We start from the raw sequence: 107,469 nt of genomic DNA, 5'->3' as shown, positions 1-107,469 counted from the left end.
TTAACCTGGTTTTCATCCAGGTGACTCGATCTCATCACTAAAAGTGACTTGACCCGCACATCTGTCAACAATATTCAGTTCTCAAAGTTCGTCTTGCCGTCTTCGTGACGACTTCTATATCTTACCAGACTTTCAAAGGTTTGTCAACAACTTTTTTCTCACAATGTTTCATGTGAAACAGTTGCCGGACCCATGAAGGCTGGTATGGCGCTTTCTCAAAGAGAAAGCTTGTATCGTATAGCAAAACGGGAGAAAGGTGTCAACACCTTTCTCCTGTTTTTTTATTCCGCTGCTCCATATTCATTCACACCCGGCTGGCCGGCAGCGAACAACAGGTACAGGAACATGAGCAGGTTGGCTGCGGGAATGACGCACACAAACAGCCACAGACCGCTGTGTCCCCGGTCATGGAGCCGCCGCACCGAAATGGAAATCTGGGCCACACACAAAGCAATGAAAGCCAGGATCCCCAAGGGTGCCAGGATGGAAATGACGCCGCACAGCAGGCTCACCACCACAGCGCACAGCACCAGCAGCAGCCACCGGCACACAAAATCTCCCCGGCTCAACCGTCCGTCAAAGGAAAAATACATGGGCTTCCAGGTATTGGCATCGGGGATATTGGCCTGCAGCCGGGCACCAAAGCTGGGATCGCTGGTGGGACGATACTGGTACCGGTTCTGTTGCTGCTGTTCCTGCCGGGTTTCCGTTTCCGGCTGTACTTCCTGTGCAGGCTGTGCTGCATCTTCCGGCTGCTGCCCACCACTGCGCATAGCCTGGCTCACCGGGGTCAGTTCCAGCTCCGTTCCGTCAATGGAACAGAAGTTCTGGCTGTCTTCATAGATCTTATGACATTTGGGACAGATCTTCATAATGTCCTCCTTACTTTTTCTTAAGGGTCTTTCCGGTCTTTTTCCCTTTGGCCGGATGTTTGGCGTAATAGGTGGCCAGCTGGTCGCCGATGTATTCTCCATAGGTATCACCGGCCTTGGTCCACACATCGTTCACTGCATAATGGTCCGTCATGGTGTTCTGCGCATCAAAGGTGCACAGGTACAGCGTCCGTGCCTTCTCATTCTTTACATCATACCGGGTCTGGCTCAGCAGTACCCTGGTTCCGTTCACCGGATTCTTCATGACGGTCTTTTCCCATACCTGATAGGAATTGGGCCCCTTCTTTTCCAGGGATTCGGGGTTGAACCATTTCCGTCCCAGTCCCGGCAGACTCTTGATGAAGACCCAGGGTCCCCGCCACCGGGAATAATCCCATTCATACCGGGCCCGGGTGAACAGGGGCGTCATGGGCTCAAAGGCCTGCCATTCCTGCACCTTCCGGTTGCCGGTGGTCTTTTTGCCCTTTTTGTCCAGGGCATAGGAACTGAGCTGACGCCATTTCTTTGTCTTCATGTCATATTCCCGATGCCGCAGCTCCCCGGTATGGCCCTTGGCATCCGGTTTCACCCAGACCACCTTTTCCCACACCAGCAGAGAGGTGTCCGTCGGCCGTTTCAGGCTGTCCCGGTCCATGGAAATCGATCCTTCATCGGTGTTGCCCAGAGGCATCCAGTGCACCGCCAGTGCCGGAAGAGGCAACGCCGATAGACAGAACGCCAATCCCATTGCCAGCCATTGTTTTTTCATACAGACACCCCCCGGCCCTCCGGCCTGTGAATTTACCAGACCATTATACCATAAAAAAGGACTGCTGATGGACAGCAGTCCTTCTTGCGTTCCGGTCAATCCTCTTTATGCACCAGTACCTCCCGTACCGCTTTTTCGAACTTGGCCCGGGGCAGCAATACGTAATGGCCGCAGCCCCGGCATTTGATGCCGAAGTCCATGCCTACCCGCAGCACGTCCCATTCATAGGAACCGCAGGGATGGGCTTTCTTCATCCGCACAATGTCGCCGACTTTGTATTCGATATCATTCTTCATGGGCATCATCTACTTTCAACGTAGAAATGTCGGTGATCACGAACCCGGCATCCCGGATGGTCTGGATGATATCCATGGCATTGGTCAGGTCCGCCCGTACCGTAATGGCCGCCCGTTTCGGTCCAATCTTCCGGACCAGCACGGAGATGATGTTCACGCCCCGCTGCCGGAAGATGTCAGCCAGGTCGGCCAACACACCCACCTTATCCTGGGTATCCACAGTGATCTTCGTGGAGGTCTTGGCATAGCCCAGCAGGTCCACAAAAGCCTTGAACACATCCGTATCGGAGATGATCCCCACCACCTTGTTGGTGTCGTCCACCACGGGCAGAGCCCCGATTTTGAATTTGTACATCAGATAGGCGGCGGTCTCCACCCCGTCTTCGGCTTTGACCGTAATGACGGCCTTGGTCATCAGGTCTTTGGCCTTCAATTTGCCCAGGATGGTGTTCACTTCATACCGGTCCAGGGTGCTGGCGTCGGAAGGCGTTGCCCGTGCCACATCCCCGTCGGTGACGATGCCCTTCAGATGGCCGTCTTCATCCACCACCGGGATCCGGCGCAGGTTGTTGTTCAGCATCAGTTCCCGGATTTCCAGCAGGGACTGATCCGCCGTCACCACTTTTACCACTTTGGTCATCAAATCTTTTACTTGCATGCTTCTGCCTCCTTGTCAGCCGCCCAGATAAGCCTTCTGCACGGCTTCGCTGGCTGCCAGTTCGGCTGCACTGCCGGACAGCACTACGCGGCCGGTTTCCAATACATACGCCCGATCTGCAATGGACAACGCCATATTGGCGTTCTGTTCCACCAGAAGGACGGTGGTACCTTCCTCATTGATTTCCTTGATGATGGAGAAGATTTCCCGTACCAAAAGCGGTGCCAGCCCCATGGACGGTTCGTCCAGGAGCAGCAGCTGGGGACGGCTCATAAGAGCCCGTCCCATGGCCAGCATCTGCTGCTCGCCGCCGGACAGTGTACCAGCCAGCTGGCCGACCCGTTCTTTCAGACGGGGGAATTTCAGGAATACTTTTTCCTTGTCCCGGGCCACTTCATCCTTATCCTTCCGCAGGTAGGCTCCCATGTCCAGGTTTTCCATGACGGTCATCTCGGCAAATACATGCCGCCCTTCCGGAACCTGCACCAGGCCCTGGCCCACCAGTTTATGGGCCGGGATCCCCACGATGTCGTTGCCTTTGTATTCAATGCTGCCGCTTTTGGGTTTGATCAGCCCGGAAATGGTATGCAGGGTGGTGGATTTACCGGCCCCGTTGGAACCGATCAGGGTGACGATTTCCCCGTCCCCCACTTCCATGTCCAGATCCTTGACGGCGTGGATGGCCCCATAGTATACGTTCAGATTTTTGATTGAGAGCATCAGGATACCTCCTCGCCCAAATAGGCCTTGATGACCCGTTTGTTATGCTTGATTTCGTCAGGGGTGCCATTGGCAATGCAGATGCCGTATTCCAGCACATAGATCCGCTGGCACACATTCATGACCAGCTGCATATCGTGTTCAATGAGCAGGATGCTCAGGTCGAATTCCTTCTTGATCCACCGGATCATTTCCATGAGCTCCTTTGTTTCCTGGGGGTTCATGCCGGCTGCCGGTTCGTCCAGCAGCAGCAGCCGGGGAGCGGTGGCCAGGGCCCGGGCGATTTCCAGCCGCCGCTGTTCCCCGTAGGGAAGGTTCCTGGCCATTTCGTCCCGGAATTTTTCCAGGTGGAAGATTTTCAGCAGGGCCAGGGCTTTTTCCTCGATGGTTTCTTCTTCCTTGAAGTACCGGCCGAAACGGCCCACCGCCTCCAGCAGGCCGTAACGGACCTGGCTGTTGAAGGCGATTTTTACGTTGTCCAGTACGGACAGTTCAGAGAACAGCCGGATATTCTGGAAAGTCCGAGCGATGCCCATCTGGGTCACCTGATAGGGTTTCTTCCCATTGATTTTCTGACCGTCGAAGGTGATGACCCCTTCGGAGGGTTCATACACCCCGGTGAGCATGTTGAAAGCCGTGGTCTTGCCGGCCCCGTTGGGACCGATCAGGCCGATCAGTTCCCCCTCGTCGATCTGCATGGTCAGGTTGGACACGGCGCGCAGGCCGCCAAAGATCATGGATGCGTTATTCACTTTGAGCAGTTCCGCCACGAGAGCCACCTCCCAGTTTGATAGAATGGAACATCTTCAGGCTCAGTTCCTTGTTGCCGAATATGCCTTGCGGCCGGTTCAGCATGAGCACGATCAGTACGATGGAATAGATCACCATCCGCCATTCCGGATAATCGGCCAGGGCCGCAGAGATACCTGTCAGCAGGATGGCCCCGGCCACGCTGCCGCTGATGGAGCCCAGGCCGCCCAGCACCACCATGGTCAGTACGTCGAAGGAACGCATGAAGGTGAAGGAGGCAGGATGGGCGATGTAGTAGTAATGGGAGAACAGGGCACCGGCCGTACCGGCGAATCCGGCCCCGATGGTGAAGGCCAGCACCTTGTACTTGGTGGTATTGATTCCCATGGTCTCAGCCGCGATCTCATTTTCCCGGATGGCCATACAGGCACGGCCTTCCGCCGAATTCTTGAAGTTCTTGATGAAGAACAGTACAAAAGCCATGATCCAGAAGGCGATGGGGAATGTAGTCAGACGGGGAATGCCCATGAAGCCGGAAGCTCCACCCACGTAGTCGATGTTCAAGATGGTGATCCGGATGATTTCGCCCAGGCCCAGCGTGGCAATGGCCAGATAATCCCCGTTCAGCCGCAGGGTGGGGACGCCGATCAAAAAGCCCAGTACAGCTGCCGACAGGGTGGCCACGATCAGGGCGATGGGGAAGTCCATCCCCAGTTTCACCGTGATGATGGCAGAACTGTAGGCCCCCACCGCCATGAACCCGGCATGGCCGATGGAGAACTGGCCGGTGAGCCCGTTGATCAGGTTCAGGCTGACGCTCATGATGATGTTGATCAGGATCAGGATCACGTTGGTTTCCCAGTAATCGTCCAGGATTTCTTCATCGAAGAGCACATAGAATGCCACAAAGATCACAGCCAGGATGGCCAGACCCAGCAGGTCCTGTTTCCGCAATGCTTTTCGCAAACTCTTCATGGCCATCACCTACACTTTCTCTTTTACGTTCTTGCCCAAAAGGCCCGTGGGTTTGATGAGCAGGATCAAAATCAGGATGGCAAAGGCTGCCGCATCCCGATAGGTGGAGGAGAAGAAACCGGACACCATGGCTTCCACCAGGCCCATGATGATGCCCCCCAGCATGGCGCCGGGCAGGATCCCGATGCCCCCCACCACAGCTGCGATGAAGGCCTTGATACCGGGCATCATGCCCATGAGGGGATCGATGGAGTTGTAATAGATACCCACCAGCACGCCGGCAGCCGCTGCCAGTGCAGAGCCCAGGGCGAAGGTGGTGGAGATGACCCGGTCGGTGTCGATGCCCATGAGCTTGGCTGCATCGGCATCATAGCTGACAGCCCGCATGGCCTTCCCGGCCTTGGTCCTGTTGACGATATAGGTCAGACCCAGCATCAGCACCAGGGCACTGACCAGGATCAGGATCTGCTGGTTGTTCACCACCACGCCCCCGATGTGGTACACCGTGGGAGCGAACACCGGCGGAAAGGTCCGTGGCTGGGGCGTAACCAGCAGGATCATGCCGTTTTCCAGGAAGAAAGATACACCGATGGCGGTGATCAGAGCCGCAATCCGGGGAGCATTCCGCATGGGTTTATAGGCAATCCGTTCGATGATGATACCGGCCAGGGCCGCTCCCGCCATAGCAATGATCAGAGCCGGCAGAAACGGCAGATGGGCTTTCGTAATGGCCACAAAGCCGATATAGGCGCCCAACATGTAAATATCACCGTGGGCGAAGTTGATCAGTTTGATGATCCCGTAGATCATGGTGTATCCCAGGGCAATCAGCGCATAAATGCTGCCCAGGGAAATGCCGTTGACAATTTGCTGGACAAATTGCAGGGCAAAAGATCCTGTGTTCATGAGCACCCCTCCTTGTGAAAAAGTTTGGCGTCAGACCGGAAACCGATCCGACGCCAGCAGATTGTTTGGCTTACAGCGTAATCTTTTGTTTGAAGGTCTGTTTGCCGTCTTTCATTTCGATGATGATACCGCCGGAAACAGGGTTGTGCTGTTCATCCAGGGTATATTTGCCCGTAGCTACCTGCAGATCCTTGATCTTGCTCAGGGCTTCGGCAATCTTGGCTCCATCTGCGGTACCGGCCTGTTTGATGGCTTCCGCCACAGCCAGGGTGCCGTCATAGCCATGGATGGCGAAGGTATCCGGTTCTTCGTTGAATTTGGCTTTGTAGTCCTTGATGAACTGCTGTACATGAGGATCCTTGTCCTGTGCGGAGTAGGCGTTGGTGAAGTAGGTGCCGTTCAGGGCTTCCGCGCCGGCGATATCAGCCAGTTTGGGAGAATCCCATCCGTCACTGCCCAGAATCGGGCAGGTGATTCCCACTTCACGGGCCTGTTTGATGATCTTGGAAACTTCTTCATAGTAGCCGGGAACATACAGGGCTTCCGGATTGGTGGCTTTCAGTTTGGTCAGTGCGGACTTGAAGTCCTGGTCCTTGGCCAGGAAGGCTTCCTTGCCAACCACTTTGCCGCCTTTTTCTTCCAGGGTCTTGCCGAATACATCCATCAGGCCCTTGGAGTAATCACTGGAGGAATCATAGAAAATCGCCACATTCTTCACTTTCAGGGTTTCGGTGGCAAATTTGGCCATCAGTTTTCCCTGGAAGGGGTCCGTGAAGCAGGCACGGAAAATATACGGACGGACCTTGCCTTTTTCATCCACCGTGATGCCGGGAGCCGTAGCTACAGGAGCCATCAGAGGGATCTTGCTGTTGGTCACTACCGGCGTGGCAGCAGATACGCAGCCGCTGGTAGCCGGCCCGATGATGACGGACACTTTATCCTTGGTGATCAGCTTGGTGGCCGCGTTGCCGGATTCGGAAGGCTCCGATTTGTTGTCAGCTTCCACCAGTTTGATTTTCTTGCCGTTGATGCCACCCTTGGCGTTGATCTGCTCCACAGCCAGCTGTACGCCTTTGTATGTGGATTTGCCGTAGTTGGCCACGTTGCCGGTCAGTTCGAACAGAGCCCCGATCTTGATTTCATTGCCGCTGTCTTTCTTTGCTGCATCTTTCTTGCCGCAGCCGGTAAACATAGACGCTACGAGAGTTGTCATCGCCAGCGCGCCGACCGCTTTTTTCCATGCTTTCATCAACAACACCTTTGCTTTCCTGAGATTTCCTTGCTGGTGACCCGCATTGAACCGGTCGGCCCTGCAAGCTTTATGACCATTATACGCACTGGTTCACATTTTTGCAACACTCTTTTTTACAAAAACGATTTCATTTTTAAAAATGTACAGTTGTTTTATGTAACTTTTTTATAATGTATGTAATGAATAGATTTTTGTCTATTATATAAGAACATTTGTGGGATTTCACAAAAATTGGCATCAAAAAAAAGCCGATGGCAAATCTGCCATCGGCTCCCTGCATCCAGTGATCTGTAACTGAGGGCGTCCTGTCGCCTGTCAGCACTTATAAGTCTTTATACTCCGCATCCCAGTGGACAGCCGCAATGGCCTTCCCGGGATCCTCCACAGGAATCTGGTTCAGCCCTTCTTTCACAGCCTGCCGGATCACCTTTTCTGCCAGGATCCGGGTGAAATTCCCCATTTCCCGCACCGGCGGCAGTACAGCGGCACCCGGTTTGCTGCTATCCACCAGATCAGCCAGGGCATGGGCTGCAGCAGCCAGCATCCCTTTGGAAACCCGTTTGGCCCGGCAGGCGGTAACAGCCAGCCCCATGCCCGGGAACACCAGGGAGTTGTTGGCCTGGCCGATATCGAAGATGGTGTGATGATACACCACTTTCCGGGAGGCCGTACCCGTGGCCACGAAAGCCTTCCCATCGGTCCAGTGCAGCAGATCTTCAGCGCTGGCTTCCGCCAGATCAGCCGGATTGCTCAGCGGGAAGATGATGGGCCGGGGTGTATGGGATGCCATATCTTGGACGATTTCCTTCGTAAAGGCACCGGCAGCGGTGGAAGCCCCCACCAGGATGGTGGGATGGAGTTCATGGACCACAGCAGCCAGGGTATCCAGAGAAGCGGCATCGGCGAATTCGCTGCGTTTCCGGGCAAAAGGTTTCTGCTGAGGAGTCAGGTCGTCCATATCGTCGAACAGCAGACCCTGCTTGTCCACCAGATAGAACCGATTTCTGGCTTCCTGTTCGCTGAGGCCCTGGAGCTTCATTTCCTCAAAGACCTGCTCCACGATCCCCATACCGGAGGTGCCGGCACCGAAGCAGACGAATTTCTGGTCCGTGATCTTCTGTCCGGAGCTTTTCAGGGCCCCCAGGATGGCGGCCAGGGTCACGGCCCCGGTCCCCTCGATATCATCGTTGTACACCGCATATCTGTCTTCATACCGTTTCAGCAGACGGGCTGCATTTTCCCGGCCAAAGTCTTCGAAATGGATATACAGGTGGGGGAACAGTTTTTCCGCCGTTTCGATGAAACGATCCACAAAGGCATCATATCGTTGGTCATTGATCCGTCCATGGTGCAGGCCCAGGTACAGAGGGTCCTGGATCAGGCTTTCCCGGTTGGTGCCGGCATCCAGCACCACGGGCAGCACCTTGGAAGGATCGATGCCGGCGGCTGCCGTATACACCAGGATCTTGCCGGTGGAGATGCTGACCCCATTGGTTCCCCAGTCACCGATTCCCAGGATGCTTTCCCCGTCCGTGACCACGATCAGCTGGATATCCCGGCCGGAAGCCCCGTTCTTCAGGGATTCCTCGATATCGTCCATGGCATCGATGGAAAGATACACCGCATTTTGCGGCGTGGTGAACAGTTCACTGTACTGCTTCACGCTTTCGGCTACCCCGGGAGCGTACAGGACGGGCATGAGTTTTTCCAGATGATGGGAAAACAGGTGGAAGAACAGGGTACGGTTGCGGCTGAACAGTTTCATCAGATAATGGCGCTGCACCATCTTGTTGGGCCGTTCACAGAAATTGTCGTAGGCCTGCTGGTCCTGCAGTTCGATGGTTTCGATCTGGGGCGGCAGGATACCGATCAGGCCGAACTTTTTCCGTTCCTCCCGGGTGAAAGCGGTCCCCTTATTCAAAAAAGGATCATTCAGTAAATCATAGCCTCGTTTCGTCGTTGTCATGGATATCTCTCCTTTACCTGAACCATTCAATGCACTCCAGCAGAAAAAAGGAAGGAGGCCCGGATGGCAGGGCCCCTGCCCGACACAAGAAGTTTGTTTCTGGAATGTATTGTAACGTTCTTTACAGGAAATGTATAATACTTTATTTTCACTGACCCAAACTTTGAGTTATAATTAAAAAAGGAGGGATACCATGAAACTGACCCAGATCGAATACTTCATTGCGGTGTGCGATACCGGCAGCTTTTCCCGAGCCGCCGAAAAATGCCACATCTCCCAGCCGGGCATCTCCAAGGCCATCCGGGAACTGGAGGAAGAATGTGGCGTGGCCCTGTTCCAGCGGAACCGGAACAACATCCAGATGACCCGCCGGGGGCGGATCCTTCTGGACCATGCCCGCCAGTTCCAGAACCAGTACCGGAACCTGTGCCAGGTGATGCACTCCCTGGGCACCGGCAAGGCCCTGATCCGCATCGGCATTGCCACCATGCGGGGAAACACCCTGTTTCCCCAGATCCACGGGGCCTTCCTGAAGACCCATCCCCAGATCACCATCGAAACCGTGGAAGAAACCACCAAGGTCCTGTATGAACTGCTGGACCGGCAGGAAATCGACTTTGCCCTGTGCGTCACCAACCGGCTGCCGGAGGAACCCAGCCACTGCCTGCTGCTGCGGAAAAGCTACCTGAAACTGTTCGTCCGCCAGGATCATCCCCTGGCCCGGAAAGACGCCATCGACCTTACCGAGCTGAAGGACACCCCCCTGGTCATGTTCTCCGACCACTTCGACCAGACGGCCTACATCCGCCACATGTTCGCCCAGAGCGGGGTCCATCCCTGGATCCTGCACCAGACCACCCAGGTGTTCACCATCCTGGAATACATCCGGTCGGAAGGTGCCGCCGGTTTCCTGACCGAGGAAATCGCCCAGCAGGAACCGGACCTGCATCCCATTTCCGTGCGCCAGTTCCGCCCGGCCTATATCACCCTGGACTGGAACAAGGACCTGCACTTCAATCCGGCCATGGAAGAATTCGTCCGTTTCGTCAAAAAAGGCCTGCCGCTTTGATGCGGCAGGCCTTTTTTATGGAATGTCTCATTCCCAGATGGTCTTCATGATGTCTTTGTACCGGGCATCCAGTTCCTTGCTGATCATCTGGAACAGGGCGTACATCATGTTGCCGTCCACATGTTCGTCATGGAAGATCACGCAGGTATCCAGGATCAGGGAATCCTCCTTATCCATGTAGAACTTAAAGGATTTGTAGGTGCTGTTCAGGGTATTCAGCAGGTCCATGAGCGCTGCCTTGTTGGCTTCCTTCAGGGCCTTGGGGGCCAGCAGGATCCGGATGATGCCGAAGGCACTGTCATCCAGTACCACGATCAGCTGCAGAGGCGTGCCGTCCACTGTCAGATGGGACCGGAACACCACCGTATGAAGCGGATCCTTCTCGATGGGATCCACCACAAAGGCTTTGGGATCTTTCTTTTCTACGAATTTCTTGAAGCTTTCTGCTTTCGCATTCAAAACTGCCATTTGTTTTCCTCCTTCAGCGGAATGTTCGCCGCTGCATCTGCTTACAGGATACGGCATCCCGGTTCTTCCGTCAAGTTTTCCACTTATCCACAAGCTTATCCACAAAAACAGGCAGGTTATCCACAATTCCTGTGGATAACTCTGTGGGTAACTCCCAGATATTGTGTAAAAGCCTGTTCACCCCACAATATCCAGTTTCAGTTATCCACTTGTGCACAGGTTATCCACAAGAAAAGGGGGTGTGAAAAATGCTTTTTCACACCCCGTCACTAGTCTCTAGTCTCTAGTCACTAGCCGATGGAAGCCAGCTGACGCTAGCGAAAAAAAAGCGCTGTGAAGGATTTTTTCACAGCGCCTTTTTTCTATTCTTCGTCGCTTACCGTATTCACAATGGCTACGGCTGCCACCTGGTCGCCCGGTTCCAGGTCCATGAGTTTCACGCCCTGAGCGTTGCGTCCATAGGTAGAGATGTCAGAGGCATTCATCCGGATGATGATGCCCGCCGCAGAAATCAGCATGATGTCCTGGGTCTCGTTGATGAACTTGGACCCTACGATCAGACCGGTCCTGCTGGTCACCTTCAGATTGATGATGCCCTTGCCGCCCCGGGTCTGCACCCGGTATTCAGAGATATCGGTCCGCTTTCCCTGGCCCTTGTCGGTGACGGTGAGCACTTCGCCCGTATCGTCCACGCAGCTGTCCATGGAGACCACGCTGTCATGAGGCCGCAGGCTGATACCCCGTACCCCGTGGCTGGTACGGCCCATGGGCCGTACATCGTCTTCCAGGAAATGGATGGCGTACCCATCCCGGGTAGCCAGCAGGATATCGTTGTGGCCACTGGTCAGTTTGACGTCGATCAGTTCTTCTCCCTCGTCCAGGTTGATGGCGATCAGGCCGCCCTTCCGGGCACTCTTGAATTCGCTGACGCTGGTCCGCTTCACGACCCCCATATTGGTGGCCATGAACAGGAACTTCTTCTCGTCTTCGCTGATGCCGCTCTTCACGGCAATCACAGCATTGATCTTTTCGTTTTCCTCCAGAGGCAGCAGGTTGCGGATGAAGGTACCTTTGGCAGTACGGCTGGCTTCGGGGATCTCATACCCCTTCTGCCGGTACACCCGGCCCCGGTTGGTGAAGAACAGGATGTTGTCATGGGTGCTGGCCATGAGCAGGTGTTCAGAGAAGTCTCCCTTCACCTTGTTGTCTTCCTTCACAATCTTGCCGCTGCCAGCCTTGATGCCCCGGCCGCCCCGGTTCTGGTTCCGGAAGTTGGTGAGGGCCTGGCGCTTGATATAGCTCTGATGGCTGATGGTAATCACCACGTCTTCCTCGGCAATCAGATCTTCCGTTTCCAGATCCCCCGTATCCGGTACGATGGAAGTGCGGCGGGCATCCCCGAACCGTTTCTTTTCGTCCAGCAGATCATCCCGTACGATGCCCATGATCTTGTGTTCATCACCCAGTACATCTTCCAGGTAGGCAATGGTGGCCATGACCTCTTTGTATTCGTCCTCGATTTTCTGGCGTTCCAGTCCGGTCAGGCGCTGCAGGCGCATATCCAGGATGGCCTGGGCCTGCCGGTCGCTGAGACCGAATTTGTCCATCAACGCCTTCTTGGCCACGTCGCCGTTGGCACTGGCCCGGATGGTGGCAATGACTTCGTCCAGGTGATCCAGGGCGATTTTCAAGCCCTCCAAAATGTGGGCCCGTTCTTTGGCTTTCTTCAGTTCATACTGGCATTTCCGGGTCACTACATCCTTCTGGTGTTCCAGATAGTATTCCAGGATCTGCTTCAGGTTCAGCACCCGGGGATGGTTGTTCACCAGAGCCAGCATGATGATGCCGAAGGAATCCTGCAGCTGGGTATGCTTGTACAGCTTGTTCAGCATGATTTCCGGCACCACATCGCTGCGCAGCTCGATGACAATGCGCATGCCCTTCCGGTCGGATTCATCCCGCAGGTCGGTGATCCCTTCCAGGGTCTTGTCCTGTACCAGGTGGGCGATGCTCTCGATGAGTTTCGCCTTGTTCACCTGGTAGGGGATCTCGGTGACCACGATCCGGTTCTTGTTCTTGGGCATGGGTTCCACGTGGGTCTTGGCCCGCACCTTCACCACGCCCCGGCCTGTGGTATAAGCCTGGCGGATGCCGGACAGCCCCAGGATCTTGGCACCCGTAGGGAAATCCGGCCCCTTGATGGCTGTCATCAGCTGGTCAATGGTGGCATCCGGATGGTCGATGAGCATGACGCAGGCATCCACCACTTCGCCCAGGTTGTGGGGCGGAATGTTGGTGGCCATGCCCACGGCGATCCCGGCGGATCCATTGATGAGCAGGGCCGGCACCTTGGCCGGCAGCACCGTGGGTTCCTTCAGGGATTCATCGTAGTTGGGGATGAAGTCCACCGTATCCTTTTCGATATCCCGCAGCATTTCCACGGCGATCTTGCCCATCCGCACTTCCGTGTACCGCATGGCAGCCGGAGGATCCCCGTCCACAGAACCGAAGTTCCCGTGGCCGTCCACCATCAGATACCGGGTGGAGAAATCCTGGGCCAGACGCACAATGGCATCGTACACCGAAGAATCCCCATGGGGATGGTATTTACCCAAAACATCGCCCACGATACGGGCGGATTTTTTATAGGCCTTGTTGGGCAGCATCCCTGCCTCGTTCATGGCATAGAGGATGCGTCGATGGACCGGCTTCAGGCCGTCCCGCACATCCGGCAGAGCCCGCTGGACAATGACGCTCATGGCATAGTCGATGTAGCATTTCTGCATCTCGTCTTCTACATAGACGGGAATGACTTTGCCCGCGGTGATGGTCTGCTTGTCGTTTTGCTGATCATCCACGTTCTCACGCTTCCTTCCTGCGCCTCACGGCGCGGTTATTTCAAGAACAGATCGTAGACCTGTTTGCCGATCAGGACCACAGTCACGATCAGATACAGAGTGCGGATGTACCCCACCCCTTTTTTTATGGCAATCTTCGCGCCCAGATGGGCCCCGGCGATCTCCACCAGTCCCATGGGCAGGGCGTAGGCCAGATAGACCCGCCCCAGCAGCAGGAATGCCACCAGCCCGCCCAGGTTGCTGGCCAGGTTCAGGGCTTTGGTGTTGCCGGCTGCCGTCACGAAGTTATAACCGAAATACAAAAATCCGAAGATCAGGAACGAACCTGTCCCCGGTCCGAAAAAGCCATCGTACATGCCCAGGCACCAGGCCATGACGGCGATGCCCACAGCCATGGAACGGGTCATGGTTTCCATGGAGTTGACGCCGCCCCAGTCTTTCTTCCGGTAGGTATTCAGGGCCACACACACCAGGGCGATGACCACGATGTACCGCAGCAGCTGCTCCGGCATCAGGGAGGCGATACAGGCCCCTGCCGCACTGCCGAAGAAGGACAGGGGCATCATCTTCAGGATTTTCCGGTCCACCTTTCCCTCCCGGGCAAAGGTGAAGAAACTGGACACCGCTCCGATGGAGGAAGCCAGCTTATTGGATCCCAGGGCAAAGGGCGTGGGGATTCCGGTGGCCATGAAGGCCGGCAGGGTAATCAGCCCACCACCCCCTACGGCCGCATCGATGAAGGCGCCAATGAACCCAGCCGCCAGAAGAAAAATCAGGTCCTGCAGATGGAATTCCAGCATGGCATTACTCCTTCCAGGTAAAATACAGTCCGGCGGTGCCGGCATGGCTTTCCGCCTCCACAGACGCCTCTGTCTGTTTGTTGCTCACCGCATAGGGATTGGCCTGGGTGAGAGGTGCCTGATCCAGGGGCCAGCGCACCCCGTGGATACTCACAGTGCATTCCGGGGAAAGGGGCAGCAGGCTCACCGCCCGGGGCCGTTTGACCGCTGTGAACCGGGCCCGGGTGCCTGGCAGCAGGTAGCACAGCAGCTCCTGCTGGTCCGCCAGGATCACCGTGCCGCCCCGCCGGGCATAGGCCAGCAGGGTGTACAGGTTGCCGAACAGATGGTCCGCCCGGCCGCCCCAGATGCCCGTCGCCAACACAGGAGGCCCCGGTTCCAGATCCTGGAACACCAGGGACAGATCCGTATCGTCCTTGTTCACCAGGAATGTCCTGGCCCGGGCTCCCCTGCGCAGGAATTCCTCCCAGGCACCCGGGGCGGCACTGTCCCGATCCCCATACAGGAAGCGGGGCAGGATCCCGGCTTTCTTGCAGTGGTCCGCACCCCGGTCGGCAGCAATGACCGTACCCAGCCGGCCCACGGTATGGAGCCACTGGGGATCGGGCCGTCGGCCGCCGGCCACCACAATGAGAGGCGGGCCTGCCGGGGCTGTTTCCTGCTGCAGCTGCAGGGTTCCCTGTGGCAGCTGGAATTCCGCTTTTTCCATGATGGAGCTCCTTAAAAGTCCAGGTTGGTCACTTTTCCGGCGTTTTCTTCGATGAATTTCCGCCGGGGTTCCACTTTATCCCCCATGAGCACGGAGAACACCTGATCGGCGTTGGCCGCATCCTCCAGCTGGACCTGAAGCACGGTACGCTTCGCCGGATCCATGGTGGTTTCCCACAGCTGTTCCGGGTTCATTTCCCCCAGCCCTTTGTACCGCTGTACATAGGGGTTGTTCTGGCGGCCCACTTCGTCCAGCTTTCGCTGAAGTTCCTCATCACTGTAGGCATAGGTATGCTTCTTGCCGGTGCGGATCAGGTACAGGGGCGGCTGGGCGATGAACACGTTGCCGTGCTGGATCAGCGGCCGCATATACCGGTAGAAGAACGTGAGCAGCAGGGTCCGGATGTGGGCACCGTCCACATCCGCATCGGTCATGATGATGATCTTGTCGTACCGGGCCTTGGTGATGTCGAATTCGTCACCGATGCCGCATCCGAAGGCCGTGATCATGGCCCGGATTTCCTGGCTGTTCAGCATCTTGTCCAGGCGGGCTTTTTCCACGTTCAGGATCTTGCCCCGCAGCGGCAGGATGGCCTGGAAGTTCCGGTCACGGCCCTGCTTGGCACTGCCCCCTGCGGAATCCCCTTCCACCAGATAGATTTCTGTTTCAGCCGCATTCTTGCTGGAACAGTCAGCCAGCTTGCCCGGCAGGCTGCTCACTTCCAAAGCAGATTTTCTCCGAGTAAGGTCCCTTGCTTTTCTGGCAGCAGACCGAGCTCGGCTGGCCATGATGGCCTTTTCCACGATTTTTTTGGCCACAGGGGCATTTTCCTCGAAGTATTCGGTCAGGGCGCCGGTAACCATGTTGTCCACGATGCCCCGGACTTCGCTGTTGCCCAGTTTCGTTTTGGTCTGTCCCTCAAACTGGGGTTCCCGCACCTTCAGGCTCATGACGCAGGTCAGGCCTTCCCGCACATCGTCCCCGGACAGATTGTCCTCATTGTCCTTCAGCATGCCGCTTTTCCGGGCATAGTCGTTGATGCACCGGGTCAGGGCCTGTTTCAGGCCGGCCAGATGGGTTCCCCCTTCCTCCGTATTGATGTTGTTCACGAAGGTATAGATGTTTTCCGTGTAGGCGTCCGTATACTGCATGGCCACTTCCACGATGGTATCCTGCCGCTCCCCTTCCACGTAGATGGGTTTCTCATGGAGGGGTTCCTTGCCCTGGTTCACGAATTCCACGAAAGAGATGATGCCACCCTCGTAATGGAAGGTCTCGTCCTGGCCGCTCCGTTCATCGGTGAGCTGGATCTTCACACCCTTGTTCAAAAAGGCCAGTTCCCGGATCCGGTGTTTCAGGGTGTCATAGCTGTACACGGTTTCCGTAAAGATGGTGTCATCCGGCCAGAAGGTGACGCTGGTACCAGTCTCGTTTTCCGGGCATTTCCCCTTCACGTACAAAGGACGGGTGGTCTTCCCTTTGGCGAATTCGATGCCATAGACCTTCCCGTTCTTCTTGACTTCCACCACCATCTTCTTGCTCAGGGCGTTCACGCAGGATACGCCCACCCCATGCAGACCGCCGGAAACCTTGTAGCCCCCGTCGCCGAACTTGCCGCCGGCATGGAGGACGGTCATGACCACTTCGATGGCCGGTTTTCCGGTCTTGTGCATTTCCACCGGGATACCACGGCCGTTATCGGTGACGGTGATGCTGTTGTCGTTGTGGATGGTTACATGGATATGGTCGCAATAACCGGCCAGGGCTTCGTCGATGCTGTTATCGATCACTTCGTACACCAGATGGTGCAGGCCCCGGGCGCTGATGCTGCCGATATACATACTGGGACGTTTCCGCACGGCTTCCAGGCCTTCCAGGACCTGGATCTGATCCGCCCCGTACTCACCGTGGACGGCGATCTCCTCTTCAATTGTCTGTTTCTTCTTTGCCATACAAACCTCCCGAAGCTATCGTCTTTGCAGGGTCTTGCTGGAGATCCCCGACAGAATGATCTTATCCCGGGTCACCACACAGCTGGAGGGCGGGAAGTTCTCGGTCAGGTCGACCACATTCCCCTGTTCCAGTTTGGGTCTCAGGAAAAAACGGTAGATATTCGTCCGCTTGTTCCGGATATCGAAGATCCCGATGATCTCGTCACAGCGGACCACATAATTATTTCCTACGTGCAGGTACATAATAACGGCTCCTCCCGGCCTTTTCCAGGGTGCGTTCCACCAGCTCCGCCGTCAGTTTTTCCGGCGGCACACCGGTATTCACCATCACTGCGAAGGCGATGTCCCGGTCCGTTGCCCGTGGACCCAGGGCCCGGTCCAGAGCCCATTCTTCCAATCTGGCCTTCACGTCAGTAAAGGTTATTTTATCACAATCCACCAGTTTCCGGCAATCTTCGTAGGAAAGCCAGGGCTGTCTGTCCAATTCTTTCCGGATGGCCCGGCGGATTTTCTCCTCTTTTTTTCGCCGGCAGGCAGAACAGATTTTCTCATCCCCGATCAGTGGCACTCCGCACAGAGGACACCGCTTCTCCGGATCCCGCAGCGGCATAAAGGGAGTCTGTTCCAGATCGGGCTGGGGAAGATCCTGGATGATGCCGTGGTAGAACCGGATCTGCTTCACGATCCGTTTCCGTCCCTTCAGTTCCGGCGCCAGTTCCCGGTTGATGGTGCCCAGCAGTTTTCCCTGGAGCATATGGAGCTGGGTGGACCACATGGGATTGTCCGTATGCACATACAGCACCCCGTCCTCCAGCCGGTAAGGCTGGGAATGGCTGGCCGCCGTATGGCCGATGTAATCGGCCCAGTGGACCTTCAGCACATGGAGGAGGAATTCCCTCCGGGCCCGGGGCGTCTTCAGCACCTGCAGCACCAGCAGTTCCGCATCCTTCATGCTTCCGCCTCCAGTCGGCCTTCCCGCACCTGCCAGGCGGCCACATCGCCGCTGACCGGTGCCAGCTGCCGGTCGTTCACCGTCAGGAAGGTCTGAACCGTGCCGTTGATGAAGCCCAGCAGCTTTTCCCGCCGATGAGCATCCAGTTCACTGAGCACATCATCCAGCAGCAGCACCGGGTACTCATCCCGCACCCCACGGATGAACTCCAGTTCGGATAATTTCAGGGCCAGAGCAGCCGTCCGCTGCTGCCCCTGGGACCCGTACGCCTTCAGAGACCGTCCCTGGTGGACAATCTCCAGGTCGTCCCGGTGGGGTCCGATGCTGGTATACCCCCGCAGATAATCCAGCCGGTGCCGCGCCTTGAATTGTTCCTGATAGAAGGACACCCACTCTTCTCTTCCAGGGGTGGTTTCCAGGGGCACCTCGCCCCCGCTTTGTTTCTGTACATAGGACAGCTGCAGGGCCCCATGGGTCCCGGTGATCCCGTCATAGACTTTCTGTGCCGCCTCCCGGATCCCGGAAAGGGCCTGGAGCCTGGCATCCACGATGCCCGCCGCCAGCTGGGAAAGGGCCACATCCCACACGGAAAGCTGTGCTTCCTCCAGATGTTCCCTGTCCCGGCACTGTTTCAGGAACTTGTTCCGCTGCAGCAGCACCCGGTTGTATTTGGCCAACAGGTCGTAATACACCGGGCTGGTCTGGGCGATCTCCATGTTCAGAAACTTTCGGCGCAGGGACGGGTCCCCCTTCACCAGCTGCAGATCGTCCGGAGTAAAGAGCACCAGATTCACCAGCCCGTACTGCTCTTTGGGGCTGACCGCCGTTCCGTTCAGCAGGTTCTCCTTCCTCCGTCGGCCCCGTTCCCGGTACCGCTTTACCAGAAGCCGATTCTCTCCGTACCGGTCCCGGTAATCCAGCTGGGCGGCCCAGTCCTCTGCCCCGAACTGGGGCAGTTCCTCTTCGTGGCGGGTACGGAAGGAAAAGCCCCGGGCCGCCACATAGATTCCCTCCAGGAGATTGGTCTTGCCCTGGGCATTGTCCCCGTAAAAAATGGTGATATCATGCTGCAGCGGCACTTCCAGCTGCTCATAATTCCGGAAGTGCAACAGCCGCAGATTTTCCAGACGCATTAGAAAATAACCCGCACCGGCGTCAGGATATAGGTGTAGGTATCATCCCCTTCCGGCATGAGCCGGGCCGGAGCCAGGGAAGCGTTGGTCTCCATGCTGACCGTATCGCTGCCGCAGTTCTTGAAGAAGTCCATCATGTACCGGGAATTGAAAGCGATGTTCAGGGGCAGTGTGTCACCCACCGTCTGGCAGGCGATGATTTCCTTGCCCTGACCCATGTCGCTGACGGCGGAACTCAGCGTAATGCCGTCGGTATCGATGGCCAGCCGTACGATGTTGTAGTCGGACTGGGAGAACAGGGCCACCCGCTGGATGGCTTTTTCCATATCCACCCGGTTGAAGACCGTCCTGTTGCTGAAGGACGGCGGAATGGGTCTCTTATAATCCGGGAATTTTCCTTCAATCAGGCTTGAAATAATGGTCAAATTACCCACTTTGGCCATGATCTGCCGTCCCTGCAGGGCCAGGGTCACCGGTTCAGGGAGCTCCCCGTTCAGATTGCTGCCGATTTCTTTCAACAGACGAGCCGGGATCAGCATGGAAAATTCACTGTCGTCCCCATTTTCCAGTTCCGCTTCCTTGATGGCCAGACGATGGGTGTTGGTCCCTACGGCGGTCAGGCTCTTTCCCTTCTTTTCCATGTAAACGCCGGTATACAGGGGCCGGCTCATATCCGTGGAGCAGGCATATACCGTGGTGTCGATCAGATTGCCGATGACCTCCTCCGGCAGTTCAAGGATCCGTTCACTGGTAAAAGCCGGGATGGCCGGATATTCTTCCGGGTCCATCAAGGGGATGTGATACTGGCCTCTGGCTTTGGCAGCCGTCAGGGTCATTTCCTTTTCTCCGGCCAGCTGCTGGATGGTCAGCACTTCATCCGCATCGAACTTGGCCAGCAAATCCCCGATGGCTTTGGCCGGGACCAGGATGTCACCATCTTCCATTCCATTGACTTCCAGCTTCATATCCATACTGTAGGTATTATCCATGGCAATCAAACGGAGTTCATTGCCTTTCAGTGTGGTATGGATGCCTGAAAAGATCGGTGCATTGTTGCTTGCTGAGATGGCTCTTTTAACGATATTGACGCTTTGCGCCAACCGTTTGCTTTCACAGGAAAACTGCATGGGAGTACCTCCTTATTTTCTAAACCGGATAATTGATTAAAATTCGTAGTCTTCGTAGTAGGCCCTGTGGGTATGTGGAAAAGTACCGGGACCCTTGAGGGATGCCCTTCAGAGAGGTTGGATAACCCTGTGGATAAGTCTCTTTTTGTTATCCACATATCCACTTTTTCAAGGACTTTTCAGGTTATCCACAGAATTACCAACAAGTTATTCACAAGATTATCCACAACTTGTGGATAACTTACCGGAAAACAGTGGAAACCCGGGGCAGAACGGCTTATTTTTTCAGCTCGTCCGTCAGTTTGGCCAGCTGCCGTTCCAGATTGGCGTCACTTTTCTTGTCGTCGGCGATCTTGTCGCAGGCGTGGAGGACGGTGGTATGATCCCGGCCGCCGAAGCATTCTCCGATCCGGGGCAGGGACAGATCCGTCAGCTCCCGGGTCAGATACATGGCAATCTGCCGGGGATAGGCAATGGAACGGGTGCGCTTTTTGGCTTTCAGGTCATCTACCCGGATCTTGTAGCGGGCGGCCACCAGTTCCATGATGGCTTCCACGGTGATCACCTTATCCACCGAATTGCCCAGATCCAGATCCTTCAGGGCTTTCCGGGCCAGTTCCATGGTCACCGGCTGCTTGGTCAGGCTGGCATAGGCACTGACCTTCGTGTAGGCGCCTTCCAGTTCACGGATGTTGGTCTTTACATTGGTGGCAATCAGCTGGATCACTTCCAGGGGGAAGTCGATATGGTCTTTTTCCGCCATGCTGCGCAAAATGGCGCTGCGGGTTTCAAAGTCCGGATGGTTGATTTCGATGATCAGTCCCTGCATGAACCGGCTGGTCAGCCGTTCCTCCAGGGTGTCCAGTTCCTTGGGCGGCCGGTCGCTGGAGATGATGATCTGCTTGTCCGCCTGCTTCAGGGCCTCGAAGGTGTGGAAGAATTCTTCCTGGGTGGATTCCTTTTTCCGCAGGAACTGGATATCGTCGATGAGCAGCACGTCGATGTTCCGGTATTTGTTCCGGAAGGCTTCGTTGGTGTTGTGCTGGATGGCGCCGATCAGTTCATTGGTGAAGGTTTCACTGGAAATATACAGGATCTTCATTTCCGGATGGTGATCATGGATGTAGTTGCCGATGGCGTTCATCAGATGGGTCTTGCCCAGGCCCGGGTCGCTGTACAGGAAAAGGGGGTTGTAGCTTTTGGCCGGGGCATTGGCCACGCCCATGGAGAAATTGTAGGCTTCTTCGTTGGATTTGCCCCGGATGAAATTGTCAAAGGTGTATTTGGGAGACAGATGGGAATCGAATTTCTGGACCGGTTTGACCGGTTGGGCAGGATCTGTCTTTATGGGCGGTGCAGCCGTTGTTTCCACTTGGACCGGAGTCGGAGGATCCTCTGAAAACAGGTTCTGCTCCTCATTGGTCTGGGGGGTTACAGCCAGTTCGATCTTCATGGGCCTGCCGCAGATCTGGGACAGGCTTTCTTCCATGATCTGCAGGAAACTCTCCTGGATTTTTTCCTTGGTGAATTCATTGGGTACGTTCAGTATCAGGGTATTGTCCGAAAGATCCCGGGGGCGGGTGGGGTTCAGCCAGATTTTCCAGCTGCTGCCTTCACTGCTGGCAGCTACGGCATTCCGGACATCGGCCCAGATCTGGGCAATCGATTTCGTTGTCATTTCCGATCCATCCTTTATCCTTAAAGTATGTACAATTATATCACGAAACAGGGGCCGCCTGTGGAAAAACCTGTGGACAGTGTGGATAACTTTTCTGGAGGAGAGCCGGCAACGGCAGATTTTTTCCGGCTTTCCAGTTATCCACAATACACAGGTTATGCACAGGGAGTTATACACAGGTGTGGATAACTGAGAAAAGAGGGGAGGCCTTACCGGTTGAACAGCCGATCCCAGAAACTCCGGTTCTTCAGGCGCAGGGATTCTTCTTCGGCTGCTTTGGCCCGCTTTTCCAGTTCTTCCATCCGGGTCTGGGCGGCCTGCAGGTTTTCGGCGGCGCTTTCCCGGGCGGCAGTGAGTGCGCCGATCTGCTGTTCTTTCAGACGCAGCAGGGCTTCCTGCTGGTCAGCTTTTTGCTGGGCCGCATCCCGGGCTTTGGCTGCATCCTGCAGTTGCAGTTCCTTTTGTTCCGCCTGGGCCTTGTATTCCAGATACTGGACTTTTTCGCTGGTCAGCAGTTTTGTGGTATTCATTTCAGCAATGAGCTTCTGCTGCACCTTGCCCAGCTGATCCTGGACCGTATTCATCTGGATCAGCAGCACTTTGTTTTCATGGCGCAGCTGTTCCAGTTCTTCATCTTTATTCTGTTCGTAGACGATGACCGGATTTTCCGACCGTTTGCTGTCCAGGAAGCGAACTGCTTCGTCATCCAGCATCAGGAACCGGTTCTGTTTGACCAGATGGCCTTCCAGTTCATCTTCATACCGTTTGATCTGCTTCCGGATGGCTTCGTAGGAAACTCCTTTTTGTTTGGCATAGTCTTTGATGGTGATCATGTGTCATACTCCCTCGATTGAAAATTGAAAACGGATGCTTTGGAACAGGGTGGCTGGAGGATGGATCGCCGCATTTGTATCCAACGGGTGTCCGGCAATGGTTGGACAAGGTTGCCCGGACTCTGTTCCAAAGGTTGTATGACAGTAGTATACCACATCCGGGGGTCCTGTGCATAAGTTTTGCTTCCGAAACGGCTGGAGCCAGTCGGAAAGCCGTTGCAGAGGTTTTCCACAGGCAGAGGGGTTATCCACCAAAAGTTATCCACAGCTGTGGATAACACTGGGGATAAGCAGGTATGGAGCGGGTGGAGGACGAAGAGAGGGTGTGGATAATTTTGGCAGCGTCAGCTGGCTTCCTTTGGCTAGTGACTGTGGACTAGTGACTGATGACTCCACAGGAGGGAGCTTAGCTCCCTCCTGTGGACATGTGGATAATATGGGGGATAAATCCCTGAAAACCGGCTCTTGGTGCCAGCTTGAAGTTTTCCACAGCCATTGGGGTTTTCCACTGGAAGTTATCCACAGGTGTGGATAACTGTGTGGATAATCCCATTCCATGGGGTTTTCCGGGTTGTGGAAACGGTCGGGACCCTGTGGAAAACTCTGTTGCATTCTTTGGAGAGGATGGTGGTGTTGTACCGGGGGCAGGGACAGACATTATAAAGAATTGTAAAATCCATGTAAAAAATGACCGGGAATATTGCAATATGCAACATTCCCGGTCATTTGCGCAATTCCAGGATCAGCGCTTCGATCTCGTTGTTCAGTTCCGGGTCCTTTTCCCGTTCCCGCTGGATTTTTTCACAGGCGTGGATCACCGTGCTGTGGTCCCGGCCCCCGAAACATTCCCCGATTTTCTTCAGGGACAGACCGGCCATTTCCTTGGTCAGGTAGATGGCGATCTGTCGGGGGACGGCCACCCGTTTCGTCCGTTTCTTTTCACTGAGTTCCGACAGGTGCAGTCGGAAGTGATCCGCCACCACCTGCTGGATGGTCTCTACCGTGATGAACCGGGGTGTCTCGATCAGGTTCAGCTCCTTCAGCGCATTGCGGCACAGTTCCAGGGTAATGGGTTCCTGATTTAGACTTGCATAAGCGCAAACACGATTATAAGCTCCCTCTAATTCACGGATATTGCTTGTCACGCTGCTGGCAATGAGAAGGATCACATCCCGGGGGAACAGGATGCTGTCCATATGGGCCTTGTTCTGGAGAATGGCCATCCTTGTCTCCAGATCCGGATGCTGGATGTCGGCGGTGAGGCCGGAATTGAACCGGCTGATCATACGCTCTTCCAGGGTATCCAGCTCTGCCGGAGGTCGGTCGCTGGAAATGATGATCTGTTTGTTGGCCTTTTCCAGGGTGTTGAAGGTGTGGAAGAACTCTTCCTGGGTGGATTCTTTGTTCCGCAGGAACTGGATGTCGTCGATGAGCAGCACGTCGATGCTGCGGTATTTTTCCCGGAAGGCTTCCAGCCGGTTGTGTTCCACGCTCTCGATCAGCTCGTTGGTGAAGGTCTCGCTGGAAATGTACAGGATCTTCATATCCGGATGGGCGGCCAGGATCTGGTTGCCGATGGCATTCATCAGATGGGTCTTGCCCAGGCCGGAATCGCTGAACAGGAAGAAGGGGTTGTAGGCATTGGCCGGGTTGTTTGCCACGGCCATGGCTGCGGCCTTGGCAAACCGGTTGGAGTTGCCCACCACGAAATTGTCGAAGGTATAGCGGGGAGAAAGATTCGTGCGGAAAGGCCGGGGCATCTGGGGTTTGTCAGAACCCTTCTGGGCCGTCTTCTGCGTTCTGGCAGAGCGGGATCCATGGGGGCTGGCAGCGGTCACCGGATCTGCGAACAGATCCATTTCCACCAGTTTCTTGCGGGCCATGGCAGGGCCTCCTTTCCGATTCATGATGGTTCCATTATACCATATGGGGAGGGTGTGTGGATAACTGCAGGGAACAGGAGGCTCCAACAGGCTCCTGATGGGAAAGACGGGGTTTTCCACAGCCTGTGCAGTTTTCCACAGGAAGTTATCCACAGATGTGGATAACTCTGGGGAAAAGTCCGTGGATAAAGGGTGGATGGGATGTTCCCGAACATGCGTTCTGTGGAAAACCGGACGGGTTGCAGGGACGGGAAGAATTTTTTATAATGGAACCACTGATACCACGAAATTCATGAAGGAGGGACATCCATGTCCAAACTGCGCATTGCCATTACGGCCGATACCTATTCCCATGCAACGGAAGTGACGAACCTGGTGAAGGCGCCCTTTGCACCCCGGGGCCTGGTGGAGGTCATTGCCAAATTGGGGGCCATCCCGGTAGTCCTGCCCGATGTCCAGGGCCTGAAAGGGGAGGACTATCTGGATCTGTGTGACGGGCTGATCATTCCCGGAGGTCCGGACGTGGATCCCACCCTGTTCGGAGAGGAACCCCGCTGGAAAGTGGGGGGTGCCAACTACAAGCGGGATGTGTTTGAACTGGACCTGTTCCGGGCTTTTTATCAGGCCGGCAAGCCCATCTTCGGTATCTGCCGGGGCTGCCAGCTGATCAACATCGCCCTGGGGGGAACGGTGTACCAGGATCTCCAGAGCGAGGATCCCCACTGCACCATCCGCCATTCCCAGGGAGCGGACGGCCGGTATCCCACCCACCATGTGACCCTGACACCGGGCAGCAGCCTGTACGGGACCCTGGGGGCCAGGGCCTATGTGAATTCCCGGCATCACCAGGCCATCCACAAGGTGGCAGAGGCCTTGGAAGTAACGGCGGTGGCTCCCGACGGGGTTAAGGAAAGTGTGGAGAGCCATGACCATGAGCAGGTGGTGGCCGTCCAGTGGCATCCGGAAAATATGTGGCAGGAACATCCGGAAATGGAAAGGCTGTTTGCGGATTTTCTGGAACGGGTGGAAAAGGCGAGAAAATAAGAACGACCGAAGATAAAAATGAAAATCCGTCATACAAGGATTGTATAGAGGTTGTTTGGAAAGAAAAACTTTACAAAGATAGGGAAGTCTGGTATAATTCTCTCTATCTGATGCGGGCATAGTTCATTGGTAGAATGAAAGCTTCCCAAGCTTTAGAGGTGGGTTCGATTCCCATTGCCCGCTCCACTGAAAAGGGTAAGGACTGCGAAAGCAGTCCTTTTTTGTTGCCTGTATCCCTTTGATTTATGATATAATATCACTTTATAAAATATCGTTTATTTGGGTTTGAAATGGGAGGAAATTATGGCGGAATACAACTTACTGCAGAAAAAGATCCTGGCGGACGGGACCATCAAAAGCGGCGACGTGCTGAAGGTGGACAGCTTCCTGAACCACCAGATCGATGTCTCCTTCATCAGCAAGCTGGGGGAGGAATTCTATGAACTGTTCAAGGATCGGCCCATCAACAAGATCCTGACCATCGAGGCGTCCGGCATCGGGATTGCCTGCCTGACCGCCATCCACTTCCGGGTACCTGTACTGTTTGCCAAGAAGAGTGCCGGCAGCAATATGGATAGGGAAGTGTACAGCACGGAAATCAAATCCTTCACCCACAACAAGGTGAACCATGTGGTCGTTTCCAAGAAATACCTGAATGCCGGGGATCATGTCCTGATCATCGACGACTTCCTGGCCAACGGCTGCGCCGTGGAAGGGCTCATCGACCTGGTACACCAGGCCGGCGCCGAGGTGGAAGGCGTGGGCATCGCCATTGAAAAAGGCTTCCAGGGCGGCGGGGATGCCCTGCGGAAAAAGGGCTATGACGTAAAAAGCCTGGCCATCATCGAGAAGATGGATGCCGAGACCGGCACCATTGTGTTCCGGTAAGGGAGGCACCATGGAAGACCAAAGCAGACAGGAACCACAGAAGGGGGCCTTCACAGATCCCATTTATCGGTTTGACGGGCAGATCAGCCTGAAAAAGGCCATTCCCTTCGGACTGCAGCATGTGCTGGCCATGTTCGTGGCCAACATCGCACCCATCCTGATTGTCACCGGGGCCGTAAAAATGCCGACGGAACAGGCCGCGGCCCTGATCCAGGCGGCCATGATCATGGCTGGAGTGGGATCCCTGTTCCAGATGTTCCCGGTGGGGCCTCTGGGCAGCCGGCTTCCCATCATCATGGGGATCAGCTTCACCTTTGTTTCCACCTTCTGTGTCATCGGAGCCAAATACGGATATGGCGCCATCCTGGGGGCGGCCCTGGTGGGTGGCTGCCTGGAAGGGTGCCTGGGGCTCATTGCCCGCTGGTGGCGCCGGTTCATTCCGCCCATCGTCTCCGCCAGCGTGGTGACCTCCATCGGGTTCTCCCTGCTGGGCATTGGAGCCAACTCTTTCGGGGGCGGTTTCGGCAATCCCCATTTCGGGGAGGCACCCTACATGATCGTGGGGACGGTGACCCTGCTGTCCTGCCTGATTTTCAACATCAAGGCCAAAAGCTTCTATAAACAGCTGTCGGTGCTGTTCGGGCTGATCGTGGGTTACATCACCGCTTTCTTCTTCGGTATGGTGGATCTGAGCAAAATCAGTTCTGCCGGGCTGTTCTCTCTGCCCACACCCATGCCCTACGCCTTGGAATTCCATCCGGATGCCATTTTCTCCGTGTTCCTGATTTTCCTGGTTTCGGCCACGGAAACCCTGGGAGATACATCGGCCCTGACGGTGATGGGCTTCGGCCGGAACGCCACCGATAAGGAAATCGAAGGGTCCATCGGAGTGGACGGATTCATCAGTGCCCTGTCCTCTCTGTTCGGATGCCTGCCCATTACGTCCTTCAGCCAGAACGTGGGACTGATCGCCATGACCCATGTGGTGAACCGGAAGGCGGTAGCCAGCGGGGCAGCCATTATGATCCTGGCCGGGCTGTTCCCGGTGCTGGGTGTGATCCTGGCATCCCTGCCGGAAGCGGTGCTGGGGGGCTGCACCCTCATGATGTTCGGGTCCATTGTGGTCAGCGGCGTGCGGATGCTGGGAGGCTGCGGTTACAGCCAGCGGAATATGACCATTGCGGCCCTGAGCCTGTCCATCGGCATCGGATTCACCCAGAATCCGGCCATCTTCAAGATCTTCCCGGATCTGATGAAAAGCGTATTTGCCGAGAACTGCGTGGCCGTGGTATTCGTGGTGGCCGTGCTGCTGAACGTCATCCTGCCGGATACGCTGGAAATCAAATAAAAAAGGGAGCCATGCTGCCTCATCTTTTGACCGTACGGGCCTTTCGTCCCGTTTCTGGCCAGGGGCAGCCAGCGGAAGTCGATAAGGGGCTGTGAAGAAATGAGAATCCATTTCTTCACAGCCCCTTATCGTTTTTCTGTTCATGCAACCGGGATTTTTGCCGGGAGAGGACTTCCAAAAAAGTCATTGAATTTAACAAAAAACAACAAAACAACCGTTATACAACCATCATTTTATTTCAAAACAACCTTATGCAACTCGAAAATTTCCAGAAAAGACACGGGTTTGTCTGGAACCGGGTCCTTCTTATGATATAATATTTTCTATAGATATTTTAGGACAAGGAGACACAAAATCCATGAAAAAAATACTCTTTCTGACCACGGGCGGGACCATTGCCTGTACCGTGAGTGATGACGGGCTGGAACCCACCCTGAAAGGGGCCGATATCCTGAAGGCCGTACCGGAACTGCATACCCTGGGGGATATCACGGTCAAAGATCTGGTCCTTCTGGACAGCAGTAACCTGGAACCGGCCAACTGGAGCGCCTGGGCCCGTCTGATCGGGGATCACTACAGTGACTATGATGCCTTTGTCCTGACCCATGGGACGGATACCATGGCCTATACCTCCAGCGCCCTGAGCCGGATGCTGATCAATCTGGGGAAACCGGTGGTGCTTACGGGAGCCCAGGTACCCCTCAGTATGACCAACAGCGATGCCCGGAGCAACCTGGAACTGGCTTTTTCCGTGGCAGCCAGCGGCCTGCCCGGTGTCTTCATTGCGTTCGGCAATAAAGTTATCAAGGGGGACTGTGCCAAGAAGATTTTCACCCGCAACCCCAACGCCTTTGAAAGTGTGAACGAATCCCCTGTACTGTATTTCGGCAAGGGTGGGGTGAAGAAGAACCTGCCCAGCCGGGAAAATGTAGGCGGTTTCCGGGTGGAAGAAAAAATGGAACCCATGGTCATGGCCATCACCATGACGCCGGGTCTGAAGCCGGATATCATCGACTATGCCGTCCAGAGAGGGTACAAGGGGCTGGTGCTGGAATGTTACGGTGCCGGCGGCGTGAACACGGACCGGCTGAACATCCTGCCGGCCATCCGGCGGGCCATCAAGGCCGGGGTGCGGGTGATCTGCGTCAGCCAGTGTCTGTTTGACGGGGTGGACCTGTCTCTGTATCCCATGGGGATCCTGGCGGCCCAGGCCGGGGTGGAATCCGGCGGCCCCATGACCCTGGAGGCGGCGGTGACGAAGCTCATGTGGAGCCTGGCCAACGAGCCCCAGACCAAGGACGAATCCAAATAAAAGGAGAGGATGGACCATGGGCACGGACTACAAACAACTGGTGACCCATTTCTTCAATGCCTGGCAGCGGGAAAAGAACCAGAAGATCAAAATCTGTCTGTTCGGCCAGCCGGGGGCGGGTAAAAGCTCTCTGATCAATGAGCTGGCAGGGCAGCGGGTGGCCCATGTGAGCCAGGCTACGGATACCACCCGGCAGGCCCAGATCGTGGAATGTCAGGATGTGATCTATGTGGATCTGCCCGGGTATGATACCAGCCTGTTCCCGGAGAACGCATTTTTCAGCGCCTTCAATCCCCTGCAGTACGACCTGTTCCTGTGCGTGTTTGCCGGCAAGCTGCACCAGGCGGACGTGGACTTCTTCGGGAAGATCGCCCGCACCGGGCGGGTGTGCCTGTTTGTGCGGAATAAGGCGGATGGGTTGTATGATCCTTCCTGCAGCCGGGAGATGCTGGAACAGAGGATCATTGCGGACGTCCATTCTCTGGTGGGACCCCGGGAACAGGTGGTGTTCACCAGCTGCCGCCGGAACCAGCCGGCTACCCAGCGGGGCATTCCGGAACTGGAGCGGGCCATGGGGAACCTGCTGCCTGAGGCCCAGCGCAGCCGGTTTTTCCGCCATGCCAAGGCCTATACGGAAGAGGCCCTGGACCTGAAACGGAAAGCCGCGGAAAAATCCCTGAAACGGTTCCTGGTACTGGCGGCGGCCAACGGACTGAACCCGGTGATCGGGATGGACGCCGCCATCGACAGCCAGATCCTGAAGAGCCTGTACAAGGCCATCCGGGAAGCCTTCGGCGTCAGCGAAAAGGAAGTCTTGCCTGCCGGACCGGCTTCCCAGGCGGTGAAAAAGCTGGCGGAAGGGGTCACCGGCGAACGGGTGACCAAAGGGCTGACCTACCTGCTGAAGAAACGGGCCACGGGCAAAGCGGCCAAATTGATCCCGGTGGTGGGCGGTATGACGGTCATGGGCTTCAATGCCGGCAGCCTGTATTTTTTGGGAGAGAAGTACATTGACCAGTGTTATGCGTATGCGCTGGAGCGGCTCCAGGCAGAGATCCAGATGGGGGAAGTATGACCAGAGACGGTAGAGCCATTCAAGAACAACTGAACAAACTGGATGAGGAAAATGTGACCATTGTGCTGTTCGGCCAGCCCGGTTCCGGCAAATCCAGCCTGATCAACGCCATTTGTGGCCGGGAGGCGGCTCCGGTGGGGGTGGAGACGGATACCACCCGGGAACCTCTCCTGGTGGAGCATGGGGATGCCACCTTTATCGATCTGCCGGGATATGGAACGAAATCCTTTCCGTGGAACGAGTTTGCTGACAAATTCCATATTTTTCAATATGATCTGTTCCTGTGTGTGTTTTCCGACAAGCTGCACCAGGGGGATACGGAACTGTTCAAACAGCTGACGGCCAAAGGGAAACCCTGCATTTTTGTCCGGAACAAGACGGACCTGATTTATGAAGAGGACAAAAGCCTGGAAGAGAGCGAGGAGACCATCCGGCAGGATGTGGAAAAACAGCTGGGCCGGAAGGATTTCCAGCTGGTGTTCGTCTGTGCCCGGAAGGACTGCACATCCGGCCTGGATGCGTTGAATGATGCCATCATCCGGAAGATGCCGGAGGCCCGCCGGGAAAAGTACATCCTGACGGCGGAGGCCCGGACCAAAGAACAGCTGGATGCCAAACGATTGGCTGCCCAGAGTTACGTACGCCGGAGCTGCACCTACGCGGCTTACAATGGTGTGAACCCTATCATCGGGGTGGATGCGGCGGTGGATCTCCTGATCCTGTACCAGATGTATGGCTGCATCCGGGAAGCCTTCGGCATCACCCCGGAGGTGATCCACAGCAGCCGGAAGGTATCCCTGAAGGACAAGGCCCTGGTGCTGGGGGGGATGAGCAAGGAAGGTATCAAGATGATTGTCAAGAACTTGGGCCGGCGCTTTGCCGCCCGAAGTTTCCTGAAGGCGGTACCGGTGGTGGGCCAGGCGGCTTCCGCCCTGCTGGGATACCAGCTGGTCCGCCAGTCCGGGCTGCAGTACATTGACGCCTGCTACGACCTGGCCCGGGAACGGCTGCTGGAGGAGCTGGACGCCAAACGGAAATAGTTATACAACCCGTGTCCGGCAACGCTTGTACAACGGTTGGATAAGGCAAGTGGTTAGAAGGTAGGGATTCATGGGTGGCTGTGCCGTGGAAGGAACGGCAACTATGGACAATGACCTGTTGGGAGGGAATCGCATGGATAATCTGGAACCTTATAAGAAAGAACTGGAACACCTGAATGCCTGTATCTGGGACTATGCGGAACTGAAATTCAATGAGGTCCGTTCGGCGAAGGCCATGACGGATCTGCTGGAAGCCCATGGTTTCAAAGTCCGGAAAGGGGTGGCCCATATGCCCACCGCCTATGTGGCGGAATACGGCAGTGGACGGCCGGTGATCGCCATCCTGGGGGAATATGATGCCCTGTCCGGCCTGAGCCAGGAGTCCGGTCTTACGGAGGAGAAACCTCGGGAGGGGAATCCCAACGGTCACGGCTGCGGCCACTGCCTGCTGGGTACGGCGGCGGTGGGGGCCGGCCTGCTGTTGAAGGACTATCTGGAAGCCCACCCGGGCAGTGGCACAGTGCGGGTGTATGGCTGTCCGGCAGAAGAAGGGGGCAGTGGCAAGACCTATATGGCCCGGGAAGGGCTGTTCGATGATGTGGATGCGGCCCTCACCTGGCATCCGGGGACCCAGAACGAAGTGATGGTGGGCAGCAACCAGGCCAACATCCAGGCGGCTTTTACCTTTAAGGGGCGTGCCTCCCATGCTGCTGCCGCACCCCAGAACGGACGCAGTGCCCTGGATGCCGTGGAACTGATGGATGTAGGGGTCAATTACATGCGGGAGCATATGGCGGACTACGAGCGGGTCCATTACGCCATTTTGGATACCGGCGGGGTTTCTCCCAACGTTGTACAACCCCATGCGGAAGTGCTGTATCTGATCCGTTCCAGGACCAATGACGAGACGAAACGGTTGTATGACCGGGTGGTGGCCATTGCCCGGGGCGCGGCCCTGATGACGGAGACGGAGCTCAGTGTCCGGTTCGACAAGGCGGTATCCAACCTGGTGCCCAACAGGGTGCTGGGACAGGTACTGTACGATGCCATGGTGGCTGTGGGGGCTCCACAGCGGACGGAGGAGGAAAAAGCCTTCCTGAAAAAGTTCCAGGATCAGCTGGGACCGGAACGGGTACGGAAGGATCCCGGCATGGCCCCCTTCCCGGATCCGGAACTGCGGGAAGAACTGATCGAAAAGGATCCCAGCGGGGCGTACATCCTGCCCTATAGACCCACCAGTGCTACGGCCATGGGCTCTTCGGACACCGGGGATGTGAGCTATGTGACGCCTCTGGCCCAGTTTGCCGGGGCCTGTTTCGCCATCGGTACGGCGTCCCATTCCTGGCAGTGGGTGGCCCAGGATAAGGGCAGCGTAGCACTGAAAGGATGTTTCTTTGCCGCGGAAGTGCTGGCCAAAGGGGCGGAAACCCTGTTCCAGCAGCCGGAAATAGTGAAGGCGGCCCGGGCGGAACTGGACAAACGGCTGGGTGGGAAAAAGTACCAGTGCCCCATTCCGCCGGAGGTCATGCCCAGAGGGTACGACAGGTAGTCCGGGTCAACCGTATGGAACCCACCACCATTGGACTGATGCCCAATGGTCCCCCGCCCTTGGAAAGGGCGGATAAAAAAGGGGCCGGACAAAGGAGAGTAGCGTGGGGGCAGATTTTGCCCCTGAAAAGCAGGAATGCCATACGGCTGACGCCGTATGGAACCCACCACCATTGGACTGACGTCCAATGGTCCCCCGCCCTTGGAAAGGGCGGATAAAAAGGAGTTGAAGATAAAATGTTCCGTCCCATGAGACGTTTCAAACAGGCCCTTTCGGAAGAGGAATGCCGGAAGGTGCTCCAGGAGGAAAAACGGGGAACCCTGGCCCTGGCCGGGGATGAAGGGTATCCGTACGCGGTCCCCCTCAATTATTATTACGACCCGGAAACCGGCTGCCTTTATTTCCACGGGGCCGGCGAGGGTCACAAGATCGATGCCCTGAAGCGGTGCGACAAGGCCTGCTTCAATGTCCATGACGACGGGGTGAAACTGGCGGGCGACTGGGCTTACACCCTCCGTTCCGTGACCCTGTTCGGCCGGATCCACATCCTGGAGGATCGGGAACGGGCTATGGAGCTGCTGCGGCGGATCGGTTTGAAATACTACCCCGATGAGGCTTCTGTGGATGAGGTCATGGCTCGTGCTGCCAGCCGGGTGACCATGCTGGAACTGGTCCCAGAACACATCACCGGGAAACGGGTCCACGAAAAATAAGGTTTTTCGCCGGTTTTCTATGCAAAGTTATTGACACACTCTTATTTTCCTCTTATAATGATATGAGCTGTCAAACGATTTACTTATTTATAGATCTTGACGTATCTTTGGAGGCAAGGGAGGGTTAAGAAAGATGAAGAGAACTTTTCAACCGAATAACAATCGGAGAAAAAAGACTCATGGCTTCAGAGAAAGAATGAAGACTCTGGGTGGACAACAAGTCTTAAAAAGAAGACGTGCAAAAGGCAGAAAGAGATTGTCTGCATAAAGAATAAGATAGGCCGCTCTTCGCGGCCTATTTTACTACAAGGCAGGTGCAGAGCTTTGGAACAGAATGTTCCTGAAAACTATACCTATACCCAGGCCAACCGGGTGAAGGCCCATGAACGGTTCCAGAAGATCTACGAAAAAGGCCGGTCCTATGTGGATAAATACGGCGTCTTTTATGTACTTCCTTCGGACAACGGGCAGAACCAGTTGGGTACGGCCGTGGGCAAACGGCTGGGACATGCTGTGCTGCGCAACCGGGTGAAACGCCGGATGCGGGAAGTGTTCCGGAAGGAACAGGCCCGCCTGAACCGGAAGGTGTCCATCGTCTGGGTTGCCCGCCAACGCCTGGCCCGCGCTCCTTATGGAGTCTATGAAGAAGTGTTCCAGCGGCTGGCAAAAAAGGCCGGGCTGCTGTAAAAGGAAGTTTTTACCGGAGAGGCCTATGAAAACGATTGCCATTGCCCTGATCCGTTTCTATCAGGTGTGGATTTCTCCCTGTTTTCCGCCCCGGTGCAGGTTCTATCCGACCTGCTCCCAATATGCGCTGGAAGCAGTCCAGAAATACGGTTTTCTCAAGGGATCCTATCTGGCTGTGAAGAGAATACTAAAATGTCATCCCTTCCACAAGGGTGGGTATGATCCTGTGCCGTAAGAGACAGGAAGAAAAGGAGTCGAACTTTGGAAATTTTAAGCTCGTTTGTCCAACAAGTCGTGGCCCATATCTATGAACTGACCCGGCTGATCGGGGAACCCAGCTACGGTCTGGCCATCATTATCATGACCATTCTGATCAAACTGATCCTGGCCCCGCTGACGGCCAAGCAGGTTCAATCCACCAAGGCCATGAGCCGGATCCAGCCCAAGATGAAAGAGCTGCAGGCCCGGTATAAGGACGATAAGGTGACCCTGAACCAGAAAATGTCCGAACTGTACAAGCAGGAAGGGGTCAATCCCCTGGCCGGCTGTCTGCCGCTGCTCATCCAGATGCCCATCATGATCGGGATCTTCTATGGCATTCGGGATTTCAGCTACGAAGGACCCAGTTCCTTCCTGTGGATGCAGAGCATTGCAGATCCGGATCCCTATTACATCCTGCCGATCCTGTCGGCTTTGACCACATTCATCCAGTCCAGACAGACCATGCCTCCCTCTGACAATCCCCAGGGGAAGATCATGCTGTACTTCATGCCCCTCTTCATCGGGTATATTTCTCTGAAATTCCCGGCCGGGCTGGTGCTGTACTGGGTGGTCATGAACCTGATGCAGATCGGTCAGCAGTTCCTGATGGACCGGAACAAAGATAAAGACAACAAATAAAAAACGCCGGCATATCCGGTGAAGGAGGCAGGAAGATGGACGTTGTAGAAAAAACGGGCAAAACCGTTGAGGACGCAGTCAGGGCCGCCCTTGCAGAGTTGGGCGTGAGCCGGGACGAAGTAGAGGTGGAAGTACTGGAATCTTCCAAGAGCTCGATCCTGGGCCTGTTCGGCGGACGGGACGCCAAAGTGCGGGTGACCGTAAAGGAAGCTCCGGCTCCGGAACCGGAAGAGGCTGTGGAAGAACCGGCAGAAGCGCCCGAACTCCCGGAAGAACCGGCGGAACCGATTGCTGAAAAGGAACCGGCCGAAGACCGGGAGGCCGATCTGGTGGCCACAGGGGCTGCTGCCAGGGAATTCCTGGAAAAGATCTTTGGGGCCATGGGCATGGACCTGATCATCGAGAAATTCATCAACCGCAGGGAAGGTGAAGTGGTGCTGAAGATCCACGGCGAGGGAATCGGCGTGCTGATCGGCAAGCATGGCCAGACCCTGGATGCCCTCCAGTACCTGACCAACCTGGCCGGGAACAAGGGGCGCAAGACCTGGAACCGGGTCATCCTGGATGCGGAAAACTACCGGGAACGCCGGCGCCAGACCCTGGAACGGCTGGCGAAGAACCTGGCAGACCGGGTCAGACGGACGCATAAGAAAGCCATGCTGGAACCGATGAATCCTTACGAACGGAAGATCGTCCACATGAGCCTGCAGAACGATCCGGCGATTACCACCTACAGCGAAGGGGAGGAACCCTACCGCAAAGTGGTCATCGATTTGAAATGACATAGACTGATGCAGCTCCGGACACTTTTGTTCGGAGCTGTTTTTGTTTTTTGGGAGGGAATCATGGACATTCTTGAGGATACCATCAGTGCCATCGCCACTGCCCTGGGGGTGGGCTCCATCGGGGTGATCCGGCTCAGCGGTCCGGAAAGCCTTGCCATTACGGACAGACTGTTCACCGGGCGGGAGAAGCCCGGTCCGGACAATGCCCGGAAACTGCTGTACGGACACATCCTGGACGAAAAGGGCCAGGTGGTGGACGAGGTACTGGCTGTCTATATGCCCGGGCCCCATTCCTATACCGGGGAAGATGTGTGCGAGATCCAGTGCCATGGCGGGCGGCAGGCCCTGCAGGAAATCCTGTCCCTGACCTACAGGGCAGGGGCCCGGCCGGCGGAGCCCGGCGAATTCACCAAACGGGCTTTCCTGAACGGCCGGCTGGATCTGGCAGAAGCAGAAAGCGTCATGGACATCATCAATGCCCGGAGCAAACGGGCCCTGGTGGCCGCCAATCGGGGCCACGAAGGGGGGCTGTCCCGGAAGGTGAAGGACCTGCGGAAAAAGCTGCGGGATCTGGTGGTGCAGCTGGAGGCCGTCATCGACTATCCGGAGGAGGATATCGAAGAAGTGACCTATGACAGGGCCATCCAGGTGCTGACGGAAGGCCGGGATGCCGTGGAAAGGCTGGTGCGCCAGGGAAGTACGGGACGGATCCTGCGGGAAGGCCTGCGTACGGCCATCGTGGGACGGCCCAACGTGGGCAAATCCAGCCTGCTGAACAGCCTGCTCCAGGCGGACCGGGCCATCGTCTCCAACATTCCCGGCACCACCCGGGACGTGATCGAGGAACAGATGACCATCAGCGGGATCCCCCTGGTCCTTACGGACACGGCAGGCCTGCGGGATACGGAGGATTACGTGGAAAAGATCGGGGTGGAGCGGTCCAGGGCGGCCCTGGAGGATGCCCAGCTGGCCCTGGTGGTACTGGACGGTTCCCGGCCTCTGGGTGAGGAAGACCGGGCGCTGCTGGAGAGTCTGAAGAATCGGCCCAAACTGGTCCTGGTGAATAAGGCGGACCTGCCGCTGGCCGTGGATACAAAGGCCCTGGAGGATGCCTGCGGAAAGAAGAATGTGATTGTCCTTTCGGTGAAGACCGGAGAGGGTATGGACCAGGTGGCCCACTGGCTACAGGAGTTTGTGTACGGGGAAGGCAGCGACAGCGAAAGTTCCGGCATGACCCAGAATGCAAGGCAGCAGCGGCTGCTGGAAACAGCACTCCGGAGTGTGGAGGATGCCCTGAAAGGGGCCCGGGCCCACCTGCCCTATGATTGCCTGACCATCGACCTGACGGAAGCCCTCCACGACCTGGGGGAAATCACCGGGGAAGACGTGCCGGACGAAATCATCGATGAAATCTTTGCCCAGTTCTGTGTGGGCAAGTAAGTGTGGAGGAAAAAGAACATGATCGTTGTGGATCATTATGATGTGGTTGTTGTTGGCGCCGGCCATGCAGGCTGTGAGGCTGCTCTGGCAGCGGCCCGGATGGGACAGAAGACCCTTTTGGCCACCCTGTCCATGGATAACATTGCCCTGATGCCCTGTAACCCCTCTGTGGGCGGACCGGCCAAGGGGCATCTGGTGCGGGAAATCGATGCCCTGGGAGGCCAGATGGGGATCGCGGCCGATGAGGCCTGCATCCAGATGCGGATGCTGAACACGGGCAAGGGCTATGCGGTGCAGGCCCTGCGGGCCCAGGCGGACAAACCCCTGTATCATACCATCATGAAAGAAATCGTAGAGAACACGGACAACCTGGATGTAAAGCAGCTGATGATCGACAAGCTGCTGATCAAAAACGGCGCCGTCCAGGGGGTGGAGGCGGAAACCGGTGAAGTGTTCCAGGCGGACTGTGTGATCCTGTGTACGGGGACATACCTGCGGGGCAAGATCCTCTACGGGGAAGTGGCCTATATGTCCGGCCCCATCGGCCAGCGCTCGGCCATGAAGCTGACCGGTTCCCTGCAGGAAGCGGGTCTTTCGCTCATGCGGTTCAAGACCGGGACCCCTGCCCGGGTGGATGCCCGGACCCTGGACTACACCAGGATGGAACCCCAGTACGGGGATGAACGGGTGCGGAATTTTTCCTTCATGAGCAACATTACCACACGGTTGCAGGTGCCCTGCTACCTGACCTATACCAACCCCCGTACCCATAAGATCATCCGGGACAACCTGGACCGGAGCTGCATGTACAATGGGACCATCGAAGGGGTGGGGCCCCGGTACTGTCCCAGCATCGAATCCAAGATCATCCGGTTCGCCGACAAAAACCGGCACCAGCTGTTCCTGGAACCGGAAGGGCTGCGCACCAATGAAGTGTACGTACAGGGTATGAGTTCTTCCCTGCCGGCGGAGATCCAGGTGGCGTTCATGCAGACCATCCCCGGCCTGGAACACTGTAAGATGATGCGGGCAGGCTATGCCATCGAATACGACTGCCTGGATCCCCTGCAACTGAAGGCCAACCTGGAACACAAAGAGATCAGCGGCCTGTTCAGCGCCGGCCAGGCCAACGGCACCAGCGGGTACGAGGAAGCGGCGGCCCAGGGTCTGATGGCAGGGATCAATGCGGCCCTGAAGCTTCAGGGGAAGAAGCCTCTGATCCTGAAACGGAGCGATGCCTATATCGGGGTGCTCATCGACGATCTGGTGACCAAGGGCACCAGTGAACCCTACCGGATGATGACCAGCCGGGCGGAATACCGGCTGCTGCTGCGCCAGGACAACGCGGACCTGCGGCTGACCCAGAAGGGCCGGGACGTGGGACTGGTGTCTGACGACCGGTACGAAGCCTTTACGAAGAAACGGGACATTATCCAACGGACCCTGTTCAACCTGTCCAAAATGAACCTGGCCCCCAATGACGAGAACCAGCAGAAGATCGTGGCCATGGGGTCCACGCCCCTGCGCAGCTCCATCAATGTACTGGAATTGCTGCGGCGGCCGGAAGTGACCTACGAGAAACTGGCGGAGGCCTTCGACCTGGAGAAACTGCCGGTGGATGCGGCGGAACAGGTGGATGTGCAGGTGAAGTACCAGGGATACATCGAAAAGCAGAAGCAGGAAGTGGCCCGGGCCCTGAAACTGGAAGACAAACTGCTGCCCGATGACCTGGATTACACCCAGCTCCATGAACTGTCTTCGGAAGCCATGGAGAAACTGAGCAAACAGCGGCCTGTGTCCATCGGCCAGGCCAGCCGGATCTCCGGAGTGTCCCCGGCGGATATCAGCGTGCTGATGATTTATCTGGAGGCCCGGCGGCGGAAGGAGGAACAGGCATGAGCTTTCGCGAGACACTGGAGCAGGCGGCGCAGGCAGCCGGCTATTCTCTGACGGAGACCCAGCTGGACCAGTTCGGAACCTATGCGGACCTGCTGCTGGAGACGAACAAGAGCCTGAACCTGACGGCCATCACCGATCCGGACGAAGTGGCCGTCAAGCACATGGTGGACTCTCTGCTGGTGTACAACAAAGAGAAGTTCCATAATCATACCATCGTGGACGTGGGCACCGGGGCCGGCTTTCCCGGCCTGCCCCTGAAGATCTATGATCCGGGAATGCGGGTGACCCTGATCGATTCCCTGCAGAAACGGCTGAACTTTTTGCAGCAGGTGGTGGATACCCTGGGCCTGGGGCAGGTGCGGTGCACCCATGCCCGGGCCGAGGATGCAGGAAAAGATCCGGCTCTGCGGGAAAAATTCGATGTGGCGGTGGCCCGGGCCGTGGCAGCCCTGCCGGTGCTGGCGGAATACTGCCTGCCCCTGGTGCGGGTCGGCGGCGTGTTCTATGCCATGAAGGGCAGTAAATACCGGGAGGAAGTGGACGCCGCCCACCATGCCGTGGAAGTGCTGGGCGGAAAGATCACAGAAGTGCGGCCCGTGCAGCTGCCCGGCCTGGAAGATCACCGGGCCATCATCACCATCGAAAAGGTCCGGCCCACCCCGAAGCAGTACCCCAGGAAGGCCGGTGTGGCCTCGAAGCGGCCGCTGTAAGGAGGACCGTCGATCTCGATCGGATCCAACACTCATCCCGCGTGGACTGTCCAAGGAGGTTATGTCATGAACAAGAAACTGGTGGCCGCCGTTGCTGCGGCCTATCTGCTGGGAGCCGGTACCCGTGCCCTGCCTGCCCAGGCCTTTGACCTGGGATCTGTGCTGAAACTGGGCGGGATCAGCTATCTGGTCAGCCGGTTTGGCAGCGAAATCAATACCTTCATCAACAAACTGACCCTGCAGAAGGGATTGGATACCCATTATGCCACCAAGGTGGTGCCCATTTTGAGCCTGGGCAGTGGCAGCTATATCGGTGCCGTACAGGTGGTAGGGCCCAAGGCCCAGGTGGATAAGGTGAAGGCCGTGGGCCAGCTGGAAGGCAGTTTCGTGAAAGTGGCCCGGGTGAAGGCCATGATCCCCATCGATGCCACCAGCATCAGCAACATCAACCGAGTGGAAGGAGTCGGCGTCAGCGCCATTGTGGATTTCAAGCTATAAGGAAAAGGCGCTGTGAAAAAATCATTCACAGCACCTTTATTTCGCTAGCGTCAGCTGGCTTCCATTAGCTGGTGACCAGAGACTAGTGACTAGTGACGGGGTGTGAAAAGCATTTTTTCACACCCCCTTTTCGTTTTGCCAACCAAAAAAACAGAAGCCGAAGGTGCAGAAGCCTTCGGCGTTTTTTTATAGATTATAGAAGGGGATGTTTCACGTGAAACATCCCCTTCATCTGGTATATCCGCCCTTTTCAAGGGCGGGGGACCGTTGTGCGTCAGCGCAATGGTGGTGGGTTCTGCACCCTGCCTAGCCATTAATCACTAGCCACTAGCCACTAGCCACTAGCCACTAGCCACTATATACTGTACCCATAAGTGTGGACACTTTTTAAGAGTAGCACCTGCCCACAAAATTGGACAGGCTACAATTTGAATCCTTTAAAATTGACGTGCTCATTTTGGACCCAACCTATTGAACACAATCATATGTATGTGGTATCCTCAAATCCAATAAAGCCAAGGAGAATCCACATGAGCAGAAAACTTTTTACTGAGGAGCAGATTGCAGCGTTGCGCCAGAACCCTTATGTGTATAGCGTAAGCCGCTCTACCCTGGTCCTGAGGAAGTCCTTTAAAGAAATCTTTTACACCGAATATATGGAAGGAGTCTATCCCAAAGACATCTTCAAAAAATACGGCTTTGACCCTGCTGTGCTGGGCGAAAGACGCATTGGCGGTGCTCTCCAGCATATCAAAGAGGAATATGCCAAATATGGCTGTTTCTATGAAGGCAGGAGACCCGCCGACAGGTCTGACACCGCCGCCAAGGTCAAGCATGAAGATGACATTAAGGCCCTCAGACATGAAGTTGAATACTTGCGGCAGGAAGTGGAATATTTAAAAAAAATTTCCGCGATCAAGAACACAAAAAGGTAGATTCTCTGCTCATGAACGATTCCTCTTGTGTGTTCGAAATCATAGAAAAGACGGTAAGTACCAGCGAGAACAGACTTTCCATCAGCAGTTTATGCAAGATGGCAGGCGTGTCCCGAAGCGGTTATTATGCCTGGGTGAAGGCGGAAGCATTTCGGCAGGCCCAGGAAGAACAGGACCGCAAGGACTTTGAACTGATCCTTGCCGCTTACAAAAGACGAGGGTACAAGAAGGGCGCCCGCAGCATCTATATGGAGCTGCTCCACATGGATCCGCCCGTCATTATGAATGTGAAGAAAATCCGTCGTCTGATGAAAAAGTTCCACCTGCTTTGCCCCATCAGGAAGGCGAATCCCTATCGGCAGCTGGTGAAAGCCCTGAAGACCAATACGGTGGCCGATAACTTGCTGCAGCGCCAGTTTGAGGACTATGGCCCTCGCATGGTACTGCTGACAGATATTACGTACCTTCCTTACAATGGGATCTTTGCTTATCTTTCTACCATATTGGATGCCTATACCAAGCAGATTCTGGCGTATGTCCTCAGCAATTCTTTGGAGATGGATTTCGTGGTAGAAACGGTGAACAACCTGATTCGAGATCACGGCGTCTCACTGCATGCTGAAACCATCGTGCATTCTGACCAGGGTTGCCATTATACGAGTCACAGCTTCATTGATATCCTCCATGACAAGGATCTCAGACAATCCATGTCACGGCGGGGGAATTGCTGGGACAATGCGCCGCAGGAAAGCTTCTTCGGCCGTATGAAAGACCATGTGAAAAAGAAAATTGCAGCAGCAGTGAGCTTTGGGGAGGTGAAGGCCATCGTAGATGATTACATGGATTATTACAACAACGATCGCTACCAGTGGGAACTGGCGAAACTGTCGCCAAACGAGTTCTACCAATTTGTAACAACAGGGGTTTATCCGCTCGATATTCCCAAGATGCCCGAGGTTCCTACATTGAAGCGGAGAGCCTGTGAGCTGGGGAACCAGCTCACCTCATAAAATGGCAAAAGCAGCCATTTTATGAGTAAGGAGCCAGTACATGAGATTTGGATGGTTAGGGGCCTTCTGATAGACAATTACCAGACGTCCATTTTAAAGGTACCAAGATTGTTGAACTGTCTAAAACAAGGGGTCCTACTTTTATAAACTGTCCTTGACAAGGGGTACGGTTTACTAACCACTAACCACTAACCACTAACCACTAACCACTAACCCTACCCCTACACCTACACCTACACCTGGGGCACCTTCACCGTCTCTTCCTTCTTCTTCATCCACTGTCCCTTCTTATGATCGTAGGTGCGGATGATCACCCTGTCCGGATACAGGAGGAGGGACCGTGTCCAGGCCTGGTCCCCATCCCAGGTGGGGTTGTACACGTTCCAGGTATGGGTGCCGGGAATCCAGTGGAGGGCATTGATGAAATTCCGGCCTTTGGGGGAATTGTGGGTGTGCCCGGATACCCATAGAATCACCTGGGGATTCTGCACCAGCAGCTGCCACAAAGGACCTGCCGGCTGGGTGTAGTTCCAGGGAATGTCCTGTTTGTCGCCGGGCAGCAGGGTACCGGTGAGCGGCGCATGGCAGAAAATCAGGGTGGGCTGGTGCCGGTGACTGGCCAGGTCCTGTTGCAGCCAGGAAAGCTGCTCCGGAGAAAGCTCCACGGCATAACGGCTCACCATACAGTCCGGGGACAGGAAAACCAGATGGTACCCTGCCAGATCCTGACTGTGATACAGGGGTCCGAAATTCCACTGATACTCCATGAGATGGGCGAAGCGAGTGCCGGCATCCCCTTTGCGCAGGGTGCCCGGCAGGGTCGGGAGGCCTTCATACATGATTTCATGGTTGCCGGCTAGGAAGGAAGCGGGGTGGTGCAGTCCGTCCAGGAAATTCCTGACCACACGCTCGTCCAGCCGTTCTCCGGTGCGCTGGACCATATCCCCGGTCAGGACGCACAGATCCACGTCCGGCCACTGGTTGATGTCCGCCAGGGCCGCCTCCTTGTTCCTGATCTTCTCCTGGCGCAGGGCCTTTTTGCGGGTCTTGGTGGGATAATGCAGATCACTGATGACCACGATTTGTGTATACTCCCGGGCCAGGACAGGAACGGGAGAAAAAGAAAATACGGACAGGATGGAAAGCAGGAGCAGTCCAGCCCGCAGAAATGATTGGGCATGCAACGGAAACACCACCTTTCTGAGGGGTATTATAGCACATCTGAAAAGGGGCAGAGAAAAGGCCCTTTCACGGGCTCTGGAAAACAGGGCCCTGCACCCCAAACAGTCACCTGTTCATGGAATAAAGCCACCTCCCCTGACCACTACCACTAACCACTTAACCACTAATCCCCTTCCTATGTTTCACGTGAAACATCCCTCTTTCTGTGTTACAATAATCTACAGTATCTTTTGTTGTAAAGGAGTGACGCCCATGTCCCGAATCCTTGCTGTCGCCAACCAGAAAGGCGGCGTGGGGAAAACCACCACCAGCATCAACCTGGCGGCCTGTCTGGCTGAGAGCCGGAAAAAGGTCCTGCTGGTGGATCTGGATGCCCAGGGCAATGCCACCAGCGGCCTGGGCATCGATAAAGCGGCTCTGCCTCGCTGCATGTATGATGTGCTCATCAACAATGCGGATCTGGCAGAAATCATTGTACCCACAGCCTGGAAAAACCTGTGGGTGGCACCGGCCACCATGAACCTGGCTGGGGCGGAGATCGATCTGATTGAAAAGAAGAATCCGGCCAATGCCCTGAAAAAGCACCTGGGCAAAGTGAAGGAGAAGTACGACTATATCCTGATCGACTGCCCGCCTTCTCTCAGCTTCCTGACCATCAACGCCTTGACTGCGGCAGACGGGGTGCTGGTGCCCCTGCAGTGCGAGTTCTATGCCCTGGAAGGCATGGCCCAGCTGCTGAATACGGTGGACCGGATCCGTCAATCCAGCAATCCGGATCTGACCATCGACGGGATCGTCATGACCATGGCGGACAGCCGGACCCATCTGTCCAACGATGTGGTGGAACAGGTGCGCACCCATTTCCCCGACCTGTTGTACCGGACGGTGATCCCCCGGTCGGTGCGGCTGGGGGAGGCGCCCAGCTACGGGCAGCCCATTACGGTGTACGATCCCCACGGCAAAGCGGCGGAAGCGTATCGGGCATTGGCACGGGAGGTGAAGCGGCGTGGCCGGTAAAAAAGGAGGCCTGGGCCTGACGGGCCTGGACAAGATGTTCGGCACCCGGAGCCGGAAGGCGCCGGCCCCGGTCATCGAAGAACGAAAAGCGGAAGAAAACGTGGGCGAAGTGGCTGTAAAGAACCTGCGGCCCAACCCCTACCAGCCCCGGACGGTGTTCGACCCGGACAAACTCCGGGAACTGGTGGAAAGCGTGAAGCACAGCGGGGTGATCCAGCCCCTGATCGTGCGGAAAAAGGGCCGGCAGTACGAAATCGTGGCCGGGGAGCGGCGCTGGCGGGCAGCGAAAGAGGCAGGCCTCAGCAAGGTCCCGGTGGTGATCCGGGACTACGACGACGCCACCATGATGGAAGTGGCCCTGGTGGAAAACATGCAGCGCAGCGACCTGGACCCTCTGGAAGAGGCCAAAGGCATTCAGAACATGATGGACGCCCTGGGGCTGACCCAGGAGGAAGCGGCGAAAAAACTGGGCAAGAGCCGGGTGGCGGTGACCAATGCCCTGCGGCTGCTGAAATTGCCGCCTAAGGTGCAGGAACTGGTCTCCGCGGGGAAACTGACGGCCGGCCAGGCACGGCCGCTCCTGGGGCTTCCTCAGGCGGCCCAGATGGAAAAGGTGGCCACCCAGGCCGTGGAAGGCGGCTGGTCCGCCCGGATCCTGGAAGAAGTGGTGAAAGCCGTGAAGGAAGGCAAGCCATACCACATCTATATGAAAACGGAACAGAATCTGATCGAACCGGAGAAATCGGTCCGGAAAGAGAAAAAGAAAAAAAAGCATGCAGCCGATACGGATGTGGATGTGAAGGCCTTCCAGGAACAGCTGATCCAGTATCTGGGTACCCGGGTGAAGATCCAGCCTGAAGGGAAAAAAGGGGGGCGGATCCTCATCGAATATTATGGAGATGAAGACCTGGAACGGATCTATGAACTGTTGAAAGGGCCGGAATCCGTGGTGAAACGGAAAGCAGCCGGCCGTTTTACCGTGTAAGGAGCCAGTATGGTTGGAACGGGTACGATCGTGAACGTGGCGGCCATTGCCGCCGGCAGCCTGGTGGGAATCCTGGTGGGTCGGGGCATCAAGGAAAAGTACCAGGAGACCGTCATCTACGGCCTGGCCCTGTGCGTGATCCTGCTGGGGCTGCAGATGGCCCTCCAGGGCACCCACATCCTGATCACCATCATCAGCCTGGTGGTAGGGTCCATCGTGGGGGAGGCCCTGGATATCGAGGACAAACTGGAAAAGGTGGGCCAGTGGCTGGCCCGGAAGGTACAGAAGGCCAAGGGCCAGGGAGACGCCAGTACGGACGCCTTCGTGGAGGGCTTCCTGTCCACCAGCCTGCTGTACTGTGTGGGGGCCATGGCCATCGTGGGCTCCATCCAGGACGGGCTCACCGGGGATGCCACCACCCTGTACACCAAGGCCATGATCGACGGGCTCAGCGGCATCATCTATGCGTCCAATATGGGCATCGGCGTGCTGTTCAGCGCGCTGTCCGTGGGTATCTACCAGGGGACCCTGACGGCCCTGGCAGGGCTGCTGGGGCCCTATATGAGCCAGACCGTGGTGCAGGAGATCGCTGCCAGCGGCGGGCTCATGATTTTGGGCGTGGGCATCAACATGACGAAGCTGCTCAAGATCCGGGTGGGGAATATGCTGCCCGGGCTGGTGGTGGCTGGGGTGCTGGCAGGGATTTTTTTATAAAAAGACTTGCAATTTCCGGACCATAAGCGTATAATACAATTTATCGGGATTATAGCTCAGTTGGTTAGAGCGCATCGCTCACATCGATGAGGTCTACGGTTCGAATCCGCATAATCCCACCAATTGCAAAGAGTGGCTGTTGCTGAGGCAACAGCCTTTTTTGTGTTCTTTTGAAAACCACGCCATAGTGGCGTGGTTCCGGAAAGCTTATAGCTATGAAAAAAACTCCCAATGTAGTACGATGCAATTGACCTGTCAGTCATGCAAAGTAAAACATTAGGAGGTGCACTACAATGCCAAGTGGGCAAAGTAATGTTAACCATAGTTTAGCACACACAAGATGGAATTGTAAGTATCATATTGTGTTTGCTCCAAAGTATCGGAGAAAAGTTTTCTATGAAGAAAAAAGGTTGGCGATCAGAGAAATCTTACGACAACTTTGCTCATGGAAAGGGGTAGAGATTATCGAAGGAGAAATCTGTCCTGACCATGTGCATCTGTTAGTAAGTATCCCGCCCAAAATTAGCGTTTCGGGATTCATGGGATACCTGAAAGGCAAAAGCAGTCTCATGATTTTCCAGAAGTTTGGAAATATGAAATTTGCTTACCGAAATCGCGAATTTTGGTGCAAGGGATACTATGTCGATACTGTCGGCAAAAATACTGTGGCAATTAAAAATTATATTGCCAATCAGCTGAAGCAGGATAGGGTAGCGGATCAGTTAAGTATCTTCGACCCCAGGGACCCGTTTACGGGTAGCAAGTAATCCTGTGCGTGGCTGACAGGCCAATTTTTTAACGTACTTGTACGTTGCCAGTAGTATTAGGGCTATGCCCGAAAAGGAAAAACCACCCGCTATGCGGGTGGATGATTATTGTTATTGTTATCCATTTTCTTTCCTCCCTTTTTTACCTTGTTATCGCTTCTATTTTTCAACTGACTTTTTTCAGGCCTATTTTATGCATAAAATTACATATTCTCTTGTCTCGTCAATGTCCACCGGACGTGATACAATACCTCTTGCCCTGATGAGGGCAAGTTTGTTTGAAATGAGGTAATTGGTATGAAAATGAATGGTTTGAAACGGTCTCTGGCCATTGCGTCCGCCTGCCTGCTGCTGGCACCGGCCGCCTTTGCGGCACCCCAGGCCAAAGGGGACCAGATCCCCAACCCCATGGTGTCCTATGACACCTATGCCGAAGCGGCTAAAGTCCTGGGCTATGCGCCCCTGTACCTGACGAAGGATTCCGGCTATGCCTGCACGTATATTTCTGTGATCAGCAAAGAACTGGCCGACCTGGAATTCACGAAACTGGGGCAGCCGGACACGGTGCTGCGGGTTCGTACTGCTTTGAAGAAAGTCAATAAAAATAATAATCTCAGTGGTATTTACGGTGCTAAATGGGAAAAGAAAACCGTAAACGGGGAAGAAGTGCAGATTGCCAAACTGGGCGACAAAGCATATGCGGCCCAGTGGAACAACGGGAAATACAGCTTCTCCGTCCAGGCCAGGGGGCTGGATGGAGCCGGCTTTGCAAGCCTGCTGAGCAACAGCCTGGTGGACACCACGGATCATTATTTCCTGGTGGTGAAGTAAGGGATGATTGTGCAATTATATAACAGGCTTGCGGAATTCCCTGAAAAGGTTTGACAGAATCGGCCAGCTATATTATCATGGATGTACAAATCAGGCTTTTGAAGGGAGATCATAAGTATGGCAGAAACGATTGCAACGAAAAATGCTCCGGCCGCAGTAGGCCCTTATTCCCAGGGCAAGGTGTGCGGCAATATGGTATTTGTGTCCGGGCAGACCCCCATTGATCCGGCTACGGGCAAGGTAGGCGGGGAAGCCATCGAAGTCCAGGCTGAACAATCCTGCAAGAATGTGGGAGCCATCCTGGAAGCCGCCGGCAGCGGGTTCGACAAAGTGGTCAAGACCACCTGCTTCCTGGCCGACATGGGCGATTTCGCCGCCTTCAATGCTGTATACAAGAAATACTTCGTCAGCAACCCGGCCCGTTCCTGCGTGGCAGTGAAAGATCTGCCCCTGGGCGTGAAATGCGAAATCGAAGCCATTGCGGAGAAATAAAAAGCAAGACTGGTGGGCTGAAGTTCGATTCTCCACCATCCAGGGACGTGAGCCATTTTGCTCACGTCCTTTTTTTGGTCTCTTAAAAATCAATTTTTTCTGTAATCGGAGGGCCCTTTTTTTATAATTTTGCTGTTTTGTCCATTCAATTCTGAATTTATTTCTTTTTAAGAAACTAAAGGCATTGATTATTTTCGTTATACGAAACACATGGCGATTTGTCAGCGATATCTTCTGAATCATATAATCTGCTTACACTGAGTCACAGATATATTCCAAACCAAGGAGGTCATTATGATGACAGAAGAGAAACGAAACCCCTCTTCCCGGGTTCCCTGGGAACGGGCCGGAATGACGCAGGAAGAATGGAAACAATCCATCCGCTTTGATGAAACGGATTGGGGCTGGATCGTCATGAGTGTGGGGATGGCCATCGGTTCCGGGATCGTGTTCCTGCCCATCCAGATTGGCGTTACAGGGCTCCTGATCTTTCTGCTGTCCGCCCTTATCGGTTATCCGGTGATGTATGCCTTCCAGCGCCTGTATATCAATACACTGGCGGCTTCTCCCAAAAATCAGGTTTATGCGGAAACCATTTCCGGTTACCTGGGGAAGAACTGGGGATTCCTCATGGGGATCTGCTACTTCATCATGCTGGTCGATACCATCATCACGTACTCCACGGTTGTCAACAACGACAGCGCCACTTTCCTTTACAGCTTTGGTGTAACCAGCACGAATCTGGCAGGCAATCACCTGTATACGTTCGTACTCATGGCTGTTCTGATCTTCATTGCCTCCCGTGGCGAAAAGATTTTGTTCAAACTCCAGACCTTTATGGCTCTTGTGATCCTGGCCGCACTGATCCTGATGGGGATCCGCTTCGTACCGGAATGGAATCTGTCCAATATTGCGCCGCTGCCCGATGCCTGGACCACCATCAAACAGGTCATCATCATGCTACCCTTTACCCTCACTTCGATCCTTTTCATCCAAAGCCTGAGTCCCATGGTCATCAGTTACCGGAAGCATTATCCCAACCAGGAAGTGGCCCGCTATAAAGCGATGCGCACCATGAATATCGCCTTTGTCATTTTGTTTGTGATCGTTTTCTTCTTTGCGGTTTCTTTTAATCTGGGAACCAGCCGGGAAATGGCTCTCCTGGCCAAAGAACAGAACATATCTGCCCTGGCCATGGCGGCCGGCAATATGAATGCGGCCACCGTAAAGATCCTCAGCCTGCTGCTGTCTCTCTTTGCCATCCTGACCTCCTTCTTCAGCAACTTCCTGGGCTTTTGCGAAAGCATTAAAGGGATCCTCCTTAATATCCTGCATCGGTTCATGAATGCAGATCGGATCAAAGGGGCCACGCTGGATAAAGGGATTGTCCTTTTCAGTCTGATCTTCTGCTGGGCCTGTGCTGCTTTTAACCTTCCTGTCCTGCTGCTGCTTGCGTTTTTAGGGCCCTGTATCGGTATCATCGGTTGTCTGGTACCCACCGTACTGGTCTATCAAGTCCCTTATCTGCAGCAATATAAAGGACCGGTCCTTTGGGCCATCGTTCTCACCGGTTTCCTCCTGATCGTATCGCCGTTCCTGAATGTACTGGAGGGCTAAGCGGTTTCATCCCTCGTTTTCTGAGGACACAACATCATGTTGTGTCCTCTTTTTCTTTTTCGGGAACAGGAAAAGGACAGGACCTTCGGAAGTAGAATTAAAGGTAAAAAATATGATAAAATATATGACAAAAACAGAAAAGAACGCAGAATATTTGTTTGAGCGGTTCTAAGAAATCGGGTGAGGAGGGCAATATGTCCGTCGGGGAGAAGATCGGGGAGAAAATCCATGCATTCCGTAAAGCGCGGCAGCTGACACTGGGAGAACTGGCTGAGAAAATCTGCAAAAGCAAGTCCACGGTGTCCAAATATGAAAGTGGCGAGATCACCCTGGATATAGATACGTTATACGAAATCGCCAAGGCCCTCCAGGTCCATATCGATCAGCTGCTCTGCCCGCAGCCGGAAGTGGTCCAGGCGGAACAGAACAGGCTGGAAAGTCCGGGCTTTTTTAGAGGTCTGTCCACTTTTTACGGGTATTTTTATGATGGACGCTCCGGACAGCTGATCCGCTGTGTCTTTGATGAAATCACGCCGCTGGAGAACCAGCAGTATCACATCCGGCTGTACATGAATTGTAAGGAATTTTCCCGCTACCAGGACTGTGAGAATACGTATGAGGGCATAATGGAACACTATGATGCCCTGACCTATATGAGCCTGAGGAACCAGGAGACACCCATGGAAAAGGCCTCTCTGCAGGTACTGGCACCTTATCTGGATGCTCCGGTGAAATGGGGGCTGTGGAATGGGCTCTCTTCCCGTCCCATGATGCCCATCGCAACGAAAATGCTGCTGGCCAAACAGCCGTTAAAAGAAGACGAGACACTGCTCAAAATGGTAAAAATCAGCAAAGAGGATATCCGTCTGCTGAAATTGTACAATATGCTTCCCGTCACCTAGGGAAGAGTTGACTGGACCGCCCTGGAGGCGGTCTTTTTTTATAAGGAGCTCCAAGTTTCACGAAAATCATTTTTTCCATGAAACTGGAGAGATTTGGCAAATCAGGCGAAAAAAAGCAAGATAAAGAGGGAAAATTTTCTTTCCAATAAACTTTTTGGCGAATCTCTTTTCCTGACAGGAGACCCTGCTCACGTTGTCGGACATAGCCCTTTCTGTTACAGTATAGACAAGAAGAAAAACCAGAAAAGGGGAATATGCCATGAAGTATGATTTTGATGAAATCGTCAACCGGTACCACACCAATGCCCTGAATACGGATGGATTCCGGGGCTATATCTTCCATGACTTTGAAGGGAAGAAAAAATTCCCTTTCAAAGATGACGAATTTGTCCGGATGTGGGTGGCAGATATGGAATTTGCCATGTGCCCGGCCATTATCCAGGCCATCAAGGATCGGGCGGACAAGCGGATCATCGGCTACAGCCAGGTGTTTGAACCGGAATTCTACGAGGCCTACAACGCCTGGAACCAGAAGATGTATGGCTGGACCTATCCCAAGGACCAGATTTGCTTTTCTCTGGGTATCATCCCGGCTCTGTACGAGCTGACAAACCTGCTGCTCAGCGATCACGACAAGGCCATCGTGAACACGCCGGCCTATGGGTATTTCCAGCATCCCCTGGATTACAACCACAAGCACGCCATCCACAATAAGCTGGTGAAGGATGAAAACGGCGACTGGAAGATCGACTTCGACCAGCTGGAAAAAGATGCGGCCGATCCCTTCGCAAAGCTGCTGATCTGGTGCAACCCCCAGAACCCCACCGGCCGGGTATGGACGGAAGAGGAACTGAAGAAAGTGGCTGCCATCGTGGAAAAACACAACCTGTGGATCATCAGCGATGAAATCCACTGCGACCTGCTGCGGCAGGGTGTGAAACACATCCCCATGGCCAAAATCATGCCGGACTACAACAAGCTGATCGTGTGCACGTCCGCGTCCAAGGCTTTCAATATGGCTGGCATGATGTTCGCCGAGATCATCATCCGGGATCCGCAGCTGAAGCAGCTGTACATCAATTACACTGATTCTTACGCCATGAACGTGAACCCCTTGTCCATTGCGGCCCACACGGCAGCTTATGAACATGGGTACGAATGGCTGGATCAGCTGAAGACCTACCTGGATGGCAACTTTAAACTGGTGAAGGATACTCTGGATAAGGAACTGCCGGAAACCCATTACAAGGTGGCGGAAGCCACGTACCTGGCTTGGGTGGATATGAACGCCTACCTGGGCGATGTGGAGAACATCCCGGACTTTATGGCCAACAAGGCCGGTGTGCTGCTGGAAGGCGGGGATGCCCTGTTCGTGGACAACGCCAAAGGGTACATCCGGCTGAACCTGGCACAGCCCCGGGCCACCATCCAGAAGGGCCTGGACCGGATCGTGAAGGCTGTAAAGGAACACAACAACAAGTAAGCAAAGGAGCCATTCCTAAAGAGAAATCGGAGCCATTGCGGAGAAGTAAGAGCAGTCACTATTCTCTAGTCACTAGTCGGCAGCTAAAAGAAGAGAGTCGTGGAAGATTCCACGACTCTCTTTTTTTGAACAGGGGCGCGCCAGTCGGTGGAACACCGAAACCGTAGGGGTCGATCGGCGTGATCGACCCGCACCAGGCCGGGGGGCGGGTTTACCGGGCGATATGGCGTACTGGACCTGGGAAATAGCACGTATGGAGGGTTAATTCCACCATAAATAGAAAACGATTGCATTGCATACAAGGGAAAATATGGAAAATGAGATTTTCCGTTTTAAAACCGTAATACCGCATAATTACTTGCTTTATCCGCAATATCCTGTTGCAAAAAATTGCGGAACTGTCTGAAAACATTGACGGGAACCACCGAAACATGATATAAAATAGTCAAGGTTGATGCAAACGATTGCAGAGACAAGAACAAGGTCGTAACGAAAAAAATCATAAATGTTCAGGAGGTTTTCATCATGGCAAAACAAAAGAATTTCAAAACCATTTTCCCGGCGGTATCCGTTCCTTTGAACCCGGATTACTCCATCAACGAACCGGAATTCAGAGCGTACCTGCGCTGGATCAAATCCTTCTACAACAAAGGCATCGAAGGTCTGGTCTGCAATGGCCACACCGGTGAAGTCACCGGCCTGACCCGGGAAGAACGGAAACGGGTCACCGAAATCTGCGCAGAAGAATGCGGCGATGTCATGACCATCATCTCCGGCGTGAACTGTGAAAACACCCAGGGCGCCATCGACATGGCCAAAGATGCCAAAGAAGCCGGCGCAGACGGCATTCTGCTGATGCCCCCTCATATGTGGCTGCGTTTCGGGATGAATCCGGATGCTCCCTTTGAATTCATCAAAGATGTGGCTGACGGTGCCGACATCGATATCATCATCCACCTGTACCCGGCTACCAGCAAGGCCTTCTACCCGGTTGAAACCCTGATCAAGATGGTCAAGGAGATCCCCCATGTGAAAGCCATCAAGATGGGTACCCGTGTAACGGCCATCTACGAACACGACGTGCGGGAACTGCGGAAAGCCTGCCCGGATGTATCTCTGATCACCTGCCACGACGAAACCCTGTGCGTATCCTGGTTCCCCGGCATGGACGGCGCTCTGATCGGGTTCGCCGGCTGCGTGCCTGAACTGATCACCAAAGCCTGGGATGTATTCAAGGATCCGGCTCATCATACCCTGAAAGAAGCCCAGGATGCCTCCAATGCCATCTATCCCATCAGCCAGGCCATTTACGGCGGCGGCCAGCCTTCCGGCGAAGCCCATGCCCGTCTGAAGGAAGCCCTGGTACAGCGGGGTGTGTTCACCAGCGGCTTGATGCGGAAACCGGTGCTGCCTCTGGACCAGACCCAGAAAGACTGGGTGGCCAAGGGCCTGAAAGAAAGCGGTCTGCCCAAAGTGGATATGAAACCCTTCGAAAAATAAGCGGGATCCTCTTCTCTGAAATGAATCAGAGCGCATAAAACCATCCTCTTGATCCTCTATAGGAAACCCACTGGACGGCTGCCCATTCAAGCATGGGCAGCCGTCTTCATTTAAAAAAAGGAAGAAAAATATGGAATCTGCAGTAAGTAAACAACTGGGCTTTGACCCGTCAGCCGTAGAACGGCTGACTTTTCTGGAGATCTTGAAGCGGATCGGTCCCGGCATCATACTGGCTGGTGTCGTGGTGGGACCGGGGGCCATCACAACGGCGGCCATGCTGGGAGCCAGCTACGGATATCATATGCTCTGGCTTTTTATCCCCATCTTCATCATGAGCATCACCTTTATGCTTACCTGTTACCGGCTTGCCATGCTTACCGGGATGCCACTGCTCCATGGGATCCGGCACTATTATGGCAATGGTGCGGCAGCCTTTGTGGGCATCTGTCTGTTCTTTTCCTGCCTGTTCTTTACCTTTGGCAATATTTCCGGCAGCGGTGCCGGCATGAGCCTTCTTTTTGGCGTCGACTGGAAGATCGGAGCGCTGATCATGCTGGCCCTGCTGCTGGGATTGTATTTTTCCAAAGATACGTACTCCAAAATCGAAAAAGCCGTCATGGTCTGCATCCTGGGGATGATCCTGGCTTTTTATGCCACCCTGTATGCTTCCGGAGGGCCGGATCCCGGGAGATTCATCCAGGGATTGACCCACTGGGGATTTCCGGAAGGGAGTGTCCTGGGATCATTGGCCTTCCTCAGTACCCATGCTTCCATTACCGCCGGGATTTACGGAACTTATCTGGGAGCGGAGAAAAAGTGGAAGAAACAGGATCTGTTCAACGGAACCATGCTTTCCGATGCCTGTGCCCATGTCCTGACTGTCATCCTGATTTCCGGTGCCATCGTTATAGTGGGAGCCATTGTCCTCCATCCCACCGGTCTGACCATTTCCAGCCCAGTCCAGATGGCAGGAATGCTGGAACCCGTACTGGGCAGCAAGGCACGATTTGTCATGGGGGCCGCGCTGCTGGGATCTGCTTTTTCCGCATTGATGGGGAATACCCAGCGGGGTGTGGTACTGCTGAATGCAGGCATGGGCTGGGAAGTGGCTCTGGAAAGCAAACGGGTCCGCTGGAGTTGTGTGGCCTGCCTCCTTCTGGGCGTGATTGTATGTTTTGCCTACAGCGGTTCGCCCACTCAGCTGATTTTCCTGGCCAATTTGGCTACCAGTATCGGGACTCCGACAGCCGGACTCTTCGTGACCCTGATGATCTGGAGAAAAGATGTCCAGGCAGGGCTGAAACCACCGCGCGTCCTGCAGATCTCCATGACCCTGTGTTATCTGTTTACCACGGCTCTGACCCTGTACAGCTTTGGATCCCGGTTCCTGTAACAGTTCCTTTTTGTTCCTTTACGGTACCCTGCCCGGCTGAGGGAGTACGGGTTCGCTATGTTCTCAACACCGTAGGTGTCGATCGCTTTGATCGACCCGCTTCCAGACCTGGGAACGGATGCCCCTGACGGGTCATCCCTACGCAACCTACGTACGGTACCAACCCGCAGGGTCGATCACTTTGATCGACCCGCTTACCGACTTGCCCTGCTTGGAAAAATCCTTTTCCAAGCACTGCTCACTACCCAACAGTTACTAAAAGGCGCTGTGGAAAAATCATCCACAGCGCCTTTATTTCGCTAGCGTCAGCTGGCTTCCATCGGCTAGTGACTAGAGACTGGTGACTAGTGACGGGGTGTGAAAAGCATTTTTTTCACACCCCCCTTTTAGTTCTTATGCAACTTCTGTCCTGCAATGATTGTACAACGTTGTATATCAGGTGCTTTCCCGTTCGATCAGGGCGGAATCATACACCACATGCTGGATGGGGATGCTGGCCTTGTCTTTGGCTTCGATTTGCTCCAGGACCAGCTGGGCAGCTTTCCGGCCGATGATCCGGGCTGGCATTTCCAGGGTGGTCATGGTGGTTTCCAGCATATTGCCCAGCTCGTGGCCTGTGAGGCTGATGACCCGTACATCCCGGGGCACCCGTTTTTTCTGCTCCTTCAGGGCCCGCATGGCACCGATGCCCTGGGCATCCATGGCGGCCAGGATGGCATCCAGCTCCGGATGTTCCTTGAGCATCTGCAGGGTGGCCTGGTAGCCATATTCCAGAGAGTTGGTGAATCCCCTGGCCTCCGAGGTGATTTCCTGGAGCCCCAGTTCTTCCAGGGCTTTTTTGTATCCTTGGTACCGGAATTTATAGGGAGATAATTTTAAAGAACCTGTAATCAGACCGGGATGGCGACTGCCCCGTCCGTACAGGTACGTGACTGCCTCGTAGCCGCATTTCACATAATCCACCGTGACGCTGGAAAGGGTATCATCCTGGATCCGGATCACCTGGGTCACCGGGATCCCGGAAACCTGGATATCCCGGACCAGCTTTTTGTTCTTGCCGGTCCCTGCCAGCAGGATGCCATCCACCAATCCGTTCCGCAGACGGCTCAGCCCCTCCTTTTCGATCTGGGGATCGTCCTCCGTACTGCACAGCAGGGTGGCATATCCCTGTTCCCGGGCGGCTTCTTCGATGGCCTGGGCCACCGTGGAGAAGACGGTCAGGTGCAGCCGGGGAACGACCACACCGATGGTGTGCCGCTTGCCCTGGCGCAGTCCTTTGGCCAGCAGGTTGGGCCGGTAACTGAGTTTTTCTACAGCCGCCATGATCCGGGCCTTGGTTTCCGCATGGACACAGGGATTGTTGTTCAGGGCCCGGGAAACAGTGCTTACGTCCACACAGGCCAGCTTGGCCACATCTTTTAACGTGGGCATCACGGCATCTCCTTTCTGAAATCGTTTGTATTAACTATACTGATATCATACCTATGGGAACTTGTCAAGATAAAATCTGGGAAAGCGCATGGATACTGGAATATAAGGAGAATTCCTGATGCAAGAAATTGCAGAAGTATCAGAAAATATTGACGGATGATGGGAATGAATGCTATAAATAACACGAAGATAATGCAAACGATTGCTAAACGGCTGCAGCATATTGCACTTGTTTTTTCCTCTTTCTGGAAACAGTTGGAATCAGAAAAGGAACACCAAAGATAAGGAGAATGGCTTATGTACATCGAACGTCTGGGGTTTGACCCTGATACAGTGCAAAAATTGTCATTTGTGGAGATGCTGAAACGGATCGGGCCGGGCATCATCCTGACCGGTGTGGTCATCGGGCCGGGGGCCATTACCACGGCAGCCATGCTGGGGGCCAATTACGGGTATGCCATGCTGTGGCTGTTCATCCCCATTTTCCTCATGGGGATCACTTTCATGCTGACCTGCTATCGGATTTCCATGCTGACCGGCATGCCCATTATCCATGCCATCCGTCACTATTATGGCAAAGGGGCAGCTGCTTTCGTGGGAATCTGTTTGTTCCTGGCCTGTCTGTTCTTCACCTTCGGGAATATTTCCGGCAGCGGCGCCGGGATGAACCTGATCTTTGGCATCAACTGGAAGGTCGGAGCGCTGATCATGATTGCCATCCTGATGGGCATGTATTTTTCCAGGAATACATACTCCAAAGTCGAAAAGGGGATTTTGCTCTGCATCCTGGCCATGATCCTGGCCTTCTATGCAACACTGGTGCAGACCGGTGGACCGGAATGGGGTCCCTTTTTCCAGGGTGTGACCCACTGGCAGTTCCCCAAGAGCAGCATCCATCACAGCCTGGCCTTCATCAGTACCCATGCGGCCATTACCGCCGGTGTCTATGGTACCTACCTGGGAGCCGAAAAAAAGTGGAACAAGAAGGATATGTTCAACGGGACCATGCTGGCAGATGCCATTGCCCACGTGGTGACGGTAATCCTGATTTCCGGGGCAGTGGTCACTGTAGGGGCCATCGTCCTCCATCCCCAGGGTCTGCGGATTACAGCACCGGTACAGCTGGCCGATATGCTGCGGCCCTTCCTGGGAAAATATGCCAGCCTGGTCATGGGACTGGCACTGCTGGGTGCTGCGTTCTCCAGCCTTTTGGGGAATACCCAGAGAGGGGTGGTGCTGCTGAATGCCGGTCTGGATAAGGACGTAAGCCTGGAAAGCAGACTGGTCCGCTGGCTGTGTGTGGCCTGCATCGCCTTTGGGTGTGTGGTCTGCTTTATGTATAACGGTTCTCCCACCGGCCTGATTTTCCTGGCCAACCTGGCCACTTCCATCGGGACTCCCACTGCGGGCCTTTTCGTGACCCTGCTGATCTGGCGCAAGGATGTGAATGCCGGATTGAAACAGCCTCGTCTGCTGCAGATTGCCATGACCGTATGCTATCTGTTTACCCTGGGAATTACGATTTACGCCATTTACAAGAAATTTTAAAGAAGAGAGAGAACTGTGGAGACCATTCCCGGTTCTCTTTTTTTGTATGGAGGCCTATCCACCTGCTGTCCGGCAATGGTTGCCTATGGGTTGTATGGAACTTGATCCACCGGGGTACACCATCCTATTGTATAATAGGAAGTAGAAACGATCTGCAGGGACTGACCAGGAGAAGAGGTCTGTTCCCGGGAGCAGGAACCGGGGCGCTGGAGCAACGTCCCTGAAAAGGAGGTCCATTTCCATGCCAATTACCAAACTGACCCTTGAACCCCAGCTGCGGCAGCAGCTGAATCTCCATCTGGTGCAGCAGATGAAGCTGCTGCAGCTGGGTGCACTGGAACTGGACCAGTATGTCCAGGAGGCCGTGGAAGCCAATCCCCTCATGGAATTCCCCAGTGAAGTGAAAGGGCCGGCTTAGCAGGAAACGGACCAGGAAGTATATCGGGGGAAACGGATTTGGGATAAGGAGAATGAACCGCTACCGGATCCGTTGGCCAATGCTTCCCGGCAGAAAAAGACTCTCCAGCAGCTGATCAGACAGACCATCCAGGGGCCATCCCCTCAGTGACCAGGCCATCTGCGAGGCGCTGGAACGCCAGGGGATCCATACGGCCCGGCGCACAGTGAACAAGTATCGGGTAAAGATGGGGATCCCTGCCAAAAGCGGACGGAAGGAATGGGAGTAGCCTTTCAGGTCATTGAAAATTGGATGTACCGCTCAGGGTGTTGCATGTTTCATGCAACACCCTCTTTTTTTACTAAACCCGTTAAATAATCTTAAATACCGTAAAACTATTAACAATTTATCTTATGGAGAAAACAGAAATTGTGAATGAACTGCGAACCACTATACACGAATAATATTTTAGATATAATAAATATAGTTCGGAAGTATAAGAACGAAAAAGGAGGGTTATTATGGGAATGAATAGTAAATTAGAAACGATGGCTGGCAAAGAAACGGCCGGTGTAGAAGAGAAAATCCTGAAACTGTTCGCTCCCAGCCTGTCCGGAAGCGATGTCCCCAGCCTGAAGGACTGGGATCCCATGGGATATTTCGACTTCGAATGAAGGAAGCCGGAAACCTGGTATGATGGTAAGACTGTAGGAGGGATGGATCATGGGAATGACGGCAAAACGTGATTATGAAATGACGAAAACGGTAGAAAGCCTGAAAGATCTTCTGTTTGTGGGCCTGCTGCAAGGCGGTGGCAGAAAATCCAGGGCCACCGGCTATGAGCCGGAAATCCCCGGCATGGTGAAACGGGAATTCCGGGTATAAAAGGATGAAAAGTAACGGTGGAGATATCGCACGCTCCCTTCGGGATCTCCACCGTTATTCTTGTCATGGATGTTTCATTTTGTACAAGAAAAAACTTATTTTAAAGAATTTTCAAATTTTTATTGAACTTTTTCTAACAAGAATGTACAATCGGCGTGTGTAATATTCTTATTCAATAACTGTTCTGGAAAGGAAGTGCAGGCAAATGATGTTGAAAAAGCTGGAAAAAGTATTGGCCGTTGCGGCGCTGTCCATGAGTCTGTCCCTGGGGATGGCCTATGATGTCCATGCCATGGTGGGGGGTAAACCCGTCATCGGGATCTCCTGGAAGAGCAACAAGCAGGATTACACCGCTTTTAAAAAAATCATCGAACTGGCCGGCGGCGTTCCTGTGGAACTGGGCCAAATCAAGAGCAGTGATGTGAAATACGATGCCAACGGGGCTGTGGATCAAAGTGCCTTGGAAAAATCCGGCATGCTGAAGCAAAAATACGCCAACAAGATCAAAGCCAAAGATTTCAGCAAGACCAACATCGCTACCGTGATGCAGGGCGTGGACGGGGTATTCGGTACCGGCGGGGAAGACATCAGCCCCTCCCTGTATAAAGAAGCCGAAAAGGAAAAGAACCATGGGGAGGGCATCAATGCCACCCGGGATATTTCCGACTATACCCTTCAGGCATATTGCCTGGCCAACAACATCCCCACCCTGGATGTATGCCGCAGCGAACAGATGCTGGGGGTGGTCAGCGGAGCCAAAATGATCCAGGACCTGACCGACTACTACAAATCCAAGGGACAGACCTATCATGATGATTTCCACCGGATGCCCCCCGGAACCCCCAACCGGGATTATGCCCGTCACGATGTGACCATCCTGCCGGTGAAATCCCATCTGCGGGAGATCGTCGGGGCTGATGAACTGAAGAATGTTTCTTCCTGGCATCACCAGGCCATCGGCAGCATTGCCGGAACGGGCCTGATCCAGACGGCCGAAAAGACCTACAACGGGGTCTCCATCATTGAAGGCGTGGAATATCCAAAGAACCTGTTTACGGTAGCCCTGCAGTTCCATCCGGAAAACGATCTGAAACAGGTACTGATCAACAAGAAAGATCCGAAAGCCTACTGTGATGTGGATACGTCCATGGCCTTCTTCAAAGCGCTGGTCAAAGCGGCCACGGAAAAAGCCACGGCATCCAAATAGTCCGTCGTCGAGGCGTCAGGGAATACACCAAAAAACGGAAGGCTGTGAAGAAATGAGGATCTATTTCTTCACAGCCTTATTTTTTGTTCTTTGACGTCAGCGTGGAAAGAGCCCGCTGGGCGACCTGGGAACGGTCTCCCCTTACGGGTAGACCCTACGAAATCGTACAGTACGTTGCGTAGGGACGCCCCATCAGGGGCGTCCGTTCCCAGGTATGGAAAGCCACGGCCGTTAAATAGCCGGGTCTTTGAGCGGCAGGGGGTACAATATGAAAAGGCGCTGTGAAAAAATCATCCACAGCGCCTTTATTTCGCTAGCGTCAGCTGGCTTCCATCGGCTAGTGACTAGTGACGGGGTGTGAAAAAGCATTTTTTCACACCCCCTTTTTTATCCTCGATGTTTCCAGTGCAGGTAAAAGTACAACAGTTCCAGCACGCAGCAGCACATCCAGCCCACCGGATACCCGAACCCGACGGTCAGCGGGGTGTTGGCGAAAAAGCGGGTGACACAGAACAGATAGGTCTGGCGGATCAGGACGAAAGAACACAGCATGATCACCATGGGACCGATGGAATCCCCCCGGCCCCGCAATGCTCCGGCCAGGACCTGGTTCACACAGTTGAACAGGGTAAAGAACAGGTTGACCCGGATGAAGGAAGCCCCCTGGCTGATCACCGCTTCGTCTCCGGTAAAGAGCCTCATGGAAGTCTCTGCCAGGGCCACCAGGACGATGCACAGGGTCCCGTTGATCAGGAGGGTCAGCAGGATGGATTTCACGGTGCCGTCGTCAGCCCGATCCTGCTTCTGAGCTCCTACGTTCTGGGCCACAAAGGTGGTGGCGGCCATGGCCATGCTCTGCATGGGCAGCATGATGAACTGGTCGATCTTGTTGTAGCAGCCCCAGCCGGCCATGACGGTGGCGCCAAAGAAATTGATGTAGGCCTGGACGAAGATGTTGGAGAAGGAGGTAATCACACTCTGGAGAGCCGTGGGCAGCCCGATCCGGAAGATCTGGCCCAGGATGCCTCTGTCCAGGCACATGTCCCTGAAAGAGAACCAGTAGATGTCGTCCGTACGGATCAGTACGGCCATGGTGGCTGCCGCGGAAATGAACTGGGCCAGGACGGTGGCATAGGCCACGCCGGCAATGCCCATCTGGAACTGGATGACGAAAAGCAGATCCAGGAAGATATTCAGGACACTGGTCAGGATCAGGAAATACAAGGGACGTTTCGTATCGCCCACAGCCCGCAGGATCCCGCTTCCCATGTTGTACAGCAGAAGGCCTGTCACACCGGCAAAATAGATCCGCAGATACAGGGCGGCCTGCTGGAACACATCGGCCGGTGTCTTCATGAAATGGAGCATGGCATCTGTGGCACCCAGGAAGCCCAGGGTGAACAGGGCACAAAGGATAAAGGTGGCGGCCATGATGGTTTCCACTGCCCGATGGAGCATCTTGTGGTCCCTGGCTCCGAAATATTTGCCGATGATCACCGTGCCCCCAATGGAAAATCCATTGAAGAAAAAAACGCTCATGTTGGTGATCATGGTGGTGGAACTGACGGCGGCCAGTGCCTGGGTACCCACAAAATTGCCCACCACAATGGAATCCACCGTGTTGTACAACATTTGGAACACGTTGCCGACCATCAGGGGCAGGGCAAATTCCAGCAGCAGCCGGGGAATGTTTCCCCGGGTCATATCTTTTGTTTTGGTCTGTGCCATAGGGTTCCTGCCTTTCTATTCCGTACATAGATATATTTAATTATAGGAAGAGGAAAGAAAAATGTAAAGGCGTCCATTTTGACCTTTTCCCGGAAAACCGGTACAATAAAACCAGGTAAAAAGGTAGGCAATCAGCCTGGGAAGAAAGAAGGTTCTATCAATGGGAAAATACGATTTTGACAAGATCATCGACCGGAGAAACACCAGCTGCCTGAAATACGATTTCGGCATGCAGCGCAAGGGACGAACGGACCTGCTGCCCATGTGGGTGGCAGATATGGACTTTGCCCTGCCGGAAGAGATCCTGGCCGACTTCCACAAACGGATCGACCATGGGATTTTCGGGTACACGGATCCTGATGCTGAATACTTTGCAGCCCTGAACCGGTGGACTTCCACCCATTACGGATACGAAATCGATCCTTCCTGGGTGACACTGGGCTGCGGCGTGGTCTTCGGCCTGGCCACCGGTGTGAAAGCCTTTACGGAACCGGGGGATGCCATCCTGATCCAGCAGCCGGTATATTATCCGTTCCGGGAAGTCATCGAAGACAACGGCCGGACCTTTATTAACAACCAGCTCCATTATGAAAACGGAAAATACACCATTGACTTCGATGATTTTGAGAAGAAAATCGTGGAAAACAAGGTAAAGGTCTATATGCTGTGCAGCCCTCACAATCCGGCAGGCCGTGTGTGGACCCGAGAGGAACTGACTCGGCTGGGAGACATCTGCCTGAAGCACAACGTGATCATCATGGACGATGAGATCCACTGCGATTTCGTGTATGCCCCCCACAGATTCACCAGTTTCATGACCCTGGGGGAAAAATATCGGAAGAACCTGGTGCTGTACCATTCTCCCAGTAAGACCTTCAACGTGGCCGGGCTGCAGCCAGCCAATATCATCATTCCGGATGAAGCGCTGCGGCGGAAATATCGCAAAGCCAATGCTGCTGCCGGGTACAGCCAGGGAAGCATCATGGGCCAGGTGGCCGTGAAGAGCTGCTACACCAAAGGGGATGAATGGGTGAAGGAACTGGTGGATTACATTGCCGGGAACATCGCCTATGTACGGGACTTCGTCAAGAAGAACTTCTCCAGAGCCACCTTTGTGGAACCGGAAGGGACCTACCTGGTGTGGATCGACTTTTTCGGGTACGGGTTCACCGATGAGGAACTGGAACACCTGATTACGGATGAAGCCAAACTGTGGCTGGATTCCGGAAAAATCTTCGGACCGGCTACGGCCCAGTTCGAACGGTTCAACATGGCCTGCCCCCGGAGCGTTGTAGAAAAAGCGTTCAACCAGCTGAAAGTGGCCCTGGACAACCATGTACAGGGCTGACAGACGTCAGTGTGGAGAAAGCTCGCTGGGGGCGACCCGGGAACGGTCTCCCCTTATGGGCAAATCCTACGAAATCATACAATACAGTACGTGGGTTGCGTAGGGACGGCCCATGAGGGACGTCCGTTCCCAGGTAAACCGGAACAGATTACATCATAGCGCCCATCCAGTTAGAAAGCTTTCAGGCTGATGGCACAGTTGGGACAGGTATGGAGCTCATTGAAGAACAGCAGAGTACTGCCGGCCGAAGTTGATTTCTGCAACATGGTCATTGGGTACGGGCCATTTTTGGGGAATCTGAACCGGCGCCTACCAAACAGAACTGGCAAACCTGGAAAAAGGCAGCCACCAGGACCCAGAGTCAGGTGATCCAGGAACATATGAAGAAGTAAGGAATGGATACGAACAAAGTCGTACAACCTGTGAACAAAGGTTGTACGACTCTTTTGTATAAAATGGTTTTGCTTTTTCACAGGAGCGCCTAGACCCAGGCCGGCCAGCGATTCTTTATTGTAGACGTTGAAGAAACGTGCTATCCGGGATTTAAGGCTAAGGTGGATAAGCATAGCCGCAGATTAAACAACCCGTTATACAGGTAGTTTTGATTATAGTTTCTGTACCAGGGACAAATCCACATTCCCACCGGACAGGACAAATACCACCTTGTCTTCCGGCTTAAAATGGATTTTGCCGCTCTGGATGGCAGCCAAGCCGATGGTGGAAGAAGGTTCCGCCAGGACCTTCCCCTCTGTGAGCAGCAGTTTCATGGCCGGCAGCAAGGCTTCTTCCGGTACATCCAGCACCTGGTCCACCTTGTCCCGGACGATGGGGTAGGTCAGATCTCCGGGGCACAGGGTGGCTACGCCGTCTGCAATGGTATCTACCTGGGGCACGGCCGTGGGCTTGCCGGCCCGCAGGCTGGCGGTGAAGCGAGGGATGCGGGCCGGCTCACAGGCATATACCTTCGTTTCCGGATGGATCCCTTTGACGGCTGTGGCGATGCCGCTGGTAAGTCCGCCGCCACCTAGGGGAATCAGGATGGCATTCAGGTCTGGAAGGTCTTCGAATACTTCCAGGGCAATGGACCCCTGGCCGGCCATCACATCATAATCATTGAAAGGCGGCACATAGCATAGTCCCTTCTCGTCCCGCAAACGTTCTGCGATGGCAAATCGTTTGGGCTTGTCGCAGAGGATGACTTCCGCCCCCAGATCTCGTACTGCCTGGATCTTGATGGCAGGGGCATGGTCTGGGATGACTACCGTGGCCTTGATGCCCAGCATCTTGGCGGCATAGGCTACCCCCCGGCCGTGGTTGCCGCTGGAAGCGGTGACCACACCCCGGGCCCGTTCTTCCGGAGTCAGCTGGAGAATCCGGTTCAGGGCACCCCGGATCTTGAAGGAATGAGTCAGCTGCATGCACTCTGCCTTCACGTACACCTGGCAGTCCAGGACATGGTCCAATGCCTTCAGCCGCAAAAGCGGAGTCCGATAAATATAGGGAATCAGCCGATTTCGGGCCTGGAAAATCTGTTCAAGTGTCAGCATAAAAAGACCTCCTTCGAAACGATGAATTTGGTTCCATTATAGGAGAAGAAGGGAATGGAGACAAGGGGGAAAACAAGGGTGGATTAAGGATTCACCCGTATAAGCCAGAGAATAAAAGTCTCGTACAACCAATGAAACAATGGTCGTACGGGCCTTTTATGTATTGTTTTCGTAGAGATGTTAGAGTCGGACTAAAATAGCCAATTAGGGGGTGCGGACTTTTTTGAAGTCAATCCATTCGGACGCAGAATCTGGCGGACTGTCCGTTACAAATTTAACACAAAAACATAATTATTTATGTATACAGAAGGATTCCAACAATTTTTACCAAAGTAGTGTATCCTTATCAGTAACAACACGAAAGGTGGGATCCCTATGAGTCAACCGGAAACAGTTTCTCAAAACAACGCATTGCCTAAATTTCTGCTTTTCAGCCTGTTCGGCGTCTTCATGTTTTTCTTTGACATGGAAAGGATCAGTCCCACTTTGAAAAGTGTTCCCGTGGATGTCATCGTGACTTCTCTGCAGAAATACTGTATGCCTCTGGTCCAGATCTTTATCCTTGCGGTCATGTATATTGGTGCCATCCGACCTTTTTATACCCGGACCTGGAAGAAAAGTCCCATTGATATATTCATGTCTTTTGCCAAGATCGGCGGAGCCATCATCGGGACCATCATGTATTTTGGCCTGTGGAAAAGCAATACCTGGCTTTGGAGAGGGGATATCGGTCCTTTCCTGTTCAATAAGCTGGCCATTCCTGTTGGTCTGGTGATTCCTATTGGATCGGCTTTTCTGGCGTTTCTGGCCAGCTATGGGTTGATGGAATTCATTGGGGTGCTGGTGGATTGTTTTATGCGGCCGGTATTCAGGACCCCGGGCCGTTCTGCAGTGGATGCAGTGGCTTCTTTCGTAGGCAGTTATTCTATTGCGTTGATCATTACCAACGGGGTTTATCGAGAGAACCGGTATACGGCCCGGGAAGCGGCCATCATCGCTACCGGGTTTTCCACGGTATCTGTGACATTTCTTCTGGTGGTAGCGCGGACTCTGGGGCTTATGGGCATGTGGTCCACCTATTTCTTTGTTTCCATGGTGGTGACATTCATCGTGACTGCCATTACTGCCCGGCTGTGGCCCCTGCGGTCCATTCCCAACACCTATTATGGCGGTAAGGCTGCCATTGAACCGGAAGAAACCGGCAGCCGGCTGCAACGGGCATGGAAACAGGGCCTGAAGACGGCTGGCTCCCAGCCTCCTGTACTGAAGCTTTGCGGAGAAAACCTGTGGGCCGGGCTGAAGATGGCTTTTGGTGTCATTCCGGCCATTACCTCCGTAGGTCTGCTGGGCTTGTGGCTGGCAGAATTTACGCCGCTGTTTGATGTGTTTGGTTACCTGTTCTATCCATTCTTTAAGATTTTTGGCGTATCCCAGGCCGTACTGGGAGGGAAGGCAGCGGCCCTTTGTCTGCCGGAAATGTTTTTGCCCTCCATTCTGATCAAACAGTCGGGAACCCTGCTGTTGAAATTTGTCATTGCAGTGGTGAGCATTTCGGAAATCCTGTTCTTCTCCGCCAGTATTCCCTGTATCATGGGAACCGATATCCCATTGAAAATACGGGATATCATTGTCATCTGGTTCGAACGGGTGGTATTATCCATTGTCATCACGATTCCCATTGCCTGGCTGCTGGGACTGCCTGATTGAGGGTGCTGCTATACGAAAAAAGAGGATGCTGTGCAGGGCATCCTCTTTTTTCGTGTTGGTTTTAAGGAACAATGTATGATTGTATGACATTGTCGGCAGATTCAGCAGGAGTCTCCATTATCGGAAGATTCCCAGTACGTATCCGGCTACCAGCCACATGATGTTCATCACCCACAAGGGGGCGAAGGAGAACTTCACGTAATCCTGGAGTTCGGTGTGGTCAGCCAGATCGCAGGCCAGGTAGATCTGCGGCTGGGCCACCGGCGAAACCATGGCACCCATGTTCATCAGCAGGGTCATGACCACGATTTCCTTCGGTACACCATAGTTGGCACTGACGCCGGCCACGATGGGGACCAGGGCGTATTGCCAGATATCGTTGGTGAAGATCAGCATCAGCGGAGCACTGAAGATGGCGATGATCAGGTAGACCCACGGGCCCATCACACTGGGGATGATCCCTACCAGGAACTTGACCATGGCATCCATCATGCCGCTCTTGGACAGGACACCGACGACCACGCCGGACAGGAACACGGCACAGGCGGTGGAATACATTTCTTTGGAATATTTCTTCAGCAGCTGGTTCTGCAGGTTCAGGTCCGGGTAGTTCACCGTCAGGGCGATGACGAGACCCAGGGCGAAGATCACATAGCCGGGAGCCGGCACGACGCTCAGACCCACGATCAGCAGCACGGTCAGCAGCAGGTTGAACCAGAACAGTTTGGGACGGCGCAGTTCGGACTGGTCTTTCTTTTCCATGTCCTGCATGATGACGGATTCATCCACCTGGCCGGCACCCTTTTTCATCTGGAACCGGGCCAGGATCACTGCCAGCCCGATGCACATGGCGATGTAGATCAGCATCAGCGGCAGCATGTGGACGAAGATGTAGTTCTGGGGAGCAGGGATGCCATCCAGCAGGGTGGCGGCCCGCAGGGTACGGCCGTTCCAGGGGGTGATGAACAGGGCACACATGGTGGCCGAACACAACAGCAGCAGACATTTCGGGTCGATTTTCAGCTTCTTATACAGGGGAAGCATCATGGGGACCGTCACCAGGTAGGTGGAAGTCACACTGCCGTCGATTTCAGTGATCAGGGAAACCAGGACGGTGATGACCATGATGACCGTGACGCTGAGCTTCGTTCGCTTCAGCAGGAATTCCACCATGGTATCGAACAGGCCCACTTCGTTCATCAGGGAGAAATAGGGCAGGGAGAAGAAGATGATGAACATCAGGTCCCGGGTCTTGCCCAGGCCGAATTTCACGTAGTCACAGACATCCTTGACACTGGCGCCCAACAGGAAGGCGCCTATGATGGGGATGATGGTAAAGGCAAATAAGGTACTGACTTTCTTTTTCAGCAGCAATGTGGTGATGAGAATCATCATCGCAAAGCCGACAAAGGCTGCGAAACTCATAACTTAACCCTCCGCTTCTCTTACCGTACCAAGCACGGTTTCTTGCAGTCGTATTTCCAGTTGGGGATCAGGTACTGCATGGCCATGGCGTCGTCCCGGTCGTGGGAAGGCATCTTGTTGTACAGGGCGTTGGCGGCCATGACTTTGTCCATATCCAGGGTTACGCCCAGGCCCGGTTTCTGGGAAACTTCCAGGAAGCCGTCTTTGATCTGCGGCGTGTCTTTCAGCAGATTCTGGCCATCCTGCCAGATCCAGTGCGTATCCAGCGGTGCCGGGTTGCCGGGTGCGGCAGCCCCCACCTGCGCGAAGGTGGCCAGGGTGATGTCGAAGTGGTTGTTGGAGTGGCTGCCCCAGGTGAGGCCCCATTCTTTCAGCAGGGCGGCCATGCGCAGGCTGCCTTCCATGCCCCAGAAGTGAGGATCGGCCAGGACGATATCCACGGCTTTCAGAGCGGCGGCATGGTAGAACTGGCGCCAGTTGGTGGCAATCATGTTCGTGGCTACCCGCAGGGAGCAGGCATTCTTGAATTCAGCCATGACTTCCCGGCTGGAGAAACCGGCTTCCGGACCGGTGGGGTCTTCGATGTAGCTCAGGACATTTTCCATGGGCTTGCACAGCCGGATGGCTTCTTCCAGGCTCCAGGCCCCGTTGGGGTCGATGTTGATCCGGGCGTTGGGGAATGCTTTCTTCAGGGCCCGGCAGGTTTCCATTTCATATTCGCCTTCCATGACCCCGCCTTTCAGCTTGAAATTGCGGAAGCCGTATTTTTCGTGCAGGATCTGGGCTTCTTCCACCACCTGTTCATGGGTGAGGATTTCGCCCCGGCGATACCGGAACCAGGGGTCCGGGCTGTCGGATTCATCCAGGTAGGGCAGGTCCGTCTTGTTCTTGTCGGAGACGTAGAACAGATAGCCCAGCATTTCCACTTTGTTGCGCTGTTTGCCCTCGGCCAGCAGTTCGCACATGGGCACGCCCAGGTATTTGCCCAAAAGGTCCAGCAGGGCACATTCCAGAGCCCATTCGGCTTTGACCACGAATTTCAGTTTGGAGATATCCAGGGTCTGGATGCCTTCGCCGTCATCACCGGCGGCTTTCTTTCCACCTCTGTGGATGGTACCCAGGATGCTGCGGTATTTGCCGATTTCCTGGCCCACCACCAGGGGAATGTAGCTTTCCAGACATTCTTTCGTATATTCCCCGCCGTGGATTTCGCCGATGCCTTCATGGCCGGCGTTGTCGTGCAGGATCACCAGGTTACGGGTGAAGAAGGGAGCGTGGGCTCCGCTCAAGGTCATTTCCATGCTGTCATACCCGGCTACGGGGATGACTTTCATATCAGTTACAATCGGTGTGCTTGCCATTGTTATTTTCCTCCTTGAAACCAGCAGAATCTTATCGCGCGCTTTTGAATCCTTGAAATTTTCTGTTTACACTATATCGGATTTGCTTTTCCCTGACCAATATGTAATAATGATTCCATCAATCGGTTTTGCTAATATAATCTGATTATTCTAACAAAATTTCTTAGAGCATCTCTTAAAATTTTTAAGAAAAGAGGGAAAAACCATTGTGGATACCCGTCACCTCCAATATATCCTGACCATTGCCCAGAAACAGAATATGACGAAAGCCGCGGAAGAGTTGTTTGTTTCCCAGTCTTCCCTGAGCCAGTACCTGGGCAAGCTGGAGCAGGAACTGGGGGTGCCCCTGTTCGAACGGACCCGGAACAAGCTGCTGCTGACTCCGGCCGGCGAACGGTATGTGGAGGCGGCCCGGAAAATCCTGGACATCGAAAAAGAGACCTATGCGGATATCCGTTCTCTGAACAACCGCAGCCACATCACATTGGGGCTCACGTCCCAGCTGTGCCTGCGGATGCTGACGGCTATCGTACCGTCGTTCAAGAAGGAATTCCCGGAAGCGACGCTGGAAATCACAGAGGCCAATGTGATTTCGCTGACCCGGCAGCTGCTGGAGGAAAATATCGATTGCGCGGTCATGGCCGTGCACGATACGTCGGCCTTTTCCCAGGATCAGGTGGATATCCTGGGCACGGAGGAAATCTTACTGGCTGTGCCCAAGAACCATCCCTACTGCAAAAAAAATCCAGGCAATGTGGTTGCCTGGAAGGATATCCAGAAAGAATTGAAAGAGGACAATTTCCTGATCTGTCGGAAGGGTTCTACCCTGCGGGAAGTTACCAATCAGCTGTTTTCTGCCCTGCAGTTCGACCCCAGCACCATGTGCGAGACCAACAGCATCATCACCACCCGGGCCATGGTGGCCATGGGCATCGGGATCACGTTCATCGGTAAATCCTGCAAACAGGATGAGAGCAAGATCCACTATTACCGGCTGGAGCCGTCGCTCACCCGGAAATTCGCTCTGATCCGCCGGAAGAACTGGGTGCTGCATACGCCGGAACAAAGGCTGTGTGAGGAAATCAAGAAGTACTTCAAACGGAAAAGCGTCAAAGCCCTGATGAGATGAAAATAGCCATACCTGGGTCCGGACGTCCCTCATGGGCCGTCCCTACAGCGGTCCTGGTATATGTCCGACGTAGAGTCGATTGTTTGATTTTAATCCGTAGGGGTTTACCAGAGGCCTGCGGAGCGGGCCGGCGGTGAACCCGCCCCGCAACGTACGGTGCGACCGTAACGGATACAACATACGACCGTAACGCAATACTCCCTGGCATCTGCCTGGTTGCGGGTCGATCACGCCGATCGACCCCTACGACGGGAACGGGTACAAACGGGTTCGTACAACCGCTATACAACGTTTGTACGAACCCGTTTGTATCCGCCTGTTTCCATCTGTTGCCTGCCGGTTCCCTTGTAGTCTATAATGGAACGGAACACGATTTGCGGAAAAAGGAGGGGCAACCGTTTTATGGATACCCGGCTGATCGAACACATCCTGAAAATTGCAGAAGAAAAGAGTATCACCAAGGCCGCGGAGAAATTGTATCTGACCCAGTCGGCCCTGAACCAGCAGCTGCTGCACCTGGAACAGGAACTGGGCACGCCCTTGTTCAACCGGAGCAAAACGAACTGGGGGCCCACTCCCGCCGGCGAAATCTACCTGGAGGGTGCCCGGGAAATGCTGCGGGTGAAACAGCAGACCTACAGCCGCATCAGCGACCTGACCCATGGGTACAAGGGAACCATCCGGGTGGGGATGCCTCCGGTCCGGGGACCGGATATGTTTATCCATGTGTATCCGGTATTCCATCAGGAGTATCCCAACCTGGAAGTCGTTCCCTACGAATTGAATGTGTTCGAAATGCAGAAGCAGATCAGCCAGGGCAATCTGGATCTGGGGTTCATGAGCCTGTTCGAAAGCCAGCGGGATGAAAACGAATACCAGAACCTGTACAGGGAGGAAATCCTGATTGCGGCCCCGGAAAGCTGGGATTTCGGAGACTGGGTCGTTCCCGGAGAAAACTGCCGCCCGGCCCTCCCTCTTCAGGCTCTGAAGGGGCGTCCCATGATCCTGCTGCGCAAAAAGACCACCATGCGTCCCATCCTGGACAAACTGTTTCGGGCCCGGAAAGTGACGCCCCAGATTTTGTTCGATACGGCCAATCCGGCCACCATACTGGAAATGGTACGGGCCGGGATCAGCTGCGGCATTGTGGCGGAATCTACCGCCAAAGGCTATGAAAAGGGCATCCGCTATTATTCCCTGGACAAGCCACTGCACTGGAACGTGGCGGTCAGTTATCCCAAAGGGGCCTTTTTGAGCAAGGCGGCCCAGCGATTCATTGCCCTTGCGAAGACGTACTGGATAGAAAAAGAAGGGAAAAAGACGGATTGACAATAGAAAATATAGAAAAACGAAAGGCGGATACCATTGGGATACCTGTGACCGGGTGATTTTGCTGCACCAGGGCCATGTGGCCAAGGCAGGTCTTACCCGGGAAATCCTGGCGGACCAGGAGTTATTGGAACAGGCCGGACTGGAACTGCCGCTGCGGCTGCAGAGATAAAAAGTTGCACTTTCGTCCCGATTCCGATGGAATTTTCATGATTTCTTCCACATTGGGCAATATTCATTGCCATTTTCAGGAGAAATTGCTACTGTAATACTGGATAGGAATCGGAATTCCAGGGAAATCAGAAAAGAGGGAAGTCCCATGACCACATCACTGGAAGAAATGCTGAAAGACTACGAAATCCCGCCTGTGGCAAAGGTGCAGGTACTGTTCGACCGGACCCGGCTGGAACGGGTGGAGGAAACTCTGCTGGAACGGCTGCGGAAAAAAGATCTGCCCATCCGGGAGGGGCAGCGGATTGCCATCACCGGGGGCAGCCGAGGCATTGCCGACTATGTGAGCCTGATGCGGGCCGCGGTGGCGTATATCAAAGAAAAGGGGGCTATTCCCTTCATCGTGCCGGCCATGGGCAGCCATGGGGGCGCTACGGCGGAAGGCCAGGTGGAAGTGCTGCGGAACTTGGGCATCACGGAAGAAAGCGTGGGGGCGCCCATCATTTCCAGCATGGACGTGGTGGAAGTGGCCCGTACGGAACTGGACCTGCCGGTGTATATCGACAAGAATGCGTTCGAAGCCGACGGAATCCTGCTTTTGAATCGTGTGAAGACCCATACCTCCATTTATGGAAAGTACCAGAGCGGGCTGGTGAAGATGCTGGCCATCGGTCTGGCCAAACATGTGGGAGCGGCCATGACCCACAGCCTGGGCACAGATTACCTGAACGACAACATGGCCCGGGTGGGGCTGACGGCACTGCGCCATGTGAAGGTGGTGGGCGGCATTGCAGCCATCGAAAACGGGTACGACCAGCTGGCGGATGTGTATGTGCTGCGGAAAGAGGAAATCGAAGCGGAGGAGCCAAAAATCCTGGAGCGGGCCAAGGCCATGGTGCCCCGGATCCCCTTCGACCATATGGATGTGCTGATCTGCCGGAAGCTGGGCAAGGAAATCTCCGGCACCGGCATGGACCCGGCTATCGTGGGGCGCCCCATCAACAACCGGCCCAATGTGGGACCTGACGTGACGGAACTGGGCATCTTGCGCCTGACGGATAAATCCGAAGGCAATGCCAACGGCATGGGTATGGGGGATTTCATCAGCCAGAAGCTGCGCAGCGCCGTGAACGAAAAGATGACGGTGGTGAACGCCCTGACCGGCATGAAACCGTTCACGGCCCGGATCCCGCCCACCATGGATACGGACAAACTGGTCTTCCAGGCCTGCATCAAGGCAGCCGGACGGATCGCACCGGACAAGCTGAAGCTGTGCATCATCAACAGCACCGGGGACCTGCAGACCCTGTGGGCCACCCGGGCCCTGGTGGAAGCACTGGACCCGGCCAAAGGGAAGCGCGTGGGCGAGTATCGGGCAGTACCATTCGATGCGGAAGGGAATCTGGTGCTGTGACCTCGTCATACGTCATACGCAAAAGGAGAAAATCCGCCCTTGCAGGGGCGGATTTTTTGAATGTGGAAAATACGTTCGGTCGCATCCTCCGGGCGTTGCGGTCGTATCATAGGCGTTCGGGGGCGGGCGTACCAACGGGTACGCCCCTACGGAGACCGGGGTTATTTGTTCGATTGGGGGTCAATCGTCCGAGTTAGATCCGTAGGGGTTTACCAAGACTGGCGGAACGCCATGTCGCCCGGTAAACCCGCCAGGCAACGGACCCTTCGACCGAAGGGTATGGAGCGTACGTCCGTAACGCCGTAGGGGCGGATCGGTGATCCGCCCGCATAGGGCTGACTTTGGACAACAAATCCGTACAACCGATAAACAACGGTTGTACGGATTCTTTTGCATGGAGTCGATTTGCGTAGGGATGACCCGTCAGGGGCATCCGAACCCAGGTCGGCCGAAGGCCTTCTTTTTTGCAGGGAAGTTTGTATACCATTTGTGCAGGCACATGGTTTACAAGTTTTCAGTCATCAGGCCAGGGACGGGCACACCGGGCGACACGGCTCCGCCGGTCTTGGGGCGCCCCTGCGATGACAAGCAAAAAGTACGTCCGTAACGCCGTAGGGGCGGATCGGCGATCCGCCCGCCCCAGGGCTCAATTATGGATAAAAAGCCGTACAACCGATAAACAACGGTTGTACGGCTTACTCTATTTTGCCTTATAAAATCCTATATTTGGTCCCTCTGCCTCGGCCCAGGATAGTAATGGTATTCTTCTTTGCCAGCGATTGCAGCAGCATGGCCGTTTTGGAACGGCTAAAAGGAACGGCAGCCAGAATTTCACTGATCGGTTTGGGGATATTCCGGCTCAGTGCTTGATAAACGGTCTGTTCGTCTTTTGTCAGATCGAAACGGGTCACAATCGGGAGAATCACTGTGATGGAATTTTCCTGGACCTCAAATACCGGCTGTTTCAGGCTTTTTTCGTAAGCAGCCCGGATCCGCAGGATGCCGGTACCCAGGATTTCAACCATATGCAGCCGGTAAAAGATATTCCCCAAAATCGGGTTGCGCAGGACGGAAAGACTGCCCCGCAGATACTCTTCTTTGGAAATCCCGCTGACCAGGCCGCCCGGGGATGAAATTTCTGCCCGATCAGGAAACAGGCAGACACGGATTTGAGCGTTGATATCCCAGGTTCGATGGATGAGTGCATTGGCCAGAGCCTCCCGGAATGCCTCCTCCGGGATCAGACTGACTTTTTTGCGTTCCATCCCTTCGATTTGTTCATATTGATACGTATCTCTGTATACTTCCAGCGCTTCCTCAAGTTGATGAAGCACAGATTCATGAGCGAAAGTGATCCGTTTTCGGATGATGTTGATGGAATCTCCGAAGCTGGCCACATCGATACCGGGGAAATCATTCTGGTCAGCCAATAATTCTGCGGCGTGGTTATAACCATCCTGATTGGAATACAAATTGAGTGATTTAAGCACATCCAGCGTCAGCGCATGGATCCCGATTTCTTTTTTTGCTTTTGTTTCCAGAAAATGAAATGAAAGTTCCTGGTTTCTGGCAGGCAAGGCTTCAAAATCCATATTCCGGCCCTGCAGGATTAGCCGAGAAAGTTCCAGAGAATCAACTGCAATGGTTGCCGTGTCGTTCCGTTTGTACGCTTTCCCTTTGTAGAGATAGGGCTTATCCAGACCTGGCCGGACAGTCAGGATGATTGTATGATCCGGCTCATGGACATCCAGGTCGTAATGAGGCTGAGGGGAAATAGCGTCATTGATTTTATTTTCGATGTCCAGACAAGCAGCTTTTGGATTTGGAAGCCCAATTGTCTTTCCATCATCTTGCACACCAAAAATGATTGTCCCGCCATCATAATTGGCAAAGGCACTGACCGTTTTTAAAAAGGTGTTGGTGATGTCCCGTTTGAATTCAAGGGTGTGGGTTTCTTTCATGTAGGCACCTCCCGCAAAATCAATCGTTTCACCATTTATTGTAATTTAAAATAAGCATATTTTCAATCATAAAAAAATACAACCAATTTACAGTTAAAATAAAATCAAAAAACAAATTTATGATTGCACGTAAAAACCATATTATCATGGATTGGCTGACTAAGGAATTTTTAGTTTGGAAGTTTGTATACCGTTTGTGCAGGCACATCGTTTACAATTTTCAGGCCAGGGACGGGCGCACCGGGCGACACGGCTTTGCCGGTCTTGGTGCGCCCCTACGATGATACGCAAAAAGTACGTCCGCAACGCCGTAGGGGCGGATCGGTGATCCGCCCACCCAGGGCTGGAGCATAAAAAGTCCGTACAACCGATAAACAACGTTTGTACGGATATTTTTTTTGCGTTGTTTTCGTAGGGACGCCCCATGAGGGGCGTCCTTTCCCAGGTCGGCCAGAGGGTATTTTTATGCAGGGAAATAACAGAATAGTTCACAAACAACAGAAAATAACGAACGATATAACGTAAATACAGCGTAAAATCCGGAAATAACTGTTAAAATACGAACAATAAATTAAAAATAGAAAATGCAATTCGAAAAAACATTGAACTTTTGATAGCCCGGTGATAGACTCTGGTATATCCAATCGATAATGAAATGCTTCATGACGATGGAAATGACACACAGACAGCGTAGGAAAGAAGAAAAGGCATGGTCTGAATGGTTCAAGGGAGGGGTACATGATGATGCCAAAACTCGTTGCACTGAACGGGGGAATGCTGGATTCCCTGGTGCTGGATTTATCTCTGCTGGGAATCCTGTTGATCGTAGGGACGATCATCCGGTTGAAGATTGGGTTCCTGCGGAAATACCATATACCAGCCTCTCTGGTTGCCGGACTGATCGGGCTGGCCATGGGACCCTTCTTCCTGGGCATCATTCCCAAAGAAGTAACCACCAGCTGGGCAGGGTTCTCCGGTCGTCTGATCACTTTCGTATTTGCACCCATGCTGATGTTCAACAGCACCCGCAGCGGGAAGAGCACTCTGAAAAAAGTGGCCAGCGGAATTTCCTTTGCCTGGATGACCTCTCTGGCACAATATGCAGTCCCCATGCTGCTGAGCCTGTTCATCCTGATTCCGCTGTTCCACGTGGATCCGTTGTTCAGCTGCATCGTGGAAGAAGGCTGGCTGGGCGGCCATGGGACCGCCGGCGGCATGGCCCAGGTATTTGAAGAACTGGGCTGGGCGGACGGAGCTTCCCTTTCCGTCACTTCCGCTACCTTCGGCCTGATCTGGGGCGTGGTCAGCGGCATGATCCTGATCAATATCGCCGTACGCAAGGGCTGGACCCATTATTTCCATGACGATAAGGCTTCCCTGAAAGCCGAAGCCACCGAAATCTACGCCGCCGATGAACGGCCGGTCGCTTCCCGTGCCACCATCGAAAACGGCGTCATCGATTCCCTGGCCTTCCATTTTGCCATCCTCTGTGTGGCCGTATTCTTTGGCTGGATCGGTAAGATGCTGCTGAAGACCTACCTGCATCTTTCCATTACCTGGTATGTAACGGCCCTGTTCTCCGGGCTCATCATGCGGGAAATCATGAATCACACGTCCTGGAAGGATTGCCTGGACCGGGCCACCATGAGCCGCATCCAGGGCATCTGCCTGGAACTGCTGGTCACCGGGGCTGTGGCCTCTGTGAACATTCCGGTGGTCGTAAAGTTCGCCGTACCGCTGATCATCCAGCAGGGTGTGATGATGGCTGTGATGTTCTTCGGCCATATCTGGTACGTCCGTCATTTCTACGGAGAAGATTGGTTCGAATACAACATGATCCACTATGGCACGGCTACGGGTGTATTTGCCACCGGTATGCTGCTGCTGAAGACCTGTGATCCGGAAATGAAATCCGATGCCCTGGAAGTTACGGCTATGGTCAGTCCCTTTACGGACTGGGCTCTGGGCGGCGGCGTCCTGACGGCCATGATGCCCTACTGGGTCACCCAGTTCGGGTTCATGAATGTAACCGCAGTCGTTACCGCATTGGTCCTGGTACTGGCCTTCGTTCCGAAACTGCTGGGCACCTGGCATCCGTTTACGGAATATGCTCCGGCCAGAGCTGCAAAACCTGCAGCCACCGCCATGCCGGCCATGGCCAAGAACTGAAGGAAGCTTACTTTTGAAAATCACTGAAGCATAAAGGGGAGACGACAATGAGTACAGCGGAAAAAGAAATCGAACAGGAAGAAGCAACCCGGATCCTGGAGCACCCGATCCTGGGGCTGCAGAACGAAGACAAGAAAATCGTCGAATTCACTTTCGATGGAAAGACTTTGCAGGGATATGAAGGAGAACCCATCGCGGCCGCACTGAAGGCCGCGGGGGTCCTGATCCACCGGTACACCCAGAAGCAGCACAAGCCCAGAGGCATCTTCTGTGCCATCGGGCGCTGTACCGATTGCGTCATGATCGTGGATGGCAAACCGAATATCCGTACCTGTATGACTCCTCTGAAAGCGGGGATGAACGTCCAGACCCAATACGGGGTCAGCCCGCTTCCGTTCGACCAGCAGGGTACAGCCGTCAAGAAGTAGCAAGAGCAGCAGACAGAGGGGAGAGATGGAACATGCAAATGGTACGGTATGATCTGGTCATCGTGGGAGCAGGGCCTTCCGGGCTTTCTGCCGCTATCCAGGCAGCAAAGAAAGGGCTGCAGGTGGTGGTGCTGGACGAAAACGCCCGGCCCGGAGGCCAGCTGTTCAAACAGATCCATAAATTCTTCGGTTCCAAGGAACACAAAGCCAAGATCCGGGGCTTCCGGATCGGGCAGGAATTATTGGCAGAAGCCGATGCTGCCGGCGTGCAGGTCATCCTGAACGCCACGGTCATCGGCTTGTACCAGGACAAAGAAGTGGTGTATCGGATGGGCGAGGAAATCTTCCACATCAAGGGGGATACGGTGATTATCGCCACTGGGGCTTCGGAAAACATGGTGCCCTTCGAGGGCTGGAACCTGCCAGGTGTCATGGGCGCCGGGGCGGCCCAGACCCTGATGAACCTGTACGGCGTGCGGCCCGGCAAGAAGATTTTGATGCTGGGGTCCGGCAACGTGGGCCTGGTGGTCAGCTTCCAGCTGCTGCAGGCGGGCTGCGACGTGGTGGCTCTGGTGGATGCGGCACCCAAGATCGGGGGCTATGGCGTCCATGCGGCCAAGGTGGCCCGGACGGGGGTTCCCTTCTATACTTCCCATACCATCAAGAAAGCGGAAGGTACGGACCATGTGACCGGCGTCACCATCGCCCAGGTGGACAGCCATTTCCAGTTCATCCCGGGTACGGAAAAACATTTCGACGTGGATACCATCTGCGTGGCCGTAGGGCTTTCTCCCATGTCCCAGCTGCTGAAGATGGCCGGCTGCGACATGGAAGACAACCCCAAACGGGGCGGCCAGGTGCCTATCTGCGATGAATACGGACGGACCTCTATTCCCGGACTGTTCGTGGCCGGGGATGTATCCGGCATCGAAGAAGCCAGTTCGGCCATGATCGAGGGCCGGATGGCCGGGGAACTGGCCGCGGAATACCTGGGCTATACCAGCGAAGCGGAGGAAACGGAAACCCTGAAGGGGCTGGATGCAGCGCTGGACGGCCTGCGGCAGGGCATGTTCGCTCCCAAGAACCGGGGTAAGACCATTACGGAAACCGAGGAAGGCATCCCCATTTCCACGAACCTGCTGCAGAAGGGCTATGTGACCGATGAGGAAATCACCCGGTTCCCGGGGGTCAGCGAAGGAGAGGCCATCCATCCGGTGATCGAATGCACCCAGAACATCCCCTGCAACCCCTGCCAGGACGTGTGCCCCGCTCACTGCATCAAGGTGGGCAGCAACATTACGGCCCTGCCCAGCCTGGAAAAAGACGCCAAATGCCTGGGCTGCGGCCTGTGTGTAGCCAGCTGTCCCGGCCAGGCCATCTTCCTGCTCCAGGAAAAGAAAGCAGAAGGGACCGCCGAGATCACCCTGCCCTACGAGTTCCTGCCCCTGCCGGCGGTGGGCGCCAAGGGTATCGCCCTGGGACGGAACGGGCAGAAGGTCTGCGACGCCGAGGTGGTGGCCGTGAAATCCCTGCCCGCCTTTGACAAGACCAGTCTGCTGACCATGAAAGTGCCCATCGCCTATGCCATGAAGGCCAGATTCTTCAAGACCGTCTAAGAGTGGCAGTTTCGTTGTAAAAGCGATTCCAGAAGAAAGAAAAGAGGTCCGTGACTTATGGGAAAACCGATAGATCGTTCGAGAGAGTTGGGAGAATTCGTACCGCAGCCCGATGATGACCTGATCATCTGCCGCTGCGAAGAAGTGACCAAGGGAGAAATCCGGCGGGCCGTCCATGATGGCATCTTCACCATGACGGAGATGCGCCGGTACCTGCGGTCGGGGATGGGCCTCTGCCAGGGCCAGACCTGCGCGAAACTGGTGAAGGGCATCATGGCCCGGGAAATGAAAGTGAGCCCGGCTGAACTGGATCCGGCCACGTCCCGGGCGCCCATGCGGCCCCTGGAAATGAAGATCTTTGCCAGTGAAGGAACGGAGGCCCGCAAATGAAGAACACAGCAGAAGTTGTTATCATCGGTGCCGGTATCATCGGCTGTTCCACCGCTTATTATCTGGCCAAACGAGGCGTCAGCGTCCTGGTGCTGGAAGGGGATAAGAGCATCGGAAACGGGGCCTCCTCCCGGAACGGGGGCGGCGTGCGGCAATCGGGCCGTGATCCCCGGGAACTGCCGCTCATGATGTACGGCGTGAAGAACATCTGGCCCCACCTGTCCGAAGAACTGGGCGTGGACTGTGAATACCACCAGGACGGGAACCTGCGGCTGGGCAAGACACCGAAACACCTGGAAATCCTGAAGAAACTGGCCGATTCCGCCAGCGCCTGCGGCGTAGGCGTCACCATGATCGACGGCAAACAGGTGCGGGAAATCAACCCCTACCTGTCCGACGAAGTCATCGGGGCCAGCTGGTGCCCCACCGATGGTCATGCCAACCCCCTGACCACCACCCTGGGTTTCTATGTGGCAGCCCGGCGGCTGGGCGTCCACTTCATCAGCGGGGATAAGGTGGTGCGGCTGCGGAAGATCAAGGGGCAGCTGCGCCAGGCCATCACCGAAAGCGGCGCCGTATACGAAGGGGATACCATCATGGTGGCTGCCGGCTACGCCAGCCGGTTCCTGGCTCAGACCGTGGGGATCGATGTACCTATGAAGGATATCATCATCGAAGCTCTGGTCACGGAAGCCGAACCCCATATGTTCGACCAGATGCTGGGCACCGCCGAAGCCGACTTCTATGGGCACCAGACCAAGCACGGTTCCTTCGTATTCGGCGGCGACTGCGGGTTGGAAGGGTTCACCATCGACCCGGTGGGCAAGCCCAATTCCAAGACCAACTACAGCATGACTGCACCGGCCATCTGCCGGGGCATCATGAAATACTTCCCGGATCTGCAGGATGCCAAGATCGTCCGGACCTGGGCCGGGGTGGAAGACCAGTGCGCCGATAAGGTGCCGGTGCTGGGCACCGTAGAGGAAGTACCTGGGATGGTGCTGGCCTGCGGTTTCACCGGCCATGGCTTCGGCATCGGTCCCGCCGTGGGCAACCAGCTGGCCATGCTGATCACGGAAAAGAAGACGGACATCGACCTGTCGGCCCTCCATTACGACCGGTTCAAGGCGAAGATTTGAGGGATTACAGGGAAAGTTACAAACAACATAAGTCGTACAACCATTGGTTCGTGGTTGTACGACTTTTTTGCGTGGAGAAAACAGACCTTCGTAGGGACGACCCGTGAGGGGCGTCCGAACCCAGGTCTGTTATATATTATCTTTAAATTGTTCTGTATAACAGAACAATAAGATTAATAATACTAAACATATATAAATTGCTCTTAAAGTCAGAAAAAATGACGACAGGTCTAAGAAAATTGGATAATTAGGCTCTACAATCATTAAGATAGAATACAATAAATTTTCTAAAAATAGCATTGACAACCAGGAATAGTTTAATTATACTGTACGTAAACAAGGACGAACGTTCAAGAATAATAAACACGGGAGGAATTCAAATGAACGCTGAGAAGTATATTGAAAAGGATCCGGTCATTCGGGAAGTCTCTGAAAAAAAGGAAACGGTATGGATCAATCCCCGGTTCCTGCCCTTTGATATGACCAATGCAGTCTGCAGCCTGGTGGTTTCGGATGCCATGATCGATGATGCGGCAGACCGTCTGCAGCGTTTTGCACCGTTTATTGAGAAATGCTTCCCCGAAACGGAAGTGACCCATGGCCTGATTGAATCTCCGCTGAAAGCCATTCCGGATATGCAGAAAGCCCTGGAGAAAGATTTTGACTGCACGATTCCCGGTAACCTGCTGCTGAAGATGGACAGCCATCTGGCCATCGCCGGGTCCATCAAGGCACGGGGTGGCATCTATGAAGTCCTGAAACATGCGGAAGATCTTGCCCTGGCAGCCGGTAAACTGAAGGTAACCGACAATTATGCCAAACTGGCCGAACCGGAAATGAAGGACTTCTTCCATCAATATACGGTACAGGTGGGATCCACCGGGAACCTGGGCCTTTCCATCGGCATCATGAGCGCGGCCTTGGGCTTTAAAGTCAAAGTCCATATGTCCATGGATGCCCGGCAGTGGAAGAAGGATTTGCTGCGGGAAAAAGGCGTGGAAGTCATCGAATATGCAGACGATTACTCCAAGGCTGTGGCAGAAGGCCGGCGCCTGTCCGATCAGGATCCTACCAGCTATTTCGTGGACGATGAGAAATCCATCAACCTGTTCCTGGGCTATGCAGTAGCAGCCCGCCGGCTGAAAAAACAGCTGGATGAAATGGGTATCAAAGTGGATGCAGAACATCCCCTGATTGTGTACATCCCGGCCGGTGTGGGCGGTGCTCCCGGCGGCGTATCCTATGGCCTGAAACGGATTTTCAAAGATAACGTCCATGTGTTCTTTACGGAACCGACCCTGTGTCCTTCCGTCCTGCTCGGGACGGCTACCCAGGAATTCGAAAAAGCCAATGTCCATGACTTCCATATCGATGGAATTACGGAAGCTGATGGTCTGGCCTGTGCCAGCCCCTCCGGTTTCGTAACCCGGATCATGACCAATCTGCTGTCCGGTGACTTTACGGTGGATGATTACCGGCTGTTCGACTTCCTGCGGGTTCTGAAGAAGACGGAAGATGTGGAAATCGAACCTTCCAGCTGTGCTGCTTTCATCGGGCCCTGCCGTCTGACGGTCTATGACCGGAGCAAAGAGTATTTGAAGAAGCAAAATCTGACGGATGAGAAACTGGCCAATGCGACGCAGATTGCCTGGGCTACGGGCGGCAGACTGGTACCTCCTGCCATCCGGGAAGAATACCTGAATACCTATCTGAAGAAATAAGGCAAGCAGACTGTACCTGAGGAGGGATTTCCATGAATGCATTCCCCATTATTGCGGGCCTGGTCCTGGCAGTACTGGTCCTGGTCATTTGTACCGTAAAACTGAAACTTCATCCATTCTTTGCATTGATTGCCACATCCTTTGTCTTTGCCATTGTTTCCGGCATGGGAATGGAGGCCATGCTGAAGGCTTTCGCCGACGGCATGGGTGGAACGGTGGCAGATATCGGTCTGGTCATTGCCCTGGGGACCGTAACCGGGGCCCTGCTGGAAAAATCTGGTGCGGCAGAGACCATGGCCAAGACCATCCTGAAGATTACGGGCAAGAAACATGCGGCTCTGGGTCTGGCCATTACCGGGTATTTCGTTTCCATCCCGGTGTTCTGTGATTCGGCTTTCGTACTGCTGAGCCCCATTGCCAAACGGCTTTCCCGGGATACGAAGATTTCCATGACCACCATGGCGATTTCCCTGTGCATGGGCCTGCATGCCACCCACATGTTCGTACCGCCCACTCCGGGTCCGCTGGCCGTAGCCGGCATCCTGAACGCCGACCTGGGGCAGGTCATCCTGTTTGGGGCTCTCGTATCCATCCCTGTGACGCTGGTTGCCTATCTGGCCTCCCTGTATGCCGGTAAAAAATATTACTATCTGCCCAAGAGCGTGGAAGATACACCGGAAAACCAGAACCTGCCCAGTGCCATGATGTCCTTTCTGCCCATCCTGGTACCCATCGCCCTGATGCTGCTGAAAACGGTGGGCAGCATGGTGAAACTGGAAGGGATGGCTGCCATGATTTTGAACATCGTGGGGACTCCGGCTGTAGCTCTTCTGATCGGCCTGCTGATTGCAGCGGTGGGCTATCACAACATCTTCCCGGAAGATACCAAGGCCTGGGGCTTTGATGGGGTCATTGCTGACGCTATGAGAACGGCTGGACAGATTGTCCTGATCGTTGGTGCCGGCGGTGCCTTCTCCGGGGTGTTAAAAGCATCCCCGCTGCGGGATATCCTGACGGCCAGCATGAGCGGCGTTTCCATCGGCATCCTGGCACCCTTCCTGATTGGGTTCCTATTCCGGACCTGCGTGGGTTCTGCCACTATCGCGATGGTTACCGCAGCCACCATGATCACTCCGCTGATCGATGTGCTGGGTTTCGGTTCTCCCATGGGCCGTATCATTGCCATGCTGGCCTGCGCTGCCGGCGGTATGATGGTCTTCCACGGCAACGATGACTTCTTCTGGGTAACGGCAACCACTTCCGATATGGATACGTCCATTGCCTATAAGACCCTGCCCATCATCAGTGTGCTGCAGTCCATGACGGCACTGGTGACGGTATTCATCCTGAGCATGGTCCTGCTCTGAATCCAGACAATCAAAAAGCCTGCTGTCAAGATTGACGGCAGGCTTTTTTCTGTTAAAAGGATGGTGGGTTGACAGCGAAAATCACCCGGACCAGTTTTTGGGAAGTATTGGTCCATTGGTGAGGATGGCGGGGCAGGATCCGGATGCTGTCCCCTTCGTTCAGTTCATAGGTATGATCATCTACGGTAATCCGGACGGAACCTTCCATCACATAAGCTGTTTCTTCCCCCTCGTGACCACGGGGAGCCTTGGTGGTTGAGGTGCCGGTAGGGATTTCCATCAAAATGAATTCGATGGAACTTTCCGTATCCGGAGTCAGCAACTTATAGGTGACTTCCGTTCCCCAGTGTCCGATGATCCGATGTTTTCCTTTCCGGACAATCTGATCTTCTGCCGAAGGCTCCTGGGGTTTGAAAAATTTGTAGAGAGGAACATCCAATGCTTCTGCAATGTTCTTCAACGAATTGATGGAGGGATTGACGATGTTGTTTTCAATCTGGCTGAGCATGGAAGCAGAAATTTCTGCCCGGGTGGCCAGTTCCCGTAAACTCATTTTGGCAGCTTTCCGGTATTCCTGGATCCGGCCTCCAATATCCATGTCTTCCATAGGGTGTACTCCTTTGCTGAGTGATTCTAGTCCCTTTATTGTACCATAGAACGGGGAAAGAAGCAGATTGGAAACGGAAAATACACAGAGGTATATTCGGCGATATATCCCGAGAGTGGCCTATATGCTGGTTTCAGACTGCTCCAGTATGCGGTGCTCCTTTCCTTCTCGTGGCTCGTGACTCATAGCTCACGGCTCATGGCCCTTGCAGGGAATCTTACCGACAAGCAACGTACCGTCCGACTTACGCAAAAACGGGACCACCGCATTGAGCGATGGTCCCGTTTTCCTCACTTTTTCACTGCCATGCGCAGCCGTTCGATGCTCTGGGTCAGGTTCTCCAAGGTATCTAATTCAATATGGATGACTCTCACAAGCAGATTTGAAATGATTTGCCAATTTACAAAGTGGCTCTCAAGAGGAAAATGGGTGGCTCTCTATTATCGTTAAATTCACGACTGAGATTGGCTGTTTTAATGCGGCCAGGATTGGCGTTTTTAACCCGACTCTAATAGCAGGAAATCATTGGGAGCTATGCCTTACAGGTTATAGGTTATATCAATGTCGCATATATTTTGAAAATTCAGTGCCAACAGGATATCATGAAATCAAACCTCATGGGGAAGCGGAAAAAACAATGGAAGAGAGGGGGAAATAAAAATGGCGACTGGGACCCAAAAAGTACAGCCGAAAAAAGAGATTCCGTTATACGTCAGAATCTTCATTGCACTCGGTATCGGGATTGCTTTTGGCTACGTATTGAATATGATGGGTGGCACACACAATCCGGTCATTAACAGTTACATTCTACCGTTCCTGCAATTCTTGGGAGACTTTTTCATTAAGTTGATCAAGATGGTTATCGTACCATTGGTATTCTTCTGTATTGTTGATGCAGCATTATCTCTTGGTGATATCAATAAACTGAGAAGCATTGGTGTAACTACGATTATTTGGTTTTTGGCTACAGGGATGATTTCGGCAATGATCGGCCTTTTCTGGGTAAACTTGATCCAACCAGGGAAAGGCTTGCAACTGGGAACCGTAACAGGTGGTGTGAAGGCTAAAGAATTGCCTGGTATGTATCAGACGATTTTGGATTTCATTCCAGACAATCCATTTGCTTCGTTGTCAACTGGATCTATGATGCAGATTATAGTATTTTCCTTGTTCATCGGTTTTGCAATCATTTCACTGGGCAAAAAAGCAGAACCTCTGGGGAAAATCTTCAATATGTTGTCGATGGCAATGTTCAAAATCGTAGATTACGTCATTGCGATTATTCCGGTAGGGGTATTTGGTCTGATGGCGACTACGATGACCAAATATGGGACAGCTATCTTTGGACCGGTATTGAAGTTCATTTTAACTGACTATCTGGCCTGTCTGACGACTACGTTCGGCGTCTACACATTACTGCTGGCTTTTGTGGCACGGGTGAATGTGATTACGTTCTGGAAGAAAGCCTTTTCCAGCTGGTTGGTTGCATTCAGTACTTGTACCTCCAGCGCTGCATTACCGGTATCGATGGATATCGCACCTAACAAAATGGGGGCTCCCAAAGATATTTCCAGTTTCATCTTACCCTTGGGTTGTACAGCCCAGATGAACGGAACTTGCGCTTATTTTGCAGTCGTCATTTTGTTCGCGGCACAGCTGTACGGGGTTGATTTGAGCCTCACCCAGCAAGTTTTACTCTGTGTACAGGCAACCTTTTTGAGTGTAGGTTGTGCAGCAACTCCGCAAATTGGCCTGGTCATCAGCTTAACGCTCATGACGCAGATGGGGCTTCCATTAGATGGCTACTCTTTGGTAGCAGGGATTTATCGAATTGTTGATCAAATCCATACCGCAACCAACTCGGTGGGGGATCTTGTGGCAACCTTATGTATTTCCAATATGCAACATGAACTTGATCATCAGAAATTTGATGACTTGTCATTGATTGGACAGAGTGCTCCACAAGACGATGAAGTAGTTTGATTCTATCTTTTAACCATAGAAGATGTCGAGGGCAGGTGATATGTGAAAAAATACTGTTGTACGATTCAGCGGCATGTACTTTTGGTTTTGAATGATTCAAGAAAAAAGGAGAGATGAATTATGGCAGACAACAGAGTTATCGAATGTATGGAAAGAGCACAATATATCCTGGGCAACCTGATGGCGGTTAAACCGGGTGAAGAAGTCCTGATTGTTGTGGATCCTCAGACTGATGAACGGATGACCCAGGCTATGGCTGCTGCTGCCTTGAACTGCGGAGCAGAATATGGTGTATACATGATGCCGATCCGTGGTAAAGACAAGGCTACGATTTTCCCGAAATCTCTTGAACTGGGTATGGATGCCTGCGATGTATTTGTAGGTATGACCACGGCCTCCGGGGCAGCAATTTATAACAACCACCTGAAAGAATTGATCACCCAAAAGAAGCTGCGTGAAGTTTCCATTTGCCTGCGGAGCATCGATAACTTTACTCGCGGCGGTGCTTTGGCCGACTATGAAGAAGTATATCGGGATGGCGAACGGCTGCAGGCAATCTGGAGAGGTAAGAAGACCGCTCATGTAACGACTCCTGCCGGTACGGACCTGTATATGGAAATGAATCAGATGGAACCGATCATTGAATGCGGTATTGCACGGAACCCGGGTGATGCCATGGCCTGGTCCGATGGCGAAGTTTCCCTGGGACCTGTTATCGGTACGACTCATGGTAAATTGGTCATCGATGGGCCTATCTGCTACTATGGATGCCCCAATACGCCGGTTGAGCTGCGTATCGAAGGTGGCCGTATCGTAGAAGTAGTTGGCGGTGATCCCAAGATTTGCAAAGAAATCAGACGGCAGATTGCTGAAGTCAAAGACAGTGACAACATTGCAGAAATCGGGCTGGGCCTGAACCCGGCATGCATGTTCAACGGTGACTTTGAAGAAGAAAAGAAAGCACGTGGGACCTGCCATATTGCAATGGGCAATGGCTTCTATTATGGCCAACCGGCTAGAAGCACTGTTCACATCGACATGGTGCAATACAATCCGACGGTAATCTTTGATGAAGGTGAACCTACTGAAACCCTGATTGTAAAAGATGGGAAAGTTGTTTGCCTGGGCGATAAATAAAGAGTAATCAGTGTCCAAGGGTTCGTCTATAGATAAAATAAATGCCCAGTGTTTGATGGTAACGGCTTTTATTGATATCGATAGATGAACCCTTTCCTTACAGGATCAATAAAGGAGGATTAAACCATGGAAAAGGATAGATTAGTAAAAATTGCATTGGGTCAGTTCACTTCAGTACAAGGAGATACTACCAAAAATTTACAGAAAATTCTAGATATGACAGACAAGGCAGCTGCTCAAAATGCAGATTTGATTGTATTCCCTGAATTGGCTTATTCCGGATACTTCTGCAACTCTCTGCAGATGCAAGAATTGGCAGAACCCCAAGATGGTCCTTTTGTGCAGACTTTATGTAAAAAAGCAAAGGAAAAGAAAATCCATATTATTGCTGGTTATCCGGAATCCTGCGGAATCCCTGGGAGAATTTATAATTCTGCAATCTTTATTGATGATGGTGGGAAGGTCATTGAAAATATGCGTAAGGTTTATGCCTGGGGAACTGAAAAATTAAAGTTCCGTGAGGGAAATCGGTATCCGGTTGTTAACACAAAATTTGGCAAAGTCGGGATGCTTATTTGTTATGATGTAGAATATCCCGAACCTGCAAGAATCGAAGCATTGAAAGGTGCTGAAATCATTGTGGATTGCAGCGTTTGGAGTATCGACCCTGCAGAACATAGATGGCATGTAGATTTACAAGCAAACGCGTTGTTCAATCTCCTGTTTACTGTTGGCTGTAACACGGTAGGAGATAATGTATGTGGCAGTTCCATGATCGTTGGACCTGATGGGGAAGAAAGAGTAGTAGCATCTCGGACAGAAGAAGAATTGCTGATCCATGAAATTAATCTGAACGAAATCATTGAAATTCGGAGTCGGATTCCTTATATGAATGATTTTAAAGAATCCACTTTTTCGATGGACGCGATAAATAAATACTGAAGACAATAAATTCACAAAAGCAGTACGAGAGGAGGGAACTAGATATGGATGCAGACGTAAAAAAAGATACAGGTTCTCTTTATGAAGAGGGCGCTCTTAAAGTAAGAAAATTAACTCCGTTGCAAGTTATTTTTACAGTTGTTGGATGTGGCGTTGGATCAGGTTGTTTGGGAACAGCTTATGGGGCAAGGTATGCCGGATTTCCTGTGATTGCATTTTGGCTGATTGTTTCTGGGATTACGACTTTGTTTTCGATGTACTATGTTGCAGAAACGGCCTTACGGACAAAACGAATGATGCAATTACCTGGGCTGGCAGAGAGATATGTAGGACCGATAGGAAAGATCTTAATTTTTCTGGCTGTAACTTTAAACTCTTTCAGTTGCTTGATCGCTTACTTTAACGGCAGTGGAAGTATCCTGAACAAGCTGCTGGGTGTTCCGGATTGGGTCGGGACCATGATGTTCCTGATTCCTGGTATGTTGGTTGTTTATTTCGGTTTGAAGGCTGTTGGAATGGCAGGAGAATATCTTTGAGCTGACCCCCAATTGTTAGACCAAAAATCTAACAATTGGGGGTCAGTTTTTTATGGCAAAACACAACTATGAATTTAAGAAAAAAATAGTACTGGAATACTTGAACAGTGACGAAGGGTGTATTTCTATTTCACGTAAATATGGGATGGCAAGTAGCAGCCAGCTGCTAAAGTGGGTTGCTGCTTACAAGGCATTTGGTGATAATGGACTGAAGAGATCCCGCTCTCAAAAAATATACTCTTTCAAAGAAAAACTTTCTGTGGTAGAGTCTTACTTAACAAACGAAATCTCGTATCAGGAATTGGCAATTCAAGTAGGAATCAATAATCCATCCATGATTTCCAGATGGGTCAATGAATTTAAAATTGCGGGGCCGGAAGCGTTACGGCCACATAAAAAAGGCAGGAAGAGAACTTTGAACAAATCTCAAACCAAAAAAACAGATCCCCAGGTTCAGCAGCCGATGGTCGACATCAGTGTGGAACATGTCCAGGAGTTAGAGGATGAACTCCTTAAACTCCGTATAGAGAATGCTTTTTTAAAAGAACTGAGGAGACTGCGTTTAGAGGACGAAGCAAAAATGAGAGAGTTGCGAAAATCATCTCCAGTCTCCGAAGATCATTCAAATTGAAAGACCTTCTCTCCTATACTCAAATGCCTAAAGCGACCTATATGTACTGGCAGAAACGGTTTGACCGCGTGAATCCAGACCAGGAAGTAGAGGACAAAATACAGGAAATCCGCAGCCAGCATAAAGATTATGGATATCGGCGCATGACCGGTGAGCTGAAGAATCAAGGGCTTTGCGTGAACAAGAAGAAAGTTCAACGTATCATGCAGGAACTGAGCCTTCAGGTAACATCCTTTACCCGGAAAAGCCGTAAATACAGCTCCTATAAGGGTAAGGTAGGAACCATTGCTCCCAATAGAATACATCGTCGTTTTGAGACGAATATCCCACATCAGAAGATTACAACCGACACTTCAGAATTCAAATACTATGAAGTAGATCCACAGGGACATCTGACCCTGCACAAGCTTTATCTGGATCCTTTCCTGGACATGTTCAATGATGAAATCATCAGCTATGGAATAGCAAAACGTCCTTCGGCTGAAAGCATACTGGAAGCTCAAGCTGAAGCAATCGAAATTACTGCTGATTGTCCGTATCGAAGAACGTTTCACTCCGATCAGGGTTGGGCATACCAAATGAAGGCCTATGCCAGGAATCTAAAAAAAGGACGAATTTTTCAAAGCATGTCTCGAAAGGGCAACTGTCATGATAACGCTGTAATGGAGAATTTCTTCGGCTTAATGAAGCAGGAAATGTATTATGGAGTAATCTACTACAGCTACGAAGAACTAAAAAACGCTATCGAACGATACATTAAATACTATAACGAGCAAAGGATCAAGGAAAAACTATGCTGGAAAAGTCCTGTTCAATATAGGCTTTCCTTGCAGGCAGCATAAAAAAGTAACGAGACAGTAAAAACCATCTCGTTACTAAGGTCTAACTTTTTGGGGTCACATCAAAAAGAGCCTTGCCTTTATTTTTTTTGTTATATTGCAAATGAAAAGAGCTGGGAGTATAGGAAAGGCCGGTCCGACGTCGATTTCCCCAGCTTTCGCAAATGATCTGGATTTTCATGTGAATGTCAACCAAAAAGTGAGCCACTTGCTCACGAATTTTTGAGCCACTCATGCTCATGAAAAAGTGAGCCACCTGCTCACGAATTTTTGAGCCACTTAAGCATTCGTCATCTTCTGTTTGCTGCTGTGCAAACGGTAAGACTGTCCATTCATATTTAAAACACTGGAGTGGTAGGTGAGCCGGTCGACCAATGCGGCAACCAGCGTCTCGCTGGCAAACATCTCCGTCCATTTGGAAAACTCCAGGTTTGTCGTAATCACTGTACTGGCTCTTTCACTCCTTTCGGCAATCACTTTGAACAACATTTCAGATTCTTCCTGGTTGAATCTTGCATAACTTAATTCATCTATGAGCAGCAGGTCTGCTCCGCTCAAAGTTTTTTCCATCTTGCGCAACTGGTAATCATCATGGGCTTCACATAGCTCAGTTGCCAGCGTTGTGGCATTGCAGAAAATGACCTTCCAGCCCAGCAGACAGGCTTTCACTCCAAGGGCTGTCATCAGATGTGTTTTCCCCGTCCCCGGATTACCGATCATCACCAGGTTCTCATGCCTCTTTATGAAATCGCAGCTTGCCAGCTGCTTCACATATTCAGGCCGAACATGTTCCAGCCTTGTGAGATCAAACTCTTCCAGGGTCTTGAGCATGGGAAAGTGCGCTCTCTTCAGCCTGCGTTGCTGCTGTTTTTCCTGACGGGATGCATATTCCCGCTTCATCAACCCGAGCACGAATTCTTCCAGGCTTTGTCCGGGGCGGAATTTTTCCGCTGGTTCACCGACGTCTTTGAAAGTGGGAAGTTTAAGCTGTTTCGCATAGAAACGGAGTGCTTCCTTTACACCTGCGTCCTGCACATAGTGCCTCCTTCCTGTAAAAGCTGGTCATACATTGAAAGATCTGTCTGCTGCACTTTTACCGGGTCGGTAAGGATATGCGCTTTCCTGTCGGAAACCATAAATTGCTCTTTGTGCTCCCAAAAAGCGTTCTCTCCGTCGGCAGCACATAGCCGCAGAATCTCAACCAGCTGTTCGCTGCTGAATGCATTGGTCTCCAGGAACTGTAGCAGGGCAGCACTGAGGTTCTGCCGTACCGGTTTTGCTTCCAGGATGCTGCGCGGCTTGTATTCCAGCAACGGCAGATAATGCGCAAGTTTCAGAATCTGCTGGTTTTGCCCATAGTTTCTGGCGTGTTCAGCAATCAGTTCCCCCTTGGCAAAGATCCGAATCTGTTCAGCATAGGCTCGCACCGTGACCTCCTGTCCCACATATTTCACGGGCACAGAATAATCGTTAGCGACGAATCGGACAACAGAAAAGGGTGTTACTCGGCAGACTGCTGCTCTGCTTGCATCAAAAGGGCTGCCCGGCAGTGGGCAGAGACGTTTCTGGTCTTCCAGGAGCAGATCCTTTACAGGGTTCTCCCGTCCAGGGATTTTATGCGTATTCGCATACACCTTGCATTTATCCAGCAGGAGTCTGTTCAATTCGTCCAGCGCATCTACTCTGGGTACAGGGACAAAGACATTCCGGCGGACCCAGCCTACGAGATTCTCCACCAGTCCTTTTTCATTTCCACTCCGGACATTGCAGAAAACGGTATGGAAGCAATAATGGGCTGCAAATGCTTCATACTTTTCCTGGGCAATGGCTTCTTTGCCACCTTTTTCCTTAACGGCTACCCGGTCATTGTCAAAAATGACCTTAGCAGGGACGCCCCCAAAGAATTCCAGAGCTTTTCTCAATGCTTCAAGTAAAGCTTCCGTATTCTTCCTGCGGAAACAGACCACGAAAGGAGCACAGCTGTAGCAAAGGCGGGCACAAAAGAAATTGACTTTAGTACGCACTCCTTTGAGGTAAACCACAGCTTCACCCCAATCAATCTGCATCGCATCACCTGGAAGGTGAGCCAAAGGGACGAAGGCTTCCTGAAGATTGCCACGTAACAGATGAACGCAGCGCCGGACTGTGCTTGCACCTCCTGTAAATCCAGTTTCTTCTACCAGGCGGTCATAAATCCGCTTGGCTGTGTGGTGCTGCTTCTTATTGGGTTCTTTCGCATCTTCATCCAGACAGCTCTGGATGAATCGAGTCACCTCCTCTGTAATCACTGCAGATGTCCGATGATATTCGCAGCGGATGCCCGGGAGTGCATTTCCTTTGCAATACTTGGCCACAGTATTACGGGAGATATGCATTTCTCTGGCAATCTGGCGGATAGATTTTCCATCGCGAATGTACATCTGGCGAATTTGACCATAATCTTTCATAGTGATGACCATCCTAACATCAATCCCCTTAGAATCAAATTACTGACTCTAGTATAGGGGAACTTGTTTCAGAGTGGCTCACTTTTTCATGAGCATTTAGATCTTAAATGGCTCACTTTTATATTAGCATTCACATTTTCATTGGATACGGGAAGGCAGAAGCTAAAATATAGCAAAAAAGCATCAAACATTTATCGTTTTCGTGCAAAAACAGCCAAAAACATTTTTCAGTTTGTGTAAGCGCAACAAAAGAGGGGATAAAGTTGCTGTTTCGGAGAGAGGTTTATGAAAAATTCCTGTACTGGAAAAAGGCATTTGGTTCTTCGGCAGTATTGCCGGAAGGCACCCGCAGTATTGGAAAAAACACTGTCATCAAAAATCCATAGTGAAGTTTCATGTTAAAATGGCTTTGCGAGACACCATCAATAAAGGAGCAATCATTATGGATTTTTATCCATAGTAAAAAAATTAAGGACGTACGTACTACACCCGGACAGGAACAGCCCCTTGTTCCTTTTGCTGGAGAAGTGGATAATAAAGAAAAGAGTAAGGAGGTATGGGTATGGAACTTTTCGAGTTGCTGGCGGCTCGTCGGAGTGTACGGCAGTATACGGAAGAACCGGTCAGCCGGAAGGCGTTGGAAAAAATCGTGGCGGCAGGGCTGATGGCACCCAGCAGCAAAAACCTGCACAGTACGGAACTGCTGGTGGTGGAGGACCGGTCTGTGGTAAAGGCCATGGCCCGGTGCAAGCCCCATTTTGCCCAGATGCTGGAGCAGGCCCCGGCCGCCATTGTGGTCATGGGGCGGCTGGATTCCCATGCCTGGGTGGAAGATGCTTCGGCAACGCTCATGGCGATGATGCTCCAGGCAACGGAACTGGGGCTGGGAAGCTGCTGGGTCCAGGTGCGGCACATGACAGCGGAAAAAAAGGGAGCCGACGGGCAGTGCCTCTCGTCCCATCAGTATCTGGCGGAACTGCTGGAACTGCCGGAAGGGGTGGAAGTGGAAGCCATCCTGGCCCTGGGCCATGGGGTCAAAAAACAGCGCCCCCGGACGCTGGAGGAAGCTCGTCCGGAACGGGTCCACTGGGGAAAGTTTTGAAGGGGCTGCGTCTGTAGCTACCACCATGCTGCGCATGGTCCCCCGCCCTTGAAATCTGTAGCTCCCCCTGCGGGGAGAACCCACCACCATGCTGACGCATGGTCCCCCGCCCTTGAAATCTGTAGCTCCCCCTGCGGGGGAGAACCCACCACCATGCTGACGCATGGTCCCCCGCCCTTGAAATCTGTAGCTCCCCCTGCGTGGGAGAACCCACCACCATGCTGCGCATGGTCCCCCGCCCTTAAAAAGGGCGGATATTGGGAAAATATAAAATCATAGGTTCATGAAAACGAGAAAGGACTTTCGATTCTTGCGAATGGAAAGTCCTTTTTTGTTATGGTGCAGTCGGAAGGGTCGGTTTGGTGTCTATTTCCCCAGCACTTCAAAAATCACCTGTTCCAGGGCCTTCGTAGCTTTGGAATGGTACCGTCCCGGTGCCATGGCCGTGCCCAGGGCGATGGAGGTGCCGTCTTTGCCCAAGGACAGCAACTGGGCCCGATGGAAGTACTGGCGGCTGCTGGCGTAGGTAAAGGCCAGGCCCAGGCCGCTGGCCCCCAGGGAGGCGGCAAAAAATGCGGTCAGGTTTTCGTTGTAATAGGTGGGGTTCATGCCGTGGCGCAGGAAGATCCTTCTGGCTTCCCGGCCCAGGATGGTATCGTAGCCGCTGAGCAGGAATTCGTAGCAGGCTGCATCCTGGATGTTGATGTACTGGGACAGCTGGGAGGGATGCACCCCGGCCTGTCCCTGATGGACGCACTCCATCACAGGATGATTGGGGCTGGTGATCAGGCAGATTTCGTCATTCATCAAAAAGCGGGCCTGGATGCGGCTGCGTTTTTCCGGCATGACCAGCAGGGCCAGGTCAATCTTTCCCGTGAGCAGCAGCTGTTCCAGGGCCAGGGAGTTCTCTTCCACAATCTGGACCCGGATCCCCGGGTATTTTTTCTGGAAAGCCTGGAGCACTGGAGGCAGCAGGAAGGAGCCCCGGAAGGAGCTGATGCCCAGGATCACGTGGCCACCTTTCAAATTGCCGATATCCTGGATCTCATCTTTGGCCCGGTGAAATTCGGAAAGGGTATCCTGGGCGAAGCGGATCATCCGTTTTCCCGGTTCGGTGGGACGGATGCCGCTGGAGGTGCGGATGAACAGTTTGTATCCCAGCTGGGATTCCGTGTTGCTGAGGAATTGGGACAGGCTGGACTGGGCCATGAACAGCCTTTCGGCAGCCCGGGAAATGCTTTTTTCTTCGGCCAGGGCCAGTAAATATTGAAGTTCTCGAAGATCCATTGTGCTTTCTCCTTTGCCATCGGTTTATCCGATATAACATATCGCATTTTATCGTCTTCTGCAATAGGAAATGGAGCGGTACACTAAAAGCAAATTTATTCAGAATACTTTCATAACAAGGAGGAGCACTATGAGCAGAGTTTCCCTGAAGGGTATTTGTGATATGCATGTACACACCAATCCGGATCTGCGGCTGCGGGCCTACAACGATCTGGAACTGGCAGATGCGGCGGTACGGGTGGGGGCCCGGGCCATTGTGATCAAATCCCACCTGGGCTTTACGGTGAACCGGGCGAATATCGCCAATGCCTATGTGAAAAAGGTCTATGGGGATAAGACCAACTTCACCATGTACGGTGGGGTGGTCATGAACAAAGTCATCGGCGGGGTGAATCCGGAAGCCGTGGAAAAAGGCCTGAAACTGGGAGCCAAGGTCATCTGGCTGCCCACCCAGTCTGCCCGGCGGCATCTGGAGAAGATGGGCAAGGACCCGGATGACGGGATCCAGCTGGTACGGGACGGGAAGGTAATCCCGGAACTGGAAAGTGTGTTCCGGCTGATCCGGGACCATCACGCGGTCCTGGCCACGGCCCATGTTTCTCCGGAGGAAGCGTTTGTGGTGGTGGAAGCGGCCCGGAAGGCCGGCGTGGAAAAAATCGTGATCACCCATCCGGAATGGTGGGTGTGCGGCTATACCCTGGAAGACCAGATGCGACTGGTGAAGGATTATGACGTGATCCTGGAACGGTGCTACGCCCAGAATATGGGGAAGGGCAAGAAGTACCACATGAACCTGCGGGAAAATGCGGAACTGATCCAGGCTGTGGGCTACCAGCATGTGATGGTGGATACGGACGGGGGCCAGACGGAAAATCCCGACTGGGAAACGGAAATCTATGAATACATGCACTACCTGGTGGAATACGGCATTCCGGAAGAACAGGTCTATTACATGACCAAAACCATCCCTTATCGGCTGCTGGATATTCCAGATGAACCGGTGGGCGCCTGTAACGCATAAAGAATCAGGGGGAGGAAACGAAAATGTTGAGCGCTGCGATTATCCTGGCCATTGCCATTGCCATTTACCTGGGGTATAAAACCAGTCTGAATACCGGGCTGTTCTGTATCGTTTTTGCGTACCTGATCGGGTGCCTTGTCATGGGTCTGAAGCCGAAAGCGGTGATCGGTTTCTGGCCCATCAGCACCATGTTCGTGATCCTGTCTGTTTCTCTGTTCTACAATGTGGCAGCCATCAACGGGACACTGGAAAAAATGTCCGGTTCCCTGCTGTATTCCTGCCGGAAATTCCCGGGGATGCTGCCCTATGCGCTCTTCGGCGTAGCTGTGATCCTGTCTGTGATGGGGGCAACCTATTTTACGGTACTGGCTTTCCTGGCACCCATCACCCTGCTGATTTGCGATGAATCCCGGATGGACAAACTGACCGGAGCTGTGGCCATCAACTGCGGGGCCCTGTGTGGAGGGAACTTCCCCACTTCCAATCTGGGAGTGATTTTCCGGGGCCTTTCTGATACGGCCTATGAGTCTCTGAAACTGACGGCTCCCATGGATTCCTTTGCCATGGAAATGGAAATCTTCCTGCTGTCCCTGGTGTTTTCTCTGGCGCTGATCACCGTATTCCGTTATGGGATCAAAGCCAATCGGAACATTGGTAAAGGTGTCACCTTCAAGCAGCCGGAACCGTTCACGCCGGTACAGAAACAGACCCTGACCCTGATGCTGGTGATGATGGTGGTGGTGTTGATTTTCCCGCTGCTGAAGATTTTCGTGCCGGGGAATCCCACCATTTCCTATCTGGCCGGTAAGGTGGATGTGGGGCTGGTGGCCATCATCTTTGCGGTGATTGCATTGCTGCTGAAACTGGCTCCCCAGAAGGAAGCCATTGCCAGGATTCCCTGGAACACCATTGTGATGATTGCCGGGGCCGGGATGCTGATTTCCGTAGCCGTAAAAGCCGGGACCATCAAGATGCTCAGCACCTGGGTGGGGGCCAATGTGCCCACGCTGCTGATCCCTCTGGCGTTCTCCATCATTGCGGCCATCATGAGCTTCTTCAGTTCTACCACCGGGGTGGTGGCGCCTGCGTTATTCCCGCTGATTCCGGGGCTGGCGGAAAGTACAGGGCTTTCTGCCGGGGCGCTGTTCGCCTGCACGGTGCTGGGTGCACAATCCAGTGCCATCAGCCCGTTCTCTTCCGGCGGTTCTCTGATTCTGGGATCCACGCCCAAAGAAGAAGACCGGACCACCCTGTTCAACAAACTGCTGCTTCGGGCTGTACCGGTGAGTGTGCTGGCCTGTGCAGCGTACAATTTCCTGGTTGCCTTTGTAATGTAAGGGAAAAGGGAATCATCTGTAGCTCCCCCTGGGGGAGAACCCACCACCATATTGACGCATGGTCCCTATATCCGCCCTTGAAAAGGGCGGATATAGGGAATGTTATTTGTGGACGAATTCTCTTTCTTTTTGACGATTTTCTGATGAGCTCATGGTACAATATTACTACCTTGTAAACAAATTTGAGGGAGCATCGCTCCACCGGGGAAAGAGGGGGATACCATGTCCATCGTTTTTATGAACAATGTGCTGACCATCAAGGCGGACGCCATCTGTACGGCGGCGCTGGCTGCAGTGATGCTGCTGATCGGGTACTGGGTGAAGAACCGGATCGGAGCCCTGCAGAAATACTGCATCCCAGCACCGGTGGTGGGAGGCTTCCTGTTCATGTTCATCACGTTCATCGGACATCAGACCGGGGCTTTCGGGTTTAAATTCGATACCTATTATCAGAATCCGTTCATGCTGGCTTTCTTTACCACGGTAGGCCTGGGGGCTTCTCTTTCCCTGCTGAAAAAGGGCGGCGGGTTGCTGATCATCTACTGGCTGACATCAGGGATCATTTCTTTCTTCCAGAATGTGATCGGCATCGCCATCAGCAAGGTCACCGGACTGGCGGAACCCTATGCCCTCCTGGCCAGTGCCATTTCCATGATCGGGGGCCACGGGGCTGCCGGGGCCTATGGCAAGACCTTTGTGGAAATGGGGTATCCGGCCGGCATGGAAGTGGGGGCGGCTGCGGCCACCTTTGGCCTGATTTCGGCCGTGCTGCTGGGTGGACCTCTGGGCCGGCTGCTCATTGAAAAGTACCATCTGAAACCGGATCCTTCGGAAGACTTCGATACGGATGTGGAAAACGTGAATGCGGCCAGCGGAGAAAAACTGTCAGGGCTGGACATCATCAGGAACGTAACTGCCATTCTGGTGTGCATGGCACTGGGAACGGTGATTTCCGGCTGGATCGGAAAACTGATCCACATGAGTTTCCCTACGTATGTAGGGGCAATGTTCCTGGCCGTGCTGTGGCGGAACATGAATGAAAAGGGCCATTTCTACAATTTCAGTTTCTCTCTGGTGGATTCCATCGGCGATGTGATGCTGAACCTGTACCTGGCCATTGCACTGATGACCCTGCGGTTGTGGGAACTGTCGGGTCTTTTGGGCGGCGTGGTCCTGGTTGTGGCAGCCCAGGTGGTGTTCATGGCTCTGGCCTGCTATTTTGTGGTGTTCCGGGTGCTGGGCAGCAATTACGATGCGGCAGTGATGTGTGCCGGTCTGTGCGGACACGGACTGGGAGCGACGCCTTCTGCCATCGTCAATATGACGGCCATCAAGGACCAGTACGGTATGAGCCGGAAGGCTTTCATGATCGTACCCATTGTGGGGGCGTTCCTGGTGGATGTGATCTACCAGCCCCAGACCATTGCTTTCATCAAGTTCTTTGTAAAAGCCGTGAAATAAACAGAGAAAAGGCGCTGTGAAAAAATCATCCACAGCGCCTTCATTTCGCTAGCGTCAGCTGGCTTCCATCGGCTAGTGACTAGAGACTAGTGACTAGTGACGGGGTGTGAAAAAGCATTTTTTCACACCCCCTTTTTTGCTGCCGGAAAAGCCCTTACGCTTCCTCGATCAGGGCCTGGATCAGCATCCCGCTTTTCCGGAAGCTGTCCAGATCCAGGTTTTCTTCGGTGGTATGGTTCCTGGTATAGCCGGTGGCAACGCCGATGGCGGGCAGGCCTTTGGCGTTGTAGATGTTGGCGTCCATGCCGCCCCCGCCCTGCTCGATCCGGGGCTGGATACCCAGGTCCTTCAGGGCCCGGATGGCGGTCTGGAGTACGGGAGCACTTTCGTCGATCAGGAAGGGGGCGAAGGACATATCGACCCGGGTGATCACGTGGGCACCGGTGCCTTCGGCGGCTCTGCGGCAGTGATCCTGGAAGTAGTCGATGTAGCGCTGCAGCTTTTCCCTGCTCCGGCTGCGGCTTTCTCCTTTGGCCCAGGCTCTGGCGCAGACCACATTGGTGGCATCGTTGTCAGTGCCCAGCCGGGGAAAGTTGGAAACAGTCTCTTCGTCCAGGCGGCCGTCCCGGAGGGTATCCAGGATGTGGCACAGGATGTGGGCGGCGTTGATGCCCTTTTCCGGTTCATTGCCTGCATGGGCGGCCCTGCCTTCCACTTCCACCTGGAGCTTGGCCCGGCCGGGCGCTCCGTTGACCAGCCGGCCGATGGTACCCGGACTGTCGATGACAAAGCAGAAGGGGCTCTGGAACTGGCTCAGATCCAAGGCACGGCCACCCCACAGGTTGGCTTCTTCGCCCACGGTAAAGGCGATTTCCAGGCGGGGATGGGGCTTTTCAGAAGCCAGGACCCGGCGCACGCCATCCAAAATGGCACACAGACCGCTGACGTCATCGGCAGCCAGGATGGTGCTGCCATCGGATACCAGTTTGCCGTCTTTTTCCCGGGGCTGGATGCCGCAGCCGTTGGCCACCCGGTCCATATGGCTGCAGAACAGGACGGAGCCTTCCCGGGTCCCTTCCTTTATGGCAATCAGGTTGCCGGTGTTTCCACCGAAGGTGGAACCGGCCTGATCTTCCAGGACGCCGAAGCCCAGGTCGGTGAGTTTCTTTTTCAGTACATCGGCAATGGCCCGTTCCCTGCCGGAGGCGGAGTCGATCTCCACCAGCTGTTTGAATTCATCGATGAGTTCCAAGATAAGACACCCCCGTTTTTTCTTCATTATAGGAAGGTGGTGACGGGGAAGTCAAGAAAGGATATAATGAAATCAACTGAACTGAAGGAGCTGATCGGATGACAGTGCAATGGAATGGAACAGAATATCCCTATGGGTCCCGGCGCCGGGTGGTGTATGCCCGCAACGGGATGGTGTGTACAGGGCAGCCTCTGGCGGCCCAGGCGGGGTTGCGGATGCTGCTTGCCGGAGGCAATGCGGTGGATGCGGCCATTGCCACGGCCATTTGCCTGACGGTAGTGGAACCCAACTGCAACGGGCTGGGCAGTGATGCCTTTGCCCTGGTCTGGGCGGGGGGCAGGCTGTACGGACTGAACGGCAGCGGCTATGCGCCGACGCTCCTGACCCGGGAAAAGGTACTGGCCGCAGGCCATACGGAAATGCCCCAGCGGGGCTGGATCCCGGTGACCATCCCGGGGGCGGTTTCGGCCTGGGCGGAGCTGCACAGGCGCTTCGGCCGGCTGCCCTTTGCCAGACTGTTCGAACCGGCCATCCAGTATGCCCGGGAGGGGTATCCGGTGTCCCCCACCATCCAGAAACTGTGGAAGGCCGGGGAGGAGATTTTCACGCCTTTCAAGGGGAATCCCGCTTTTCAGGGCTGGTTCGATACCTTCCTGACCCTGGGCCATGCTCCTCAGGTAGGAGACATGGTGACCCTGCCGGATCATGGAAAAACCCTGGAAAAATTGGCAGAAAGCTATGGGGAATCCTTTTATCGGGGGGAACTGGCAGAAAAAATGGATGCTTTCAGCCGGGAGACCGGTGGCTTCCTGCGGAAGGAAGACATGGCAGCCTACCGGGCAGAATGGGTGCAGCCCATCCGGACGGATTACCGGGGCTATGACGTGTGGGAAATCCCGCCCAATGGCCATGGAATCACGGCCCTGATGGCCCTCAACATCATGAAGGGGTTCCAGCTGGAACGGCGGGAAACGGTGGACAGCTATCACAAACAGATCGAAGCCATGAAGCTGGCTTTCTCCGATGCCCGGCAGTATGTGGCGGATCCCCGGTATATGAAGACCAAAGTGGAAGACATGCTCAGTGATGCCTATGCAGATGTGCGGCGGAAGCTGATCGGGGAAAAGGCCATCCTGCCCACCTGCGGAAAGCCTTTCAGCGGAGGCACCGTGTACCTGTGTACGGCAGATGGAGAAGGGAATATGGTTTCCTTCATCCAGAGCAATTTCCGGGGATTCGGTTCGGGTATCGTGATTCCGGGTACGGGGATCGCCCTGAACGACCGGGGGAACAATTTCAGCCTGGATCCTGCCATGGACAACTGCCTGGCCCCGGGAAAGAAACCTTACCATACCATCATCCCCGGGTTCCTGACCAGGGACGGAAAGGCTGTGGGGCCCTTTGGTGTCATGGGCGGCTTCATGCAGCCCCAGGGCCATTTGCAGGTGATGCTGAACACCATCGACTTCCAGATGAATCCCCAGGCGGCACTGGATGCACCCCGGTGGCAGTGGATCGAAGGGAAAAAGGTGGAAGTGGAAGCCCAGGTGGCACCGGAAATCGTGGAAGGCCTGCGGGCACGGGGCCATGAAATCCTGGTGAAAACAGACCGGAGCACCTTTGGCCGGGGCCAGATCATCTGGCGGACGGAAGAGGGCGTACTGGCCGGCGCCACGGAGCCCCGGACGGACGGTACGGTGGCCGCATTCTAGAAAGGAGTCCCTGATGAAGTTCGTGATGACACAACCTCTGGCTCCGGCCGGAATGGAGATGATGGAAAAACTGGGCATCGAATGGACCGTGGGTCCTGGAGCGGACTGGGACGCCTATCCGGATGAGGTGCTGGAAAGCGCCGATGCAGTATTGATCCGCCTGGAAAAATGCCCGGAAAGTTTCATTGCTCGCTGCAAAAATCTGAAAGTACTGGGCCGCCCGGGCATGGGCTTTGAAAACGTCCCCGTGGACTACTGCACCCGCCGGGGCATCCCTGTGGTGCTGGCGCCCGGAGCCAATGCCCGCAGCGTGGCAGAGCATGCCCTGGCCCTGATCTTTGCCTGCGCCAAGGACCTGGTGGAAATGGATGGGGAGAACCGGAAGGGAAACTGGCAGGTGCGGGCCCATGGCCGGCAGATGGAATTGTGCGGCAAGAAGGTGGGCATCCTGGGCGTGGGAGGCATCGGTTCCCTGCTGGCCGGCATGTGCACGGCCCTGGGCATGGAATGCCTGGGATACAGCCACAGCCACAACCGGGCCAGGGTGGAAGCAGCCGGGTGCCGGTATGTGGACAGTCTGGAAGAAATCCTGAAGGAAAGTGACTTCGTTTCCCTCCATATGCCGCTTCTGCCGGAAACATACCACTGCATTGGAGCCCGGGAACTGGGACTGATGAAGCAAAGTGCATTCCTCATCAATACAGCCCGGGGCGCCGTGGTGGATGAACAGGCCCTGGCAGATGCGGTGAACCAGGGCGTCATCGCCGGGGCCGGAGTGGATGTGTACAGTACGGAACCGGCCCGGAGGGACAATCCGGTGTTTACGGCCCCCGGGATCATCTGCACGCCCCACAGTGCGGCGCTGACCCCGGAATCCTGGGCCAGGATGAGCTGCGGCGCAGTGGAAGGGTGCTACGCCGTGTGCCGGGGCGAAAAATGGCAGGGTGTGGCGAACCCGGAGGTGTACGAAACCTTGTAAAAGTCTCCCGTCGATGGAAGAGGCTTGCAGAACTGAAAACGGCCGCCCCGGAGGGGGCGTCCCTACGCATATCACAATGGGGGTGGGAAATTTTTCCCACCCCCATTGACACATTCCAGATAATTTAGTACACTAGCGGAGTAAAGTATTAAATCACAACTGAACGGTCCGGCTTTTGCAAGGCGGACCGTTTCACATTCTGAGGGGGAATGGCTTATGACAAAAGCAGTGGCAATCCTGGGGAGCAGTGGCGGGAACCTGTACAATCTGGGCGGGAAGGATCCGGAATCTCTATTGGGCGAAATGGTCCGTCAGGTCAAGGCGGCGGGCATCCGGGTCGCCGCCATCCAGTTCATCGCGGCGGAGGCGTCCATGGATACGGCGAAACCGGATACCCGGGCAGCCCTGTGGACCTGGGACGGCACAAAGCCCCAGGTGATCTTCCGTGGCACCCTGGAAGAAGTGAACCGGGAGGCGGTGCTCCAGGACGAAACCATTGCCGGTCTTATCGATGAGGATAAAGTGGACGGCCTGATCCTGGCCAGCTGCGATCCCAAGGGGGCCAATGCCCGGGCCATGGAGGCCGCGGCGGACAAAAAACTGGCGGCCACTGGTACCGGCGGTACCTCCATGGCCCTGGCAGAAAGCATGGGCCTGAACGTGGTGGCTGTTTCCGGGACCACCGGTACCACCAATCGGACCCGGGCCATTGCCAACGTGTATGCTCTGGCAAAATCCTGGAATCTGGACTACCGGCCGGCTATGAACGGGGGTGTGACCACAGAGGGGACCGGGGAAAAGACCAGTCTCCTGAGCCGGATCAGTGTCCGGGGCATTTTGATGGCCTCCCTGCCCGGTTTCATCGCCATGGCCCTGACCCTGATCCTGAGCAAGGTGCCCGGGCTGGAATACTTTGAGAAAATCTTCAACGTGATGATCGACGCCCTGCCGGTGATCGTGGCCACGGTGGCCGCCAAACAGGTCTCCGGCATGGGGGATGTGGCCATTGTGGCCGGGGTGGTCACCGGGATCCTGTCCGTGAAGGGCGGCCTGATCGGGGGCATCATCGGAGGGATCCTGGCCGGCATCCTGGTGCAGGTCCTGCTGCTGAAATGCCTGAAACTGAACTTCCCGGCCACCACGGCCAACATTGTGGCCGGAGGCATTGCAGGACTGGCGGCCGGGCTGCTCATTTATCTGTTCATCGCACCCCTGGCTGACGCTGTGGGCAACGGTATCCGCTATGTGATCGACTGGGCTTTCGCCATCCATCCCATGCTCTGCGGGGGCATTGCCGGGTTGCTGATCTGGCCGGCCATTATGGGGGGCATGTACCATGCGGCCATTCTGCCCATCATCCTGCTGGAAATGGAAAAAACCGGGAACTCCTTCCTGGGGGCCATCGATATGGTGGGCCTGGTGATGGTGTCCGCCGGCATCATGGTGGCCAATATCCTGGCTCCCCGGCGGAAGGATGACCGGGCACTGGCCATCCCAGGGCTGTTCATCAACATGGCATTCGGGACCTTTGTGGAAGCTGCGTATCCCTTCATGTTCTCCAATAAAGTGGTGATGGCCGGAGCCATCATCGCCGCCGGGGCAGGGGGCGTGTGCGTAGGGTATTTCAACGTGCGGGGCACGGCCTATGTGCCCAGTATCGTGGCACCCACCCTGTCCAACAATATGCTGGGCTTTGCCCTGTGCATGTTCGTATCGGCCCTGGTGGCCTGCGTCATCACGGTCATGGCCAACCGGTGGACAAAGGATAAGGGTGAAGAATGAAGAGCACAGAAAAAAACGTTGTACGATGGGAATACGGTGGATCGGTAGCTCCATCGGCATATGACCTGTGACGTACGACGACAGGGGGTGTGGATTTTTCACACCCTCTTTTTTGTGATCAGGGGGGCTTTTTCGTGGAAATATTCCTGCATCAATTCTTTGTAATACAGCATGGGCTTACTCAGGTAAGCCCCTTTTTTGTAGACGATGTCCAGCTCCCATTCCGGGTCTCCCGGCAGCCGGAAATAGGCAATCCTGTCCTGGTACTTGTAGTAATTGCCACTGACGATGGTGCAGGCCAGGTCCGTCTTCACCATGGTCTCCAGGGTCCGGATGCTGGCAGATTCAAACAGTACATAGGGGGAGAAATGGTGCTGGCGGAACAGTTTGTCGATGATATGGCGCATGGTGGAGCTCTCGAACATCAACACAAAAGGCAGATCCCTTAAATCCTTCAGGTCTCCATAGGGAAGATCTTCCAGGGGGGTTCCCGGCCTGGCGGCTTTGGCCGCCTGGGGGAAACTGCGGGGTACGGCCAGGAGCATGGGCTCCTTCCGGATGAGTTCATATTCCAGACCGGGCAGCTTGTCGTCCTCCGACACGGTTACCAGTCCCAGGTCCACATAGCCCTGGGCGATCCGGGCCATCTGCTGCTGGGCCAGCATTTCATGGGGCTCCAGGGTGATGCCGGGAAATTTCTGGTGGAATACGGAATAGGTGGAGCAGAACATATCGATGCCCCGCTCCCGGGCGAAGGTAAAGTACAGTTTCCCTACATTGTTCTGGCTCATGTTGTTGATGATGGTATAGGCCTCCCGCTTTTCCTGGAGCATGTGCCGGCCGTATTTCAAATAGACATTCCCTGCCTCGGTGGGGGTCATGTCATGCTTGTGCCGGATGAACAGTTTCACCCCCAGAGACTGTTCCAGCTTCAGCAGCTGCTGGTTCAGGGCGGACTGGGTAATGAACAGCTGCTCTGCTGCCCGGGTGATGCTGCCTGTTTCCGCAATTTTCACAATGTATTCGATCTGTTTCACATCCATCTTCTACACCTCTAAGTAAAACTAAGTCAGCTACTAAAAATTAACAATTTGAATTATAATAGCATGAAAATTATAATAAAGTCAAACATTGAATCCTAACGCTTTTCGTAAAAGACTGAAAAAGCGCGATTTCAGAGAAACCGTTAGGTGGTCGAAGGCCTTGACATTGTTGGGAAATGGTTGGTTTATCAAGGAGGAAACAAGCATATGACACCCGTAATCACCAAAATGGAAGTTTACCCGGTTGCCGGCAAAGACAGCATGCTGCTGAACCTGAGCGGCGCCCATGCTCCCTACTTTACCCGTAATATCGTCATCCTGACGGACTCGGAAGGAAACACCGGGGTGGGCGAAGTCCCCGGCGGCCCCAAGATCACCAATGCCCTGGAAGATGTAAAGGAAATCGTGGTGGGAACCAAGATCTCGGATTACCGGAACACCCTGCTGGCAGTCAAGGCTCACCTGGACCAGAGCGGAGAAGAAGATGTCCGGGGCAACCAGACCTTCGATCTGCGGACCGGGGTCCATGTGATGACCGCCATCGAAGCTCCCTGTCTGGATCTGCTGGGCAAATTCCTGGACATGCCGGTATGCCGCCTGCTGGGCGGTGG

At 54.1% G+C, this 107,469-nt stretch carries 97 protein-coding genes, 2 tRNA genes and 1 pseudogene (1 of these 100 running past the window's edge); 65 read left to right on the top strand and 35 right to left on the bottom strand.

All coding sequences use genetic code 11. The features are described from left to right. Positions 1–281: 281 nt before the first annotated feature. The 10 genes from BQ5462_RS01910 to maeA all read right to left on the bottom strand — a co-directional run bounded on the left by BQ5462_RS01910 (position 282) and on the right by maeA (position 9,164). Entirely contained in the window at positions 282–872 is a 591-nt protein-coding gene (locus BQ5462_RS01910) for a DUF805 domain-containing protein (protein ID WP_071141744.1), read from the bottom strand. 10 nt (positions 873–882) lie between these two features. Then, a complete protein-coding gene (locus tag BQ5462_RS11130; RefSeq protein ID WP_143037997.1) occupies positions 883–1,641 on the bottom strand; it encodes a hypothetical protein in 759 nt (252 codons plus the stop codon). A 95-nt stretch (positions 1,642–1,736) separates the two neighbouring features. Continuing rightward, positions 1,737–1,937 carry a DUF951 domain-containing protein gene (locus tag BQ5462_RS01900; RefSeq protein WP_071141775.1) on the bottom strand — a complete coding sequence of 67 codons (201 nt, stop codon included), beginning with the start codon at positions 1,935–1,937 and terminating at the stop codon, positions 1,737–1,739. After that, positions 1,927–2,595, bottom strand: a complete 669-nt coding sequence (locus BQ5462_RS01895; protein WP_071141742.1) for a CBS and ACT domain-containing protein — start codon at positions 2,593–2,595, stop codon at positions 1,927–1,929. The genes BQ5462_RS01900 and BQ5462_RS01895 overlap by 11 nt, the downstream gene beginning before the upstream one ends. A gap of 15 nt (positions 2,596–2,610) precedes the next feature. Further along, positions 2,611–3,315, bottom strand: coding sequence for an ABC transporter ATP-binding protein (locus BQ5462_RS01890; RefSeq protein WP_071141741.1), 705 nt, complete (start codon positions 3,313–3,315; stop codon positions 2,611–2,613). Beyond that, complete coding sequence (locus BQ5462_RS01885; RefSeq protein WP_071141773.1) at positions 3,315–4,052, bottom strand: ABC transporter ATP-binding protein; 738 nt, start codon at positions 4,050–4,052, stop codon at positions 3,315–3,317. The genes BQ5462_RS01890 and BQ5462_RS01885 overlap by 1 nt, the downstream gene beginning before the upstream one ends. Before the next feature lie 7 nt (positions 4,053–4,059). Next, positions 4,060–5,040 (bottom strand): branched-chain amino acid ABC transporter permease, encoded by a 981-nt coding sequence (locus tag BQ5462_RS01880; protein WP_083378035.1) that lies wholly within the window; start codon positions 5,038–5,040, stop codon positions 4,060–4,062. 9 nt (positions 5,041–5,049) lie between these two features. Next, complete coding sequence (locus tag BQ5462_RS01875; RefSeq protein WP_071141740.1) at positions 5,050–5,946, bottom strand: branched-chain amino acid ABC transporter permease; 897 nt, start codon at positions 5,944–5,946, stop codon at positions 5,050–5,052. 70 nt (positions 5,947–6,016) lie between these two features. Beyond that, positions 6,017–7,195, bottom strand: a complete 1,179-nt coding sequence (locus BQ5462_RS01870; protein WP_071141739.1) for an ABC transporter substrate-binding protein — start codon at positions 7,193–7,195, stop codon at positions 6,017–6,019. A gap of 325 nt (positions 7,196–7,520) precedes the next feature. Then, positions 7,521–9,164, bottom strand: a complete 1,644-nt coding sequence (gene maeA, locus BQ5462_RS01865) for an NAD-dependent malic enzyme (RefSeq protein ID WP_071141738.1) — start codon at positions 9,162–9,164, stop codon at positions 7,521–7,523. Positions 9,165–9,357: 193 nt separating this feature from the next. Here maeA and BQ5462_RS01860 point away from each other — a divergent pair, with 193 nt between their 5' ends. Further along, positions 9,358–10,233, top strand: a complete 876-nt coding sequence (locus BQ5462_RS01860) for a LysR family transcriptional regulator (protein WP_071141737.1) — start codon at positions 9,358–9,360, stop codon at positions 10,231–10,233. A gap of 27 nt (positions 10,234–10,260) precedes the next feature. Here the strand turns inward: BQ5462_RS01860 and BQ5462_RS01855 are convergent, their stop codons facing one another. The 12 genes from BQ5462_RS01855 to dnaA (BQ5462_RS01800) form a co-directional block, all read right to left on the bottom strand. Beyond that, positions 10,261–10,701 (bottom strand): YbjN domain-containing protein, encoded by a 441-nt coding sequence (locus BQ5462_RS01855; protein WP_083378029.1) that lies wholly within the window; start codon positions 10,699–10,701, stop codon positions 10,261–10,263. A 362-nt stretch (positions 10,702–11,063) separates the two neighbouring features. Further along, positions 11,064–13,559 carry a DNA gyrase subunit A gene (gene gyrA / locus BQ5462_RS01850; RefSeq protein ID WP_071141736.1) on the bottom strand — a complete coding sequence of 832 codons (2,496 nt, stop codon included), beginning with the start codon at positions 13,557–13,559 and terminating at the stop codon, positions 11,064–11,066. A 35-nt stretch (positions 13,560–13,594) separates the two neighbouring features. Then, a complete protein-coding gene (locus tag BQ5462_RS01845; RefSeq protein WP_071141735.1) occupies positions 13,595–14,359 on the bottom strand; it encodes a sulfite exporter TauE/SafE family protein in 765 nt (254 codons plus the stop codon). A 4-nt stretch (positions 14,360–14,363) separates the two neighbouring features. Next, positions 14,364–15,068, bottom strand: coding sequence for a thiamine diphosphokinase (locus BQ5462_RS01840; protein WP_071141734.1), 705 nt, complete (start codon positions 15,066–15,068; stop codon positions 14,364–14,366). Positions 15,069–15,079: 11 nt separating this feature from the next. After that, positions 15,080–17,020 (bottom strand): DNA topoisomerase (ATP-hydrolyzing) subunit B, encoded by a 1,941-nt coding sequence (gene gyrB, locus BQ5462_RS01835; protein ID WP_071141733.1) that lies wholly within the window; start codon positions 17,018–17,020, stop codon positions 15,080–15,082. 15 nt (positions 17,021–17,035) lie between these two features. After that, the gene (remB, locus tag BQ5462_RS01830; protein ID WP_071141771.1) at positions 17,036–17,263 is read right to left on the bottom strand and encodes an extracellular matrix regulator RemB; all 228 of its coding nucleotides are present in this window, start codon (positions 17,261–17,263) and stop codon (positions 17,036–17,038) included. Continuing rightward, positions 17,241–17,972, bottom strand: a complete 732-nt coding sequence (locus BQ5462_RS01825; protein ID WP_071141732.1) for a DciA family protein — start codon at positions 17,970–17,972, stop codon at positions 17,241–17,243. The genes remB and BQ5462_RS01825 overlap by 23 nt, the downstream gene beginning before the upstream one ends. Further along, the gene (gene recF / locus BQ5462_RS01820) at positions 17,969–19,105 is read right to left on the bottom strand and encodes a DNA replication/repair protein RecF (protein ID WP_071141731.1); all 1,137 of its coding nucleotides are present in this window, start codon (positions 19,103–19,105) and stop codon (positions 17,969–17,971) included. Before recF ends, BQ5462_RS01825 begins: the two co-directional genes overlap by 4 nt. Continuing rightward, positions 19,105–20,232, bottom strand: coding sequence for a DNA polymerase III subunit beta (gene dnaN, locus BQ5462_RS01815; protein WP_071141730.1), 1,128 nt, complete (start codon positions 20,230–20,232; stop codon positions 19,105–19,107). Before dnaN ends, recF begins: the two co-directional genes overlap by 1 nt. Positions 20,233–20,509: 277 nt before the next feature. Next, positions 20,510–21,910 carry a chromosomal replication initiator protein DnaA gene (dnaA, locus tag BQ5462_RS01810; RefSeq protein ID WP_071141729.1) on the bottom strand — a complete coding sequence of 467 codons (1,401 nt, stop codon included), beginning with the start codon at positions 21,908–21,910 and terminating at the stop codon, positions 20,510–20,512. A gap of 209 nt (positions 21,911–22,119) precedes the next feature. Further along, positions 22,120–22,743 (bottom strand): hypothetical protein, encoded by a 624-nt coding sequence (locus tag BQ5462_RS01805; RefSeq protein WP_071141728.1) that lies wholly within the window; start codon positions 22,741–22,743, stop codon positions 22,120–22,122. Between the two features lie 722 nt (positions 22,744–23,465). Then, the gene (gene dnaA / locus BQ5462_RS01800) at positions 23,466–24,626 is read right to left on the bottom strand and encodes a chromosomal replication initiator protein DnaA (RefSeq protein WP_071141727.1); all 1,161 of its coding nucleotides are present in this window, start codon (positions 24,624–24,626) and stop codon (positions 23,466–23,468) included. A 309-nt stretch (positions 24,627–24,935) separates the two neighbouring features. Between dnaA (BQ5462_RS01800) and BQ5462_RS01795 the strand changes: the two genes are divergently transcribed. The 20 genes from BQ5462_RS01795 to BQ5462_RS01705 all read left to right on the top strand — a co-directional run bounded on the left by BQ5462_RS01795 (position 24,936) and on the right by BQ5462_RS01705 (position 42,459). Beyond that, positions 24,936–25,670 carry a gamma-glutamyl-gamma-aminobutyrate hydrolase family protein gene (locus BQ5462_RS01795; protein WP_071141726.1) on the top strand — a complete coding sequence of 245 codons (735 nt, stop codon included), beginning with the start codon at positions 24,936–24,938 and terminating at the stop codon, positions 25,668–25,670. A 112-nt stretch (positions 25,671–25,782) separates the two neighbouring features. Further along, positions 25,783–25,856: transfer RNA gene (locus BQ5462_RS01790), tRNA-Gly, on the top strand. A gap of 117 nt (positions 25,857–25,973) precedes the next feature. Beyond that, positions 25,974–26,558: a xanthine phosphoribosyltransferase gene (locus tag BQ5462_RS01785; RefSeq protein ID WP_071141725.1), complete on the top strand. Its 585-nt coding sequence runs from the start codon at positions 25,974–25,976 to the stop codon at positions 26,556–26,558. Positions 26,559–26,568: 10 nt separating this feature from the next. Further along, positions 26,569–27,906 carry a uracil-xanthine permease family protein gene (locus tag BQ5462_RS01780; RefSeq protein WP_071141724.1) on the top strand — a complete coding sequence of 446 codons (1,338 nt, stop codon included), beginning with the start codon at positions 26,569–26,571 and terminating at the stop codon, positions 27,904–27,906. Between the two features lie 358 nt (positions 27,907–28,264). Then, positions 28,265–29,218, top strand: coding sequence for an asparaginase (locus tag BQ5462_RS01775; RefSeq protein WP_143037996.1), 954 nt, complete (start codon positions 28,265–28,267; stop codon positions 29,216–29,218). Between the two features lie 16 nt (positions 29,219–29,234). Next, positions 29,235–30,293, top strand: a complete 1,059-nt coding sequence (locus tag BQ5462_RS01770) for a GTPase (protein ID WP_071141722.1) — start codon at positions 29,235–29,237, stop codon at positions 30,291–30,293. Beyond that, positions 30,290–31,333 carry a GTPase family protein gene (locus tag BQ5462_RS01765; RefSeq protein WP_071141721.1) on the top strand — a complete coding sequence of 348 codons (1,044 nt, stop codon included), beginning with the start codon at positions 30,290–30,292 and terminating at the stop codon, positions 31,331–31,333. Before BQ5462_RS01770 ends, BQ5462_RS01765 begins: the two co-directional genes overlap by 4 nt. Before the next feature lie 133 nt (positions 31,334–31,466). Next, positions 31,467–32,882 carry an amidohydrolase gene (locus BQ5462_RS01760; protein WP_071141770.1) on the top strand — a complete coding sequence of 472 codons (1,416 nt, stop codon included), beginning with the start codon at positions 31,467–31,469 and terminating at the stop codon, positions 32,880–32,882. Between the two features lie 236 nt (positions 32,883–33,118). Beyond that, positions 33,119–33,595 carry a pyridoxamine 5'-phosphate oxidase family protein gene (locus BQ5462_RS01755; RefSeq protein ID WP_071141720.1) on the top strand — a complete coding sequence of 159 codons (477 nt, stop codon included), beginning with the start codon at positions 33,119–33,121 and terminating at the stop codon, positions 33,593–33,595. 133 nt (positions 33,596–33,728) lie between these two features. Further along, positions 33,729–33,863: a 50S ribosomal protein L34 gene (gene rpmH / locus BQ5462_RS10890; protein ID WP_076978282.1), complete on the top strand. Its 135-nt coding sequence runs from the start codon at positions 33,729–33,731 to the stop codon at positions 33,861–33,863. Between the two features lie 56 nt (positions 33,864–33,919). Beyond that, on the top strand, positions 33,920–34,282 hold the full coding sequence (rnpA, locus tag BQ5462_RS01750) for a ribonuclease P protein component (protein WP_071141719.1): 363 nt from the start codon (positions 33,920–33,922) through the stop codon (positions 34,280–34,282). Positions 34,283–34,307: 25 nt separating this feature from the next. Then, positions 34,308–34,517 (top strand): membrane protein insertion efficiency factor YidD, encoded by a 210-nt coding sequence (gene yidD / locus BQ5462_RS01745; RefSeq protein WP_071141718.1) that lies wholly within the window; start codon positions 34,308–34,310, stop codon positions 34,515–34,517. Positions 34,518–34,543: 26 nt separating this feature from the next. Further along, positions 34,544–35,182: a YidC/Oxa1 family membrane protein insertase gene (locus tag BQ5462_RS01740; RefSeq protein WP_071141717.1), complete on the top strand. Its 639-nt coding sequence runs from the start codon at positions 34,544–34,546 to the stop codon at positions 35,180–35,182. A 35-nt stretch (positions 35,183–35,217) separates the two neighbouring features. Further along, positions 35,218–35,964 carry an RNA-binding cell elongation regulator Jag/EloR gene (gene jag / locus BQ5462_RS01735; RefSeq protein ID WP_071141716.1) on the top strand — a complete coding sequence of 249 codons (747 nt, stop codon included), beginning with the start codon at positions 35,218–35,220 and terminating at the stop codon, positions 35,962–35,964. A gap of 63 nt (positions 35,965–36,027) precedes the next feature. Next, complete coding sequence (gene mnmE, locus BQ5462_RS01730) at positions 36,028–37,407, top strand: tRNA uridine-5-carboxymethylaminomethyl(34) synthesis GTPase MnmE (protein WP_071141715.1); 1,380 nt, start codon at positions 36,028–36,030, stop codon at positions 37,405–37,407. An 18-nt stretch (positions 37,408–37,425) separates the two neighbouring features. After that, the gene (mnmG, locus tag BQ5462_RS01725; protein ID WP_071141714.1) at positions 37,426–39,306 is read left to right on the top strand and encodes a tRNA uridine-5-carboxymethylaminomethyl(34) synthesis enzyme MnmG; all 1,881 of its coding nucleotides are present in this window, start codon (positions 37,426–37,428) and stop codon (positions 39,304–39,306) included. Continuing rightward, positions 39,303–40,016 (top strand): 16S rRNA (guanine(527)-N(7))-methyltransferase RsmG, encoded by a 714-nt coding sequence (rsmG, locus tag BQ5462_RS01720; protein WP_071141713.1) that lies wholly within the window; start codon positions 39,303–39,305, stop codon positions 40,014–40,016. Before mnmG ends, rsmG begins: the two co-directional genes overlap by 4 nt. Before the next feature lie 66 nt (positions 40,017–40,082). Next, the gene (locus tag BQ5462_RS01715; protein WP_071141712.1) at positions 40,083–40,514 is read left to right on the top strand and encodes a hypothetical protein; all 432 of its coding nucleotides are present in this window, start codon (positions 40,083–40,085) and stop codon (positions 40,512–40,514) included. 530 nt (positions 40,515–41,044) lie between these two features. After that, complete coding sequence (locus BQ5462_RS01710) at positions 41,045–41,449, top strand: HTH domain-containing protein (protein ID WP_071141606.1); 405 nt, start codon at positions 41,045–41,047, stop codon at positions 41,447–41,449. An 11-nt stretch (positions 41,450–41,460) separates the two neighbouring features. Then, the gene (locus BQ5462_RS01705) at positions 41,461–42,459 is read left to right on the top strand and encodes an IS3 family transposase (protein ID WP_071141607.1); all 999 of its coding nucleotides are present in this window, start codon (positions 41,461–41,463) and stop codon (positions 42,457–42,459) included. A gap of 233 nt (positions 42,460–42,692) precedes the next feature. Here BQ5462_RS01705 and BQ5462_RS01700 read toward each other — a convergent pair whose 3' ends face one another. Next, on the bottom strand, positions 42,693–43,643 hold the full coding sequence (locus tag BQ5462_RS01700) for a metallophosphoesterase family protein (protein WP_071141711.1): 951 nt from the start codon (positions 43,641–43,643) through the stop codon (positions 42,693–42,695). A 250-nt stretch (positions 43,644–43,893) separates the two neighbouring features. Here BQ5462_RS01700 and BQ5462_RS01695 point away from each other — a divergent pair, with 250 nt between their 5' ends. From BQ5462_RS01695 to BQ5462_RS01640, 12 genes are all read left to right on the top strand, one after another. Then, positions 43,894–44,658 (top strand): ParA family protein, encoded by a 765-nt coding sequence (locus BQ5462_RS01695; RefSeq protein ID WP_071141710.1) that lies wholly within the window; start codon positions 43,894–43,896, stop codon positions 44,656–44,658. After that, positions 44,648–45,643 carry a ParB/RepB/Spo0J family partition protein gene (locus BQ5462_RS01690; RefSeq protein WP_235819540.1) on the top strand — a complete coding sequence of 332 codons (996 nt, stop codon included), beginning with the start codon at positions 44,648–44,650 and terminating at the stop codon, positions 45,641–45,643. The genes BQ5462_RS01695 and BQ5462_RS01690 overlap by 11 nt, the downstream gene beginning before the upstream one ends. 9 nt (positions 45,644–45,652) lie before the next feature. Next, positions 45,653–46,357: a DUF554 domain-containing protein gene (locus BQ5462_RS01685; protein ID WP_071141709.1), complete on the top strand. Its 705-nt coding sequence runs from the start codon at positions 45,653–45,655 to the stop codon at positions 46,355–46,357. Between the two features lie 45 nt (positions 46,358–46,402). Then, positions 46,403–46,479 (top strand) — tRNA-Val (locus BQ5462_RS01680). A gap of 171 nt (positions 46,480–46,650) precedes the next feature. Then, positions 46,651–47,124 carry an IS200/IS605 family transposase gene (tnpA, locus tag BQ5462_RS01675; protein ID WP_071141708.1) on the top strand — a complete coding sequence of 158 codons (474 nt, stop codon included), beginning with the start codon at positions 46,651–46,653 and terminating at the stop codon, positions 47,122–47,124. Positions 47,125–47,421: 297 nt separating this feature from the next. After that, the gene (locus BQ5462_RS01670; RefSeq protein WP_071141707.1) at positions 47,422–47,955 is read left to right on the top strand and encodes a hypothetical protein; all 534 of its coding nucleotides are present in this window, start codon (positions 47,422–47,424) and stop codon (positions 47,953–47,955) included. A gap of 117 nt (positions 47,956–48,072) precedes the next feature. After that, the gene (locus tag BQ5462_RS01665) at positions 48,073–48,447 is read left to right on the top strand and encodes a RidA family protein (RefSeq protein ID WP_071141706.1); all 375 of its coding nucleotides are present in this window, start codon (positions 48,073–48,075) and stop codon (positions 48,445–48,447) included. A 297-nt stretch (positions 48,448–48,744) separates the two neighbouring features. Beyond that, entirely contained in the window at positions 48,745–50,064 is a 1,320-nt protein-coding gene (locus tag BQ5462_RS01660; RefSeq protein WP_205407914.1) for an amino acid permease, read from the top strand. A 194-nt stretch (positions 50,065–50,258) separates the two neighbouring features. Beyond that, the gene (locus BQ5462_RS01655) at positions 50,259–50,966 is read left to right on the top strand and encodes a helix-turn-helix domain-containing protein (protein WP_071141705.1); all 708 of its coding nucleotides are present in this window, start codon (positions 50,259–50,261) and stop codon (positions 50,964–50,966) included. A 259-nt stretch (positions 50,967–51,225) separates the two neighbouring features. Then, entirely contained in the window at positions 51,226–52,449 is a 1,224-nt protein-coding gene (locus tag BQ5462_RS01650; protein ID WP_071141704.1) for a MalY/PatB family protein, read from the top strand. Positions 52,450–52,974: 525 nt separating this feature from the next. Then, entirely contained in the window at positions 52,975–53,949 is a 975-nt protein-coding gene (locus tag BQ5462_RS01645) for a dihydrodipicolinate synthase family protein (RefSeq protein ID WP_071141703.1), read from the top strand. A gap of 130 nt (positions 53,950–54,079) precedes the next feature. Beyond that, the gene (locus BQ5462_RS01640; protein ID WP_083378027.1) at positions 54,080–55,342 is read left to right on the top strand and encodes an Nramp family divalent metal transporter; all 1,263 of its coding nucleotides are present in this window, start codon (positions 54,080–54,082) and stop codon (positions 55,340–55,342) included. Positions 55,343–55,777: 435 nt separating this feature from the next. On the opposite strand, the gene BQ5462_RS01635 is transcribed toward BQ5462_RS01640, so the two are convergent. Next, on the bottom strand, positions 55,778–56,773 hold the full coding sequence (locus BQ5462_RS01635; protein ID WP_071141702.1) for a LacI family DNA-binding transcriptional regulator: 996 nt from the start codon (positions 56,771–56,773) through the stop codon (positions 55,778–55,780). A gap of 297 nt (positions 56,774–57,070) precedes the next feature. On the opposite strand from BQ5462_RS01635, the gene BQ5462_RS01630 reads away from it, so the two are divergent. The 6 genes and pseudogenes from BQ5462_RS01630 to BQ5462_RS01625 all read left to right on the top strand — a co-directional run bounded on the left by BQ5462_RS01630 (position 57,071) and on the right by BQ5462_RS01625 (position 60,810). Beyond that, positions 57,071–58,321 carry an Nramp family divalent metal transporter gene (locus BQ5462_RS01630; protein WP_071141701.1) on the top strand — a complete coding sequence of 417 codons (1,251 nt, stop codon included), beginning with the start codon at positions 57,071–57,073 and terminating at the stop codon, positions 58,319–58,321. Between the two features lie 241 nt (positions 58,322–58,562). Continuing rightward, positions 58,563–58,739: a hypothetical protein gene (locus BQ5462_RS10885; RefSeq protein ID WP_083378026.1), complete on the top strand. Its 177-nt coding sequence runs from the start codon at positions 58,563–58,565 to the stop codon at positions 58,737–58,739. 142 nt (positions 58,740–58,881) lie between these two features. Next, positions 58,882–59,007: pseudogene (locus BQ5462_RS11590) on the top strand (RNA polymerase factor sigma-54); the annotation flags it as partial. Between the two features lie 238 nt (positions 59,008–59,245). Beyond that, positions 59,246–59,392: a hypothetical protein gene (locus BQ5462_RS11210; RefSeq protein ID WP_159429664.1), complete on the top strand. Its 147-nt coding sequence runs from the start codon at positions 59,246–59,248 to the stop codon at positions 59,390–59,392. Positions 59,393–59,441: 49 nt separating this feature from the next. Beyond that, positions 59,442–59,603, top strand: coding sequence for a hypothetical protein (locus BQ5462_RS11205; protein ID WP_159429663.1), 162 nt, complete (start codon positions 59,442–59,444; stop codon positions 59,601–59,603). Between the two features lie 205 nt (positions 59,604–59,808). After that, positions 59,809–60,810 carry a gamma-glutamyl-gamma-aminobutyrate hydrolase family protein gene (locus BQ5462_RS01625; RefSeq protein WP_235819539.1) on the top strand — a complete coding sequence of 334 codons (1,002 nt, stop codon included), beginning with the start codon at positions 59,809–59,811 and terminating at the stop codon, positions 60,808–60,810. A 387-nt stretch (positions 60,811–61,197) separates the two neighbouring features. On the opposite strand, the gene BQ5462_RS01620 is transcribed toward BQ5462_RS01625, so the two are convergent. Beyond that, entirely contained in the window at positions 61,198–62,538 is a 1,341-nt protein-coding gene (locus BQ5462_RS01620; protein ID WP_071141700.1) for an MATE family efflux transporter, read from the bottom strand. A 160-nt stretch (positions 62,539–62,698) separates the two neighbouring features. Between BQ5462_RS01620 and BQ5462_RS01615 the strand changes: the two genes are divergently transcribed. Beyond that, positions 62,699–63,886, top strand: coding sequence for a MalY/PatB family protein (locus BQ5462_RS01615; protein ID WP_071141699.1), 1,188 nt, complete (start codon positions 62,699–62,701; stop codon positions 63,884–63,886). 605 nt (positions 63,887–64,491) lie between these two features. Here BQ5462_RS01615 and BQ5462_RS01610 read toward each other — a convergent pair. Then, positions 64,492–65,433: a threonine ammonia-lyase gene (locus BQ5462_RS01610; RefSeq protein WP_071141698.1), complete on the bottom strand. Its 942-nt coding sequence runs from the start codon at positions 65,431–65,433 to the stop codon at positions 64,492–64,494. A gap of 486 nt (positions 65,434–65,919) precedes the next feature. Here BQ5462_RS01610 and BQ5462_RS11400 point away from each other — a divergent pair, with 486 nt between their 5' ends. Next, entirely contained in the window at positions 65,920–67,140 is a 1,221-nt protein-coding gene (locus BQ5462_RS11400) for a YjiH family protein (protein ID WP_235819538.1), read from the top strand. 117 nt (positions 67,141–67,257) lie between these two features. On the opposite strand, the gene BQ5462_RS01600 is transcribed toward BQ5462_RS11400, so the two are convergent. Together BQ5462_RS01600 and BQ5462_RS01595 are read right to left on the bottom strand one after the other, a co-directional pair. Beyond that, entirely contained in the window at positions 67,258–68,565 is a 1,308-nt protein-coding gene (locus BQ5462_RS01600; RefSeq protein WP_071141696.1) for an SLC13 family permease, read from the bottom strand. A 20-nt stretch (positions 68,566–68,585) separates the two neighbouring features. Beyond that, the gene (locus BQ5462_RS01595) at positions 68,586–69,926 is read right to left on the bottom strand and encodes an enolase C-terminal domain-like protein (protein ID WP_071141695.1); all 1,341 of its coding nucleotides are present in this window, start codon (positions 69,924–69,926) and stop codon (positions 68,586–68,588) included. Between the two features lie 208 nt (positions 69,927–70,134). On the opposite strand from BQ5462_RS01595, the gene BQ5462_RS01590 reads away from it, so the two are divergent. The 3 genes from BQ5462_RS01590 to BQ5462_RS01580 all read left to right on the top strand — a co-directional run bounded on the left by BQ5462_RS01590 (position 70,135) and on the right by BQ5462_RS01580 (position 73,969). Beyond that, complete coding sequence (locus BQ5462_RS01590; protein WP_071141694.1) at positions 70,135–71,055, top strand: LysR family transcriptional regulator; 921 nt, start codon at positions 70,135–70,137, stop codon at positions 71,053–71,055. 402 nt (positions 71,056–71,457) lie between these two features. Continuing rightward, positions 71,458–72,384, top strand: coding sequence for a LysR family transcriptional regulator (locus BQ5462_RS01585; protein WP_071141693.1), 927 nt, complete (start codon positions 71,458–71,460; stop codon positions 72,382–72,384). 319 nt (positions 72,385–72,703) lie between these two features. After that, positions 72,704–73,969: a nickel pincer cofactor-dependent isomerase, group 22 gene (locus BQ5462_RS01580; protein ID WP_071141692.1), complete on the top strand. Its 1,266-nt coding sequence runs from the start codon at positions 72,704–72,706 to the stop codon at positions 73,967–73,969. Between the two features lie 710 nt (positions 73,970–74,679). Here BQ5462_RS01580 and BQ5462_RS01575 read toward each other — a convergent pair. Further along, on the bottom strand, positions 74,680–75,930 hold the full coding sequence (locus BQ5462_RS01575; protein ID WP_071141691.1) for an RNA-binding domain-containing protein: 1,251 nt from the start codon (positions 75,928–75,930) through the stop codon (positions 74,680–74,682). 741 nt (positions 75,931–76,671) lie between these two features. Between BQ5462_RS01575 and BQ5462_RS01570 the strand changes: the two genes are divergently transcribed. The 7 genes from BQ5462_RS01570 to BQ5462_RS01540 all read left to right on the top strand — a co-directional run bounded on the left by BQ5462_RS01570 (position 76,672) and on the right by BQ5462_RS01540 (position 84,760). Further along, entirely contained in the window at positions 76,672–78,099 is a 1,428-nt protein-coding gene (locus tag BQ5462_RS01570; protein ID WP_071141690.1) for a sodium/glutamate symporter, read from the top strand. A 47-nt stretch (positions 78,100–78,146) separates the two neighbouring features. Beyond that, positions 78,147–78,527 carry a (2Fe-2S)-binding protein gene (locus BQ5462_RS01565; RefSeq protein WP_071141689.1) on the top strand — a complete coding sequence of 127 codons (381 nt, stop codon included), beginning with the start codon at positions 78,147–78,149 and terminating at the stop codon, positions 78,525–78,527. Positions 78,528–78,565: 38 nt separating this feature from the next. Continuing rightward, positions 78,566–80,143: an FAD-dependent oxidoreductase gene (locus tag BQ5462_RS01560; protein WP_071141765.1), complete on the top strand. Its 1,578-nt coding sequence runs from the start codon at positions 78,566–78,568 to the stop codon at positions 80,141–80,143. 57 nt (positions 80,144–80,200) lie between these two features. Next, on the top strand, positions 80,201–80,533 hold the full coding sequence (locus BQ5462_RS01555; protein WP_071141688.1) for a (2Fe-2S)-binding protein: 333 nt from the start codon (positions 80,201–80,203) through the stop codon (positions 80,531–80,533). Further along, entirely contained in the window at positions 80,530–81,672 is a 1,143-nt protein-coding gene (locus BQ5462_RS01550) for an NAD(P)/FAD-dependent oxidoreductase (protein WP_071141687.1), read from the top strand. The genes BQ5462_RS01555 and BQ5462_RS01550 overlap by 4 nt, the downstream gene beginning before the upstream one ends. A 380-nt stretch (positions 81,673–82,052) precedes the next feature. Beyond that, positions 82,053–83,393, top strand: a complete 1,341-nt coding sequence (gene dsdA, locus BQ5462_RS01545) for a D-serine ammonia-lyase (RefSeq protein WP_071141686.1) — start codon at positions 82,053–82,055, stop codon at positions 83,391–83,393. A 32-nt stretch (positions 83,394–83,425) separates the two neighbouring features. Next, positions 83,426–84,760: a GntP family permease gene (locus BQ5462_RS01540; RefSeq protein ID WP_071141685.1), complete on the top strand. Its 1,335-nt coding sequence runs from the start codon at positions 83,426–83,428 to the stop codon at positions 84,758–84,760. A 52-nt stretch (positions 84,761–84,812) separates the two neighbouring features. Here the strand turns inward: BQ5462_RS01540 and BQ5462_RS01535 are convergent, their stop codons facing one another. Next, a complete protein-coding gene (locus BQ5462_RS01535; RefSeq protein WP_071141684.1) occupies positions 84,813–85,367 on the bottom strand; it encodes a cupin domain-containing protein in 555 nt (184 codons plus the stop codon). Positions 85,368–86,027: 660 nt separating this feature from the next. Between BQ5462_RS01535 and BQ5462_RS01530 the strand changes: the two genes are divergently transcribed. From BQ5462_RS01530 to BQ5462_RS11580, 6 genes are all read left to right on the top strand, one after another. Further along, complete coding sequence (locus BQ5462_RS01530; protein ID WP_071141683.1) at positions 86,028–87,350, top strand: dicarboxylate/amino acid:cation symporter; 1,323 nt, start codon at positions 86,028–86,030, stop codon at positions 87,348–87,350. Positions 87,351–87,470: 120 nt separating this feature from the next. Then, positions 87,471–88,487, top strand: a complete 1,017-nt coding sequence (locus BQ5462_RS01525; RefSeq protein ID WP_071141682.1) for an aminopeptidase — start codon at positions 87,471–87,473, stop codon at positions 88,485–88,487. Positions 88,488–88,613: 126 nt separating this feature from the next. After that, positions 88,614–89,429, top strand: coding sequence for a nitrilase-related carbon-nitrogen hydrolase (locus BQ5462_RS01520; protein ID WP_071141681.1), 816 nt, complete (start codon positions 88,614–88,616; stop codon positions 89,427–89,429). Between the two features lie 44 nt (positions 89,430–89,473). Continuing rightward, complete coding sequence (locus BQ5462_RS01515) at positions 89,474–89,965, top strand: aromatic amino acid transport family protein (protein ID WP_071141680.1); 492 nt, start codon at positions 89,474–89,476, stop codon at positions 89,963–89,965. 52 nt (positions 89,966–90,017) lie between these two features. Next, on the top strand, positions 90,018–90,596 hold the full coding sequence (locus tag BQ5462_RS11585; RefSeq protein ID WP_071141679.1) for a helix-turn-helix domain-containing protein: 579 nt from the start codon (positions 90,018–90,020) through the stop codon (positions 90,594–90,596). Further along, positions 90,563–91,438 (top strand): IS3 family transposase, encoded by an 876-nt coding sequence (locus tag BQ5462_RS11580; RefSeq protein ID WP_407923319.1) that lies wholly within the window; start codon positions 90,563–90,565, stop codon positions 91,436–91,438. Before BQ5462_RS11585 ends, BQ5462_RS11580 begins: the two co-directional genes overlap by 34 nt. A gap of 276 nt (positions 91,439–91,714) precedes the next feature. Here the strand turns inward: BQ5462_RS11580 and istB are convergent, their stop codons facing one another. Then, positions 91,715–92,470, bottom strand: coding sequence for an IS21-like element helper ATPase IstB (istB, locus tag BQ5462_RS01500; RefSeq protein ID WP_071141678.1), 756 nt, complete (start codon positions 92,468–92,470; stop codon positions 91,715–91,717). Next, positions 92,452–93,894, bottom strand: a complete 1,443-nt coding sequence (gene istA / locus BQ5462_RS01495) for an IS21 family transposase (RefSeq protein WP_071141677.1) — start codon at positions 93,892–93,894, stop codon at positions 92,452–92,454. The genes istB and istA overlap by 19 nt, the downstream gene beginning before the upstream one ends. A gap of 550 nt (positions 93,895–94,444) precedes the next feature. Here istA and BQ5462_RS01490 point away from each other — a divergent pair. After that, a complete protein-coding gene (locus BQ5462_RS01490; protein WP_071141676.1) occupies positions 94,445–94,984 on the top strand; it encodes a nitroreductase family protein in 540 nt (179 codons plus the stop codon). A gap of 366 nt (positions 94,985–95,350) precedes the next feature. Here BQ5462_RS01490 and BQ5462_RS01485 read toward each other — a convergent pair whose 3' ends face one another. Next, entirely contained in the window at positions 95,351–96,271 is a 921-nt protein-coding gene (locus tag BQ5462_RS01485) for a LysR family transcriptional regulator (RefSeq protein ID WP_071141675.1), read from the bottom strand. Between the two features lie 130 nt (positions 96,272–96,401). On the opposite strand from BQ5462_RS01485, the gene BQ5462_RS01480 reads away from it, so the two are divergent. From BQ5462_RS01480 to gltS, 3 genes are all read left to right on the top strand, one after another. Then, positions 96,402–97,292 (top strand): DUF6282 family protein, encoded by an 891-nt coding sequence (locus tag BQ5462_RS01480; RefSeq protein WP_071141674.1) that lies wholly within the window; start codon positions 96,402–96,404, stop codon positions 97,290–97,292. 23 nt (positions 97,293–97,315) lie between these two features. Then, complete coding sequence (locus BQ5462_RS01475) at positions 97,316–98,629, top strand: SLC13 family permease (protein ID WP_071141673.1); 1,314 nt, start codon at positions 97,316–97,318, stop codon at positions 98,627–98,629. Positions 98,630–98,851: 222 nt separating this feature from the next. Continuing rightward, complete coding sequence (gltS, locus tag BQ5462_RS01470) at positions 98,852–100,090, top strand: sodium/glutamate symporter (RefSeq protein WP_071141672.1); 1,239 nt, start codon at positions 98,852–98,854, stop codon at positions 100,088–100,090. A gap of 154 nt (positions 100,091–100,244) precedes the next feature. On the opposite strand, the gene BQ5462_RS01465 is transcribed toward gltS, so the two are convergent. Continuing rightward, a complete protein-coding gene (locus BQ5462_RS01465) occupies positions 100,245–101,342 on the bottom strand; it encodes a M20/M25/M40 family metallo-hydrolase (protein ID WP_235819536.1) in 1,098 nt (365 codons plus the stop codon). Positions 101,343–101,440: 98 nt separating this feature from the next. Here BQ5462_RS01465 and BQ5462_RS01460 point away from each other — a divergent pair, with 98 nt between their 5' ends. From BQ5462_RS01460 to BQ5462_RS01450, 3 genes are all read left to right on the top strand, one after another. Then, positions 101,441–103,054, top strand: coding sequence for a gamma-glutamyltransferase family protein (locus BQ5462_RS01460; RefSeq protein WP_205407912.1), 1,614 nt, complete (start codon positions 101,441–101,443; stop codon positions 103,052–103,054). 13 nt (positions 103,055–103,067) lie between these two features. Further along, positions 103,068–104,033 carry a hydroxyacid dehydrogenase gene (locus BQ5462_RS01455; RefSeq protein WP_071141670.1) on the top strand — a complete coding sequence of 322 codons (966 nt, stop codon included), beginning with the start codon at positions 103,068–103,070 and terminating at the stop codon, positions 104,031–104,033. A 216-nt stretch (positions 104,034–104,249) separates the two neighbouring features. After that, the gene (locus BQ5462_RS01450) at positions 104,250–105,815 is read left to right on the top strand and encodes a PTS sugar transporter (protein WP_071141669.1); all 1,566 of its coding nucleotides are present in this window, start codon (positions 104,250–104,252) and stop codon (positions 105,813–105,815) included. Between the two features lie 98 nt (positions 105,816–105,913). Here the strand turns inward: BQ5462_RS01450 and BQ5462_RS01445 are convergent, their stop codons facing one another. After that, positions 105,914–106,858 (bottom strand): LysR family transcriptional regulator, encoded by a 945-nt coding sequence (locus BQ5462_RS01445; RefSeq protein WP_071141668.1) that lies wholly within the window; start codon positions 106,856–106,858, stop codon positions 105,914–105,916. A gap of 207 nt (positions 106,859–107,065) precedes the next feature. On the opposite strand from BQ5462_RS01445, the gene BQ5462_RS01440 reads away from it, so the two are divergent. Continuing rightward, a protein-coding gene (locus BQ5462_RS01440) for an enolase C-terminal domain-like protein (protein ID WP_071141667.1) crosses the window boundary here: on the top strand, positions 107,066–107,469 show its 5' portion. 925 nt of this gene lie beyond the right edge of the window; 404 of the gene's 1,329 nt are visible here — the first part of the coding sequence; its start codon is at positions 107,066–107,068; its stop codon lies beyond the right edge, outside the window.

This window comes from Acidaminococcus timonensis, assembly GCF_900106585.1.
GTDB lineage: Bacteria > Bacillota > Negativicutes > Acidaminococcales > Acidaminococcaceae > Acidaminococcus > Acidaminococcus timonensis.
Note: the sequence above shows the minus strand (reverse complement) of the source record. Positions and strands in the feature narration are given on the sequence as shown.

Excerpts from the sequence above, each read along its gene's own strand:
- BQ5462_RS01575 (WP_071141691.1), bottom strand. The coding sequence starts at position 75,930 with ATGAAAGAAACCCACACCCTTGAATTCAAACGGGACATCACCAACACC.
- BQ5462_RS01540 (WP_071141685.1), top strand. The coding sequence starts at position 83,426 with ATGAATGCATTCCCCATTATTGCGGGCCTGGTCCTGGCAGTACTGGTC.
- BQ5462_RS01910 (WP_071141744.1), bottom strand. The coding sequence starts at position 872 with ATGAAGATCTGTCCCAAATGTCATAAGATCTATGAAGACAGCCAGAAC.
- BQ5462_RS01480 (WP_071141674.1), top strand. The coding sequence starts at position 96,402 with ATGAGCAGAGTTTCCCTGAAGGGTATTTGTGATATGCATGTACACACC.
- BQ5462_RS01880 (WP_083378035.1), bottom strand. The coding sequence starts at position 5,040 with ATGAAGAGTTTGCGAAAAGCATTGCGGAAACAGGACCTGCTGGGTCTG.
- rpmH (WP_076978282.1), top strand. The coding sequence starts at position 33,729 with ATGAAGAGAACTTTTCAACCGAATAACAATCGGAGAAAAAAGACTCAT.
- BQ5462_RS01455 (WP_071141670.1), top strand. The coding sequence starts at position 103,068 with ATGAAGTTCGTGATGACACAACCTCTGGCTCCGGCCGGAATGGAGATG.
- BQ5462_RS01580 (WP_071141692.1), top strand. The coding sequence starts at position 72,704 with ATGACCACATCACTGGAAGAAATGCTGAAAGACTACGAAATCCCGCCT.
- BQ5462_RS01890 (WP_071141741.1), bottom strand. The coding sequence starts at position 3,315 with ATGCTCTCAATCAAAAATCTGAACGTATACTATGGGGCCATCCACGCC.
- rsmG (WP_071141713.1), top strand. The coding sequence starts at position 39,303 with ATGAGCTTTCGCGAGACACTGGAGCAGGCGGCGCAGGCAGCCGGCTAT.
- BQ5462_RS01630 (WP_071141701.1), top strand. The coding sequence starts at position 57,071 with ATGTACATCGAACGTCTGGGGTTTGACCCTGATACAGTGCAAAAATTG.
- dsdA (WP_071141686.1), top strand. The coding sequence starts at position 82,053 with ATGAACGCTGAGAAGTATATTGAAAAGGATCCGGTCATTCGGGAAGTC.
- BQ5462_RS01710 (WP_071141606.1), top strand. The coding sequence starts at position 41,045 with ATGAGCAGAAAACTTTTTACTGAGGAGCAGATTGCAGCGTTGCGCCAG.
- dnaA (WP_071141729.1), bottom strand. The coding sequence starts at position 21,910 with ATGACAACGAAATCGATTGCCCAGATCTGGGCCGATGTCCGGAATGCC.
- remB (WP_071141771.1), bottom strand. The coding sequence starts at position 17,263 with ATGTACCTGCACGTAGGAAATAATTATGTGGTCCGCTGTGACGAGATC.
- BQ5462_RS01595 (WP_071141695.1), bottom strand. The coding sequence starts at position 69,926 with ATGGCAAGCACACCGATTGTAACTGATATGAAAGTCATCCCCGTAGCC.
- tnpA (WP_071141708.1), top strand. The coding sequence starts at position 46,651 with ATGCCAAGTGGGCAAAGTAATGTTAACCATAGTTTAGCACACACAAGA.
- BQ5462_RS01885 (WP_071141773.1), bottom strand. The coding sequence starts at position 4,052 with ATGATCTTTGGCGGCCTGCGCGCCGTGTCCAACCTGACCATGCAGATC.
- BQ5462_RS01450 (WP_071141669.1), top strand. The coding sequence starts at position 104,250 with ATGACAAAAGCAGTGGCAATCCTGGGGAGCAGTGGCGGGAACCTGTAC.
- BQ5462_RS01785 (WP_071141725.1), top strand. The coding sequence starts at position 25,974 with ATGGCGGAATACAACTTACTGCAGAAAAAGATCCTGGCGGACGGGACC.
- BQ5462_RS01805 (WP_071141728.1), bottom strand. The coding sequence starts at position 22,743 with ATGATCACCATCAAAGACTATGCCAAACAAAAAGGAGTTTCCTACGAA.
- BQ5462_RS01650 (WP_071141704.1), top strand. The coding sequence starts at position 51,226 with ATGAAGTATGATTTTGATGAAATCGTCAACCGGTACCACACCAATGCC.
- BQ5462_RS01490 (WP_071141676.1), top strand. The coding sequence starts at position 94,445 with ATGGAACTTTTCGAGTTGCTGGCGGCTCGTCGGAGTGTACGGCAGTAT.
- BQ5462_RS01715 (WP_071141712.1), top strand. The coding sequence starts at position 40,083 with ATGAACAAGAAACTGGTGGCCGCCGTTGCTGCGGCCTATCTGCTGGGA.
- mnmG (WP_071141714.1), top strand. The coding sequence starts at position 37,426 with ATGATCGTTGTGGATCATTATGATGTGGTTGTTGTTGGCGCCGGCCAT.
- BQ5462_RS01610 (WP_071141698.1), bottom strand. The coding sequence starts at position 65,433 with ATGCTGACACTTGAACAGATTTTCCAGGCCCGAAATCGGCTGATTCCC.
- BQ5462_RS11205 (WP_159429663.1), top strand. The coding sequence starts at position 59,442 with ATGGGAATGACGGCAAAACGTGATTATGAAATGACGAAAACGGTAGAA.
- BQ5462_RS01705 (WP_071141607.1), top strand. The coding sequence starts at position 41,461 with ATGAACGATTCCTCTTGTGTGTTCGAAATCATAGAAAAGACGGTAAGT.
- BQ5462_RS01695 (WP_071141710.1), top strand. The coding sequence starts at position 43,894 with ATGTCCCGAATCCTTGCTGTCGCCAACCAGAAAGGCGGCGTGGGGAAA.
- BQ5462_RS01475 (WP_071141673.1), top strand. The coding sequence starts at position 97,316 with ATGTTGAGCGCTGCGATTATCCTGGCCATTGCCATTGCCATTTACCTG.
- BQ5462_RS01670 (WP_071141707.1), top strand. The coding sequence starts at position 47,422 with ATGAAAATGAATGGTTTGAAACGGTCTCTGGCCATTGCGTCCGCCTGC.
- BQ5462_RS01665 (WP_071141706.1), top strand. The coding sequence starts at position 48,073 with ATGGCAGAAACGATTGCAACGAAAAATGCTCCGGCCGCAGTAGGCCCT.
- dnaN (WP_071141730.1), bottom strand. The coding sequence starts at position 20,232 with ATGCAGTTTTCCTGTGAAAGCAAACGGTTGGCGCAAAGCGTCAATATC.
- recF (WP_071141731.1), bottom strand. The coding sequence starts at position 19,105 with ATGCGTCTGGAAAATCTGCGGCTGTTGCACTTCCGGAATTATGAGCAG.
- BQ5462_RS01640 (WP_083378027.1), top strand. The coding sequence starts at position 54,080 with ATGGAATCTGCAGTAAGTAAACAACTGGGCTTTGACCCGTCAGCCGTA.
- BQ5462_RS10885 (WP_083378026.1), top strand. The coding sequence starts at position 58,563 with ATGCCAATTACCAAACTGACCCTTGAACCCCAGCTGCGGCAGCAGCTG.
- BQ5462_RS01780 (WP_071141724.1), top strand. The coding sequence starts at position 26,569 with ATGGAAGACCAAAGCAGACAGGAACCACAGAAGGGGGCCTTCACAGAT.
- BQ5462_RS01775 (WP_143037996.1), top strand. The coding sequence starts at position 28,265 with ATGAAAAAAATACTCTTTCTGACCACGGGCGGGACCATTGCCTGTACC.
- BQ5462_RS01870 (WP_071141739.1), bottom strand. The coding sequence starts at position 7,195 with ATGAAAGCATGGAAAAAAGCGGTCGGCGCGCTGGCGATGACAACTCTC.
- dnaA (WP_071141727.1), bottom strand. The coding sequence starts at position 24,626 with ATGGCCCGCAAGAAACTGGTGGAAATGGATCTGTTCGCAGATCCGGTG.
- BQ5462_RS01635 (WP_071141702.1), bottom strand. The coding sequence starts at position 56,773 with ATGCCCACGTTAAAAGATGTGGCCAAGCTGGCCTGTGTGGACGTAAGC.
- gltS (WP_071141672.1), top strand. The coding sequence starts at position 98,852 with ATGTCCATCGTTTTTATGAACAATGTGCTGACCATCAAGGCGGACGCC.
- BQ5462_RS01555 (WP_071141688.1), top strand. The coding sequence starts at position 80,201 with ATGGGAAAACCGATAGATCGTTCGAGAGAGTTGGGAGAATTCGTACCG.
- BQ5462_RS01655 (WP_071141705.1), top strand. The coding sequence starts at position 50,259 with ATGTCCGTCGGGGAGAAGATCGGGGAGAAAATCCATGCATTCCGTAAA.
- BQ5462_RS01515 (WP_071141680.1), top strand. The coding sequence starts at position 89,474 with ATGGATGCAGACGTAAAAAAAGATACAGGTTCTCTTTATGAAGAGGGC.
- BQ5462_RS01755 (WP_071141720.1), top strand. The coding sequence starts at position 33,119 with ATGTTCCGTCCCATGAGACGTTTCAAACAGGCCCTTTCGGAAGAGGAA.
- BQ5462_RS01570 (WP_071141690.1), top strand. The coding sequence starts at position 76,672 with ATGATGCCAAAACTCGTTGCACTGAACGGGGGAATGCTGGATTCCCTG.
- BQ5462_RS01565 (WP_071141689.1), top strand. The coding sequence starts at position 78,147 with ATGAGTACAGCGGAAAAAGAAATCGAACAGGAAGAAGCAACCCGGATC.
- BQ5462_RS01860 (WP_071141737.1), top strand. The coding sequence starts at position 9,358 with ATGAAACTGACCCAGATCGAATACTTCATTGCGGTGTGCGATACCGGC.
- maeA (WP_071141738.1), bottom strand. The coding sequence starts at position 9,164 with ATGACAACGACGAAACGAGGCTATGATTTACTGAATGATCCTTTTTTG.
- BQ5462_RS01760 (WP_071141770.1), top strand. The coding sequence starts at position 31,467 with ATGGATAATCTGGAACCTTATAAGAAAGAACTGGAACACCTGAATGCC.
- istA (WP_071141677.1), bottom strand. The coding sequence starts at position 93,894 with ATGGTCATCACTATGAAAGATTATGGTCAAATTCGCCAGATGTACATT.
- BQ5462_RS01615 (WP_071141699.1), top strand. The coding sequence starts at position 62,699 with ATGGGAAAATACGATTTTGACAAGATCATCGACCGGAGAAACACCAGC.
- BQ5462_RS01560 (WP_071141765.1), top strand. The coding sequence starts at position 78,566 with ATGGTACGGTATGATCTGGTCATCGTGGGAGCAGGGCCTTCCGGGCTT.
- BQ5462_RS01770 (WP_071141722.1), top strand. The coding sequence starts at position 29,235 with ATGGGCACGGACTACAAACAACTGGTGACCCATTTCTTCAATGCCTGG.
- BQ5462_RS11130 (WP_143037997.1), bottom strand. The coding sequence starts at position 1,641 with ATGAAAAAACAATGGCTGGCAATGGGATTGGCGTTCTGTCTATCGGCG.
- BQ5462_RS01520 (WP_071141681.1), top strand. The coding sequence starts at position 88,614 with ATGGAAAAGGATAGATTAGTAAAAATTGCATTGGGTCAGTTCACTTCA.
- BQ5462_RS01645 (WP_071141703.1), top strand. The coding sequence starts at position 52,975 with ATGGCAAAACAAAAGAATTTCAAAACCATTTTCCCGGCGGTATCCGTT.
- BQ5462_RS01550 (WP_071141687.1), top strand. The coding sequence starts at position 80,530 with ATGAAGAACACAGCAGAAGTTGTTATCATCGGTGCCGGTATCATCGGC.
- BQ5462_RS01525 (WP_071141682.1), top strand. The coding sequence starts at position 87,471 with ATGGCAGACAACAGAGTTATCGAATGTATGGAAAGAGCACAATATATC.
- BQ5462_RS01625 (WP_235819539.1), top strand. The coding sequence starts at position 59,809 with ATGATGTTGAAAAAGCTGGAAAAAGTATTGGCCGTTGCGGCGCTGTCC.
- BQ5462_RS01485 (WP_071141675.1), bottom strand. The coding sequence starts at position 96,271 with ATGGATCTTCGAGAACTTCAATATTTACTGGCCCTGGCCGAAGAAAAA.
- jag (WP_071141716.1), top strand. The coding sequence starts at position 35,218 with ATGGACGTTGTAGAAAAAACGGGCAAAACCGTTGAGGACGCAGTCAGG.
- BQ5462_RS01445 (WP_071141668.1), bottom strand. The coding sequence starts at position 106,858 with ATGGATGTGAAACAGATCGAATACATTGTGAAAATTGCGGAAACAGGC.
- BQ5462_RS01600 (WP_071141696.1), bottom strand. The coding sequence starts at position 68,565 with ATGAGTTTCGCAGCCTTTGTCGGCTTTGCGATGATGATTCTCATCACC.
- BQ5462_RS01825 (WP_071141732.1), bottom strand. The coding sequence starts at position 17,972 with ATGAAGGATGCGGAACTGCTGGTGCTGCAGGTGCTGAAGACGCCCCGG.
- BQ5462_RS11210 (WP_159429664.1), top strand. The coding sequence starts at position 59,246 with ATGAATAGTAAATTAGAAACGATGGCTGGCAAAGAAACGGCCGGTGTA.
- BQ5462_RS01855 (WP_083378029.1), bottom strand. The coding sequence starts at position 10,701 with ATGGCAGTTTTGAATGCGAAAGCAGAAAGCTTCAAGAAATTCGTAGAA.
- BQ5462_RS11585 (WP_071141679.1), top strand. The coding sequence starts at position 90,018 with ATGGCAAAACACAACTATGAATTTAAGAAAAAAATAGTACTGGAATAC.
- BQ5462_RS01535 (WP_071141684.1), bottom strand. The coding sequence starts at position 85,367 with ATGGAAGACATGGATATTGGAGGCCGGATCCAGGAATACCGGAAAGCT.
- BQ5462_RS01660 (WP_205407914.1), top strand. The coding sequence starts at position 48,745 with ATGACAGAAGAGAAACGAAACCCCTCTTCCCGGGTTCCCTGGGAACGG.
- BQ5462_RS01685 (WP_071141709.1), top strand. The coding sequence starts at position 45,653 with ATGGTTGGAACGGGTACGATCGTGAACGTGGCGGCCATTGCCGCCGGC.
- BQ5462_RS01530 (WP_071141683.1), top strand. The coding sequence starts at position 86,028 with ATGGCGACTGGGACCCAAAAAGTACAGCCGAAAAAAGAGATTCCGTTA.
- mnmE (WP_071141715.1), top strand. The coding sequence starts at position 36,028 with ATGGACATTCTTGAGGATACCATCAGTGCCATCGCCACTGCCCTGGGG.
- BQ5462_RS01460 (WP_205407912.1), top strand. The coding sequence starts at position 101,441 with ATGACAGTGCAATGGAATGGAACAGAATATCCCTATGGGTCCCGGCGC.
- BQ5462_RS01900 (WP_071141775.1), bottom strand. The coding sequence starts at position 1,937 with ATGAAGAATGATATCGAATACAAAGTCGGCGACATTGTGCGGATGAAG.
- yidD (WP_071141718.1), top strand. The coding sequence starts at position 34,308 with ATGAAAACGATTGCCATTGCCCTGATCCGTTTCTATCAGGTGTGGATT.
- BQ5462_RS01795 (WP_071141726.1), top strand. The coding sequence starts at position 24,936 with ATGTCCAAACTGCGCATTGCCATTACGGCCGATACCTATTCCCATGCA.
- BQ5462_RS01845 (WP_071141735.1), bottom strand. The coding sequence starts at position 14,359 with ATGCTGGAATTCCATCTGCAGGACCTGATTTTTCTTCTGGCGGCTGGG.
- BQ5462_RS01895 (WP_071141742.1), bottom strand. The coding sequence starts at position 2,595 with ATGCAAGTAAAAGATTTGATGACCAAAGTGGTAAAAGTGGTGACGGCG.
- BQ5462_RS01585 (WP_071141693.1), top strand. The coding sequence starts at position 71,458 with ATGGATACCCGGCTGATCGAACACATCCTGAAAATTGCAGAAGAAAAG.
- BQ5462_RS01875 (WP_071141740.1), bottom strand. The coding sequence starts at position 5,946 with ATGAACACAGGATCTTTTGCCCTGCAATTTGTCCAGCAAATTGTCAAC.
- BQ5462_RS01840 (WP_071141734.1), bottom strand. The coding sequence starts at position 15,068 with ATGGAAAAAGCGGAATTCCAGCTGCCACAGGGAACCCTGCAGCTGCAG.
- gyrB (WP_071141733.1), bottom strand. The coding sequence starts at position 17,020 with ATGGCAAAGAAGAAACAGACAATTGAAGAGGAGATCGCCGTCCACGGT.
- BQ5462_RS01765 (WP_071141721.1), top strand. The coding sequence starts at position 30,290 with ATGACCAGAGACGGTAGAGCCATTCAAGAACAACTGAACAAACTGGAT.
- BQ5462_RS01620 (WP_071141700.1), bottom strand. The coding sequence starts at position 62,538 with ATGGCACAGACCAAAACAAAAGATATGACCCGGGGAAACATTCCCCGG.